Origin of the sequence: Flavobacterium frigoritolerans (assembly GCF_025847275.1) — a bacterium.
Lineage (GTDB): Bacteria > Bacteroidota > Bacteroidia > Flavobacteriales > Flavobacteriaceae > Flavobacterium > Flavobacterium frigoritolerans.
In genome coordinates, this window is the sequence record NZ_JAOZEV010000012.1 from 57672 (window position 1) to 157736 (window position 100065).

The window sequence follows — 100065 nt, forward strand, 5'->3', positions numbered from 1 at the left end:
TGCTATTTCTAAATCTTTCAATGCATCTGAAGCATAATCTTTAAGTTTAATCCTCAAATAGGAAGTGTAAACCCAAAGTGAAAGTTGTTCAGCGTTTACATTTTCTTTCTTAAAATCATTTTTGAATGTGAATTTTTCAGAGTAATTTCCCGAAATATCTAAATACAATGGTTTAAATTCGTCTCCTACCCAGTTTTTGAGCCTATGTAAAATGCTTCGTTCAAAATCATCACTTGATTTTCTGTTTTTGATGTCTTTGAAGGTTTGATTTAAACAATGTTCTATTGTTTCAATTAGCTTCGTTGGCGAAAAATCCATCAAATTAAAATTTACTAGGTTGCCAGCAAACACAGTTACTTCTCTTGCATCCTTGACTTTTCTGTCAAGATTGTAAATAACTTTTGTGATATAATTGTTCATTCGTTCCCGAAGCTCTAGTTTTCGTTCTTCATCTTCGATGAAAAATGTTTCCTTGTATGAACCGCTTTTATATTCAAATTCCAAAACTACCTTAATACAATAGCTAAACATTGGTTGATTGGCTTTGTCAAAAAAGAAATCTGAAATTTGTTGTTTCAGAATAGAAATTACATTGTCAATAAGATTCTCTTTCGGTAGATTATCTATGGGTTCTGAAATTTCGAGTTTAAAGTAAGGTGTTCTGTCCCAAGCGAAATCGTATAAAAAGAATCCTATCTTCTGTCCTTTGAATTGAATTTTGAGATAATCGTGATACCCTTCCTGAATTTCACATTCAGAATATGCGGTTTCTCCGATATGATTTTTTAAGTCTTTTTTTGTTACTTCGGCAATACCATTGGTGACATTGTCGATAATTATTTTTTCGATTGTATTCATTTCTGTTTTTTGTCGAGTTTTGTTTTGACGTAGTGATATTGTGCTATTACAGCTAACGTCTCACTACTAAAGTGGGTTTGGGACTAAATTAAACCCTATTTTAGGATTTCGCAAATCATCCCAAATACAAAACCAAGTTTTTATTAAGCCCAGTTATAGGAGCTGTTATACTGTTGTTTTATTTATGCCAATCAAAACCGCAAAATCGGCATTGTTTGGCGTTTGGTGTTCTTGCTAGTTTTTTACATTTTGGACATGTGTTGAAAAATACTTTATCAGGATACTCTTCAATAATTTTTTTAGCGGTATTAATTTCGAAATTATCATATCCAAGCTTAAGTAAATCTAAAACTTCTTGTTTATCAGTTATCCATCCTTTTCGTTTATACATTTCTAAAAGTTTAGGACTGTCATTGTCTTCAAGTTTTAAAATTGAAGAATGATGTCTCCAAGCAAGTTTTTCTTTTTCAGGTAAAAGACTAAAAAAGTATGTTACAATATATTCAGCTGTTTCTTTGTCCATTAGTGTGAAATATTTCGATAAATTTAGTTTATTATTAAAGCATGGATAGAGCAAAGCAGATTTGGAACTAAATTAAGACTTATTTTTGGTTGAATATAAGTTTTCCAAATACAAGACCATTTTTAAATTTAGGCTAAAACCCCAATCTCGCAAACGGTTGTTAGCGGTAGTGCTAGTAGTTAACGATATTTTTATAATTCTGCTCTCCTAATTTTCCAAATCGATAATAAGTTCTGAGTTCATCTGAAAACATTCTTATATTTTCTGTTTTAGTTTGAAAAAAAAAATATTTTTTATACTCTCCATCTTTTTTATATATTTCGATATAATTTTTAACACCATTTGATTTTTTACGTTCCAAAGCTCTTGTATTTCCATTAAATTTTCCGTGAAAAGAATCACTTAAAATCCTTATTTTTTCAATTTCGTAAATTGTATAAACATCATTATTGCAAGTAATTTTATCGGAATCTATAATCAAGTTGCCACTATATTCTCTATTTGTAGTTTCGCATATAAAAAAATTACTTATCATAAAATAAAGAGAATATAGAAAAGTAATGATTACAAAAACAAATCCAAGTAATTCGAGATTCTCTATATATGAAGTAAATATTGATGTTGATGAATAGATTAAAAAAGTAATTGACCATAAAAGCAATAGACTAAACAAACGTTTATCAATCTTAAATGAATTGTTTGGAGTATATATTCTGAGTTTTTTTTCCATTAGGATTTGTGAAATTCCAAGTAGGCTTTTAAGTTATGAATAGTTAAATTTTCTAGTATCTCGTGGAATTACCGCTACGACTGTGGGTTTGGAACTAAATCAAGGCCTATTTTAGGATTTGCCACTGAAGCGATAGCTAACAGGCGAAGGAAATCTCCCAAATACAAAATCAGTTTTCTATTAAGCCTAAAATCCCAATCTCGCCAAACGGCTGTTATGCCTAGTTATTTATACAATTTTATTTTAATTTCCTCTATCCAATCCAATTTATTTAATTCTTTAAAAAATGGTTTCTCTGCTAATTCAACATATTTTTTGGCAAAAAGAATTTTATTAAATCCTTCATGATCGTCAAAAAAACTTTTGATTATTTCTTTTTCCTTTTTGGTTAAATCAAAAAAATCTGCTGAATACTTTTCTTCAAGTTCTTGTTTTTTTTTAGCAAATAAATCCCAAAGAGTTTGGTAATCATTGCTGAATTCTTGAAGTGCATGATAAAATATTGTTGGATCCAGGCAATCCTCTATTTCGGTTGGAGGATTCATTAATACGTTGTTTACTTCTACTAAAATTGATTCATTCTTCCTTATAACTAGTCTTTCAAAGAGTAGATTTTTATCCTTTGAATACTCAGAGACCTCTATTCTTTCTTTGTCTGTATCGATTAAACAGTATACTTTTCCAATTACCTTATAATCAGGGTCTTTTATTGGAGTTGTTAGGTAGCTGTATATTTTTTTAACTTCTTTAAATCCACCAACAGGTAATATTCTTAAATTTTTTTGGTCAATTTCACTTTTAAAATAGTGATCAAAATAAATTTTTTCAGACTGTCCTTCACAAACTATCCAATAATACGCATTGTCTTGCATAACAGATATAATAATTGATTGTACTAAATCATTATAACTTTTTATATTGTAATCGATTGGTAAAGGTCCTTTATGGAGTTTTCTTGAGTGTAGTATATTTTCTCTATAATTGTAAAGATTCAGAAATTTGAAAGTAACTTCATTTTTAGCATTTTTTGTTACTGCAGTAGCACTACCGTTTGTAATAATTGGTAAGAATCCGTACCAATGAGTTGAAACTAAAATTTGATGATTATCCTTGCTAATCCTTAATAATTTATCAAATTGTTCATAACAGTTTGAGATATGTAATGATGCTTCTGGTTCATCTATTGCTAAAATAATGTTACTTTCTCTATCATTATTTTTTCTTAGAAATGAATATGCAACATCAATTAAAGCTTTTCTTTTTTCACCTGAACTTAATTCAGTTACTGGAATTGATTTTGAATTTTCAACTTTTTTATTTAATACTTTTATTGAGAAATAGGCTTCTATAATCTTAGAAACCAAGTCAGGCATTGTTAAATTATTTTTGAAATGTCCTTTATAATGATATATTTCTAATACTTCTTCAATTTCTTTTACAAATTTGTCTAAGTCTTTATTAATTTGATTTATTGTTTTTGATGTAATTGCTTTTTCTATTTCTCTTTGGATATTTTTATCCATTAATTTCTGCATATCTTGGGTCTCTAACTTAGTGTAAGTTTGAACATCAGTTTCAACAGGAATATAGATATATGAATAATGCGAATTTATATATTCATAAAAGCCTTTAAAGAATTTTTGTAATTCAGCATCCTCATAAGTTTCATGAGGTTTATCATTAATGAAAGTTAATTGATTATGGAACGAACCAAAGTAAACTCCTGGGTCATTATATTTTTTACCTACAAATAATAATAGATATTCTTCTGGATCATATATATTAGAAAGCTCATCACGATGTTTATAAAAATCATCGTAAAACTTTCCTTTCGCCTTAATTGTTGTTCTCCAAAGAAAATCGGATAATGATTTAGCATTGTTATATTGCTCTAAATCTGGTTTATTTTCTTTCCTAAGCTTATTTTTATGTATTAAAAAAACAGGAACAATAAAAGGAAAATTATCACCACTAATTCCGTCAGATTTTGCTTCATTATTAATAGGCCAATCCGTAGCACCTTTTTTATTAAAACAAAAATCTAGAGCCTCAAGAATTGAACTTTTTCCACATCCGTTTTCTCCAATTATACTTGAAAAGCCAACTCCTTCAGATATTGGCAAGTAGTTTATTCCTTTATATATTTTAAAATGTCTTAGAAAAATACTTATTATCATTTATTTTTTATTGTTGTTAGTTTCTTGAATTCTCAGGTTTTCCGCACAACTAGCCCATAACGTTCTGGCGCTTGGCGAGGTTGGGGATTAAAGATGCGGGATTTTTCGGTTAAATACAAATTTACCAAATACAAAACCATCTTTCCATTAAGCCAAATACCCAAATTGCTTGTAGCGTGTGTTGGCGGTAGTGCATTTATTTATATTTCGTTATCTATTAAATTCAAAGCGTCTGTAACAAAATTAGCAAGTTCTGAAACATTTAATAAATTTGGATTGAATCCTAAAAGATTATAATCAGGTAGCGGTTCTCCGTGGTGTGGCTTACAAGAAATTCCATTTATTAAATTTAGTTTTGAAATAATTGTTGTTCTATTCTGATTATCTCTAAAAACTACATTTTGTGAAACTAAAGCGTTAATTATAGTGCCAAACGTTTGGTTATTACTTGGTAGATGCGAAAGTTGTCTATAAAATTTGAATCTTATATGTGCTTCGAGAACATTTCTTAACCAACCTAATACTATTTCTTTTTTGCTTAAATCAGGATTTCGTAAAAATACTTCAAGTTCTTTTATATGTTTGAAATATTCATTTTCTACAAGTGTTTCTAATGATAACGGCTCAATTAGTGATGCTTTATCTATAAAATTTTGACTTATGCGTAAAGTTTTTTTATCTCCTGCTGAAAATCCTTTTGAAAGTTCATAAAGAAAATATTCATTATGACTTAAAATTATTGCTTGCTTAATTTTTGGAAATAAATCTTTAATCAATTGAATTGTATAAAATCTTCGATTACTGTCAAAGCTTGAAAGTGGGTCGTCAAAGACTAAAATTTTATTATTAATTGTTGTGTCAATATCTAATTTTGAGAGAAAGAAGGCTAAAGCAATTGTACTTTTGTCGCCTTCACTTAATGAATCTTTTGCATTGGTATTTTGATTAAAATCAAACGAAATATCTTGACCATCAATGGTTAATTTATAACCAATTTTACTCTGTGTTGCCATACCTCGAGGGGCAACGTGAACAACATCTTCTATTCTAAAAAGAGTTTTAAATACTGTACCTAAATAATGATTTATTTGTGTTTTATAACTATTGAAGAAAGTAGTTGCAGATGCCTCTTGTTGTTGCATTAAGACAGGATATGCAGTTGTAAGTGATGCTAAGTTTTGTCTTTGTGAAATTAGTTCATTACATAGAGTTGAAATTGGAGCTTCAAATCTTTTTTTTATTCTTCTTAATTTATCTAATTCAAGTTGAGCTTGTGGAACTGTTTTGATAGCTAAACGAAAGGTTGTTAATTGATTATTATAAACTAATATTTGTTGATTGTAGCTTATGATATTTTGGCTTATTGTTTGTAAGGAAATCTGTAAATTATTAGCTATAGAATTAGTATAAGTAATTGAAGGATTTTGAATTTTAAGTGTTACAGTATTTATTAATTCTTGCAATTGTTGTCTTAAAATTGTTTCATCAGAAATTATATTATAAACTGGAACAACAGAACTTAAAAAATATTGTTTCCAAGTATTTGTATGAGATAAGTTTGTTTTATTAGTAGTTTCTAAAGAAAGTAAGAATGTCTCTAAATTGAAAGACTGAAGAGCCATTAAATGATTTTTTAATCTTTCAAGTAAAGAATTAAATTCAGCATTGAATTGTAATGTATATGAATTTATAATATTCATTGTATTATCAATTGTTTGTTTGCAAAAAGGACAAGTTAAATCTTGAATGTTTTTGGCTCTTTTTGATTCTAAATATGTTTGCCCCCAATGCAACCAATTTGTTGGATTTTGTAGTGAATTATCAGCTAACTCTTGACAATGTTCTGAAAAAAGCGTTTGCAAAGCAGTATTTTGTAATGTCTGTAATGACATTTCTAAATCAATAGCTAATTGGGTAAAATTAATACCTGAATTAATATCAGATGCTGGTAATAATAAAGGTAATGGTTGTATTACAGAATTTGCATTAGCTGATGTTAAAATAGTTTCTGCTGAAGTAATTAGTGAATCTATATTATTAGTTTCGACAATTGGAATTGATAAAAATAAATTTAGTGCATCAGTTGATAAATTATTTCCAACTAACTGTATTAATTGTTGACTAATTTGTTCTTGTCTTTGACGAGATGCCGTTTTATCAGCTTTGTTTTTATCAATTTGTTGTTGAAGAGCAATACCTTGAGCACCAATTACAAATTGATGAAGTTGTTTTTTATGTTCTTCATTAAATTCAAAACCAGAATATATATTTTCATTTACAAAATGAATATCAAATATCTCAATATCCTGAAACGGAGTATTCCAACCAGTTGATTGATTAAATGTATGAGTAATATCTCCAGTAAGATTTCGTTGGATTATTTGTGCACTTTGTGGAGTAGTATGCCTTGTAGATAATCTTCTATGAATTAATTCAGGTTTGTTTTGTGATAAAGACCTAATAATTGAAGTTAATGTTGTTTTTCCAGCTCCATTATCAGCATAAAAAAGAGTAAGTTTTTTAAAAGCTACATCTCCAGTTGCATTATAATTTCTATATTTTCCAATTGACGTTAGTCTTCCAATTTTATGTATCATATAATATTAAATTCTCTTTTTTAATCGATTTTTCTCATTTTATGCTTGCATTACCGCCTACTTGTATATATGTCTGACGATATCAGACTTATAGACCCTAAATTGGAGCGCTATGTCTGACAATTGTCAGTGTTTATCTGTTCTCAAAAATAGGATTTTTATTTCATAAATTATCAAATAGGTTTTTTATTTATTGAATACTTTTCGTACTTAAATGAATAAATATAAATCTGAATAGTTTTCTATTAACTAAAAAAATATTCTATGTAACGCGAGTCAGTTTCACTTTCTGATCATAAAATAAGAATGAAACAAACATATCTTGATTAAACTGGAGTTTTAATTCTTTGTATCACACAAAAGAGATTCATCCCAAAGCAGATATAATATCTGACAAAAGAATGTTTTATAAGATATTTTTTTATCTTTGAAACTCAGGATTTTTAAGCCAAATGGCTTTATCTTTGAGCCTTTAGAAAAATTGATATTCATTATGGAACAGAAAATACATCAAGGAAGAAACGTGAAACGCTTCAGAGAAATGCTTAACATAAAACAGGAGGCATTAGCTTATGATTTAGGAGAAGACTGGAATCAGAAGAAAATTTCTATGCTGGAGCAGAAAGATGTAATTGAAGATAATCTGTTGAAACAGATATCAGCAGTATTAAAAATTCCTGTGGAAGCTTTTCAGAATTTTGATGAAGAGCAAGCAATAAATATTATTTCGAATATTTTTCATGATACTCAAGGTTTGATAAATTATAGTCCAACTTTCAATAATAACCCAATTGATAAATTGACCCAACTTCACGAAGAAAAAATAGCATTATACGAGCGTATGCTGAAAGAGAAAGATGAAATGATGGCAAGGCTTGAAAAACTAATCACTAAATAATCTTTTATAAAAAGATATTAATTCTACAAAGAGACTTTCGAGTCTCTTTTTTATTTTCGATCTAAAATAAAATAAGGAAAAGTATAGAAACAAATAAGTCATAAAAATGATTTTAATCGAAATCTCTTTTACTTTTGCCAAATGTTAGAAATTCTTTACCAAGACGAATATATTATCGCAATTAATAAACCAAGCGGCTTGTTGGTTCACAAATCATTTTATGCACGTGATGCAAAAGTGTATGCTATTCAGGAATTGAGAAATCAAATAGGAGGGCAGCACGTTTATCCTATTCATCGGTTAGACCGAAAAACATCTGGTGTTTTGTTATTTGCGTTGGATAAAGAAGTCTTGAAAATTATGAATGATCGTTTTGCCACACGCGAAGTCGAAAAAAATATTTAGCCATTTTGCGTGGTTGGTCTCCCGAAGAACTAACGATTGATTATGATTTAATCAATGATGATGATGTTAAACAAAATGCTATAACATACTTTCATCGTTTGCAAAATACTGAAATTGAGTTAGAATTTAATAATAAACCAACATCACGGTATTGTTTAGTAGAAGCGATTCCTGAAACTGGCCGTATGCATCAATTGCGAAAACATTTCAAACATATTTTTCATCCCATTTTAGGTAGTCGACCACATGGTTGTAACAAACAAAATAAATTGTGGTTAGAGAATTATGACCTGAAAGGAATGATGCTTCATGCACATCAGTTAATTTTTAATCATCCCATAAATAATAAACAACTAATCCTGAATGCAAAGATTAATGAAGAGTTTAGCAGAGTAGGGACTATTCTTAATTTAGATTTGAGTAAGTATAAATAGAATACTAATTCATAACAAATTGGTTAGCTATTTAAAGGCTTCGGTTACTAAGACAAGCTTCAGATTTCTCTGAAGCTTTTTTTTACGTTATATTTAATTTAATTTTGTTTGAATTAAATTATTTCTATAATACTCAAACTTAGGTTATTCGTAATCTTTTTAAAGTCAAACGTATGAAAATGTATATTATCATTAAAGACAATATTCCAGATAAATTGGCTCCAGTAATTGCAGCACATGCATCATTGGCTTGTTACAAAAAATTTCAAGAAAATGAGGATATGATAAAATGGATAAATGGGATATTTAAAAAAGTGGTTTGCTTAGCGAATGAAATCGAATTTGATAAACTTAAAAATGAAACTGATTTTGTAGTAATTACAGAATCCTCACTTGACAATAAAGAAGTTGCTTTGGCATTTTGTCCAAGAGAGGAGTACTCAAAAAAGTTTAAGTTTCTAAAAATGTGGACACCTCAAAACAGCTAAAAAATGGAAAATCAGGTTTATAATTGGTTTGTTAAGAATGGAAATATTCAGATTCAAAAAAAGGAAGATCGTATCTCTCTGCAGTTGGACAACGAAAAGAAAGAGTATTGCTTACTCACACAATCTGATGCTTATGAAATTATTGATCTGTTAACTCAAATTTCAAAAGAAATCTGGGAAAACCCTAATTATCAAAGACAACCATACACCAATCAGCTTTTTAAACACAATGGTAATGAATATTATTGAGAAATTGAAGGGTCACAAATTTTGATAAATTATAACGAAATAGAAGATGCTATTGAAATAAAATACAAAGGAAATAGCAACATAGATTTAGAAGTAAACCATGCTGTAGAAATAATACAAATTATGGATCAATTAAGTAGATAGAAAATAGTGACCTAATAAGATTTTTCTGTTTTTTAAACCAAATAATACAGGTTACTTAACCTTAAATTACAGTTGCTTATTCAAACAAAACTCGTTAGAATCCGGCTCCTTGTTGCCTTAATTAAATCTAGTGTTGCAGTAGCCTGTTCTTCTTCAGTATGTTAGGAAAAACGAAGCTATTTATCATTAACTTAACATTGTTGCCTAGATAATTTAATACTACATTTTCTTAATAACTGACTTTGTATTAGTAAATGTTTTTATAGATTTGTGCAGTTTTATTTAACAGTTTTTGCTTCGTCACATTTTAGATATGATAGCCAATTATTCTTTTATTTAGTCATTTATACATTAACCATCATGAAGCCCTTTTTACTTTATAGTTGATATAAAAGACATTGAATTACTTATGAAGAATCTACTTCAACAACATCTTAATTTTGATATTTAAAAAACGCAACACCAACTTCTTATTTAAACACACACATTAAAAATTTTACTCCAAATTAAATTATAACACAACTAAATCCAATGCTTAAAAAAAACAAATCCCAAATTTTAATTTTTACCCTTTTAAATTTATTTTTTTCCATTAGTTCCTTTTCTCAAAAAAACGTTTATGCCGGAATTGAAATCGGACGTAGAACAATAAAAGTTACCGTTCTAGAGGTAAATAACATAAAGAAAGCTGATTATAAAATTGTTCACTACGTAAATGAAGAAGGTCTTAATTTCGCCAAAAATATTACTGCTTATGGCGAACTTACCCAGGAAGACATTAACAAAGCTAGTAGCATCGTTTTTAATCATTTGTCACAAATCAGAGTGAAATACAATATTAATGAAGAGAATATATTTTTAGTAGCTTCTTCAGTTTTTGCATCTGCTCGTAACCTTGATGTTTTAAAAAAGAAAATTTCTACTCTAACTAATAAAAATTTAGATGTTATTAATATCAACGAAGAAACTAGAATGCTGGTTAAAGGTGCTATTCCTCCTGTTGATTATCCTAATGCGATATTACTTGATATTGGCGCTGTAAATACGAAAGGTGGCTACATCGATGAGATTGGAGATAATAAATTAGAGTTTATGCCTTTGGAGCTTGATTTTGGTACAATGACACTTACTGACGCAGTAAAAAAAACAGTAGCGAATCAAAAAGAAGCTAGTAACATGACAGTATATCAGGAAAAATCTTTTGATTATAACCCTGTATTGCGTAAGAAGGTAAAAGAAATGCTTGACTCAAATCCTCTTTTGCAACAGAAAGAAAAGATCTACTTATCTGGTGGTGCTGTTTGGGCTTTTACAACGCTATATTTTAATGAAAATACCAAAGATCATTATATTCCTTTTAATCTAGAAGATATTATGAATTATGATGCAGTATTGAAGAACAACTTCAATAAGTATAACAATCTTTCTAAAACGGATAAAGAAGCAGCTAGAGTTTTAAATATATACGATCAAAAATATCTAATTTCTGCCAATAACATATTAATGACTCTTGTAGAAAGTATTCCAAACTCAGAAAAAAAGAAAATATACTTTGTAAAAGAAGGACCAATAATTTGGCTAATCTCATACATTGCTGACCGTTCTAAAAAAATAAATACTAATTTTTAAAGTATTTCTTTTTATCATTTTTTATAAAGCCTTTTGGTTTTATAAAGAACAAATATTACACAAAAGCTTCAGAGAAATCTGGAGCTTTTGTGCTTTATACTTTTATCTAGTTTTTTTTTAAAATTATCAATTAGATAAAATAGTATAATTAAAAGCTAATATACTATAGGATTCAATTCGAGATTGCTTGTAGGTTTGTTGAAAAAAACAAAATAATTCTGCAACTAAACTTAAAATGAAATATCTAAAAGTAAAGAATTGGGCGTTAATGAGTATTGCTATTTTTTGTACACAACTAAATGCGCAAAAAACTGATAACTTGGTATTAACACCGCCTATGGGTTGGAATAGCTGGAATACATTTCATACTGATATAGATGAAAAAATGGTGATGGAAACAGCAGATATCCTAGTTTCATCTGGAATGAAAGATGCTGGTTATATCTATTTAGTTCTTGATGATGGATGGATGGCAATGGAAAGAGATAATCTAGGTAATTTGGTACCTGACCCTAAAAAGTTTCCTAATGGTATAAAAGCAGTTGCCGATTATGTACACTCCAAAGGATTAAAATTTGGAATGTATAATTGTGCAGGAACCCTAACATGTCAAAAATACCCTGGAACACGTGGATATGAATACCAAGACGCCAGAAATTATGCTGCTTGGGATGTTGATTTTCTTAAATATGATTGGTGCAATACCGCTGGAATTAATGCAAAAGAAGCATATACGACTATGAGTGATGCCTTGAAGAAAACAGGAAAACCTATTGTATTTAGTATATGCGAATGGGGTGTAAACAAGCCTTGGGAGTGGGGTGAAGGAGTAGGTCAATTGTGGCGGACAACAGAAGACATTTATCAAATTTTTGATTCGGTGCATGATGAAGGAACTTGGAATTCTCTTAGTGTGATGCATATTGCAGATTTACAATCTAATCTTCGAAAATATTCAGGTCCTGGACATTGGAATGATCCTGATATGCTCGAAGTAGGTAACGGTATGACTTACAATGAAGATAAAGCACATTTTTCTCTTTGGAGTATAATGGCAGCACCATTAATTGCGGGCAACGATATCCGAAAGATGTCTAAGCAAACTCTGGAGATTCTTACTAACAAAGACGTATTGGATATTGATCAGGATCCGTTAGGAATTCAGGGATTTCGTTACCTTGATAAGGATGGATTACAGGTTTGGTGTAAACCGCTTAAAAATGGAGATTGGGCAATATGTTTTATAAATCGTAAAACCGAATCGAAGTCAATTAGTTTTGATTGGAGTAAAGAAAATATTGTGGATACAATTTTTAAATATACTTTGGATAATAAGAATACTTATAACTTATTTGACGTTTGGCGTAAAAAAAATGTAGGAACAACAGCAAAAATGCTAAATGAAACCATAGAACCTCATGGGGTTTTGATGTATCGATTGAGAAAGGTATAACTTTCTTTTAAAGTTTAAATAAAACAATCCTAAATCTTACCCCCAATTAATGAATACTGCATTTATAAAAAGCCAAATAATTATTATTATACTTTGCTTTATAACAAGCAAATCATTTGCACAACAAAATAATCGCTGGAAAATAAACAAAGAAGGTGATATTTCATGGAATATTAATAATATACCACATGATGATCATATCGAAATGAGCGGAAAGAAAATTTCTTGTGTAATCCGATATGGGGTTGCTGCCGACAGTTCTTTCCATGCTACGCGAAGCTTAGTCTGGCCGATGTTAAGAACAATTCCTAATAATACTCATGCAAGCCTTACACGTAGATTTGCGCAAGATTATTTAAAATTGGTTACCATTAATAATAGGCCTATTGAGAATGAAAAAGTAGTTTCGATTACCCTTAACGGAACTGTATTCGTTAAAAGTAAAGTAGGAAAGATGCTTGAATTAACTAGGGCTTATTTTCCAACAACTACATTGGCTGGTTATTGCGAAATATATACCATCAAAAATAGTTCACAAAAAGAAGTTTCTGTAGAGATACCAAAATCAAACACAATTTATAATACAGATCCAATTAAAGGAATTGAAGGTAGTTATACTATTCAATCTAAAGTTTTAAATGAAGGATATTATAATGTAAAACCTAATGATGTAATTAGTTTTTCTGTTTTTTATTTTGCTAGTAAAGCAAATGAATTAGTACCAGAAGTGGATGTAAATAATGAAAAAACAAAGCGCCTTGAATTGGTTCAGGAACTATCTAATAAGTTGGTATTAGAAACACCTGATACGGTATTGAATACAGAATTCGCTTTTGCAAAACTAAGGTCAGCCGAAAGTATTTTTGAAACCAAAGGAGGGCCAATGCATGGTCCGGGTGGTGAAGCCTATTATGCAGCAATTTGGGCAAATGATGAAGCAGAATATATTGGACCCTTTTTTCCATTTTTAGGTTATGATTATGGCAACAAAGCTTCTTTAAATGCATACCTTCATTTTGCACGATTCATTAATAAAGAATACAAACCGATACCAAGCTCCATTATTGCTGAAGGTACAGATATTTGGGATGGTGCTGGTGATCGGGGAGATGCAGCTATGATTGCTTATGGAGCTGGACGTTATGCTCTTGCAAAAGGTAGTAGCGCGGAGGCTAAACAATTATGGCCATTGATAGAATGGTGTCTTGAATATTGTAATTTAAAGTTAAATTCGGAAGGAGTCGTTGTATCAGATTCGGATGAATTAGAAGGTCGTTTTCCTGCAGGAAAAGCCAACCTAAACACTTCGGCATTGTATTATGATGCACTGAATTCAGCTATTTATTTAGGAGAAACTTTAGGGAAGGATAAAGCAAAATTAGCAGTTTATAAGGGACAAGCTAAAAAAATAAAACTAGCCATTGAAAGCTATTTTGGTTCTAAAATAGAAGGATTTGAAACCTATAAATATTATAAAGAAAATGATGTTCTGCGTGCTTGGATTTGTACTCCATTAGCAATGGGAATTTACAATAGAAAACAAGGAACTATTGCAGCATTATTTTCTCCAAAATTATGGACACAAGATGGTCTTGCTAGCCTTTCGGGGGATAAAACATTTTGGGACAGATCTACTCTATATGCTCTAAGGGGTGTATTGGCTGCTGGAGAAACAGAAAAAGCGATTGATTTTTTGCATTACTATTCAACACGTCGTTTATTGGGTGATCATGTTCCATATCCAGTAGAAGCTTACCCAGAAGGCAATCAACGCCATCTTTCGGCAGAAAGTGGATTGTATTGTAGAGTTTTTACCGAAGGCTTGTTTGGTATTCGTCCAACAGGCTTAAATAGCTTTAATTTTACACCTCGACTTCCGCAATCGTGGCCAGTAATGAGTTTACGACATATTAATGCATTTGGTCAAGACTTTGATATTGTAGTTAAAAGAGAAAGTAAAAAATTAAAAGTAACAGTTTCTAGTAAAAATAAAATATGGCTAGATAAATTGATTAATGATGGAGCCACTATTGAAGTGACATTTGATAAACGATTGTAATAAATTGTTGACTCTTATTGTCATTAAATTAAAACTAATAAAACATCAATTACTTAATCCAATTCTATACGCTTTAAGAGTAAGTTCTTTGTGTCGTTTGAAAAACTTATTGATATGACTTTCGTCAGCAAATCCAAATTCATCTGCTATTTCATGCACCCTTTTGTCACTGAAACGCAATCGATGCTCTATTAGTCGGATGCGATAAGAAGATATATATTCCTGTATCGATTCGTTGCATTGCTTTCGGAAGTAGCTCCCGAGATAGGTGGCTGATAAGCCAAATTTTTCAGCAATCACAGCTACTTTCAAAAATTCTGGTTGACGTATATGCTCTTGGATATAATCTAATATTTGTAATATGCGAATATCAGCATTGGGTGAGATGCTCTGAGGTTTAATTATAGCTATGTTTCTGGCTGCAATAACAATAATAGCATTGACTAAATGACTTATAAGGTCTTCGGTGTACATTGTTTGATGCTCTGTAGCTTGTTGTAGATTTTGCATCAGTAAAGCGGTCATTTGTTTGTCATCATTATTTACAAGTACTGAACCCGATAAATGAGAGGCATAATATAAAAGACACTCTATATGGTCTATGCTTTTCCATTGGTATTCCCTAATATAGCTTTCGCCAAAACGGACTACCATAAACTCACAGGTGCTTTCTAGATTAAACCCATGAGAATCATTTGGTGTTATTAAAAACAAATCTCCTACAAGGTAAGGAAACGTATTTCCATTTACGGTATGATTCCCAGTGCCTGAGATAACGTAAACGAGCTCAAAAAAATTGAAGAGCCTGTCACGTAAAGGACATTCATCTACTTTCTCGTAGAATACTTCAAGCGATTGATAGATGTTTTCTCTAGCCATATTGCAAAGATACCCGAATAAGCTTTAATTGTACCTGTTTTTATTCTTTTTACCAGTCTATTTTTGCTTAAATAAATATAAGTAGTATGAAGGCAATTGTATTAGAAAAGTTTGGAGGCACTGAGAATCTTGTCTATAAAGACATCAATAAACCAGAAATAAAAGAAAATGAAGTACTCATTAGAGTAAAGGCAATTAGTATTAATCCAGTAGATGTAAAAGTTCGTAGTCGTCAGGCTCCACTTGCTGAAGAATTGGTTAAATATAATCCATTGATTTTGGGATGGGATATTTCGGGCGAAGTTGTTGAAATAGGTAATGAAGTTACTAGATTTCAAATTGGCGATGAAGTATTTGGCATGGTAAATTTTGTAGGACATGGCAGAGGATATGCTGAATATGTAGCAGCACTCGAGGAGCATCTTGCACTAAAGCCTAAAAACATCAGTCATGTTGAAGCTGCAGCAAGTACTTTAGCAGCATTAACAGCTTGGCAAGCATTTGAGTATTATGGAAAATTAAGACCAAAAGACAAGGTCCTCATTCATGCTGCTTCGGGTGGTGTAGGACATTTTGCAGTACAGATTGCGAAGCATATTGGCGCTTACGTTATTGCTACATCATCAGCTTCTAATCGTGATTTTATTCTTAAGTTGGGTGCAGACGAGCATATTGATTATCAAACAACTCATTTTGAAGAAGTACTTAATGATATTGATTTTGTATTGGAATCTGTTGGAGGAGAGAATTTTCAAAAATCAGTACAAGTATTAAAACAATTTGGAACCATTGTTACATTACCCTCAGGACATACGAAAGAAGATGAGTTAAAAGCTAAAGAAAAAAACTTACATGCTTGCTATTTTATGGCTGTATATTCTAGCGGTCAAGACATGCAACATATTGCTTCTTTGTTAGAAAATGGAGTACTGAAACCTTATGTTTCTCACATTTTTGAATTTGATGAAATGGCAAAAGCGCATCTACAAATTGAAACGGGGCGTACAGTGGGTAAAGTTGTGGTAAAATTATAATACAATTGAGATATGGAAAATATAATAAAAAAGATAGATCCTGATCTTTGGAAAGCCATTCTTGACAGTCCGTTTAACCAAATAGATTATGAAGACTTATTGAAGAATAATCCTGAAAAAATCATAAATGAGGAAATGCTTGTAACGTTAAATGAAGAACCTCTTGTAGTTCCAGAACGACTTAATGTTGAGGATATTCAGATTCCATCTTATGATAAATCAAGAAAAATCAGATTGAGAACATACAGACCAAAAGGAGAACAAGATTTACCTGTATTACTATATTTTCATGGAGGTGCTTTTATATATGGTACTCCCGAACAATACGATTTTATATTCTTTCAGTTGGCTCTGGATATAGATATGCTAATTGTTTCTGTCGATTATCGTTTGGCTCCTGAGCATCCATTTCCAGCGGCTATCGAAGATGGATATGATGCGTTATTATGGTTGTCTAAACATGCAGATAATATAAAAGGAAATAAAAATAATATCCTAATAGGAGGGAGTAGTGCCGGAGGGACAATTGCGGCATCGGTCACGCATTTAGCAAGGGATAAAAAAGAAATAGAAATCAGACATCAGTTTTTATTATATCCTCCAATGAGCCATATTTTACAAACACCATCTATGAATGAATTAGCAAATGCACCTATGCAAACTAAAAATGCAGCGGAATGGATGTGGAAGCATTACTTACAGCATTACATGACAGAACCACCTAAATATGCAGTTCCGTTATTAGAAGATAATTTTAATAATTTACCAGATGCAACTATTATAGTCTGTGAGTTAGATCCGCTGAAAGATGAAGGAAAAATGTATGCACAAAAATTAGAAGAAGCAGGCAGTATTGTTAATTTATTGGAAATAAAAGGAGCTGTACATGCTTTTGATTTTTTTCCAAGCTCATTATCAGCTATTTTTTATCGTCAACAAATTGAATTATTCAAACAAATTTTAAATCAAGAAGAATGAAAAAGATAGTAGTTATTAATGGACATCCTGACAAGAATAGTTTTAACAGTGCGATTGCCCATTCATATACAAAATCGGCATTGGATGCTGGTTCAGAAGTACGGTATATTGCCATTGGAGAGATGGATTTTAATCCTAATTTACAGTTTGGTTATAAACAAAGGATGGAGCTAGAACCAGATTTGATAAAAGCATTAGAAGACATTAAATGGAGTAATCATCAGGTTTGGATACATCCTATATGGTGGCTCGGCATGCCAGCAATTATGAAAGGATTTTTTGATAGGGCATTCTTACCAGGTATTACTTTTAAAAGTAATAAAGGCTATGTAAGTGAGGGATTATTAAGTGGTAAAACAGGTAGAATCATTACAACAGCTGGCGATTTATCTGAAGTTGATTACGAAAATATTTATAAGTCAAGCGGACTCGTTCAATTAAAAAATGGCATTCTTGAATATTGCGGAGTTTCTTCGATTGAGAGTAATTTTATAGGACCTCTTTATGAATTAGATGAAAGTGAGAAGAAAATGTGGATAGGAAAAATAGAAGACCTGGCTAGAGCAGATTCAGTAACAAAGGAGTTGATTTGATGAATTCTTGGCGAAGTTTTGAAGATTGGATTATTAATGTTGTAAAAGCAAGAGGGGAAGATTCATTGTAAATTTGATATAAAAAAACGGAGATATCAATTGATACCTCCGTCTTAGATGTTCTTATATTGCAGGGTCAGTAGGTGTATTTGAGTTGTTGTTTCTTTCAGAATCGGGATAAGGATACCAATTACGGTTTCTCTCGGCTCCAACAGTTCCGGCAGCGGGGCGTTCAAATCTTCTACTGTCTTCCAATTTTAAACCAGACATATACATTTCGATACAGCGGTTTCTGTAAATTTCGGTTAAAATACTTGTTTTCGTAATCGCTCCAGTATATGGAGCAAGATTGGCACCAATTCCGTAAGCATCAGCAGCGGCTGTTTTGGTCAAAACTTTATTCAACTCAATGATGGCTTGTGGTAAATTTTCCTTTCGGGCATACGATTCTGCTAAAATTAGCATCATTTCTCCGGGTAAATAAACAGGTATTGATTTAACATTAGAATCAAAAAAGCCTGTTGCCGTTGTAGGGTTTGAGCCTGGTTTAATATAAAAATTCAATCTTCCATCAGAATTTGAAGGAGCTAAACTAGCTGGTAATCCAAGAGTTAAATCAACAGGTTGAAATACGTTGTTGGTGGTTATAGAAATATAAGCTATTGGGTTAGGGCTAATTTGATCGAAGGCAAATATCGATTTTGAAGTAAGATCAACCATATTGGCGTATTTGATGGCGTTATCATTGTCTCCAGCCATTAAATAGGTTCTTGCTAAAAGCGCATAAACGGTATTTTTATAGTTAATTCCACTTACTAATTCTGTAAATCCAGTTGCTTTGTCAAGATACGGTTCAGTTGTTTTTAAGATTTTGATAGCCTCGTCTAATACCTCAGTTCTGGAATTAAAGGTTGCATTTTTCCCCGTTATTAAGGGTACACTTTGGAAATACTGCACGAGAGTAGTAAGAGCCATTGCCTTAAAAATAGTGGCATGAACCAAAACACTTGCTTTTTCATTTTCAGAAGTTAAAATAGCTACATGATCAATTACTTTTTGTGATTCAGCTTTAATTATAAGACACTGTGACCATAGATTATTTACAACCAAATTTCTAGTAGAAAGTACTTCGCCTCCAACCGAAAGTTCTCCCTCGTCAACATTTCCTGCATTTAGCAATCGTAGTTCTTTTGTTGTAAATCCGCTACCTGTAATCGTATTGTAAACGGGACTTGTTCTATCGACTGTCCAGAGTAATTGCAATCCGTTTGCAGCACCAATGACACCTCCTCTGGTTTTAAAAACTAATTCTTGGGCTGGTTTGGTTGGATCTAAATAATCTTCGTTACAACTAGTTAAAAGTAGCGCAAGTGTTACTATTGGGATGAATATTTTTTTCATGATGTTTTTTTTAAATTAAAATTGAAATTTTACTGCCAATGAATAGGAACTAGGAATTGGCACTGTTCCAAAATTGTATTTCGCAACTGAAGATTGCCCTCCAGAATTTGTCTCTGGATCAAAACTGGTGAAATTATCCCATGAAATCAGGTTTCTGCCACTTGCAGTAACAGTTAAGTCATCAAAGAACTTATTTATTTTTCCAAAAGAATAATTTAAAGATATTTCTCTTAGTTTAAGATAACTTCCATCAACAACTCTAAATTCTTCTATATTATAAATCGACCAAATATAACCACGTGGTAATTCTCCGTTAAGTTCCTGAGCAACAATTGTTCCTGATCCAACTCCTTGTCTGGTTCTGTAATCTGCATCAAAAACATCAACTCCCTGAACACCATCGAATAATATGGATAGCCCAAATTTTTTGTAATTCAAATTAGCTCCAAACGAAATAATATAATCAGGATTTGGATTTCCAATTTGTTTATTCAAAATAGCTCCTTTCGGCTGTCCTGTAGCTTCATCTCTTTCTGCAACCCCTGTATTTGCATTACCTTTTTCAGTTTGAGGATATCCATCAGGAGTTAACAATAAACTACCATCAGGATTTCTTGCAAAATAAGTACCATAAAAAATACCGATTGGTTTATCCATTTCAACAAAAACAGGAGCTCCGGCTAAATTACTATCTAATTTGAAACGTGTTTGTGGCAATCCTGTTACTTTATTTCTGTTGCTGCTGTAGTTCACAAAGGCATCAAGATGTAAGTTTTCTTTTTTGATAATATCATATTTAAGATTCACTTCAAATCCTCTATTATTCATTTGCCCAATGTTTTTAATAGTATTTGTAGCTCCTTCTGAAGCTGCTAATTGAACTGGTAATAATAAGTCATCAATGTCTGCATTGTAGTAGCTAAATGATAGGTTTAATCGGTCTTTTATAAAACCAAAATCACCTCCAATTTCATAAGTAACACTTTGTTCTGGTTTCAAATCTAAATTTCCTTGTTTGAATCCTTCAATGGTAAAAGTACTGTTCCCTAAAAGCGTTCCTGTAGAATAATTGGTAAAACGTGCGTAAGGTTTGATAGCGGTTAAACTTCCCGATTTTCCCCATGAACCTCTAATTCTAACTGAGCTAACTACATTATGAATGCTTTCCATGAATTTTTCATCTGAAAGGACATAACTAAAACTTGCTTTTGGATAAAATTGGGATCTGTTTTTACTAGAAAAAATAGTTGATGCATCTTGTCTTCCAGCTATTGTTACATATAATTTATCTTTGTAACCAAAGGTTTCCTGTAGATAATACCCCCATAAATTATATTTTGACTGGCTAGAGCTTGGCGACCCCGGAATTAAAGTGTTAAATGCATTTATGGTTTCTATAAATGGTTTTAAATTACGTCCTTCAACTGCCACAAAATTATCACGATAGGTTTGGATATTATATCCTCCATAAGTTGTAGCTTTCCATTTGTCGTTAATATTCCAAACATATTTTAAATTCAAATCATTATTAAATTGTACAACTCTGTTGGTTGCTTCAGAAACATAACCATCATTGTAATAGGCTGGATTAACAATATAAGGATATCTCGGAATATATACGTTTCCTCTTTGGTTATAATTGTCAATACCAAAAATTAAATCGGCATTGAAATTTTTAAAAGGCACATAATTTAATTGTATATCCGAAATAATACGATCTGTATTTTGTTTGATTTTAAAAGTTTCTATAATCGAGAGTGGATTAATTCTGTTAGGATCAACAGCTAATAAGTTGCCATTAGCATCTCTTTGGCTGATGTCATATATATTATTGGTAATATTTATTGAATTAATCGGACTCCAGAAAACATTTCCATCTGGCTTTTCATTTGAACTAGAGCTAATATAATTTAATCCGACTGTAGCAGATAGTTTTGAGTTGAAATCATGTTTCAATCTTACTTTTGCGCCTGTTCTTTTAAAGTCTGTATTTTTTATGATTCCTTCGTTTACCAAATGCCCAAGTGAAGCAAAGTATTTTGTTTTTTCATCTCCACCTTGCATCGAAAAGTAGGTATCAGTTCCAATTCCAGTAGTAAAAATATCATCTTGATAATCATATCGTTGTACGCCAAAAGTTCTTGTCTCAAGATTCCTTCCTAATACACTTACAGTTGTTGGACTTGCTGGATTTCCTTGAATTGGAAATAAAGCAGGAGAAGTACTTACGAACTGTTTGTCGGACATATTCAGGTTTAATTTTTTTCGAATTTGGTTTGATGTTACACTAGTTGAAAAGGTATATCTTGTTTCGCCGGCAACTCCTTTTTTGGTTGTTATTAAAACAACCCCATTAGCTGCTCTTGATCCATAGATTGCAGCGGCAGCTCCTCCATTTAAAACTTCAATACTTTGTATGTCGTTTGGGTTAATATCAGAAGATCTATTTTGACCAATCTGCATATTAGAGTTTCCAGTTGTTACATTTAAGTTTGTTACATTGGTAGTTGCATTGTTTAAAACGACTCCATCAATAACGTATAATGGATCTGATGAACCTAATATAGATGAAGTTCCTCTAAGTTTAATACTGAAGCCTCCTGCAGGATCTCCAGAGTTTTGAGAAACTTGCGCACCCGCAATTTTACCTTGTAAAGCTGTCGAAAGCCCACCAGGCTGAGCTTTTACTAAGTCTTCACCTTTTAAGCTCGTGACTGCGTTACCAAGCTCTTTACGAGTGGCGCGAACTGTAGATCCTAATACAACAACTTCTGATAATGCATTGAGTTCTTCTGTCATTTTTAGATTAATGACGTCTGTGGTTGATGAAATTTTAATTTTTTTAGTTGAAAATCCGATAAAACTAAAAAGTAGCGTTTCATTGTCATTTACTAGAATGCTGAATTTCCCATCTAAATCGGTTACGGTACTCTTAGCTGTTCCTTCAACTAGGACAGATACCCCGGGCAGAGATAAACCGTCAGATTGGCTAGTAACTGTACCAGTCACAGTTTTTGATTGGGCAAAAAGAGTTTGCGCAAACAAAATAATTCCAAATAAAATAAATAATTGTTTTCTCATTTTAAAATATTTGATTAGTTATAAAAAAGAAATGTACGATTTTTTTCTACATAAGATTTATTCATGCAATATTTTTCTTTTGAAATTGCCAATAATGCAAAATAATGCTTAAAATATATCCTTTTGTTACAATTATGTTTGTGAATTTTGGTTTTTGACTCATTTGTGTATAAACACGCACAAACGCGCATTGTGCTTAATTAGCAAACGAAATCTAAAAAAGAGCTTTATAACTTAGTATGTTAGTTGATAATTAAATACGTAAGAGTACCTAATTTGACATAGATTCTTGTTATGGAATGAAATACTTTTTGAAACGATAAGATGTTTAAGGCATAATTTCTTTTGCAACTGTTATAAATGCATCTGTATAATGATGACCTCCGTCGAGATAAATAATTTTAGCCGTTTCTTTTGAAATTTCTTTAATTGGTGAATCATCTTCATCTTTTCCAAAAAAGCAAATAGGATGAATATTACTAATTTTATTAATCTCATTTGGGACAGAAAAACCTGATGATGCATTATCTATATCTAAAAGTTCGGATACGTGAACTTCAAAATCTGTTTCTTTAGATGGTGATAGCAAACCTAATCCTACAATGTTATTTTTTATTTTTTCTGGAATCCGGTTATATACAAATGGAATTATGTCTGCTCCAAATGAATAACCAACTAACAGAATTTTTTCTTTTTTCCATTCTTCGGCATAAGTTTCAATTACTTTAAGTATATCAGTAGTCGTTTCTTCAGGGCTTTTTTTCTGCCAAAAATATTTTAATGCATCAAGACCAATTACTGGCGCCCCTTTTATGGCGAATGCATTTGCCATTTGTTGATCAAAATCTGTCCATCCACCATCCCCTGATATAAATACAACCATGTATGGGCTTACTTTATCTTTGGTAGAAGTAGTGATGTGCAGTGGTAGATTGAGTTTTTTTGTCACATCATCTGGAATGTAAGCCTCTTTTTTTTCTATAATATTATTATAAACTTGCATAAGTTGCGGAAGCCAGTTTTTTTCCTGACCATAACCGTGTCCTACTTTTGGAAGTGATACGATCTGTACATTAGATATATTTTTAAGGAAAGACACCGTTTTTTCATAATTACAGACTTGGTCATTTTGACCTTGTAAGGATATAAAAGGAGTTTTAAGGTTCTCGACTGGTCCTAAATCATATCCTTTAGCATTTTGAAGTTTTGTTGAAGTAAATTTTCCTGAACCAGTACACAAAGGTTTATCTATATTTATGTCTGGACAAAAGCCTAATGCAATTCCAGCCCGGAAGGTATTTTGTGGTGCTTGAGCAACAAGTCCATAAACTAAAGTTGCTCCAGAAGAATACCCCAAAAGGATAGGTACATTATAAGTTTGATATTTTAATTTTTTTTGAACAAATTGACTCATTCGCTCAAAGTCAGCGGCAGGGTAGAGGCATGCGGATTTACTTTTTTTCATATTCTTGAATACCTGACGAATATCGACACCAATGAGCAAAGTGTTTTCATTTTTTAAATGAAGAGCAATACCTTCGATCCCACTATTCCAACCTCCATCGCCCGAAATACAAATAACAACATTGTTGACTGTTTTTGTAGGTTTGTAAAGTGTAAGGTAACCAAAACCATTATAGGCTAGTGTATCTTTTGGTATTGCAAAAATGTCTCCTTGAAAGCACACTATAAATGAGATAATATATAAAACTTGATTAATCCTAATAGTTTTAATTTTTTGTACTATCATATAATTTGGTTTATGGTTACAATCATAAAAGTTTAAGTGATAACTATATAAAGATACTATTTTCTAGAATATAAATTTGATTATGTAAAAACTCAGTTCTAGAACTGGACTTTTTTGCGGACTTTATACAAGGGATTTAACAGTAATAATGAAGTAACTTTTGCTTAATAAGTATTGTGGTATTTTTTTAATAATTTTATTTTCAGTGTACATCAATCTTTTTTTTAGCTTTGTCTGCACAGTGATTATTTATAAAACAAAAATAAATTATGGATACTAGTAAAGAACTCCTATTCTTTTTTAGTGCTTTGGGGGCTTTTAATGGGATTATTCTGGGAATCTATTTCTTCTTTTTTACAAAGAAAAAGTACTTTGGAAATTATTTTTTGGGAGCGCTTTTATTAGCACTAAGTATAAGAATTGCTAAATCTGTATTTATACATTTTGATCCTACTTTACCTAAAACTTACCTCCAAATAGGACTTTCGGCTTGTTTTTTCATAGGACCATTTTTATATTATTTTCTAAAAACTTCGGTTAAGGAAATTCACGCAATGCCCAAATCCTGGAAACTGACACTTATTTTTTGGGGAATTCTCATTATTACTGTAGGGATATTATTTCCGTATAAAAATTATCCAAAACTTTGGAACCATTATTTTGTATATTTTATTTATCTTCAGTGGTTTGTATATATTGTTTTTGCTGGTTTTACGATTAAAGAAGTGCTAAAAAAGATTGTAAGCAGAAAACAAAAAGCAAATCCAGCCGAAATGTGGTTTGGCATGATTTACCTTGGTAACACCTTGCTTTTTATCTTCTATTTTCTGGCATTAATTAATGCTCCATTTGTCTCTTATTTAAGTGGTTCTATAATTTTTTCATTTATTCTGTATTTAATAATTTCTATACTTTTATACCGAAAAAAGACAGACGATTTATTTTTACTTAATTCTCCAAAGTATTCAGGAAAGAAAATTGATTTAGCCGAAGAAACAATTTTATTGCAGAAACTAGAGAATGTAATGATTGAGAAAGAACTATATAAAAACCCAAATCTTACATTACAAGATTTATCTAAAGAAATTACTATTTCCAGTCATCAATTATCTCAATTTTTAAACAATAATCTGGGAAAGAATTTTACCAGTTACGTTAATGAATTTAGAATAAACGAAGCTTGTAAAATCATTACTTCTAATACTAAACTCACCTTAGAATCTATAGGGTATGATGTCGGATTTAATTCTAAATCTACATTCTTTTCAGCATTTAAAAAATATACAGGCACAACACCTTTAAATTATCAGCAACAAGCTTTATTAGCTTAATAAGCTGAATTTAATTTTATTCCTGTAAGTCACGTATCAAGTGTGTAAGGAACTTTAGTTTTACTCAAAACAATCCCAAACTTCTTGATACTGAAGCTTCGTGATAAAAGCTTAAAGAATTATTAATAAATCTAGCAAAGGTGCTTAGTTGCCAAGTTCACATCTCATTTTTTTCGTCTTTGTAGGAAATAATTAGCTACAATCTGAGTGTAGATTTATAAATTCGTACTCCCGATTTCTCTTTAGATTACCTCATACTGCGATTTACGATAGACTTTTGCATAATCAAAAAGTCAAATCTTAATCGTTAAATTTTATGAGAATATTAATCTTAGTTTTCATTTATGTCTATTGTTTACTTATACCTTCTATAACTGTAAAAGCACAATCGATACAATTTCTATCAGGTAAAGTTGTTAATCAGAACAATGAACCCATGATGGGAAACATATCGTTATTGTCCGTTCGTGATTCAACTTTAATTAAACAAAATGATTTTTTAGATGGTGTATTTCAATTATCAGATATCAATCAAAAAGAAGTATTGGTAAAACTTACTTCTGTAGAATTTGCCGACACATTTCAGCGTATTATTTATGATGGAAAAGAAAATATAAATTTGGGTACGATACTCGTTAATGCAAACAACAATCAGCTGAATGAAGTAGTCATAAAAAATCAGACTTCTTTATTAAAACACGGATCTAATGGATCTATTGAGGTGAGTGTAGCTAATACATTGCTTTCCACGAGTAGTTCAGTAAATGAACTATTAGGCAGAGTTCCAAATGTGGTGGTTTCCGAAGGACAAATTAGTGTATTAGGAAAAGGGGAAGCTATTATTTACTTAAACGGAATTTTGATCAGTAACGAACGTTTTGCTGCAATCCCAGTTTCGCAAATTGCAAAGATTGAAGTTATTTCTAATCCGTCAGCTAAGTATGATGCCGAAGGAAAAGCGGTAATTAATATCATTACTAAGAGAAATATTGAAAGTGGAATCATGGGAACGGCAAGCCAACAAATTACTGTTTCAGAATTTGCAGGAACAAGTACAAATACCTTGTTTGATTTTAATTATAATAAAGGGAAATTTTCTGTTATAGGTAATTATGGATTGCAATTAGGAAAAAGCAGAGAACTGCTATATACAACCAGAACAAGACCTAATCCTACTGAATTTATGAAATCAGAACTCACCACTGATTGGAGGCGTAAATTTGATAACTTTTCTAATTTTGGATTTGGACTGCAATATACTTTTTCTGAATCGAATTATGTTTCGTTTGAGTATAGCGGTAATGTTGATGATTTGGGTGGAGTAGTGGAGAATAGAAATTCGATTCTAACCAATACCAGCGATAGTTTTTATACTACAGATGTTGACAGAAACGATGTTAGGCTCAATCAGTTTGTAAATTTAAATTATAATTCTATTACAGATTCCAAGGGTTCATCGCTGTTTATCGGAATGCAATTTTCTAATTACAATGGTTTTACAAGAGATTTTATAGATGAAAATGGCTTGGTTAATAGCTTTACTACGGAGCGCTATTTAAAGAATAATGCCGATAATGCGATCAATATTATAAACACTCAGGCAGATTACACCAAAAAAATAAGCGAAAATACAAAGTTAGAAACTGGTGCAAAATTAAGTTATGCAACCATCAAAACAAGTTCAGATTTTTTGATAGCTGATGACAAAGAATCTGAATTTGAGCTTAATGAAGCTCTTTCGAGTGATTTTAAATATAAAGAAAAAATAGGTGCTGTATATATTAATTACAGTAGTATTCTGGGTGAAAAGCTAAATTTTTCTTTGGGCGCTCGAGGCGAATGGACCAGTTATGAGTTAAATACAACTGCAAATGGGAATCAGAAATTTAATAAAAGTTACACCGACATTTTCCCTAATGTATTATTGAATATGCCTGTTTCTGATGAATTTAAATTGCACGCTTCTTATGTGTCAAGAATTACACGACCAAGATATCAGGCGCTTAATCCGTATGTAATTTACCAAGATCCATTTACAACCATTGAAGGAAATCCTAATCTTAGACCAGAAAAAGTTTATGCTTTTGAAATAGGAGCATTGTATAAAAAATATGATTTTAAAATAGGATATACCTATAAAGTCGATCCTATTTCTGGAGCAGCTTTGCGTGGAGTTAATCCTAATAGTTATATTTTGAGATCAATAAATTTGGATAAAGAAAATAATTATTTTGCTTCAGTTTCTAGATCACTTTCAACCAAATGGTGGAGTTCGACCAATATAATAAGTATGAGTTACACCAAATCGGTAGATAATACCTATTCATTTGTAATGGGAGCAACAAAACCTCAAATTTATCTTTATACAAATAATACATTTACAATCCCCGATGTATTCAAAATTCAATTACTTGCTTGGTATTTAGGTAATAAAAGTTATGGATTGCGAGATGAAAATAGTCGCTCGACAGTGACATTGGGCATCGAAAGAAGTTTTTTAAATAATGCTTTGAAATTAAATTTTAGTGCCAATGATATTTTTCATCGATTTAATGCTTCTGGAAATTACACAGTAGGACAAACCGAGATTTATTATCACAGAACTTATACTACCAATTACTTTAAACTTATTGCAACGTATAGTTTTGGGAATTCTAAAAAAACAGATTATAAGAAAAAAGAATTAGAGCAAACTGAAAATAGCAGAGCAAGGTAAAGTTTTTAATCTATGGAGAAAAATTAACCGCAAAGAGAACAAAGGTTTGGAATCTTTTTAACCTGTAGCAAAAAACTAACCGCAAAGAGAACAAAGGTTTGGAATCTTTTTAATCTGTGGCATAAAAAAGACTCAAACATAAGTACACAGTCTTAGAACCTTAGTCCCTCAGAATCTTAGTAACTTTTAAAAAAAACTATGAATCAAGCCAATTTTTGAAATTATTAATTTCTTTTTTACTCAAAATAATTGGATCTGTATCAGGAATAGCAATGTTTAATAATAACTCTATTTTCTGGCTCGAATGTTTAACGATTTCCTGAATATGATTTCGGTTTAAAATATATTTTCGATTTACTTTGAAGAAAAGGGCAGGGTCTAATTTATTGATAAGCTCTTTAAGATTGCTATTGTAAAAATAGCTATTACCATAGTTTGTATAAATAAAAAGATGTTTTCCTGTAGCGTAAAAATAAGAGATCGTTTGATCGTTTATAGAAATCAGCTTATCTCTGTGATTTACTAAAAAATGATGTTGAACGTTGGTTTGGTTTTCAAGAGCAACAAGCGATTCAACTATTGGATTAGGATTAAAAGTTTCTTTTATGTTTTTATATTTTGATAAAGCTTCATGTAATTCTTGTTCTTCGTAGGGCTTAAGAAGATAATCAATTGTAAAATGTTTGAAGACTTTTACTGCATAAGAATCATAAGCAGTAATAAAAATTACAGGGCATGAAATAATTGCTTTCTCAAATATATCCAGGCTTTTGCCATCACCAAGATGGATATCCATAAAGGCAAGATCAACAGTGTTTTCTTTGAAAAAAGCAACTGCATCTTTTACTGATTTTATCAAAGTAATTTCACTTATGGTAATAATACTTTGCTGTTCCAGAATAGATTTTAGATAACTTGAAGCCAGATGTTCGTCTTCAATAATAACTATTTTCATTTCTCCTTTTTTTTTGCAAAGGTAAAAAAAAAGCTCCGTTAAAAAACGGAGCTAGTTAATTTACAATTCTGGATTGTTTAATCTTGCATCTAGTGGGAAAGGTAATGTGTACCTCGGATCATTTTGGATCAAAGTATAAGTCTTTCCACTCAATGTATGCTCAATTTGTTTTTGAGTAGTTCTTCTTAAATCAAACCAACGTTGTCCTTCAATAGCAAACTCACGTTGTCTTTCTTGATATATAAAGTCAAGAAGTTCTGTTTGGTTCATAGCACTAATCTTTGTGCTCAATTGAGCGAAACCTGTGGTATTATAGCGGGTTTTAATAAAAATCAATGTAGTTGTTCTTGCTGTGGCAAGATCATTTAATTGTGCGGAAGCTTCTGCTTTAGTCAAATACAATTCAGAAGTTCTAAACGTGTTTTTTTGATATATTTCGCCACCTTTTAAAAATATAAACCCATTTCCACTTGCTTTATAGTACACTTTAAAACGCAAATCATTTGCTTTGTCATATGTATTTATTAGGCTTGGAGCTGGATAAGCAGATCTTTTTAATTTGTTTTCAAATGTGTTTTCAAGAGCCATTATTGATTCTTTAGTATCATAATTGTTTGGCAAAATAGGAGTACTATTTAAATCAACTAATGAGTTATTAATAGCCAATCCTTTGTCTGCTGCTTGTAAAGCTAGAGCCCATTGTTTTTGATATAAGTAAACACGAGACTCCATTGCGTATAATGCAGCTTTAGAAAAACGATAGTTTAGTCCTGTAGCTTGGGTGTCTTTATTTAGTAGTTTTTTAGCTGCTTCTTTATCCGAAATAATTTGTCCGTAAATAATCGCTACGCTTTCTGGTTTAAAGACTTGTTCTAAATCTATCTCTAATGCCAATGGAACACCTCTCTCAGAATTTGCCGTCGTTGCATCATATTGTTTCGCAAATAGATTAACTAAGTCAAAGTAAGCAAATGCTCTTAGTGCATAAGCCTCACCAATCAATTGATCTTTCTCAGCCGAAGCTTCAAGTTTGTTGTTAGCTTCGTTAATAATTACATTGGTATAAAAAATGCAATTGTATAATGCAGCATATGGAAATTTTGTAGCAATCTGATCCGGATTAGCATCATTCCAGATATAGTTATCTTTATAGAATGCATAATCATTACTTTCTTCTTCAAGAATCATTTCATCTGTTCTTAAAGTAGTAAGTGATTTATGTAAAGGAAATACAGCATATCCTCTAGTAAGAACAGCTCTAAAATCAGTAAGTGTTTCAGGAATTACTTTGCCTACAGGCTTTACGTCAAGGTAATCATCACAGCTTGTAGCTACTATAGCAGCGACAAAAAGGAATAGGTATTTTGATATATTTTTCATCTTAAATTAATTAAAAAGTTATGTTACATCCTAATGTTAATGATTTAGGAATAGGCTGAGCGTAGATATTTCCATAAGACTCAGGATCAAAATATCCTTTGTAATCAGAGCTAATTACAAATAAGTTTCTTCCTTCAATACTGAATCTGAGGCTATCAAAAAACATTTTTTCTACTGCTTTTTTAGGCAAAGTATATCCAAAACGTAAACTACTTAATCTCATATAACTCATTTCATGTACCCAAGTGTCTAAGTATTTATTGGTATTTATTGGATTTGCTCCAGCATACCATTTGTAAGCCATCCAAGAGTCGCCTGTACCAGAATCTTTTCCTACAATTCCTGGTAAGTTTGATCCTGTATTAGTAGGTGACCATGCATTAAGAATATCTGTAGTAAAGTTTTGTCCACGATCTACCATTGCACCATTGTACGGAGGTGTTTCCACAACTGTTTGCTTAATATTAAAAGTGGTAGCAACTGTAATATCAAAATCATGAATTTTGAAAGTATTGGTTAAACCACCAGTAAACTTAGGGTCTAAATCTCCAGCATAAGTAAATAAATCTCTTATCTCTTTAGTATTGAGTTTTGATTGTGTGAATTCTCCAGGTATAATATCAGCTAAAGCATCGTATAATTGAAAGAAGGTTTGGGTATCAACTGTTTCTCCTTTTTTATTTACAAACAATGGATATCCATTTTCGTCAACTCCATTTGTTTTTAAAGCAAATACCGCTCTTACAGGGTATCCTTCTAGTGATGGAGTAAGTTCATTTTCTCTTATTTGCACACGATCAACATGGCTCTTATTGTGTGAGAAATTAATATTAGTTGTCCATTTAAAATTTGGACGATCAATATTTTTTGTTGCTAATGCAATCTCAAATCCTTTATTAGATACTTGTGCCCAGTTTAAGGTAGTGAACTCAAATCCGTTTTCAACAGCAAGTGATTGAACACCAATTAAATCGCTACTTTTTCTTCCATACATATCAGTAACGATACTAATACGGTTATTGAATAAACCTAAGTCCATACCAAAGTTGGTGTTTTCTGTTTTTTCCCATCTTAGTTTATCATTTGGAGGACTTAATATAGTAATAGTAGGTTCGGATTGTCCTGGTAAAAGACTTACATTACCGTATTCTCCCACTACAAATGGTGAAGTTCCTTTGTCTATGTTCCCTTGTAATCCATAAGAAGCACGCAATCTTAAGTTAGATACTGTTTCGTTGCCTTTTAAGAAATCTTCTTCAGATACTAACCAAGAAGCAGAAGCTGCCCAAAGTGGCAAGTATTTGTATTTTGGATCTACACCAAATAAATCAGAACCATCATAACGTACACTACCGAAGAAAGTATATTTTCTATCATAGGTGTAAGATGCTGTTGCGAAAAACGATGCAAATGCATTTTCATTCTCAGACTTTTTGTAGGCTCTATAAGCAGCATCATCTGCAAGATCGGCGCTTGGGAAAATGATTTGAATTGAAGTTAATGTTTTTGGATCGTAACCAAATGCTTTGGTTGCAATACTAGTATTGTAATTTCTTCTCAATTCACTTCCTGCCATTACTTCCAACTCATGTTTCTCATTGATAACAGTTGAATAGTTTAACATCGTTTTCCAGTTGTATTGGAAAAAATCGGTATTGTTATTTTGAATTATTCCACCTTCTGGAAGAAAATAACTTGGCTTACCATTATTAAATCTACGTGTTTTTTCTCTTTCTTTTCTTGTAAAATAAGTGTCTTTACCCGCATATTTTTCACTTGAAGTATTGTCAAATTGTAAACCAATTTGGGTACTTGCCTTTAAGCCTTTTGTAATTCTGTAATCGATATCAAGAATAGCTTTAATCGCTCTGTTTTTTAATTCGTAAGAGGAGTTTTCTCTTTCTTCTATAAAGTTAAAAGGGATGTAAGTATCAGAATAACCGCTAATATCTTTATCATAGTTATAACTTCCATCAGGATTAAAAGGAGTTAAATAAGGGTTTACTGTTCTTGAATAATTTGATGGATTTGTAAAACCATCTGTATCTGTTATGTATGATTTTGTTTTACTTTCAGAACCAAATAATCCAATACCAATATTTAATTTATCAGTAACTTCAAAGTTGTTTTTTAAAGTAATGTTATATCTATCGTAACCAGTTCCTATTGTAGCACCTTCTTCATTATAAGCCCCTAAAGAGAAGTAATAATCAGATTTTTCACCACCACCAGAAAAACTCAAGCCATATTGCGTATTTATAGCTGTTTGGTATAATAAATTACCCCAATTAGTATTGTTGTTTCTTAAATTATTAATAGAATTTTGTGTGTCTGATGACAATGCCGAAAAACCTCCCGTTCTATAAGCCCCTAATTCATTAGACTGATTTAGTATACGAGAAATTTCACCGCCACCGTCTCTATAAGTTAAGTCAGATCGACTAGCTAATCCTAATTCTAGATCTACTTTTTGAGAAGCATTTAAAAGATTTAATTTTGAAAAGTCAGGTTTTTGAGTAACAAAAGTATTAGCAGTAAAGTTTACTTTCATGCTTCCTTTTTTACCTTTTTTGGTAGTAACAACAATTACTCCATTTGCAGCTCTAGCTCCATAAATTGCAGTAGCAGCGGCATCTTTTAAGATTGTAATATCCTTGATATCGTCAGGGTTTAATCCTGCAATAGAAAAGTTATTTAATTCATCGATATTATCTTTGTCAAAGTTCTTAGGAACATCATTGCTCTCTAATGGTAAACCATCTAATACCCATAATGGATCTTGTGAACCTGATAGCGATGCAGTACCACGAACTCTAATTTTTGCAATAGCACCCGGAGCTCCTGTTGTTTGAGTAACGGCAACACCTGCAACTTGACCGATTAACAGTTGATCTAAACTTGCTACACCCGCTTGTTGAATGTCGGCCATATTAACTTTGGCTACAGCCGAAGTCAATTTTCTTTTTTCAATTTTTTGGTACCCCGTTACAACAACTTCTTTAAGTTCGCTAAGATCTGCTTTTAAAGAAATGCTATAGCTATTTTGAGATGTAATGTTGATAGTGTACGATTGGTACCCCATGTAGGTTACACGTATACTAGTTGTACTCTTGTCTATTTTCAATTCGAAATTACCATCAAAATCAGTAACAGTTCCAATACTAGCGCTTTCTATAACACCTTTTTGGTTTGTACTGTTAGATACTGAGCTATTTTCAACATAAACTGTTGCCCCAGGTATAGGCAGTTTGTCTTGGTAATCAATTACCTTTCCTGTAATCGTTCGAGTTTCTTGAGCATACCCGACAACTGTCAGGAATAGGCTCAAGATGTAAATTAATTTTTTCATTTCTGGTTTAATTAGGATAAAAGTTTTATAATGTGGTATTTAAAGCTCTTTCTATTCGTTGAATCAAATCAAAATAATGGTTTTGTGTTTCTTGATTTCCAATATTTTTCTTAGTTCTCAATAATTGTAATACTTGTTTTAATTCTCCTTTTTTATCAGATGTAACTTCTGAAACTCTTTTAAGAGATGATTGATTGATATTACGTGCCATTCTTGATTCCTCTAGTTGATTACATAAATGAGGAATGTTTAGATTTTCTTGTATTTCAATAATTTTTTTTCCGTCTGTTTTTTCAAAAAGCTTGTTTGTAGAAACGATAAGCACATCGATATAATTCTTTTGTGTCATGCGCTCCATAATTGTTAATGACTTATTTTGAATTGTAGAAGCAAAAATATTTTGACGCATTGTTCTAAATAATTGTGTTACTGTAAACACATTTTCTTTAGTTCCATTACGTTGGTATAATTCATTTTCGGTCATTCTTAGTAAACGATCATCACTAAGCATGCTATATAAAATACTGTATTGTAATTCTCTCGCTAGGGTATAAGGTGTATATTCATAAGGTCCAACTGGAGAATCTTTTAATGCATTTGTTTTATCTAATATTGGATTAAAAAACAACCATTCTGGAATAGTGATACTATTTTTTAATAAATAGGCTACAGCTCTTTTTTGGATTTCGGCAGGAACAGCTACATAACTTGCTTTATTATCACCATGTACTGTAGTGTTAAGATAAATACCTCCAAGATTACTTAATACATGTCTGTTATAAAGTTGCCATTGACCAATAGTACCGATATAAAGTTTACCAGTTTCGTAATACGATTCGTCTTTATCATAAGTCCAATCAAGGATATTATTTACAACACGTTTTAAGTTTTTAAGCCCGTATTCACTAGCTTTCATTGCATCATTACCTAAATCTTCAGATTGAGAACGTGGATCAATTATTTCATCTTGTTGCTCTCCATAAAAATAAATTGGATCATCTTTATGTTTTGAAATTAAGCTATTTAAAGCTGTATGCTCTTCTTTTTCGTCACCATACCATCTGTATCCCCATTCGATAGCATATTTATCATATTGTCCAATTTTTGGTGTGATAGCCTCTACATGATCTTCTGGTTGAGCAATATAATTGTAACGGGCATAATCCATGATTGATGGAGCAGTTCCACCCATTTTTGCTGTAAAATCTTTAGAACGAAGAGATTCAACATCATAAGCAAATGAAGAACCCATATTGTGTTTTAAACCAAAAGTATGTCCTACTTCATGAGAAGACACAAATCGGATAGCCTCTCCCATATGTTCGTCGCTAAATTTATTTCCTCTTGCTTTAGGATCAATTACACCAGTTTGAATACGCATCCAGCTGTGTAAAGATGTCATAACGTTATGCCACCATATAATATCTGATTCGATTATTTCACCACTTCTAGGGTCAACAACTGCAGGTCCCATAGCATTCGATTTAGGAGAAGCTACATAAGTAATTACTGAGTAACGTACATCATCTATATCAAAGTCAGTATCTTCTTCAGTAGGCTCTTTTGCAATAACAGCATTTTTAAATCCAGCTTTTTCAAAAGCTACTTGCCAGTCACGAACTCCTTCTATAATATAAGAGCGCCATTGTTTAGGTGTAGATGGATCAATATAATAAACGATAGGCTTTTTTGGTTCTACCAATTCTCCTCTACGGTATTTTTCGATATCTTCTTTTTTAGGTTCTAATCTCCAACGTGTGATTAGTTCTTTTTCACGCATAGCATGTTGCTCGTCGCTAAAATACCAGTGCTTTTCGGTAAAATAGCCAATACGTTTATCTGAGAAACGAGGTTGCATAGGCACCTTGTCTAATAAAATGATATTACTAGTAACACCAAGTGTAACTGATAGGGCAGGGCCACCTTCGCTCACGGATGTTGTAAGCTGCGATTTAACTACTATATTTTTAGGAAACGATTTTGCAAACTCTATATAAGATAGTTCCGATTTTACAGAACCTCCAAAACCAATGTTACTTAAAACATCATTGAAGCTTTTTTGTTTTCCGTCAAAAACTTTATTCACCTTAATTACAACCGAAGTTGAATCATTATTTTTTGTCTCGATGTCAAAAACCTCTATAATAGATTCTGAAAAATTATTATTTACAGAAGCTGTTATTGCATCTCCTTTTGGAGAAGAAACACTAGGAACCGATGATTTTACCCATACTTTTTTGGCAACTAAATCTTTATGGAAAGTGATGATTTTATTCTCATAATTCATCCCTTTGTTTAGTCCAGCCTCATTAACTTGCATTGGGACATTTGAAATTTTATTAACCACAAGAAATTCTCTTTGAAAAAGAGAATCATTTATTTCAAGATAAAGATCTGTTTTAACTTGTATTATATTAAATAATCCTTTTTTAACAGTACCGTCTTTTATAAGATCATTATATTTTTTTCCCTTTTTGTTGCTTGTAGAATCTTTAACTTGTTCCGTTTTGTCTTTTCTACTTTTTTTGTCTTTTTTCTGCGCAATAATTGTACTACTATTAATCAATAATAGAAGTATTAATGTGTTTTTTAATTTTTTCAATAATGCCTTTTCCCTCATTTGAAGTTAAGTTTAGGTTAATTTTTCGCCTAAAATATTGTATCCGTTACGTTAAAAAAAACAAAAACGGAGTGAGTGGCTTTTTTTCGGGAGTGAATGCTTTTTTTATTCAATTAAGGGTAAAATACAGACAAAAAATTCATCAGTTTTAAATGCTTCAAAATCAGTTTTAGAATAGTAGTTATAAATACTCTTTAAGTACTTATGACCAAATTTTGATTCCTTTCCGAAGTTTTGCTTTTCGTTTAAATTATTAGTAATAACTACCTTATTTTTTTGAATTATAATTGTAATTTTTAACGGATTTTCATCAGATGCGATATTGTGTTTTATAGCGTTTTCTATCGCAATCTGGAAGGCTAAATAAGGAACTTTCTTAGATAAAGCACTATTATCTTCTACCGTAATTTTAAAATCGAATTCCTCTTTAAATCGGGTTTGTTGTAAAAAAATGTATTTTTCTATAAAAAGGAGTTCCTCTTTAAGTGTTACAATATTTTGCTCAGGTGGATTAATTAAATACCGATAAATTTTAGAAAGATTTAAAGTAAACTTGCGTGCTACACCAGTGTTACTTTCGATAAGCATATAAAGTGAATTCAGGGAATTGAATAAAAAATGAGGATTTATCTGCTCCTTTAATTGATGCAATTGTATCAATGCTTTTTCTTTCTTTATCTTTTCATTTTCTAAACTTAATTTATTCTTTTCTTGTGCTAAGTCTTCTTTTTCCTGAAAACTTTTGCGTGTAAAAATGGCAAACAAATAAAAGAACACGAGTAAGATTGCTGTCGTTATAAAGTAAATTAATGACGCATATTTTTTAATATCATCTACATCTTCGTTTGATATATTCTCTGGAAAATTGACACATACGTACCAGTTAGTACCATTTACATTTAGCCGCTGTGTGTACCTAACGATATCTAATTTTAAATATTCTGAAAGAGCTATTCTTTTAGAAAAGCCCTTTTTGGTAACAAATATTGTATCTGTCGGAACGATATTTGTTATTTTAAAAACATTCTGTTTTATAAATTTAATTTCGGGATGATAAAGTATAGTTCCTTCTTTATCAAATACAAAAGCATAATTTTCAGCCAATTGATCTACAGTAGAAAAATATAATCGTAATGCTTTTAAATCAATATCATAACCATAGCGTACTACTTCGCCATTTTTAGTTTTAGACTTAAAATAAATGCGCCAAAAGATATTTTTACCATCTTTAATAATAGTGTTGAGCCTGTCTTTATCGCCATTCTTGGCAATAAAATCGTTTATACCTGCTGTAAAATGAGCTTTATCATTAGACGTTCTTAATTCTATTTTGCCACTATTTATCTGGAACCAATTGTTTTTAACAAGATTTTGATTGGCATGTATAGTACTTAAAACTCTTAAATTATCCGATAGGTTATCAGGAGTACTAATTTCAATAATCTGAGTTATTTCTTTTTCAACTTCTAGAAAACGAGAAAATTCGAGTGCTAAAACTTCCTTTTTTTTGAAAAAACTGCGCAGTGAATTAGTCGAATTTGATTTTTCGGATATTTGCGTTATTAAGCCGCTTAATATGTAAATAGAAAACATGGTAAGGGACACAAAAACAATCCCTAAAATAAAGAAGTTACGCCCGGAAAGGCTGTTTTTAAAAGTAAATTTCAATCTTATTTCTTAAAAATAAGGAATAGTAAAGTCCTTATTGTAATGTGGTATTATTTGTTTTGAGGCAACAAATGTAGTACTTTATTTTGAGAAATAAATGTTAATTTACTTATAATGAATAGGTAAGAATAATAACTTCAGAAAATATCTTATAAAATAAATTGGATTGGTTAATTTGAACTATTCATTTTTGTAACTCAAATCGATCATATTGATACCAAATAAATAAAGACATATTACGTTTGAAAAGACTGAATAACTGAGGAATAGCAACTTCAGTTTGAAAAGGGGTAATTTCATAGTTAGCCATCATAATAATCAGGTCCAAAGCTATTGGTATAGTAATCAGCGTTTAAAACTTTTTTTGCATATCAGAGAATCCATTTGGATTAATGTTGTCTATAATTTCTTTATTTTTTTCTAAATATATTTCATGAGCCATTACACTTTCTAAATCTTTCAGAGATTCAACTTGAATGGCATTACTACTATCGATTGTATCAGAAAAAAAAACTTTTGCTGGATCTAAACCTAATTCTTCAAATTTTTTAAGAATAAGTTTTTTCTTATCGGCTTGTGTTGTATTTATGTTGTCTAAATTGTCTGATTTAGAGCAAGAATTAATGGATATAAGAACCATTAATGCAGTGAAAAATAATAGCGTTTTTTTCATAATCACAAATTTTATAATTAAAAAATTATTCTAACGCAAAAGATTCAAGCTATATGGAATTATTCTCAATGCTTTTGTTAATGATGCTTTGCAAAATTCACAAACCTATAACAAAGAGAATAATCTCTAAACTAGTTTTATGAATCAATAAACGTTTTTACTTAAGAAAGTTATTATTATTTTCGAGCTCTTTAACTTTGTTGGAAAATAATTATTTTTGCTTAGGTTATGAATAATTTGTAATTAATGTTTTATATTTTATGACGCTAATATACTATTTTATTTACAATTTATATTTTTTGTGAGTTAAATACAGTAAAATAGTTTAGCTTGAAATTTCGTAAAACCAATAATAGAATTGTAATATTTATGTAATAATATTTGAAAATTAATGAAGAATTAAGAAGGAAATAATTAATAATATGACAAAGGAGTTATCCAAATGCATAATATAAAACCTTAACAATTAACAATTACGAATAAAAATAAAAGCATAAAAGAAGGTTTTATGCTTTTATTTGAAGATGTTCTAAAGTTTTCCCAACTAATGTTTTATTTCCAACGGGTTTAAATCCTAATTTTAGATATAATTTTTTAGCATTTGGATTTCCTTCATCTACAAGCAAACCTAATGTTTTTTGTTTTTTTGTTACATACTCGTCTATCAAAAACTGTAATAGTTTTGAACCAATACCTTTTCCTTGACATTTAGGATTAACCCCTAGAGTGTCAATATAAAATTCTCCTTTTTGTGTTTCGTCTTCTGGATTAAACTGTTTATTATAATGAGTTCTAACGTATTGTGCTATAGGTTCTCTCAAGAGATGTAATTTTGCTCCATCATATATATTTACAGCAGCAATAATTTCATTATCATCTTCTACAACAAAGCAATTTTGATAAGAATATTGATTGTTTTCTTTTTCTATAAAATGTAGTAAAAACTCTTTAGCTTTATTATGGTTTTCTTCGCCGATAAATTTATATACTATATCTTCCATTGCCAATAGTAAATATGTTGCAATATCGTTAGAGTCCTTTATAGTTGCTTTTCTTATTATCATCACCAGTTTTTTTTCGTTTTGGCAAAAATACCTTAAACGAGTATATATACCAAAATCAGGCATATATATTAAGTTTTATTTGGGATTTTTAAAGTAAATTAGCTTGATTAACAATTGCTAAATAAAATTATCGAGTTACAATAGCTAATTTTATTTTTGATGTAACCATTATTATTCTCTTAAAATTATTTTAATTAATTAAATAATTTAAGAAAAATTAAGTTTTTTATATAAAAGTTTTTGTAAAATTTCTAGGGATAGTTTTTTTTATTTTAAATTGCAATCTTATTCTTATTTTTGCATAAAAAAAAATGATGAATTGTAGAATAAGTTCTAGAGTATGATTATCTGATGTTCTACATAATGATAAATTTTAGCAGGTTATTTTTGCATAATATTCTTTCATAAAAAAGAAAATTTATTTCTAAAAAATAATAATTAAAATATGTAAATTGTATAAACATTTTTATTTTTTGATTTAGTTAAAAGACCTTCCCCCAAATCTCTTTTAAATAGTAGTTCTGGTTTTAGTTTAATATTAATTTTTGTACAAAAATAAGGCTCTCAATTAAGCTTGTTTTATTTTAATTGTAGGTCATAATTTAATATTTAAAAAAAGCAATATCTATTTTAAATTGTAGTACATGATACTACATCAAATACCTATATTAGAAACAGTTATTATGAGTTATTATTTTTTGACTCATTTTTTATCTTAATAAATATATATATTTTGATTGAAAAGAATTTGATAAGCGATAGATTTAGTTTTACAAAACTAAAATTTGAACATAGAAAAGTAATTCATTATACTTTACTGGCATTTGTTATTTTTTTACAAGTTATGGCAGTTATAATTTGGCATAATGAATCGACGAATGAGACTAAAATGTCTAAATTTTTTGATTCGATAAGTAATTTAGGGAATCTAAAAGAACTTACCAATGAGATTAATGATTCATTTATTAATTCTCAAAAACATTACAACCATTATATAAGTAACAAAGATGAAGCTTCGTTGAAAAAATATTCAGCTTCATTAATTGAGACGGGTGAATTGGTAAATAAGTTAAATAATGCTACTGAAAATAACACAGAGTTAAAAAAAGTTTTATTAGAGAAAAGTAAATCAGAGTTGGGTATTTTGGCTCTTAAATCGACTATTGACTCTATCATTAATTTACAAACAGAACCTAATAATAAGGAAATTTCAAATTTATTAGATTTTAAAAAATTTGAGTACAAAAAAATCCTAGACAGCATAAAAACTGATTCTTATGTGAAAATTGACAGCGTATCCAAAAAAGGTCTTTTTTCTCGATTAGGTGATGCTCTTGCAGGAAAAACGGAAATACAAAAAGAACAGTTAAAAATTATTGTGACTATGAAGTACAATGATAAACTTGTATCAGGAAGTATTGAAGATCAAATAAAAAATGTTTTTTTGACTACTAATAAATACTATGAAAAACAATTTGATAATTTAAAAAAATCATTTTCAAAATTAAGAAATCAGGATTTAAAACTAACGGAACTTAATAATAAATTATTAGATCTTAGTGCTACAGTATTACCTAGTTATAGCCAACCTATTAATGCGCTTCAGGCCGATTCTCAAAAAAAATTAGAAAATCAATACAAATCAAATATAACAGTTAGGAATTACACATTATTGGTGCTAATAATAGTAATGTTAATTATATCTATCATTCTATTTAGTTTTACCAGAATGGCTTTTGAATACGAGAAAAGACTGACTACGGCTCAGAATCAGATTCGCCAAAGTTTAAGCTTTAAAAATAGAATTATGGGAATGATTAGTCATGAAATTAGGTCGCCTTTGAGTATAATTTCTATGTATAGTAAAAAAATCAGTTCTTCTATTCAAGATACTGAAATTAAAGAAACTTTTAAATCTATCCAATTTACAACTAATTCTTTGTTGTTGCTGTCAAATCAAATTTTGGAGTATTCTAAAGAGGAAAATCATGAACTTGAGTTAAAGAATAAAAATTTTTATTTAAAAACTGAAATAGATCAGATCATAAATTCTTTGGCTTCATTGGTAGAAAGTAAAGGAAATAAAATAGAAGTAAGTTCTAATTTAAATTCCGATTATGAAATTTACTCTGATGCAACAAAGATTCATCAACTCTTTTATAATATAGTTGGGAATGCAAATAAATTTACAGAAAATGGGCTCATATCAATTAGTCTTGATCTTGAGAAAAACTCAGATTATGAGCATAATTTAAAAATAGAAATTCAGGATAGTGGAGTTGGTATTCCTGAAAATGATTTGAAGAATATATTTGAGTTATATTATCAAGGAGCTGTTTCAAATAAAATGAATGATTTAGGAGTTGGTTTAGGACTAAACCTATGCAAAGAAATAGTTGAATTATTTGATGGTGAAATTAATATTGAAAGCGAAGAAGGAAAAGGCACAAAAGTTGTATTTAATTTGATATTAAGTCCAGTTTAAAGTGCAAAAGAAATGAACTCTGTATATAAACAGGTTTGAAATAATTTAATTTATAGGCAATGAATGCATCAAATAGCTATAGTTTTTTAATTGCCGACGACCATGTTGTAGTGCGTCAGGGAGTTGGGATGATTCTTAAAGAGCTGTTCTTGAGTGCAGTGGTTTACAAGGCAGCAACTTTTAACGATACGTTTAAAATTTTAAAAGAAGTTAAAATCGATTTATTGATTTTAGATGTGAATTTTCCAGATGGTAATAGTATAAATATTTTGGCAGAGATTAAAGCAATTCAGCCAGATGTAAAAATATTGATATTTTCTGCACTAGAAGAAAGTATCTATGCGATGAGATATCTAAATGCTGGTGCATCAGGTTATTTAACCAAAGAAAGTTCAGAAGATGAAATGAAATTAGCAATAAACTCAATGCTTTCTTCTGGAAAATACATTACTCAGAACATAAAAGATAAAATACTAGACTCCTATATTTCAAAAAAACCAACCAATCCATTAGAAGTATTATCAAACAGGGAGATGGAAGTAGCTCGTTTGTTTGTTAAAGGATATGGAAATTTAGAAATACTAGAATTGTTGAAAATAAAGAAAACTACTGTTAGCACTTACAAAAACAGAATTTTTGAAAAATTAGAAGTGGACAACTTAGCCGCACTTATAAAGATTTTTCAGTTATATCATGATGAAACTGCGTAGTTTCATAGACACTATTATTTTGTTGGCATAAATATTAAAAAAAGCGGGGTTTATAATTTCCTCGCTTTTTTTGTATGAAGTAAAGTCTATAAAGTCATTTAGATTTTGTAGAACAAATTCTATATTAAGTTGTTTTTTGTACTATAAAGTATTGATTTCATTGGTAGTATATTTGTAATGTATAGTAAGAGACAAGTATATTTTGATATTTCTTATTATGTTTTTTGATTTTATTAGGATCAAATGAAAGTTGATTTTATGAAAATTTATTTTGATCTACAGTCAATTTAAATTTATTGATAACTAATTTAGAAATATAAGATATGGTATTCGATTTTTATAACAAGGATAGTTCTAAAGCTATGAATAATTTTCGCTCCAAATCTCGAGAAGACAGGAGCCCTGTTTTTTCTGGAAAATTTATTAATCTATCAGAATTAAAAGCTCAGGAATTAAAACTAAAAGTTTTAGAAGAGCGCTTTCAATTTGCTCTTGAAGCATCAAATACTGGAGTATGGGATTGGAACATTAAAACAAACACCGTTTTTTATTCTTCTCAATCCTTTAAAATACTAGAAATTAATTCTGCAGACATTTTTGATAACCCAGAGCGTTGGGATGAGATTGTGCATCCAGATGATTTAGAAGAGTATTATGCTGCAATTAATGAGCATTTTGAAAATAAAACACCATTTTATGAAAATTTTCATAGAGTATTAACTTCTAGCGGAAAATACAAATGGATTCTAGATAGAGGTGAAGTGATAGAACGTGATCGTAATGGTGAACCATTAAGAGTTATAGGAACACATACTGATATTACGGCTCAAAAGGAAAAAGAATTGGAGTTGGTTAAAACAATGAAACTATACAGTGAAAAGAATAGTCAATTATTGAATTTTTCGCATATAGTAGCTCACAACTTAAATTCACATGCAGGAAATCTAAAATTGCTTTTAGATATGATTGATGCAGAAAACAAAAATGTAGAGAATAGTGAAGCTTTTAGCTATTTGCGAACGGTATCTGATGATTTGAATAAAACGATTACCGATTTATCTCAAATAGTCAATATTCAGAATAATATAAATATTGTTGTTAAACCTTTAAACCTAAATAATTATTTAAAGAAAGTACTAAATGTTGTTAGCGCATACAACTATAGAAATTTTGGTACAATTATAAACAACATTCCGAAAGATGCAACTATAAATTTTAATCCTGCTTATCTGGAAAGTGTTTTATTGAATTTTTGTACAAATGCTATTAAGTATGCTCATCCCGAAAGAGATTTAATAATTGAGTTTAATTTCTTTATCGAAAATGGCAAAAAAGTGTTCACTATAACCGATAATGGTTTAGGTATAGATTTAAAAAAACATGGGCATTTGTTATTTGGAATGTATAAGACATTTCATAAACATGAAGATTCACATGGCATCGGTTTATATATTACAAAAAACCAAATAGAATCAATGAATGGAGCTGTAAGCGTTGAAAGTGCAGTTGGGGTGGGAAGTACGTTTACAGTGACATTCAATGATTAAAATAGCAGCATACTTATTAAACATATAATACATAATTAATTTTAAATAATGGAAAAATTTGTAATTACGAAAAATGCAAATGATGAGTTTCAATTTTATTTTATTGACAAAAACGGAGATACAATTTTAAGAAGCAGCGGATACACAAGAAAATTTATGTGTGAAAAAGGGGTAGAATCTGTAAAAAGCAATTCTCAAGATAGCTCTAAATTCTTTAAAAAAACGATTTCAGATGATAAGGTTTATTTTAATTTGAAAGCTTTTAATGGAAAAATTATTGGAATGAGTAAGATGTATGAAGATAGGATCTCGCGTGATAAAGGAATCGAATTCTTAAAAGAAAAGGCACCGAATGCTCCTATTGATGATCAAACAAAATCATCTGATAAGTATATAAAACCATCTTCTTTAGTATATTAATATTTAATTGGTTAAATAACTTACTTAAAATAAGAAGATTAAAAAAGCCCTCTAGGATTTCCTAGAGGGCTTTTAATTTAATAGAATTATTTTTTTGATTCTTCTACAGAAACTTTTCTAAATTCTTTTAATAGTTTCTCTAATTCTAGAGTTGATTTACGAGCTCTTGGTCCAGCTGCTTTCACACCTTTGTCCATTAGAGATTCATATTCAGTTTTGAATGTTTCAAATTCAGTTGCAATTTTGGCGAATAAGTCGTTCATGATATGCTTTTATTTAATTAGAGCGCAAAAGTAAAATTTTGTAAGTAAGAATTAAATTATTTGCTGTTAAATTCATCATTTTTTTTTCGATGTATTATTCTGACTTAAATTGTTATTGAAAAAGCATACAATGTAGTCTAATCTCTTTATGCTATTACTCCGCTTTCCTAATTAACGGAATTACCTTTGCTCCAATTAATTCTATTGCATTCATCAATTGAGAATGTGTAAGTCCAGCATTGTCCATTTGGAACGTAAATCTCGAAATTCCGCCAAGAGATTCGCTATGTCTTAAAATCTTCTCGGCTACTTGTTCAGGATTCCCTACAACCAATACGCCTTTTTCGTCAATAAGACTATCAAATTGCCCTTTTGTAACTGGTGGCCAACCGCGTTCTTTACCTAATTTGGTCCAAAGTTCAGCATAACCCGGATAATAATCGGCAATTGCTTTTTCATTTGTACTTCCTACATAACCTGGCGAATGCAAACCAACTTTTAGCTCTTTGGTAGTAAATCCTGCTGCTTTTCCTGCTTCTCGATACAAATCAATCAACGGACGAAAACGATGCGTTTGTCCTCCTATAACGGCAACCATTAATGGCAATCCCAGATTTCCTGCTCTTACAAAAGACTCCGGAGTACCGCCAACGCCTAGCCATATTGGTAATTTTTCTTGTAATGCCCGTGGGTAAATAGGAAGATTATTTAATGCAGGACGAAACTTTCCTGACCAAGTGACGAATTCATTATCTCTTATTTGGAGTAAAAGTTCTAGTTTTTCTTTAAAAAGTTGGTCGTAATCATTAAGATTAAACCCAAATAACGGATAAGCTTCAATAGATGATCCACGTCCAACAACAATCTCAGCTCGTCCTTTGGAAATTAAATCCAACGTAGCAAAACTTTGATATACACGAACAGGATCTGCAGCGCTTAAAACACTCACTGCACTTGTTAACCGAATAGTATTTGTTCGTGATGCAGCAGCAGCTAAAATTACTGCCGTAGCAGAATCTAAAAATTCTTTTTTATGATGCTCACCAATACCAAATACGTCAAGACCTACCTGATCAGCTAGTTCAATTCTTTGTAATAATTGTTCCATTGCATCTACGCTACTTAGCGTATTATTGTCTCCGTACATTGCAGAGGCAAAACTATCTATACCTATTTCAATCATATAGTAAAGATAATAAATTTTGTTTTCTTTTTATTGTTGCTCGATTTAAGTATTCGCTAGGTATTAATCAGAGTTTTTTGAGCTTATCACTAGAGGTAGAAATCGAAGGGAAATTTCCTTGGCAGAAAAGTAAGGAATTAGATGATTAACTTATTAAAGATGAGATTGTAATTTAACATAAATTATATAGAATTAATCTAAATAATTTTTTGTTAAAGGATTATTAATATTTACATTTGTGCTGTTTTTATTTAGAACGATTAAAAACAGGTAAACAATCAAATTTAAAAATTAATGAAATATCTCAACTTAAGAATATCACAGTTTATATTTACAATTTGTTTTCTATTTACGGTCATAATATCCTTTGCGCAACAACAAAGCCCAGGGAAAATTAAAGGACAAATAAGAACATCAAACGGCAAACCTCTAATAGGAGTGAGCATCATCCTAAAAGCTTCTAAATACAGCACTACGACTAGTAGTGATGGTAGCTTTAAATTTGACAAAATAACAGCTAATATCTATACTTTACAGGCATCGTTAAAAGGTTACGAGACAATTGAACAAGAGATTAGTGTCTCTAAGAATCAAACAACTTCACTTAACTTACTCCTAAAAGTTTCAAACAAAGGCCAAGCATTGAGTAGTTTAAGCTCTGAAAGTAATGGATCTCAGCTTGATGAAATAATTGTTTCGGCAAGTAGAAAGGTAGAGACTTTATCTAAAACGCCTTCATCTGTAACGGTTATTAATGCTAAGGATATAGACAATTTATCAATAGTAAGCCCGAATATTGCAAATGTTCTTGCTTATGCAGTTCCAGGTTTAGGTTCGGCAACAAATAATACTGGTAATTACGGACAAACATTAAGAGGAAGGAATCCTTTGGTTCTTATCGACGGAATTCCGCAATCGACGCCATTAAAATCTGCAGGAAGAGAAATGCGTTCTATTGATCCTTCGGTTATTGAACGTATTGAGGTTATAAAAGGGGCTACAGCTGTTTATGGTAATGGTGCCGATGGTGGTTTGATAAATTACATTACAAAATCAGGGAAAACACAAAAGAAATTTGCTGGATATAGTGAAGCTGGTACCAATGGTAATATTAAGGGAGATAGTGTTGTAGGCTATAGACTTTTGCAACAGTTTTATGGTAGAATTAAGAAGTTTAATTATTTCGTAGGTGGAGTTTATGAAAAAACAGGTGTTTTTCGTGATGCCGAAGGTGAAGTTATCTCTCCTGAATATGGATTGGGTGAAACTAAAACATACAATGTCTTTACAAAACTAGGATATGACTTTACTGATAAGCAAAGAATTGACTTAATGTATAATTATTTTAGTTCTAATCAAGATTCTGATTTTGTACTTAAAAATGGTGTTTATGGAGTTAGCCCAGCAATTGGTGTACTCGGAAATAGATTGGGAGCTGATGAAGGGACACGTTATAATCACAATATTAATTTGCAATATGTAAACAAAGAGATTTTTGGAAATACTAGTTTAACGGCTAATTTATACTTTCAGGATTTCTTAACTATTTTTTCTAATTCCGCTTTTTTCTACGGAACTGGACAATCTCAAACTGCCTCTACCAAAAAAGGATTAAGAGTTTATTTAAACACCCCATTTACTGTTTCTTCAAACTTTACGGGAGATGTTAATTATGGCTTCGATTTATTAAATGATAAAACAAACCAAAAACTAGTTGATGGTAGAGTTTGGGTTCCAAACATTGATATGGTTAATGTTGCTCCTTATGTACAATTATCAACTCAATTGTTCGAAGATTGGACGGTAAAAGCTGGTTTACGTGCAGAAAACATCAAAATAAATATCGACGATTATAATACACTTGCTACTGGTGCAAATGAAGCAGGAAGTGTTGCTGTAAAAGGTGGCGAACTTAATTATGAGGCATTTGTTTTTAATACTGGAATAAGATATTCTAAATTCAAATTCTTTAACCCTTTTATCAGTTTCTCTCAAGCTTTTTCGGTATTTGATTTAGGTAGAGTGCTTACCGCAGCTAAACAAGATGCTATCTCTAAATTAGAAACAGAACCAATTATCGTTAATAACTACGAAGGTGGTTTTAGCAGCCAATTAGGGAAGTTTAATCTAAGTGCAGCTTATTATTATAGCACATCTAAATTAGGAACTAATTTAATTCAAGTTGATGGTTTCTTACTTGCAGAGCGTTTGCCAGAGCGTGTATGGGGGTATGAAATTCAAGCTGATTATCAAGTAATAAAACAACTTACAATAGGAGGGAATTATGCCTATGTACAAGGAAGAGGTGATAAAGACGGAGATGGTCATTTTTATGGAGATAATGATATTTATTTAAAATCGAACAGAATCCCTCCAGTTAAAATGACTGGTTACGCAAAATTTGGCAACGAAAGATTAAACGTAGAAGTATATTGGATCTATGTAGGTGATCGTGATTATTTTAAACCAAATGCCAAAGGCGCTTATGCAATTGGTGAAGGTCCAATTAAATCATTCAACATATGGAACTTGGCAACAGCCTATAAAGTAACTGACCAAATTAGAGTAAAATTAGGTATTGAGAATCTGCTGAACACAAATTATTATACTACAACTTCTCAATTTTATGGCACAAATGCCAATTATACTAGAGGAAATGGTTCAAGATTTAATCTAGCAGTTGGGTACAGTTTCTAAGACAATCATTTAAGTTATATTTAAAAGGTTCCTGGTGTTTTTTCAGGAACCTTTTTTTATCCTGCAAGTTTTTTTAAGTTTCTGAGCAACAAAGGTTCTAAGGGACTAAGAAACTGAGACTTTATACTTGCATAGATCATTTTACCATTTATATAAACTCCAGAGAAGCATAATATTTATAGCTAATATATTATGTTCTACGATTTAAAGCTCCAGCCGGAGCGATACCCTTTCTAATTTCGAAATATGTCACCCCGATGGGGTTCTTTTAAAAAATAATTAAATTTTCTATAAATATAGCGTCCCGCTGGGACTTCTTTATTAGTAACCAAAAGCCTCTAATTATATGATTTCTCTTTCTCACAAAGCACAATTTTTCGAAAGCCTCTGAATTACCTCCTGCTTTAGCTGGAGGAATGATAAATAGAAGTTTAGTATGGTTTTATCCAAAATTGTTTGTTATTTGGCTAAAGCCAACAATATATTATCAATTCAAAACCTCCAGCTAAAGCAGGAGGCAATTCAAAAATGCTAGATTTTTTTTTGTATAAAACACATAGTAAATACTCTATGTCAGCTCCGGAGGAGCATAATATTTATAGCTAATATATTATGTTCTACGGTTTAAAGCTCCAGCCGGAGCGATACCCTCTCTAATTGCAAAATATATCACCCCGATGGGGTTTTAAAAAAAATAATTAAATTTTCTATAAATATAACGTCCCGCTGGGACTTCCTTTATTAGTAACCAAAAGCCTCTAATTATATGATTTCTCTTTCTCACAAAGCACAATTTTTCGAAAGCCTCTGAATTGACCTAATCCTATAAATTTAAAAAGGCTATCAAAAATAATTTTGATAGCCTTTCTTCATTCCATTGTTATACAAGAATCTCTGTTTCGAGTTGTTCTTTTATAAGTGGATAATTCACCTTACCATTTGGGGTGAGTGGTACTGGATTTTCCATATGAATGATTTTTAGGGAGCTTGCATGAAGACCTAGTTTAGCTTTTAATACTTTTAGGATTAATTCTTTATTCAAGAGATCATCAGTATATAAAACCGCCAGGTATTTATCATTTATCCCCAAGCAAATAAATGTTTGCCCTCCCAAAGCGTCTTTTAATAACAATTCTGCTTCATCGAGATTCAGTCGTACGCCAAATAGTTTTACTATTCGTTTTATACGACCAATGATATAATAATACCCTTCGTTGTCGACCCTTGCCTTATCTCCTGTATAGAGTTTTTCCTGTTCTTCATAAAACTGCAGATCAGCTCTTCTGTTGGCATAACCACCAAAAACATTTGGACCATTATAGATCAGCTCGCATGTTTCTTTATCTATCTCAAAATGTCCGTTTTGTACTGGGAGACCAATAGAAGTTCCTTTTCTAAGTAAATCATCTGGTGGTAAATATGCCATCCTACCGCAAGCTTCTGTTTGACCATATTGTGCAAAAAACTGCTTTCCGAATTTTTCACTGAATTCTGAAATTGCCTCAATTAATTGATGGTTTAGCATTCCTCCCGTATGGGTAAGATACCGCAATGAAGGATGGTCTTTTTTGAAGAAACCAATACTATAAAGCATTTCATAAAAATAGGGGACACCTCCTAAAGTAGAGTACCCATATTTTTTTAAATCCAACCAAAATTCCTTTTGAAAAGCATCTTTATCCGTACAGATAATTTGATTTGCCTTGATACAATTGGTAGTGAAAATTGATAATCCGTACACAAAATTAATCGGCACGTTCAGTGGCACAACATCGTCTTCCTTAATTGGCATATATTCCATAATAGACTTGGCATTTTGCACTAAATTCTCATCCGAAAGTCTGACAAATTTAGGAGAACCTGTTGTTCCAGAAGTACTCAGCAAAAGCTTAATCTTCGGGTGTATCGGATAAATAGAATTTTCATTACGCTTAAATAACACTATTGTATCAGAAGCATTAACTGGGCTATACCCATCTATCTCTGTACGTGAAGGGTCATAAATATAGTATGGCGTGTATTTTTCTTCTAAGTTTTCCTTAAAATTATCGTTTAGGCTCATCCCCAACAATGCAATGGCAAATTTGCTTTGATAAAAATTCAGCAGGGTTTCTATCGTTGGCAATTGATTGTCATTGTAAATAAAGGCCACAGATCTTATATTGTCAATTTTCAGAGATTGATCCATCTCTGCAATAGATTTAGAAACACCAGTGCTTGAATCGGTAAAGGTGAGTTTCTCGTTTTTTCTAATTAAATTATATAGTTCCATAGTTTTTACTATCCTTCTAATTAATATCGAAACCGTATTTTTTAAGTATTTCCTTTATTTTTAAAACGCTGCCCATCTCTAAGATATCTTCCATTTCGATAGAGATGTTATATGTACTTTCAAGTTCCTGAACCATTACCAAATGACTCATAGAATCCCACTCGGCAATTCCTTGATATTCTAAATCATTGTTTACGCTATCAACTGGAATTTCAAAAGCTCTTGCAAATACTCCGTTTAATTGTTCTATTGTGTTCATATTTTCTGTTTTTTAATTATATTAATATTTTAAAATTATTTTTTTATGTGTTAATTTTCACGCTGTTTTTAAAAAGATTTATGCAGATGCTCAAAGATGTTTTTCTCGAATTAAATCTGCCATAATCTGCGTGAAACAAAAACCTTTGTATTTTGTGATTATTTTATTAAACTTTTGTTGTTTTCCATTTTCCCTTACGGAAGATTACGATACAAGCTACAGCCAATACAATTTCTGAGATAAGGATGGCTGTAAAAACACCATTTGAGCCCAAATCAAAAGCAACTCCTAATGCATAGGCGAGTGGAATTTGTACTACGTAAAACATAAGAATATAAAGCCAGGTAACGACTTTTACATCACCAGCAGCATTTAGCGCTCTAGAAATAACCATAGTATATCCTAAAAGAATATATGCCATAGAAATTAAATGAATGTATGTGGTACTGTGGGAAATGACTTCTGGAATATTTGTAAAGATTTTTACAACTGGATCTGCTAGAAAAATCCAGCTAATACCAATTATAATCAAAAATCCCATATTTAGCGTTCCTGCTCTCCAAACCGATTTTTCGGCACGATCAGGTTGTTTTGCTCCAAGATTTTGTCCAGTTAATATTCCTGCTGCATTACCAAGACCCCATGCAGGCATAGTAGCTATAGAAGTAACCCTTTGTGCCAAAATGTATCCAGCCAAAGCATTCTCCCCAAAATGCGACATAATCTTAATCATAAATACCCAACTAGATGCCGGAATAATAAATTGGACTGTACCGCTAAAAGCTAATTTGAGTACTCTTTTTAAAATGTCATACTGAAGAACCAATTGTGCTCTTCCGATTTTCATTACAGTCTTTCCTTTTATTAAATACCACGCCTGATAAACTACACCAATAACACGCGCAATTAACGTAGCTAACCCTACACCAAGTAGGCCATAAGCTGGAATAGGACCCCAGCCGTAAATAAATATGGGACACAATATAATATTCAGAGCGTTAGACAGCCACAAGATTCTCATTGCTGGTGAGGCATCACCAGCACCGCGAAATATTCCGTTAATAACGATACGTTGGATTAAAAATCCGCTAGAAGCAAACATGACTATTCCATACGAAGCGCCTTCTGTGACCATAGCAGCAGAAAGTCCCATTGCACTCATAATCTCGTCACTCCAAATCGTACACACTATACTTATTAATGTGGCAATTGGTGTTGTTATATAAATAACCTGCATTGCGGTGAGCCCCGCAGCTTTAAACTTTTTTTCACCAATTCTTCTAGAAATCAATGCCGAAGCTGCAATTCCTAAACCTATAGAAACGGAATAACAAAAGGTTATAAAAGTAGTTGTTGCTCCTGCGATAGAAATGGCACTTGTACCCAACCTGCTCACAAAAAAGAGGTTAGAACAAACAAATAATGATTCCATTAGCAATTCGGCAACCATAGGCACAGACAACAAAATGATGGTTTTGTTAATGCTTCCGCTGGTAAAATTACTTTCGCTTCCTGACAACGAACGCTTTAATAGATTAAAAAAGGATCGCGTTTTATATAAGGTTGTCCTCATAAATTATCTTTTAATATTCCCAATTCTTCTGTGATCAATTGATGCAGAGGGTTCGGTATAAAACCACTTTTTTTCATGTGAGGAAAACCTGAAGTTTCTTCGTACCCATTAAATAAACGACGACTATTAAAGATAAGGCGCTTAAATTCTGGAATAAACAAATCATATTTCTCAAACATTTCCTGTAGTTCTGGATGTTCATCCTGATACTCGGTAATGATGTCATATACACAATTCCAAAAAGATTCTTCGGGATAATCTGCAGCAGTAACCATTATATCACTCAAGTATCTAAAAAAGGCATCAAAAACGGCTATTAAAATTGTTAATGGAGCATTTTCTGGATTTGGCGATGCTACAAACATATTTTCGATAAACTCTTGCGGAAGTATTTTCTTTCCTTCTTCGTTGATTAAAATATCACCCACAAAATCCTGTAAGGCAATACGCGTAGGCACATAATCTTTTAAAATTAAAATAACGTTTTGCCCATGCGGATCAATGCAAAGAGAATGCTGATAATAAATTTGCAATACAGGTTTAAGATAAGCTGTAAAATACGCTCTTAGCCATTGCTCTGTAGTAAGCCCTGATTTTTCTATAAGTTCCTGAACTAAACTTTTCCCTTGATCATCTACATATAATAATGCAGCCATGGTCATTAGTTTTTCTCCTGGTTTTAAAGAACTTATAGCACTTTCTCTCCACATAACTCCCAGATATTCATTATATTGATAAGGGGGATTTACAATTTTACTATAACTCGGATGTGCATAACTAGCCGAAACAACTTCCCCAAGCAGAACAACTTCCATTTTTTGCAAATGAGTATCGTTCTTAACCATATCTTTTAACCAACCTGTAAGGCGTGGCGCAACCGATAATTGTCTTGGACACAATCCTCTTATATGACTTGTATTTAATATCGAAATAGAAGTTTTTACATAATGTTTGTGTGGCTGGCTCTGATTAAAAAAAGTGCGGATACTTTGTTGCGGACTATATAAATCATCTCCCAACTCTAACGGAATTAAATGTTTGGAAGCAATATCATGCGCAAATTGCATAACTAGTTTTTGCTGCCATTGCCATAAATGCACAGGCATAAAGATATAATCGTCAGGATTTACGTTGGCTTTGGTTAAAATAGCTCTAAAAGCAGCCACTTTATCCTTACCAAGTTCATTTTCGTAAAAACTTTGCGGATCCATATCCGTTTGCAAACGCAAAGTAGCACGCGTTTTATGAGCGGCAATCCAAGCTAATTGTGTATTCTGACCCGCTTCGGGTGTGAATTTTTCATAATCCTGCGAATCAAATCCTATGCGACCTTTGTTTACAATTACCCAAGGATGTCCATCTAAGCTGTGTTCTATAGCTTGAAAATCAGAATCTACCAGTTCACCAGCCGACAAACGACCTTTGGAATAAATGTACGCATCGGCATATAACGTATGCAACAACTCTTCGACATAATGCGCTAGTGTGAAGGAATTTATACCAAATGTATTTTGAAGTTCTATAAAGAAGTTAGGCACATCAAGCATGTCTAATTCTAATCCTTCTACATTTTTACGAATACTTTCTTTTACGATATGCCAATAATTTAGATATCTTGGATAAGCTGAAAAAGTATAATTAAGATGCTCATTATCAGTCTCTAATTTAAAATGAGTAAGACCATTCTTTTCTTTCTTTATAATTCTTGGTTTAGCCACATCTTCACGCATTAATTCTGCGATACTTTTGGCTAGTAGGTTGCGATTTACTTTATTCCAGATAGTCGCATTGAGATGCTGGGTATCTTTGAATATATTTTCGGGGGTTTTCATTTTATTAGCTTGTTTTATTAAACCTATATGAGTTTATTATTTTTAACACATAGAATCATAGTCTTAAAAAGGCGTTTCACTTAAAATAAATGCACAGCGCTATGTGAGAAAATATAATTTTCTAGAGCATCTCAAAATTCAATTTTAAATCTATGTTTCTATGCGTTAAATGCCATTTTTGCGGATTAAACACAATAGGTTTTGATTATTATTTTATCATTTAATTACTCATTTACAAGCTCCATATTATTTTCTTGTAATGATTTCTCTGTAGTTTTTTCTACGCCAAATTCTTGGAATGCAATACGTTTTTCTACTTTATAAATTTCACGATTAGCAAGTTGATTGATAATCCAAGAATTGCGATAAGCACCCATTCCTAAGTCGGGAGTAGAAAGTCCGTGAGTATGTAATTCGGCATTTTGAACAAAAATATCTTTGCCTTTCTTATCAATTGTATAATTACGATGCACATTAAATAAACCATTTTCCTGACGATCAATTCTGTCATGAATTCCTTCAAGTATGGCTGGTTCTTTATATTTATATCCTGTGGCAAGAATTACAAAATCACTCTGATCCTGATACGGTTTTTCTAGTTCAGTATGCATGAAATCCATGGTATAAGAACCATTATCATCATCACTAATATCGGTAAGACGTACATTCGAACGCAATTCAACATTCAGAGGTGTATTGCCTAAACTCATTTCGTACAAACTATCAAAAATCTCATTAATAAGTTCTTGATCAATACCTTTATAAAGCCCATGTTGTCTTGCCAAAAGTTGTTTCCGTTTTGTCTCAGATAAGCTATGAAAATGATCAACATATTCAGGCGAAGTTAATTCCAGAGTCAGTTTAGATTTATTGTCCAAAGGGAAGAAATGGGAGGAACGAGTAAACCACTTAAGCTGTAATCCATTTTCGGTTTCAGGTAAAATATCACGAAATACTTCTGCTGCACTTTGTCCTGAACCAATAATACTTACCGATGCACTTTTGTGAATTTGAGATTTATAGTTCAAATATTTAGATGCATGAATTACATGGGGTAATGCTTCTTTATCTACAAAATCTGGAATATGTGGCGATGTTCCTGTACCTAAAACTAGTTTCTTAGCATAATAAGTAGTTGTACTATTAGTTAGCGTATTAGTAACTGTAACTTCATAAAGACCATCTACATATTGTATAGCAACTACTTTATGTGAGAATTTACAATTATGCATTTTAGAAGCCACCCATTTGCAATACTCGTTATATTCTTTGCGAAAGATGAAGAAGTTTTCACGAATGTAAAATTTATACAAGCGTCCGTTTTCTTTGATGAAGTTAAGGAAACTATATTTGCTGGTAGGATCAGCCATAGCTACTAAATCTGCCAAGAAAGGAACCTGTAGCGTAGCATTATTTAGCATTAAACCAGGATGCCAGTCAAAGCTTTCTGACTGATCAAAAAATAGTGAAGATAATTCCTCAACAGGCTCCATAAGCGCTGCTAGTCCAAGGTTAAAAGGACCAATACCAATACCGATAACCGAATATATTTTTTCTGTACTCATTGTTGTTATTATTTATTATTCTGAGGATATAATTTTTAACACATAGAATCATAGTTTAGTGAGTCTAAAAAAGACGTTTCACTCAAAATAAATCGCATAGCACTCTCCGAAAAATTATAATTTTTCTAAAAACATCTTACAATTTGATTTTAAATCTATGTTGCTATGTGTTAAATACATTTTGCGATCCAAGCCAAATGAACAGGCGCAGTAGTTATACCCAACAGTTATTATATGATTAAACTTCAGTAACTGTAACTGGACTATTCTTAAAATCTTTGGCGGCAGGGAATTTTGCCCAATACCATTCTCTATAACAGAAATTAAGATTAGCTTTCTTATCTGGCATTTCGATCACTTTTTGAATCTTGAATCCTACATGAGCTTTATTCATCATCGATGCCAATGAATCTACAGAACCTTCACCTACCATTTTACCTACTTTGGCTTCACCAAAGACAAAATCCATCATCGATTGCGTAGCTGGAGAGCCGAATTTTAATTTGGGATCTGTTGGAGCTATAAATTGATGTGTTCCATAATCTGATGGTAAAACATCATAATAATTTCCTACGATATCACGGTTTGCCCAATATACCTCGATATTAAAAGTAGGTACACCATTGGCTTCGCCTATATAACTGTGTGCAACATCACTAGGAAGTAACGTGCGATAATAAGATTCTAATTGCTTAATTGGCCAGTTCATTTTCCAAATTGCCAAAGCGTGATCGCGATGAAACCATTCGTGCAACATCTCTAAATCTTTGTCGATATCTACAGGACGCAACGTTATGGTTACATTTTCTTTTTCGAAATAACGATTGAAAACGGCTTCTGTACCTTGCGGATTAATCAATTCCTGAGAGTAGAAAAATTTATTTAAAGGATTTGGATAGCTTTTATAAATGGCAGGATTTGTTCTAGGCGCACTAGCTTCGTCCATATTATTAAGGCTTGTAAGCAAATTGCCTTTTACAACTAGTTTTACACTATTGATTAAATGCGCTACTAAACCTGTAGTATCAGCTTCTTCTTCAGCTTTCAAAGATTCATACAATAAACCTAAAAGAACTTGTTCATCAGCCAGTTTGCTTTTGCCTAAAGCATTAATTACACCAAATAAATGATTTACCAAAAGGTAATATCCCCAGAAATCTATAATTCTGGATTCGGCTATAAATGATCTGCTGTCTTTCCCAAAATCAGGTATAATTTGTTGTAGTTCTTCAACTTTTCCTTGACGGAAAAAATAGCCTTGATTATCTCTAAAATAAAGCTTGGCAGGGAAAAGATTCTCATCAAACTCAACCAACATATTTTGCTGATGGTATTCTGATCCAAATCCGTATTTATTAAAAATTCCGACCAAAGGACGTATTGTAATCTTTAAATATTGCTTGAACCAAGATAGTGCAACATCGGATACCTCTTTGTTTTGTCGCTTTGCTGCTTCGGTTATAAGATTAAGCATTCTAGGAGATTGTCCTAAAACACCATCCTGACATAAGGAAGCAACCATGCTAATGTTCTTTTTTGCAGCTGCTCCATGAAAAGGATTTTGACGTACACTGGTGCTAAAACCATCAATAACTTTATCTTGATAAGTAACAGCGATAAAGGCAGGATCACAAATAAGTTCAATTTCTGGATAGTCTTTTTTGATGCCTTTTCCCCAATCCGTTTTCACCAGTTCGCTTGCATCATACCCACGATTTAATTCATGAAGATAATTAACACGATATGAGTTGGTAATTTTTACGTGCAAGGAGAATTTGTACATCCATTCGCTATCGGCATTATATACCGTACGCACAGATGATGTCGCTGTATATAAATCACCAAACTGCCCCAAACTGAATAAAATTCCTTTGGTTTGCATTTCTTTTACCTCAAGTTGTTTTAGTAAATAATCGGCTTCCCATGGGTGAGTAGGAACTACTTTCCAATCAGGGTAAAGACTAAGTAATCCTTTGGCTTTATTATCTGCGGAAGCTAAAATTTCTTTTTTCAGATAATCAGTCATTAGGTATTCTTCAGCGCTTTTTTCTATAACATTATCCGGGTGAATAAGGAAAAAATGCAATTGAAATTGGCCACCTGTTTCGGGTGAATATTTCTCTAGTTCTTTGGTTGTAAAACCTTCTCTACTTTTAGGTAAAGGATGCACGCTATGTCCTAAAATCAAAGATTGTTCTGCCTCAATAAATGTTTGTTCTGGTTTATTAACAATACGTTTGTTGGTTTCAAAATCGGCTAGATATAACGCCAGATTTTCGATGCTATTTTCCATACGTTTTTTTGTAGGTACCGAATCTATATCTGGATAATCTGTTTTTGCAAATGCAGCTACGAGCTCTGTAAATTGCAACGGATTTATTTCCTGAATTTCGTCTGTTTTGCAATTGCGGGCAACAATTGGAAAATAGAAAGAATGTACACCACTTTCAGAAAAATATTCTAATGGAGCAAATATTTCGACTCCGATTGCGGTAAAATCAAATCTAAGAAAAGAATCGTGCTTGATTATTTGCATATAATCAGCCAATGCGAGATCATATTTCGGGATCCCTTTATAACGGTTCCAGTTGCTGAATTCTCTGCAATAACAGTTTAGCAGGGATTTAAAATTGACTTGTTCTGCCGTTTGGCGAAATTTAGTTAAGTCGTTGGTAGTCATTTCCATTTTGTTTAATTAGGTTAAGAATATGTTTAATATCATTTAGGGTAGTAAGGGGATTAAAAATGGTGAACTTGAGGTAGAATTCTCCATTTACTTTAGTACTTGCCAATAAAACTTCTCCACTAAAAAAGAGTTTTTCTTTGATGTATTGATTCACATTGCAAGGGTGCGATTGTGCAGGACCATTGATGTAACGAAAAACTAATGCACCCATATCTGAATGGCATAGAAGCTCAAAATTTTCATCATTATCAAGAAGTTCGGCTGTTTTTTTACCTGTTTCTATTATCGTATCGGTATATTGACCAAGTTTTTCCTTACCCATATATCTAAGAGTACACCAAAGTTTAAGCGCATCAAAACGGCGTGTACTCTGAATAATTGATTTATTGATTTGCGCTGGTAAAGCATCATAATTTTGCTCTTTCGGATTTAGATAATCAGCATGATGCTTAATGATGTTAAGATGTAATTTGTTTTTTACGATAAAGGCACTGCTGCTAATAGGCTGAAAGAAAGACTTGTGATAGTCGATAGTAACCGAATCGGCATGCTCAATTCCAGAAAGAAGATGTCTGTGTTTATCTGATAATAATAAGGCGCAACCGTAGGCAGCATCTACATGAAGCCATAAATTATTGCGACGTGCAATTTGAGAAATGCTATCAAGAGGATCCACATTTCCAAAATCAGTAGTTCCGGCAGTAGCTGTAATCGCAATAGGAATATTTCCTTTTTCAATTTCCCTTGCTATAGCTTTTTCTAGTTGTACAGGATCCATGCGATAACGATCATCTATACCGACATGTACAATGGCTTGCTCTCCAAGACCAAGAATCCAAGCGTTTTTGTGGTTGCTAAAATGTGCTTTATCCGAAACAAAAATTCGAAATTTACTAGCATCAGGTGGCAAACCATCGAGTTTTATATTCCATTTTTGATATTCTAATGAATAGTAATCTCTTGCTAAAAGTAACCCCATAAGATTACTTTGAGAACCTCCAGCGGTAAAAATACCATCGGCATCAGAGTCATAGCCAAGTTGTTCGCTTGTCCAGTCTATCAGTTTTCGTTCCATAAAAGTTCCACCAGCACTTTGGTCGTAAGTATCTTGAGAAGAGTTAATTGCACTTATTAAAACTTCGGCTGCAAGAGCAGGAATTACAACAGGGCAATTTAAATGCGCGATGTATTCTGGTAAATGAAAAGCCGTGGCATGTTTAACATAAAGTTCATCTACTTCATCTAACAGGCTCTCGTAGTCGGGTAGAGGAGTATCAAAATCTACATTTTCTACTTTTTTTCGCATATCCTCGGGTCTGATACCGCTAAAAGGTTTTTTGTTCTCCTTCAGGAAATTCGTTACTCGATCTTGCGCCAATTGTATGGCTTGCGCATACTCGTCGTTGGTATGCTGATGAAAGATGTCTTTATAGAAATCTTCTTGGGAGTTTAGCACTGTCTTGTTAGACATTTCATTGGTTTTTAATGTGCTGTTCATGATAGTTAATTATTTGGGGGTTATTAATATTTATTGCAGGTACATCACTTTTTTGGATAGGGGAGTTCTCTTTTTCCTTGACATTTCTAAGTCTTCTGGATAATATCCCAGATAAAGTATGCCTAATGATTTTTCGTTTTCGGTCAAACCGAATTGCGCTATATAATCTATAGCTACATTTTTGGTGCTCCAATAATTTCCGATATTGTTGGCTGTACAGGTTAATGCCATGTTTTGCACTGCAGATGATACAGCAGCAATTTCTTCCCATTCAGGTAGATTGATCTTGCGATTCTGAACAAGGATTATCCCAATCATGCAAGTTGCATTAAGAGCATAATTGCGTAAATAGTCTAGTTTTTCTTCAAGTGCTTCTGGCGAAAGCTGTTTTGCATAAAATTCAGTGTAATAATTAGCCATATATTCTCCATATTCCTGGAGGTATTTGCCTCTTAAAACGATAAACCTCCACGGTTCTGTCATTTTATGATTGGGTGCCCAAGTTGCATTTATCAGGATTTCATCTAGTAGTTCATTTGGTAATTCTTTTTTTACATATTGATCCGCATAAATACTTCTTCTATTGCGAATATTCATCGATACAGTTCTGGACTCATCAGAATAATTTGATCTCGCTATTTTACTGGGGTCGCTATTAAATTTCATTTTTTTTCAATTTTTTTTCAAAAAAGCTATTGTTATTTCAAGTAAATAAAAATATATTTGTAAGTACTTTTTATTTAGACTAATTAAAAACAAATGTATAAATTAATATTAATAAACTAAAAAAAAATGAAAAATTTTATACGAATGCCTGTACAGACAGATAATACAGCCCCAAATCTACTTTTGTATAATACTTGTTATAAATAGCTTATGTCTTTTTATTTCAAATATATTCTAACAACCATAAACGTTTTTAAAAAATGAAATCACAAACTTTAATTTCAGTTGAAGAACCAGCTGAGGCAAGCCAGTCTTTTGAAATTCCTACAAAGCCTTTGATTATTGAGGTTACACAGCAAGAGAGAAATATTTTATCGAATGTTGGTAACCTTCTGGTTAAAGCATTCGACCATTATGAAAATCCAGAATATATTGCTGCACTGCATCTTCATGCTTTTCAATTATTACCAGAACGAATTACGAGAATCTTAAGTCAATTTGGATCTGATTTTTCAGCCAATCAATACGGGGCAATAGTCTTTCAGGGACTTTTAGAAGTTGATCAGGATGATTTAGGACCAACACCTCCTAACTGGCAAGGAGCTGACCATAGTAAATTGAATAAATACGGTTTTATTTGTTCGCTTTTGCATGGTGCAGTACCATCTAAACCAGTACAATATTATGCTCAGAGAAAGGGCGGAGGGGTATTGCATGCCGTAATTCCAGATGAAAAAATGTCGACTACACAAACAGGATCGGGCTCTAAAACCGATTTATATGTACACACCGAAGATGCTTTCTTACTCAATCAAGCCGATTTTTTAAGTTTTTTATATCTAAGAAATGAAGAGAGAGTACCATCAACCTTGTATTCGATTCGCTCTCATGGAGCCGTAAATGCTAATATGGAAAAGCTATTCGAGCCTATTTACCAATGCCCCAAAGATGCAAACCATGATGATGAAGATTCAGGAGCAGGTCCAACCGCTTCTGTATTATACGGAAATAGGCAACTTCCTTTTATTCGCTTTGACGCAGCAGAACAAATTTTTAATGAAAATGCTGGACAAACTCCAGAAGCGCTAAGTTATCTAACAGATTTTTGGAACGAAGCTAAAACACTTATCAATAGTGAATATGTACCAAATTCGGGTGATGTTATTTTTGTAAACAACCATTTATGCGCTCATGGACGAAGTGCTTTTGTTGCCGGACAAAGAGAAGAGAATGGCAAAATCGTAAAATGTGAACGCAGACAAATGTTAAGAATGATGAGCAAAACCAGTTTGATACATATGCGATCTGTAACTCATACCAATGATCCTTATTTTGTAATGGAAGAACATTTGGGTAAAATTTTTGATTTAGACTAAAAAGTAGTTTGAAATCTATACAATAAAAACTCAGCTAATCTCTACTAGATTGCCTGAGTTTTTTGCTGTTTTTTTAATTAAATTTTTTATTTATATAAACATATTTAAATAGCTTGTTTTTAATATTATTGTTTTAATTTAATAGAATTAATTTAGAGTAAATACTACATGTTTTAATTCGCAAAGCAACCTCTATATGTTTTATTATTAAAAGCTTCAGCTGAGCGATATTTATCTCTTTCTTTGAATTGCTAATTATGTCACCCCACTGAGGTTTATTAAAAAATAACAATATTTATTTCTATAAACATGGTGTCCCAATGAGACTTACTTATTTGATGATTTTAAAAATTTAATTAATCTAACAGATAATAAAAAACCGCTGAAAGTTATTCTTTCAGCGGTTTCATTTTTATGATTGCTTTGCAATGCTAGAAAATTATCATTTTATCAATAATTTTTTACTTTGTTTAAAAGCTCCATCGGTAAGTATAACATGATAAATACCTGTTGGCAAATTCTTGACAGTGTAATTAGATGTATTGCGTACTGTATCGATTACAACTCCATTATTGTTGTAAATGGTAATTACTGCGTTTGCACTATCTACATTTTCAAAAGAGAAGTTTACAACATCTGAAGCAGGGTTTGGAAACATCGTAAATGATTTATTTCCATTTAAAGGATCATAGGCTTCAGCCCCAGCAAGAGGAAGGTTTATATCAAGATAACTACTCCAATCGCTTGTTCCAGCTGCATTAACTGCTCTTACTCTAAATCGATATGCAGTTTCTGTTCCTTGTTTTGGAACCCATAAATAATAAGTTGTAGATGTTCCTGTAGTTGCCCATCCAGTTGCAGCTTTATATAATTGCACTTCGTAACTTGTTGCATTTGCAACTTGTGTCCACGATGCATAGAACCCTTGAGCGTAAATTCCAGAATTCGTAATGTTTGTAGGGGTTGCCAGAGTTACAGGATTTGGGTTTGATGGTCCAAAAGTTACTGTATAATCTTCAACTTCACCATCACCAATACTACCACATACAACCGTTGGGTTTGAATTGTATTTCATTATAATACGCATTCTTGTTGTTCCAGTTGCATCATTTGCCACCGTAAAATTGCCAGTAACTGTACCATTTGACGAAAGTCCATTGATTACTTTCTCAGAAGCTTCGAATGTGTTGTTTTTATTGTAATCTATCCAAATTCCCCAAGATTCTGTATAATTAGAACTAGAGAAACCAGGCGTTAAACTTACAGGTGTACTTGCATTTGGTGTTAATGTAATATTCTTAGAAGTATAATTTCCGTATCCCGATGCATCGGCAACAGATTCATTTGTAAAACTTCCTATAACAACATCTTTAATATACTCATATTGATTGGCTCCATTAGCTGCACAATAAGCACCAGTACCAGCGATTACAGCTGTAGCAACATTAGAATAATCTGAAAATGTTGTATTAGCATTTGCTCGTACTTTATAAGTGTAAGTACTTCCAGCTGTTAAACCTGTATTGGTATAGGAAGCAGCATTTGCTCCAAGTGTTGCAATAACACTATAAATACCATCTGCTGAAGCTCTTTCTACAGTATAGGCTGTTTCGTTTGTAGCATTATCTGTCCATGTTAGTACCGCTTGAAGAGTTGTAGCGTTAGGAGTTGCCACTAAATTTGTTGGAGCAGTAACTGTTGTTCCGCTTGTTGCTCCCGCTACTATAGCTTCAAAAGGTTTGGTATTATAAGCATAATCGGTAATAGAATATCCATCTCCGCTAGCTGTAACTTTTACTTTAAACCATCCGTAACAAGTTCTTCCTCTGCTGGTGTATTCAAAACCCACATAACCAGTTTGATTGTCCCAAGTTGTGTAAGTTGCTGTACGTAAATCCAATTGATCAGGATACGCAGCACCAGGTGTTACAAAAATGCTCGATGAACCTATAGAAGTACCAGCAGCAATTTTGGCAATATTTCTTGTGCCAGTTATTCCGACTAATCTTTTGCCGTAAGTTTCAATTTTTAATGCATTGGCTGCAAATTGCCAAGCACCATATTCAGTATTATCGCCAATACCTAAATCAATATATTTCCAAGTAGCAGCAGGAGAAACTACAAAGTCGGGATTATCTACATAAACGATTCCATAAGGAGCATCAAATTTTATGTTTATTGTTTTTGCTGGATTGTCAAGAGTTGTTATTCCGCCAGTTATTGCTGCATCTTTAAATGTAACTACGACAGCAGCATCATTAGCAGGCAAATGTGGGTTTGCCTTTCCTGTCAATGTAAGTCTTACTTTGGAATTGCTTTGTAATGTTAAAACTACCGTTAAACCAGTTGGTACTCCCGAAATAGTATAATCAGTTCCAGCTGTAAAAGTTCCTGTGCTTTTTGTGAAAGTTCCATTATTGGTCGATAAGGAGATTTCTGTATTTGATGTGATTCCACCATCGTTTGCATCCGCTTCATATAATGTATTTGCAGATAACACAACAGCAGTTTTAGCTGTCATTCCAGTATATATCGATGCACCAGGTTGTGTATTGTAAGCATATTCAGAGACTGTATATCCATCTCCATTTGCTGCAACGGTAACTTTGAACCATCCATAGCAGGTTAAACCATCTATCAGATAATCAAAACCAACATATCCTGATTGTCCATCCCAATTTGTATAAGCTGCAGTACGTAGATCCAATTGGTTTGGATATGCTCCCGGAGCTGTAAAATTACTTGCAGGACCTACTTGTGTATTTGATCCTAACAGCGAAATGTTTTTGGTTCCTGTTTGACACACTAATTTTTTAGCATAGGTCTCGATTTTTAGTGCATTGGCAGCAAATCTCCAACCTCCAAAAGCAGGATCATCACCTTTTTCTATTTCAAAATATTTCCAAATTAAAGCCGATGAAACGGTTACGTCAGGCATATCAACAAAAAAAATCCCATAAGGATTTACAAATTTAAAGTCGAAATATAAGCTTGTGCAAGATAAACCTGTTGTACCACCTGTAAATGCTGCTGGTAAAAATGCTATAGCTCCTTTTGTATTATTGGTTAATAAATGATTTGTAGCTTTTCCTGTTAAGGTAACAGTTATTTGTGAATTGGAATTAACAGTTAGTATGGGGGTGATCCCTGCTGGAAATGTGTGAGTGAAGTGTGTTCCCGATAGCATTGTTCCAGAACTGAGAGCTAGTGTTTTTGTTCCTGATAGTGTTATTATCGATGATGTGTCGAAAGAACCATCATTTGGAACAGCTTCTTTAAAAGAATTTTTATTAACTGTTAGTAAACTTCCACTATTATTAACTCCAGTTGCAATGAGATTGCTTTCTTGCCAAAGGGTTTTTCTTGCGGGATGTTCTAAGGCTGCTAGCATCCGGTCTATTTGACCTTGTGTGTACATTTTATAACATCCTTGTGCTCCGTTGTAACCCATGTAATTTTCATTATTTACCCGATCGCCGTTACAATTTGTTCCTTGGGTGCAGGCTAATGTATGGAGTCCATCTTCAAGTGGAGTATCTGCTACTTCGTCTGATCCTGTGCATCCTCCTTCAAAAGTGTGGATCAAATTCATGAAATGTCCAAATTCATGAGTCAATGTAGCCGAAAATTCTTTGCTGTATGAGTTATCATATAAATAAGCTCCATTAAAAACAACCCTTGCTGTGTTGCTAGCAGTCATTCCTGAATCGGGATACCAAGCGACACCTGAGTTGTTGAGTGTTCCATCTTGGTAAAGATCATTTTGGATATAAACGTTCATGTATTTTGTATTATCCCAGGCATCGGCAGCAATTTGATCATCGTATCCACCTCCATTACCGTATCCATTTTTAGCGGAATGAAAAACAACTCCTGAGGTACAGCCTCCATTGGGGTCAATTTTAGCGAGCTTAAATTCGATGTTTAATGTGCCTCTTCTACCTTGAAAAAAGGGATCAACGGTTGCATAATCAGCATTACGTCCATTAAAATCATCATTAAGTTGAGCGAGATGATTTACTATTTTTTCGTAGGTAACGGTTTTTCCGCTTTGAACATCTCCATATATGTGAAAAACGACGGGAATTACATAGGATGTTTGTAGTAGTTTGGAAGTTTTGGATTTCCGTTCTGAGCTGAACTTTTTACTAAAGGCATCAAAATTTTGTTTTTCTTTCAATGCGTTGGGGTTCTGTTTGTAGATTTTGTCATTTTCTTCTTTTGCTCTACATGGTAGTCCTTGAGCACTAACTTTAAGAATGAAAATGAACGCCATAAATAATAATAATTTTGGTTTCATGATTTTTTTGGGGTTTGTTAATAATGCGACCAAAGTTATCCCAATAGCTGAAAATAAGATTATACTATTTTATTGTGTTTTGATATAAAATAATCCAATAAATTAACTTTAAAATTGTATTAAGCGTTTTTATTTTCATAATTATATATATTTAATTCATGTAAATTAATACATTATTGAATTAAGCGCATCTATTGAATGCACGAAAAGCCTAGGTTTTTGTTATAAAAAAGTTTTTTTTACTTTAATTTGTTTGAAAAAGACATCAACTTTAAATTAAAAATTTACGTTTAGAAAAAAGAAAGAATACAAAAAGATAAGAAACTCAAAAATGAATTTCTTAAATAGAGTAGTAGAGAGTTGTAAAATAGAAATTATACTCTTATTTATTTTAATAGAGTAAATGAGCCTTATTTTATGTAGTAAACCAATTATGGTTTCATAAATCCAGTAGGACTTACTTTCTTGTATTTTTTATATATTTTATTAAAATGACTTGCATCTGTAAAGCCTAATTTGGCAGCAATTTCATTTACATTATGACGGCCATTTTTAAGTAGTTGATCAGCAGCTTTTAGTTTAGTTTGAATAATGTGTTGCTGAATAGAAACGCCACTATGTTTTTTTACATAAATACTAATATAATTAGGAGACATAGCAAATAACTCCGCAATATTTTCAATACGCATTTTCTCTGCATCTAATGCATGTAAGCGAGTATAACCCAGAATCTGATTTAGTTTGTCTAGCTCTGTATTGCTCGGGCATTGGTCACCATGTTTTGAAGTTGAATGACTTCTTGCTACCATCATCATAACCGCCCCAAAAAGCTCTAGTACAACTTCTCGACTGTAAGCACATGTTTTAGCAAACTCGATTAATAATATTTGCAATAGGCTGCAAATATGTTTTTTATCGTCTATATCTGTTATCAAAGTCCCATCTACAGCAGAAGGGTTTTGTAGAAGCACCTTAATAACTTCCATCCATTTGGCCGTTTTACCTCCCTCAAGTTTTTCTATAAAAAGCTGTTCTGTAAATTTTATAAAAATGAAACTTGTATTTTCTTCTATCTCAAAAGAGTGAGAATCTTCTGGTCTTAATAAAAAAACATCTCCTTCCTTATAATTAAACATAGTATCGTTTAGAACATGGTTTCCAGAACCTTTTTCTATAAAAATGAATTCATAAAAATTGTGCTTGTGTGTTGGAAATTCCCATTCATCCAGTTGTAGTCTAAATACATTTAAGGAATGATAACTTGTAAAACGTTTCATATGTTGGTAATAAATTTGTACAAAAATACAATGAAAAAATACAACCAGACTCATTTCTTAACAAATATCTTTGTTTTTATAATCTGACTATATAATCAAATGATAAATAAAGTGATGAGAAAAAAATTAGCAACAATAAGTTCTATTATTACCACAATTAGCTTTCTAGCAGTAAATGGGCAAGTTCAAGAAGAGAAACCAATTTTCCATTATTCTGTAATGGATGCCATGCGTAATGGTGTTTACATAGGTGATCTTAGCATTAAATCTCTTGGAGCCAAAGGGAGTTTCGGATTAGGTACTTATAACCATCTTGATGGCGAAATCATTGCCCTTGACGGTGTTTTTTATCGCATAGCCTCGAATGGACATGTTTCAAAAGCTGAATATAAACGTGAGGTACCTTTTGCCGCTGTTACTTTTTTTAGAGCTGATAAAAAATACGAGATGAGTGGTATTAAAAATATCGAAATGCTTCAAAAGGAGATTATGAGTAAACTTCCTTCAGCAAATACGCCTTATGCAATACGTATTGAAACTGTTTTCGAATCAATTGTAGTCGGTGGAGCAAATAAACTTGAAGAAATGAATACTACTGGTTTGGCTGAGTTAATGAAAACAAGGCCTTTATACAAAAAAGAGCATGTATCTGGAACTATGGTTGGCTTTTACAATCCTCCCACTTTTGCATCTATAGATTTATCACCTTTCCATTTTCACTTTATATCAGATGACAAAACGTTTGGCGGACATTTGGTTTCTGGAGAATTATCTTCTGTAAAAATAAAAATTAGTATAGACGAAAAACCAGGTTACGAGGTTCTTTTGCCAAAGCAAAATAAAACCTTTGACACCCCTTGGCCACAACAAAGTGATATAAAAAGTTCATATTAAATATTCAAAACAATTAAATAAATACAAAATGATACGATTAAAATTAGCAATACTAGCGGTTGCGGTAGTGAGTTTGTTTACAAGCACAATATCGGCACAAAATATAAAAGAAATACAACATATTAAGTTTGACGATTTAGGATGGGAGCAGTTAGGAGATAAGCTTCAGCGTAAATATGTATATGGAGAGCAAGGAATGCTAGCATTATTTAAAATGGATAAAGGAGCGAAAGTTCCCTTGCATCAGCATCCTAATGAGCAAACATCATATATAACAAAAGGTAGCGTAAAAGTAACGATGCAGGGTAAAGATTATGTTGTTAAGGCTGGAGAAGTACTTATAATTCCGGGCAATATACCACATCAGTTTGAGTGCCTTGAAGATGGAACTCTAGATGTAGATTTCTTTGCTCCACCTCGTAAAGACTGGATAGAAGGTACTGCGAGTTATTTTGGTAATACAAATAAAACTAACAATAAATTAGAAGTTGTAGCTGCAATGGATATACGTCCGGGTGATGTTGCTGTATCAGCAGAAGGTCGTGTTTTTGCAACAATACATCCACTAGGAAGTCAAAAAACACAATTGGTAGAAATTGTAAATGGGAAAGCAATTCCGTATCCATCTAATAGTTATCAAAAAAATGGAGCAAAAGCCAATGATGCTAAATTTGATGTTATGTTAGGATTGATTTTTGATAAAAACAATCAACTATGGGTTATCGATATGGGACTTGAACTAGGGAAAACTAGACTTTGGGCTTTTGATATCAGTAAAAACAAAGTAACTCAAAAAATCGAATTGCCTTCATCTGTTGCTCCAAAAGGTACTTTTACTCAAGATGTAGCAATAGATGAAAAGAATGGTTTTGCCTATTTGGCTGATATTGCCAATCCGGGGATCCTTGTTTTGAATTTAAAAACTAAAAAAGTACGCAGATTTAGCGGACATTCTTCATTACAAGCAGAAGATAAAGACATGATTATTAAAGGTAAAGTTACCCATTTTTGCGGTAAACCAGCCCGTGTAGCTATTGACCCTATTACACTTTCTAATGATAGAGAAACCATATTCTTCGGGTCTATGAATGGTAATTCATGGTATAAAGTGCCTGCAAAACTATTAAGAGAAAGGAAAAGTGATGCTATAATTAGTAACTCAATAGAAAAAGTAGGAAATAAACCTTTTAGTGATGGAGCAATTACTGATGCTGATGGCAATCATTATTTTACTAACTTGCAAGAGCATGCAATTACAAAATTAGATGTTACTGGTAAATTGACTAATATCATACAAGATAATGAGAAATTACTATGGCCAGATAATGTTTACCAAGGTCCAGACGGGTGGATGTATATTTCGGTGAATCAACTTAATAGTTCTCCTGCATTTACAGGAGCAGGTGATGAGGGTAATCCACCTTATTATATTTATCGTTTTAAGAAATAGATAATTATTTAATAAAATCAATATTTAAAGCAACTATGTTTACATTCTTCAAAATTTCTGTTTATACAGCTGTAGCAGCTTTGTTTATTCTGAGTTTAATAACAATTAGTGATGTTTTTATTCATAGCAATCAACTTCAATTTTATATTTTGACTATTATAACAGCAATAATTTTTTTCGCTATAGGTTTTACTGGAATTGTTGTTTATAAAAATTTCAAGAATATTTATCAGCATATATCAAAAGAGGATGAGCAGAATTTAGCTAGGGTATCTGTTCGGAAATTGTTATTAATTTTTGGGCTCATGGCAATTGCAATAACACTGTTCACATGCTCACTTTGTATGGGATTATTAGAAAGAATGAATGATGGAACTGCTTTATTTGGTTAAATGAAATAGGTAACAATTAAAATATACTTTTAATTAACTTTGGTTAAACAAAACACACAATGATTTTTTTATAATTTCATTGTGTGTTTTTCTTTTTTATAGATTGTAAAAGTTTACCAAATCACTACAATACAGTGTTTTGTATTTGTTTTTTTTGCTATTAAGTCATGAGTAATTTAGTGTAGGATTATAGCACATATACATTATAAAACTATTAATCGAAATTTACAACTATTCAATGATTTGTTACAAAATTATAAGCACTGTCTCATAGTAACTTTGTTAAAAATTTTAAACCTATAAATAATGATTTCAACTTTTTTAAAAACAAGCGTAGTTTTAATTAGTATACTATTCACATTTTTATGCAATGGACAAACTAAAAAAGAAAATAGTGCTAGAAATTGGCCAAATGGAGCACAATTAGTAATTTCTGTATCTATGCAATTTGAGACTGGTGGTCAGCCTGAAGGTGCCGAAAGTCCGTTTTCAGGAAGCCCACTACCAAAAGGCCAGCCAGATTTGCCAGCGGAAAGTTGGTTTCGATATGGGGCAAATGAAGGCATTTACAGAATGCTGGATTTGTGGAAGAAATACAATATTAAAGTTACCTCACATGTGGTAGGAGAGGCAGCAGTAAAATATCCAAAAATAGCTAAAGCTATTGCAGATGGCGGTCATGAAATTGCAGCTCACGGAATCTCTTGGAGTAATCAATGGAATATGAATTACGCAGATGAATTGGCATTTGTAAAAAAAGGGATAGATACTGTTGAAGCAATTACAGGCAAAAGGGGAGTAGGTTATAATGCAAACTGGCTACGCAGAAGTCCTAACACCTTGAAAGTATTACAAGAACTTGGATTTTTATATCATATAGATGATTTAAGTCGTGACGAACCTTTTATTACTAAAGTAAATGGTAAAAATTTTGTGGTAATGCCATATACGTTGCGTAATAATGATATTGTAAATGTAGAAGGAAAACATTGGAGTCCTGATCAATTTTTATGGCAATTAAAAATGGAATTTGATCAGCTTTATGAAGAAGGTGCAACCAAAAGAAGAATGATGTCTATTAGTTTTCACGACAGAATAGGAGGGACTCCAGCAATGGTAAGAGCTATGGACAGTTTTATTAAATATACAAAAACTAAAAAAGGAGTTGTATTTATGAGAAAGGATGACATTGCCAAAATGGTCTTGAATGATCCAAAAACACCGATTGATAATGCAGAAGAAAAATATAATAACTAAAAAAATATAATTATGAAAGCAATAGGATTTAAAACATCACTACCAATAGTAGAACAAGATAGCTTTATAGAATTTGAAACCGCAAAACCTACACCTGGATTAAATGATTTATTGGTAAAAATCAATGCAATATCCGTAAATCCAGTCGATTTTAAAATTCGCCAGAATAGTGCTCTAAATACAGTTTTAGAAACACCAAAAATTATTGGTTGGGATGCCGTAGGTATTGTAGAAGCCATTGGTAAAAATGTAAACTTATTTGAAATTGGTGACGAAGTGTATTATGCAGGAGATATAACTAAACAAGGAAGTAATGCAGAGTATCAAATTATAGATCAACGCATTGTAGGCAGAAAACCAAAATCACTTACAAACCCAGAAGCAGCAGTTATCCCATTAACAGGTTTGACTGCTTGGGAAATACTATTTGATCGTATTCGCATTAACCCAGAAAAAGATAAAGGCAAAACAGTTTTAATAATTGGTGGTGCTGGAGGAGTAGGATCTATTGCTATTCAATTGGCAAAAAAAATAGCAGGTTTAACTGTCATTGCAACTGCTTCTCGTCCAGAAACGATTGCTTGGTGCAAAAAGCAAGGAGCCGATTATGTGGTTAATCATAAAGATTTAATTTCTTCGGTTAGAGCATTAGGTTTTCAAAATGTTGATTTTATTCTCGATTTTGTAGATACAAATTCCTATTGGGATATAATGGTCGAGCTTATTAAACCACAAGGACATATTGCCTCTATTACTGGGAGCAGTGATCCAATAGCTTTAAATAAATTAAAAAATAAAAGCGCTTCGTTCTCATGGGAATTAATGTACACGCGTTCAATGTTTCAAACAGATGACATGCTTGAGCAACATATTATCCTTAATAAAATTGCTGATTTATTAGATGAAGGAACACTTCAGTCAACCTTAAATGAAACGTTTATTGGTTTTACGGCAGATAATATTAAAAAAGCGCATCAATTTTTGGAATCTGGAAAAACAATCGGAAAGATTGCTATTAAATTTTAAAATAAAGAAAAATGAATTATCAAGAATTATTATTCATCAAGACGAACGTATAAAGCCTGTGTTTATCAGCCATTAAAACAAATTTAATATAGGTTTTAAATGAAAAAATATTTATTTTTATACTATCAATTTACCTATAAATGACATTTTTTTAAACAATTGAAGGCGTGGTTATTGTCGTATTCAAAAATTCTGCTAAATGTATTTAAATTGTATCTAACTTTTAAATTTTGATAAAAATGAAAAATCATATTCTAAAGAATATCATCTTTTTTGCAATCCTTTTTTGTACTGTAATTTCTGCATCTGCCCAAGATAAAGTTGATACCGTTGTTATGTTAAATGGTGAAAAAAGAGAAGGAAAGGTCGTTTCTGTAAAAGATGACGCCATTAAGTTTGTATATAAAGGTGAAGGCCTTGAATATGAATTTAAAAAATCGGATATAAACGTAATTGTATTTGCGAGCGGACGAACCGAAGTAATAAATAAAGGTACGAATTCTGAAGTTGCATCTTCAACAGTTACATCAACAGGCAGAAAAGGGAAAATAGCTATATTGCCTTTTGAGTTTATATCTAATAATTCTTCTCTAAATGTTAATGCAATGGCAGAGCAATTACAATCAGATAGTTATCTTTCTATAAAAGAAAATACCAATGGGCTGGAATTGCAGGATCTTATTACGACAAATAGTATTTTAGCAAAGAGTAATATTTCATATGCTAATTTAAAATCTATAAGCCCAAAGGAAATGGCTGCATTACTTGGTGTCGAAAACGTAGTATACGGAATTGCTAATGTAACCAATAAAGGAACTTCTTCTTATGGAAGTGGTGTCACTAGTTATAATGACAAGGAAACTCAAAATAAAGAGGGTAGAAAAGCAACAACAAAATCATCAGGTTCTGCATACAATTCTAATAATGCTACTACAATGATTAACTATGAAACTAAAATTAATCTGAATATTTTTAATGATAAAGGAGCAAATTTATATTCAGAATCAAGAAACTCTTTTGGAACTGGATTTGATGCTTATCACGCTACAATCAATTATCTTATAAAGCGTTGTCCTTTTGGTTCTAAAGCAAAACATTAACTGTTTTAAAAGTTAAAAAAAGGATTACAAGTTCCTCTTTATTGAATTTTCTCATAATTCAAAAACTAAAAAGGTGTATATGCAAAGAAATAAAATTTTAATCCATCAACATATGTAAACATTTTAGACATTTTTATGTTTGACTTTTGTCATATCAATAAAAATAAAAAAATGAAAACATTACTTACTACAGTTGGACTACTTGCATTATCGTTATCAATTTCTGCTCAGAAAATCATTCATAAGAATGTATATAGCAAAAAGATGAATAAGGAAATTGAAACCGTAATTATTACCCCAAAATTTGTAAATGGTGAAAAATATAAAACCATTTATATACTTCATGGTTACAGCGGTAATCCCGATAGAACTTATAAACAGGATATTCCAGATCTTGTTAGCAAATCTCAAAAAAATATGACTATTTATGTATTACCCAATGGTAATTTTAATAGTTGGTATGTAGATAGTCCGGTTGATAAATCTTCTCAATATCAAACCTTTATAGGAAAAGAATTAGTAGAATTTATCGATGCTAATTATCCAACAATTCAGAACAGAAATTTTAGAGGAATCTTAGGATGGAGTATGGGAGGATATGGCGCAACTAATATTGGAATTGCCTATCAAAATACTTTTTCGATAGTAGGCAGCTCCTGTGGTGCATTAGATTTTAATCGATTTGGTGAAAGTTTTCATAATTATCAAGTAGATAAAGTTTTAGGTGATTTTGCAAGCTTACCAAAGCAATACTTAACATTTGATAAAACGAAACAAATGCAATCATCAAATCAGTTTTATATATTCGATTGCGGTATTGAGGATACGCAAATGATAGATATGAACAGAGATTTTCATAAACTCTTAACCAATGAAAAAATTGAACATCTATATATAGAATCTCTAGGCGAACACGATACAAAGTATTGGAGTAAAGCGCTATCTAATCAATTGGCTTTGTTTGAAAACTATTTTAATAATGAGAAAATGTAAAGATTATGCTGTTTTTTTGATGTATAAAATGACATAAATATAAAACTAAAAAGACACTACAGATTTGCAATAGCAAAATACAACGTAGTGTCTTTTTTGAGTAAATAATCTATTGATGTGTTGTACAATTACAGCACAGTTGTTTCAATAGATGCCTCTATAATTGAATTAATAATGGACAAGGTAAGTGGGTCTTGTTCTCCTGAAAAGAAGGTGTCTAATACTTCCTGAAAAATGGGATTACTATTTTCTATCAAAGTAAAAAGCGTCATTGAAGATCTCAATTTTCTAGCTTCTAGTTCTCCTAAAATTGATTCGGCTGATTTCATTTTAAAAGTTAGTATTAACTCCGAAATCTCGATAAGGTGTTTTCCTAAAATAGGATGAGCAGCAAATTCTGCAGCTTCTTTTAAATCAGTAATGGCATAAAATTTAGCAGTATCGCTAGTACCCAATCCTGCAATTTGGGGGAAAATAAACCACATCCAGTGAGCCTCTCTTTTTCCTTTTTTAATTTCAGAAAGAGCAGTAAGATACAGCTGGTTTTGTGCTTCTAAAAAACGGATTAAATCATTGTTTGAGTGTGCCATTGTAATGTTATATGGTGTAAAAAAAGGGTGCAAAAGTACTAAAAAAGATAGGTACTTCCTAATGGAAGACTCAGACTATGTGAGTTTTATGACTAAGTTGAGTAATAATCTTACTTAAATAGCTCCGTGAAATAGTTTCGATTTGTAGATGTAATTTTAAAATTAATCATGGTTAATAACATCCCTTTGCAATGCCTGAATTTTAAAGCGTATTGAATGATTTTACAGCCAAAAACTAATCAAATGAATAGAATCAGTCATTTAAATATTTCGCATTATTCTTTATGATTTTATTATAAAAATTATAATTTAATTAAATAACAATTATTTTTTATGAAGTATAGTTATATCTTTACCCAAAATTTTGGTCTATTTTTTTCTTTAAGTTTAAGAGAAAATAGTTAAAAGGGAATCAGGTGCAAATCCTGAACAGGCCCGCTACTGTAAGTTCTATATAAGTCTTTAAACGTTACTAATACCACTGTTTGCTCTAGCAAATGGGAAGGTTGTTTAAAGATGGAACAAGTCAGGAGACCTGCCAAAATCACATAGTTTAAAACTTTCGAGGAACAAAGTTGAAGAACAAGAAATTCACCCTATTATTCTATAATGGGCTTTTTTTCTTATGCTTCTGTATTATTATACCCCGATAAGTTTTTATAATTTATTTAGTGATGTATAATAGAAACAAAGTCCTTTTATTCGGTTTAACGTTATTTACTCCATTTTTGCTTTACTCTCAAGCATCTAATGACAGTATCCGCAAATTAAAAGAAGTAATTCTAAAGGCTAAGCCTTACCAAGAAGTAATTCCTGTACAAAGTCTTTCAGGTAAATTATTAGAAAATTTAGCGAGTCATAATGTTGCCGATGCGCTTCGTTATTTTGCAGGAACCCAAATTAAAGATTATGGTGGTCTTGGAGGACTTAAAACTGTAGATGTCCGTAATATGGGAACGCACCATGTAGGTGTTTTTTATGATGGAGTACAGTTAGGTAATGCACAAAACGGAGTTACAGATTTAGGCAAATATTCCTTGGATGACATGGAATCACTTACGATGTATAACGGTCAAAAAAGTGAAATTTTTCAATCCGCAAAAGACTTTGCAGCAGCATCTACTATTTATTTAAGAACAAAACGGCCTGTTTTTGAAAATGCAAAAAAAACAAATTTATTGGTCCGATTTAAAACCATGTCTATAAATTATTTTGATCCGTCTTTTAGGTGGGAACAAAAATTAAGTAACAAGGTGAGCATGAGCGTAAGTTCTGAATATATAAAATCTAACGGGCAATATAAATTTAGATATAAAAGAAACAATCTAGATGGTAGTGTAGCATACGATACTACTGCTACCAGACACAATAGCGATATAGAAGCACTTCGAATAGAATCTGGCTTTTACGGAAAATTAAATAATGGTTCTTGGGATGCCAAAGTTTATTATTACGATTCTGATAGAGGAGCTCCGGGGGCAATTGTCGAGAATAAGTTTTCTGATGGTTTCAGGCAATACGATAAAAATTTCTTCACACAAGCTTCACTAGTAAAAGATTTTTCTAAAAAGTATAAATTTCAAGCAAAGGTAAAATATGCTTATGATTATACGCATTATGTTGCCAGAGATACCACAAATATATTAGGTGAAATAGTAACAGAGGGCGCACAGTCAGACGATAGTTATTATCAACAAGAAATATACTTTTCAGCAGTAAATATGTATAACATATTACCCACATGGGATGTTTCGTTATCTACAGATTTTCAATATAACAAACTCAACGCCACGAGAAAGGGAATTCAAACTCAGTTTTCTTTTCCGCAACGTTATACAGCTTTATTCTCTTTGGCAAGCTCCTTCAGACTTGGACAATTTAAGGCTTTAGGTAGTGTTGTTGGTACTTATGTTCAGGAAGAAGTACGATATAATGCAAAAGCTCCTGATAAAAAAGAGTTCACCCCAGCATTATTTATTGGTTATACCCCTTTTAAAGACTATGATTTTAATTTAAGAGCATTTGCAAAGCGTATTTTCAGAATGCCAACTTTTAATGATTTGTACTATACTATGGTTGGGTCAAGCACTTTGAGACCAGAGTATATGAATCAGTACGATGTTGGATTTACCTATAATTTACCCATGGTTAATAATGGTTTTTTAGACAAATTATCTATTCAGGTCGATGGCTATTATACGAATACTAAAGATAAAATAGTAGCAGCACCTACAGGAAATTTATTTCGTTGGATGATGACCAATATGGGACAAGTAAAAGGAAAGGGTATCGAATCGGTACTTAATGTAGGGATGCATATTGGTAAAGTAAATTTAGCAACTAATCTTACCTATACGTATTCTGAAAGCAGGGATTACACCAAATTTGCAGGTTTAGAATTATCATCTTACGGAGACCAAATACCTTATACACCATGGCATAGTGGGTCAGCAATACTAAATGCGGGTTATGAATCTTGGAATTTTAACTACAGTTTTATATATGTAGGAAAACGATATAACGGAAATGTAAATAATATAAAGGTCAATGAGGTACAACCTTGGTACACACATGATTTATCAATGCAAAAATCTTTTGCGATTAGCAATTATTTGATAAAGGGGACAATAGAACTTAATAATGTACTCAATCAGCAGTATGAGGTAATATACAATTACCCAATGCCAGGTCGTACACTAAAATTTATAATCAGTATTGAGCTATGAAAAAGATAACAACAAAATTTATATTAGGTTTATTTATAGCTCTGACTTTTACCTCTTGCAGAGAAGAAGAAACCATTTTTCCATCATTAGATAAAAGCGTTGCTGCTCCAAGAAGTGATGGCAAAATAGAAGGATTTTATCTCCTTAACGAGGGAAATATGGGGATGAACAGAGCCAGCATCGATATATTTAATTATAGAACAGGTAATTATACAACTGATATTTATTCTGAACGTAATCCTACGGTAGTAAAAGAGTTAGGTGATGTAGGTAACGATATAAAAATATATGGAAACAAAGTTTATGCGGTAATTAATTGCTCAAATAAAGTTGAAGTAATAGATAAATGGACTGCAAAACGCATAAAAAAAATAGACATTCCTAATTGTCGATATGTAACTTTCTATAAAGATAAAGCATATGTAAGTTCCTATTCAGGACCAGTGGCCATTAATCCAAACGCAGAAATAGGCTTTGTTGCAGAGATTGACACAACATCATTAGAAATTAAACGCAAGGTAAATGTAGGGTATCAGCCAGAACAAATGGTAGTGAGTAACGGAAAATTATATGTTGCCAATTCAGGAGGTTACAGAGTCCCAAATTATGACAGAACAGTATCTGTAATAGATCTTGAAACTTTTACCGAAATAAAAAAGATAGATGTTGGCATCAACCTTTATAGTATGCAAATAGACAGTCGTGGAGATATTTATGTAAGCTCCAGAGGAGATTATTATAATACACCATCGAATCTTTTTGTAATTGATACCAAAACAGATGAGAAAAAAATGCAACTCGATATTCCGGTTTTAGGAATGTGTTTAGTAGATGATTTACTCTATTTCTATAGTGTATCGTGGAGCTATCTTACTAATAGTAATAAAGTAACCTACGGAATATTAGACACAAAAACTAAGAAAATAATAAGCGATAAGATAATCACAGACGGTACAGATAAACAAATAATGATTCCTTATGGATTACAAGTAAATCCCGAAACTAAAGAAATTTATATCACCGATGCACAAAATTATGTTGTAACAGGCTATATCTATTGCTTTACTCCAGAGGGAAAATTAAAATGGAAAACCACAGCAGGAAATATACCTGCACATATTGCTTTTATAACCAAAAACTAAAATAGTAAAATCATGTATAACAAATCTTTAAAACATTTCCGAACGCTATTATTTATGCTCGCAGCAGCATTGGCTACCAACTGTTCCAGTGGTGACGATAGTGCGGATAATGGCAATCCGCCAACGGGAGGTATAGGAAACAATGAGTATAATGCGCAAAGAGCAACAATAGTGTCAGTTACTGCAAATATCGCAGTAAGTACAGATGCAACGTATAGCTGGAGTGTAATAAATGCTCCATCCGATAATTATTCTTTAGCAAATGCCACAGCAAAAGAAGCCTTGTTTGCAGCAGCAGAAATTGGAACTTATGAACTAGGAGTAGTTATAAATGACAAGGGAAATACGCAAACACAAAAGGTTAAAGTATATGTAAACAAAGAAGCTAAAGAATACAAAACCTTTATAGCCAAAGTATTTGATTTTAAACCTGCTCCTGGGCAATTCATTAATGACTTACCAGCGGCCAATGATGGAGAAACATTCGATAAAATTTTAACTAGAGCTAATTCTTATTTAACCAAGAAAAACGGAGATCTAATTTCCCTTGGTGCATTTGGGGGTTATATCGTTTTTGGATTTGATCATACAATTGTAAATGTAAAAGGCAAACGTGATTTTAGAGTCTTGGGAAATGCTTTTTGGGCAGACGCTAATCCAAATGCAGATGCAACCATGCGAGGAGGGAGCAGTGAAGCTGGGGTAATAATGGTGTCTTACGACAAAAATAAAAATGGACTTCCAGATGACGAATGGTATGAAATAGAAGGAGCTGGTCATAAAATGGAAAAAACCATCAAGGATTATGAAATCACTTATTATAGACCCGATCCAAATAAAATACCAGTACCAGGAGGCGGTACGGGAACAGTACTTTTTACGGATATAGAATACATATTATGGAAAGACAATCAAGGAAAAACGGGTTATTTGGCACAAAACAATGCTTATAATCACTCATTAGACTATTGGCCAAAATGGCTTAAAGATCAAGAAAAAATTACGTTTAAAGGCACAAGATTACCAGATAATGCAGTCGATGAAAGCGGGACTGGAAGTTACTTTGTTCAGTACGCATTTTTATACGGATACGCAGATAACGCTCCTAATAATGATGATGATTCAGCAATAGATATTGATTGGGCAATAGATAAAAACGGAAATAAAATTCATCTTCCGGGGGTTGATTTTGTAAAAGTTTACAACGGATTGAATCAACAAGCTGGATGGTTAGGAGAAACTTCTACCGAAATAATGGGTGCTACAGATTTGCACTTATTAGGAGAAAATATACCTACTCGAAAATAAACTAAACAGCACGTTAAATTAAAATTATAATACCATAAATTATGAAAAAAAATTGTACCTATTTATTATTTCTTGCCTTCTTATTTATAGGATGCAGCAGCAATGATGATGACGCTAAACCAGTAGAAGATGCTATAAATCCAACAGAAATTACACTTCAAGAAAAACATGAAGTATCTATATTTAATGTTTTAAATATAAGTAGTTCTACAACAGTAAAAAATCCAAATTACGAATGGGTTCTAACAAAAAATCCACTAAACAAAACTACAGATTCTATTGTAGGAAATTCTAAAGATTTAAGATTTATCGCATTATACTCAGGTACCTATGAACTAACATTAAATGTTTTGGCTGAAGGGAAAAAAGGAAGTAAAAAAACAATAGTAAATGTAACCACTGATGCTAAAAATTACAATCCGTATATAACAAGCATTTTTGATTTCGATCCAGCACCAGGAATGTTTGCCAATGATTTATTTAAAGTTGGCTTTACAAAAGAAGATGTTACACGAACCGCATTGGGCAGAATCAATGAAACCAATGTGGGATATCAGCTGGACTTAGGAGGTTTTGGAGGTTCTATTATTGTAGGCTTTGATCATACTGTTATCAATGTTGCGGGAGAAAGTGATTTTAAAGTGTATGGTGGCGATTTAACGGACAAAGCTAATCCACCAGCACCAGGATTAATATATGTTGCTTATGATAAAAATGGAAATGGAAAACCAGACGACGATGAATGGTATGAGATCATAGGAAGTCAGCATACAAAAGAAAATACAATTAAGAATTTCAAAATCACGTATCATAAAAAAGCTGTAGGAGCGCCTGTAGTAGTGGGAGGGCCTAATGATATGTTTTCAGATCGAGAACACATCTTTTGCGAAAATAATCAATCGGAGTCTTATTACATGCCAAGATCTAAAACCAAAAAAGAATATTATCCATTGTGGGCAGCTCAAAATACAGTTACATATGAAGGAACAAAACTCAATGTAGATTTTGTTACTGCACGTCCGGGGCAAACTACCTTATGGAATTTTACACCTCCACAATGGGGGTATGCCAATGCTGTTAACCCTAATATAGATATTGATTGGGCAGTAGATAAAAACGGAAAAAAAGCAAATCTTCCCGGAATTAATTTTATAAAAATAGTAAACTGTGTTAGCGAACCAATGGGACTTTGCCATCAGCAATCTTCAATGGCTACCAAATTTGCAGGTGCTGCAGATCTTCATCTATTAAAAAAATACAATTTAAAAAAAGTAAAATAATAAGCATATGAAAAAGTATTTAAAATATAGTTTGTTTCTAGTAGCTATTGGCACTTTTTATAGCTGCAGTAATGACGATTCAAAACCAGAAGATCCTAAACCAGAACCTGTAAAAGAGGCAGTTATTTCATTAAAGTTAGCTTCAGATTTTACTGTAAGCAGGTATAATGCCGTAGCAATAGATCCTGAAGTTACTATTGAAAACAGTAATAATGCTATTGCACAATACAAATGGACAATAAAAGTAACCCATACAGACGGAACTGTAAAAGATTCTATTATTGGAGATACAAAGACTTTGCAGTTTATAGCGCCTAAAGCAGCAAACTATGCTGTGGACTTAACTGTAACATTAGGTAAATTGGTAAAACAAGCTGCTACAAAAGTTACAGTTTCAGAAACTGGCAAAACCTATATTTCAAGAGCATTATCACTTATTGATTATTTACCTGCTCCTAGCTATAATAATGATAATCTTGTCTTTGGAACTAAAGCCGAAGTTATGACACAAATTCAGTCAGATCTTATAGAAGGAAATGATATTGGATTAGGGACTTTTGGCGGATTTATAGTTACAAAATTTGATCATACTGTTATAAACACTTACGGGAAACGTGATTTCACGATTCTAATGAATGAGAACAGCGGCAGCTTAAAATTTTCTCCTGTGAGCGTATATGTTGCCTATGATGCAAATAAAAATGGTATTGCAGACGAAAATGAATGGTACGAAATTGCAGGTAGTGAACATCATAAATCTACAACTATCAAAAATTATGAGGTTACATACAACAAACCAAATCCAGATAAACCAGCAGTAACAGGTACAAAAGACTGGCAATTTGATAAAGAGTATCTGAAATGGACAGATAATAAAAATGAATCCAGTTTTATTACAAAAACAAAAAAATGGAGACGCTATAATTATTATCCGCAATGGATGGGAGAGTCTTATACCCTAAAAGGAACAAAAATAAACTTGCCAATAAAAGATGTAAGCGATGGAGAAGGGACAACCTATAATGTAGGAACTTTTGAGTGGGGGTATGGAGGTATCAAAGATCCGTCAATAGATATTAGCTGGGCTGTAGACAATAACGGAAAGAAAGTTCATTTACCAGGAATTGATTTTGTTAAAGTATACGTTTCGACATTTGTAGTAGCAGGTGCTACAGACTTAGTAACCAGCCATTTTAAGCAAGCAGAAGATTTAAATTTCCCAAAAACCAAATAATTAAGCGAACCTATTCAAAAGCTATTCAACCAGAATATTAACCCCTAAATTTTATAAATAATGAAAAAAGTAATTTATTTTTTGACCGTTGGTTTACTTTTAGGACTTTCGTCCTGTAGTAACGAGGATGATGCTTTAATTGATGGAAGTGCAAATGCAGTAACAAACAGCGCAAATGCATCAACTAAAAGAATCCTTGCTGATCCTGCAATAGGAACAACAACAACCCTTAACCTTACCAATGCTCTATTAGCAAGCGGAACCACTACAACAGGTGGTAAATATTGGGAAAATACATATGTATCTAATACAAAATTAAGTGTAGATATCTTTACATTTTCGCACACCGCTACATCTGCAGGCTATAATTATTGGGATGGTTTTATTGTATCAAATGTAAATGACATTAAAGATTACGGTTCTGGAGCAGCTCCAGGTGGATCAGATGGTTGGGTGCCTCATCAATGGGGAACCATGGCAGGAAGCGGTTTTAATACTTCTTCTCCAATAGCACCGGGAACTCCAGGAACAACAGGAGATCCTTACATTGTTGCTTATTGGTCTAGTTATTTAGATCCTAAAAATCCACAAGGAACTACTTTTACTGAAACTGGTTTTTCAAACTGGATTAAAATCGGTAACACAGGACTATACGAAGTTAAAGGATTGAAAATAAATATGCACCCATGGCCTTATTATGGTTGTTTAAATGGAGATGGTTTTGCAAAGAAATTTGTCTCTGGTGATCATTTCGAATTATTAATTTATGGTGTTGATGAAAATGGAGTTATTTCAGCTCCAATCACGCATACATTAGCAAACCACACAGGATCTTCTCTTGTGATGCCAACAGGCTGGATTGATGTAACTGCAATTAAACTTGCCAACTTAGGAGAGGTGAAATATCTTATTTTCCAGATGGCTTCAACAGACTCAGATCCAACATACGGAATCAATACTGCAGCTTATTTTTGTTTAGATAAACTTTCAGTAAAACGAATAGATTAAAAATAGATCGTTTACCATACCAAAAGAGCCATTCAAAAGATGGCTCTTTTTTTTACCTCTTTTTTTACATAGTTACGTCTATTGCTTTATTCCTGAAGGTGTCTTGTCCTGAAATAACGATATACGAAAACAGTAATATTATTGTAAAAATTGCAAGAGCTACTTTTAATTTGAAATTTACCCACTTTATTTGATTATTTATTGGAGTTTTAGCCTAATGCATGCTTTGTACGATTCCTTTTTTAACTTATCTTCGCTCTTTATACATTTATGAGTAGATTTAACTCATTTAAAAAATTTAATTTGTGAAAAAAAACTATGAAGACGTAGAAGAGAATCAGCTTAAACGTGGGCTGACTAACCGCCACATTCAGTTAATTGCCTTAGGCGGATCAATAGGAACAGGTCTTTTCCTAGGTATTGGCCCAGCGGCTGTATTAGCAGGTCCATCAGTTATCTTAGGATATGCTTTAGCTGGAATTATCGCTTTTTTTATTATGAGACAACTTGGTGAAATGGTTGTTGAAGAACCTGTATCAGGAAGTTTTAGTCACTTCGCTTATAAGTATTGTGGTTCATTTGCGGGTTTTGCATCAGGTTGGAATTATTGGATTTTATATATTTTAGTTAGTATGGCTGAACTTACAGCCATTGGTGTATATGTGCAGTTTTGGTGGCCAGAAATTCCGCTCTGGGCATCCAGTTTATTTTTCTTTCTGGTTATTAATGCTTTGAATTTTGCCTCTGTAAAAGTTTATGGAGAAACTGAATTCTGGTTTTCAATCATAAAAGTAGTCGCAATTATTGCGATGATACTCTTTGGAACTTACTTATTAATAAGTGGTACAGGAGGAGAACAAGCGACAATTCATAATTTATATAACGACGGAGGTTTCTTTCCAAAAGGTTTCTTTGAAAAAACTGCAAATGGTAGTTTTCAAGGTTTATTAGCAGCAATGGCTTTAATTATGTTCTCTTTTGGCGGTTTAGAACTAATTGGAATTACGGCAGCTGAAGCAGAAAATCCAGAAAAAAATATTCCAAAAGCTACAAATCAGGTTATTTATAGAATCCTTATATTTTATGTTGGTGCATTGGTTATTCTGTTTGCTTTGTCACCTTGGCAACAAATAACTACAGATAGTAGTCCATTTGTAATGGTTTTCCAAAATTTAAATGGAATGGAATTCGAATTATTTGGCAACAAAATATTTTTTACGCGCCTAATTGCTAATGTGCTTAATTTAATTGTATTAACCGCAGCTTTATCAGTATATAATAGTAGTGTATATAGCAACTCACGTATGTTATATGGTTTAGCAGATCAAGGTAATGCACCTAAGTTTTTAATGAAGTTAAATAAGCAATCGGTACCTATTAATGCTATTTTAATTTCTTCATGTTTTGCGGCTATCTGTATTTTAATAAATAAAGTAATTCCTGAAGAGGCTTTTAGTATTTTAATGTCTTTAGTAGTATCTTCTTTGATTATTAACTGGGTTATGATTTCTTATACGCATCTAAAATTTAGACTTGCAAAAAACAAGGAAAATACAAAAACTAAATTTCCTTCATTATTTTATCCAGTGAGTAATTATATCTGTTTGGTATTCTTATTGGGAATTTTATCAATAATGTGGATTACTAATATGAAATTATCTGTAGAATTAATCCCTATTTGGCTGGGTATTCTTTTTATATGCTATAAAGTTTTTAAAACAAAAAAATAAGTAGATTTTACTACCTAATTCATTAATTAGGCATTGATTATCAATTATACATTGACAATCAATGCCTTTTTTAATCCCTGAAAATCCCGTTGTTAAAAAAATAACTCAACAAATATTTTCTATTTAAAATGAAGTTTTAATTTAATTTAAGGTTGTTTTTATAGGTGCGTCCTATTGGTAATTCTTTACCATTTTTTAATAGTACAGTGCGTGAATTAAAAGAAGCTATATGCTCTTTTATTATAAGATATGATTTGTGGATTCTTATAAATCCGAGATGACGGTGCAATTCTTCAAATTTTGTCATCCGTTCTAATACCATGTGTTTTTTGTATCGGGATACAATTTTTATATATTCACCAAAACCTTCTACCCAGTATATATCATTGAGTTTAATCTTATTTATAATATAATCTGACTTAAACATGATAAAATCCTCTACGGTATCTTTTGTTTGTTTAAAAAGGTAATATTCTTTTGCTTTAGTTATTGCTTTTTCAAAACGCTCAAAGCTTATAGGTTTTATAAGGTAATCTATGACATCAAGTTCGAATGCTTTAGCAGCATGTTGTTCTTCTGCGGTTATAAAAATGCAAAGCGGCCTTTTTTTAGTTTTTTTTAAAAGTTCAATGCCACTTATGTTAGGCATATTTATGTCAAGGATTAGTAAATCAACCTCGTTTTTATTTAGGAGCAAAATTGCATTTTCAGGATTACTAAATGTTTCTAATAAGTTTATTCCTTTAAGATTAGCACAATAGGTTTTAATAAGTTCAAGTGCAGGATACTCATCGTCAACAGCTATGGTTTGTAATTCTTTCATATTTTAATTTTGAGGGTAGAAAAATACGTTTTATTTGATAATTCTTCAACTAGTCTGTAGTTTTCTGCATATTGAATAGTTAATATTTTTTTTAATGCTTTCATTCCCATTCCTTTATAAGTATGGTTGTTAATGTTTATATTGTGATTAGGTATAGAATTAGTTAGTTTAAGAACAATGTAATCTTCATCCTTGTAAAATTGTACTTTTATATACGACTCTTTTTCATTGCCGATACCAGAATGTTTTAATGCATTTTCAAAAAGGGCAAAGTATATCGACGGAGGTATTTCTAATTGTTCTTGAATTTCTTCATCATTAAGTTCAAATTCTATAGGAAGTGCATTGTTGTATTTTAATTGATACAAACCCGCAAGTGCTTTTATCATTTCAAATTCCTTTTGTATAGTAATCGTATTCTTGTCTGTTTCATATATTACATATTGTAGTAATTGGCTTAATTGTAATATGGCTCCCGAAGTATTTTTTTCCGGATTATAACTCCCAGAATAGATGTTATTAAGAGTGTTTAATAAAAAATGAGGATTTATTTTAGATTTCATTAAATTAAGATCAGTTTCATTTTTTTTAAATTCTAAATTCTTATAGTCATATTCTATTAAAAATTTGTGTTTTGATATTCCTAAAAATGAAGCTACTAAAATGATAATACTCTGAGATGCATAAACACTTATTAAAAAAAGACTTTCATTAGGGTTAGCTATATGATTAACATGAAATTTTGGTTCAACTAGTAAACGTAATAAAGAAGTAGATATAAATAAAATCAGAGCATACAAAATGTACTCTGGATATTTATTTGTCTGATAATAAGTACCTACAAGATAAGAATAGCATACTATATAAAGCATAATGTTTACAACCATCGTAAATAGTACACTGTATAATGCGTAAGGCATTGTCGTAAAATAAAACGTACTATTTACTAGGGCAGTACTATAGATGATAAAAAAGATAAAATGCTGAAATGTAATCAGATTACTCCACTGTTTTGTCATTAATCGATTTATAATCTTTTGTTCCAAGAGAAGTCGGAATGCAACTAGCAGAATAATAATGTTTATTAGTAAAACCATACTTTTTTATTATAAAAATTACTTACCGTTTAAAAAAAAGCCTTTAAAATTGCATATATAATTTTATTTAAGAAACCTTATTGTGTAGTTCACTTATTATATATGTCGTTCACTGAAAATTAGATTTTTTCCAGATCCCATTCGTATACTTTTATCAAAGTCAAAATCTAATAATTATCAAAATGAATATAAAGAATACATCAATTCTGTTTTTTCTAATTTTATTTTCTGTCAAGGGTAATGCTCAGAAAGATAATCTTAACACATGGTTCCAATATACTATGTCGGCGAAATTAAATCAAAAATACAGTTTTACTGCTTTATCACAATATCGTTCTTATGATTTGATAAAAGATTCGCGTCTTTTTTTAGTATCAACATATCTTGAGAGAAAACTGGAAAATGAAATTTATCCAGCAATGGGATACATGTTTCTTGTTTTAGAGCCCTATAATAGTGACATGGAAAAAAGGATACGTTATGAAAATAGACCTTTCCAGCAGGTATCTTTTAAAAATAAGATAGGAAGAACAGTTTTACTACACCGATACAGAATAGAAGAACGGTTTTTAACAAATCCAGACGATTTTATTGTTAGGCTTAGATATCTTATTTCATTTAAAATTCCTTTAAATAAAGCAAGTGAAAAAAATATTTTTTACGGTATACTTAAAAATGAGATACGTATGAATGTTGTAAAAGAAGAACAGTTCGATAGTAACAGGATCACTTCAGGTCTTGGAATTAATTTGGGAGAAAAATCGGCTTTAGAGTTCTCATTTGTCAACCAACTGAGCTCTTCGGATACTAGTAATTATGTGTTACTAGGTTTTAGAAATTCTTTCGACTGGTCTAAATCAGAAAATTAATAACTTAAAATATATATTACCATGCTTACTATCTTAGGCTTTACAATGATTATCGTATTTATGTACCTTATCATGTCAAAAAGACTGTTTCCGTTAACAGCTCTAATACTTATACCAATAATTTTTGCTCTTTTTGGAGGATTCGCATCAGATTTAGGCCCTATCATTATGGATGGTATAAAAAATATTGCGCCTACGGGTATTATGCTCATTTTTGGAATACTTTTTTTTAGTATAATGATTGATGCAGGATTATTTGATCCGTTAGTTAACCTGATACTCAAATTTGCAAAAGGTGATCCAATAAAAATTGCGTTTGGTACAGCTGTGCTTACTGTTCTTGTATCGTTGGATGGAGATGGGGCAACAACTTATATGATTGTAGTAGCTGCAATGTTGCCATTGTATAAAAAACTAGGGATGAATCCTTTAGTGCTATCCTGTATTATAATGCTTGCTGGTGGAGTAATGAACATTCTCCCTTGGGGCGGACCTACAGCAAGGGCAATGACTACACTTCAAATGGATGCAACAGAGCTTTTCGTGCCTATGATACCTGTAGTTGTTGGTGGAGTTGTTTGGGTACTTTTATGTTCAGTATGGCTTGGAATAAAAGAAAAAAAGAGAATTGCAAAAAAGGATTTTGTAAATCCATATTTAGATAATGAAGAAACAATAGGAGTACAACGAGAATTAAAAAGACCAGGACTTATATGGTTTAATTTAGCATTGACACTAACGCTTTTAGCAATAATGATGTTTGATGTTCTTCCGCTTGCAGTTTCATTTATGATTGCTTTTTGCATAGGTCTTATTATTAACTATCCAAAAATAGATGAACAACAAAAGGTTCTTAAATTGCATGCAGGCAATGCGCTTTCGGTAGCATCAATGATTTTTGCTGCAGGTATATTTACAGGAATACTTTCGGGAACAGGGATGATGGATGCTATGGCGAAATCAATGATATCTGTAGTCCCAGATACTTGGGGAAGATTATTTCCTGTTCTAACAGCAGTAACCAGTGCGCCATTAACATTTTTTTTAAGCAACGATGCATATTATTTTGGTATATTACCCCTTATAACTGAAACAGGTCTTCATCTTGGAGCTACAAAATTAGAAATAGGAACGGCTTCGTTAATAGGTCAAGGGGTTCATTTGTTAAGTCCATTAGTACCATCCACTTATCTTTTGGTAGGTTTAGCTGGAGTTGAATTTTCAGATCATCTAAAATTCACAATTAAGTGGGCATTAGGATCATCTCTCGCGATGCTTATTACAGCTATTATTATTGGACTTATTACTTTTTAAATAACCTTTATATCTTTGTTCATTGTTTAATATCACATAATGGAAAATCAACAACCTATAAATACTTCTCTATCAGGTAAATTTGTGAAAAATTTGGCCTCATATGTATTTGTGGCCTTATTACTGGGGGTTGTTGTAGGTCATTATTTTCCTGAAAAAGGCATTAGATTAGATTTTTTAGGAACAAGTTTTCTTTATTTAATTGAACCATTTATTCAACCTGTAATTTTTTTAACTATTGTAATAGGAGTAAGTGGAGTAGGTAACTTAAAAAAAGTTCGCAGTATAAGTTTTAAAGCAATAACATATTTTATTATAATTACAACTCTAGCAATTTTATTGGGTGTAGCAAGTGCATTATTTATTGAACCAGGTAAAATAGCAAAAAGCCGTATTACTACCATTGATATCCCTTCAAAGATTAGTAATGCAGAATTTAATGGCGACAGTTTTAATTTTTTGATACTTAACAGGCCTTTAATACTACTATTGTTAGCCATATTATTGGGGATTGCACTAAGTTTTTCACGACATAGAGAACTATTAGTTATTAAGTTACAAAAAGTATCTTACTTTTTATATAAGATACTTATGTATCTATTTTATCTCATACCAATTGCAGCTTTTGGTGGTATGGCTTATGCAGTTTCTAAGTTTGGCATTGATAGCCTACTGCCATTAGGCAAACTATTAGCAACTACTTATATTACTATGGCTTTTTTCATATTTGCAGTTTTAGGACTTATATTTAGGTATTATAAAATTAGTCTTTGGAAGTTTCTAATCTATATTAAAGAAGAATTACTGATTGTTTTCGGTACTTCATCATCTCGAACAGCTTTTCCACTTATTGTTGCTAAGCTTGAAAAGGCAGGTTGCAGCAAAGCTGTTGTAGGGTTATGTATACCGCTTGGCTATTCTTTTAATCTCGCAGGAGCATCTATATTTTTACCAATCTGTACATTATTTGTTGCTCAGCTTTTTGATATACCGCTGTCTCTAGAGGATATTGCAGCTATTATATTGGTAATTATGATAACTTCAAAAGTAGCATCAGGAGTGCCAGGTTCTGGTTTTATAGCTTTAACAATTACTTTTACTACATTACATAAATTTCCTGTAGAGGCATTGGCTCTTTTATTTAGTGTCGATAAATTTATGAATGAAGCCAGAACGATTACCAATTTCATAGGTAATGCTGCGGGTGCAGTAATTATCTCAAAACTTGAAAAAGATTTTACCCCTAATCCAGAAGTAGATCTTTCTATCACTAATTAATTTTTACATAATCAATTAAATATAAATAAGATAGCGCATATTTATATTCCGTTCCACAAAGAAAAACAACAAAGCCACTTCAATTAATACGAAGTGGTTTTTTGCTTTTTATGATAGTGTAATATTTACGGAAAAGATCAAAAATAATTTGTAATTAAAATCACCTAGAAATTGTAAATAGGTATTGTCTGAGAATTTGACTTCCTCAATGCTATTAAAAGTATTATACATAAAACCAGTACAAATACCTATAATTCAAAACATTATTCGATGTAAATTGCATTTAAAATATTGATTTATTGATGGTTAATATAAACTAAAAAGATACTTTCTTCATAAATATCTTTTTAAACGAATGAGTCCCCAATACTAATTTAACTATATACTATGAAAAATACTTTAATTACTGTAATCGATAAAAAAGCACCAGGATATCAAGACGCAAGGAAAATTTCTAATCTTTTATTGCTAAATAATAATAAATTAAGTCCTGATAAAATTGCTTATTGTGAAACTTCTGATGATGTTATATATGTATTGAATTATTGTCAGCAAAACAAGAAATCATTCAGAATTCGTTCTGGAGGACATCATCATGAAGGAGCTTGTACTGGAGATAATGTAATAGTCGTCGATATTTCAAGAATGGATAAGATGGTTATTAATAAAGCTACAAGTACAATAATAATTCCATCAGGAGCTAAATTAGAAAATGTATATGCTAAACTCAATGAACAAGAGCTACTAATCCCAGGTGGCGGCTGTGATTCTGTTACTATTGGCGGTTTGGCACAAGGAGGAGGCTGGGGGCCTTATTCCAGATTATATGGCATGACATGTGATTCTTTAGTCAGCGCTCAAATCATCATTGCTGATGACGAAAGTGGATTTAAAAAAGTGGAAATAAATGCTACAAATGACTATAAGGATTTATTTAATGCTTTAAAAGGTTCTGGCGGAGGAAACTTTGGAGTGGTTACAAGTTTTACTTTTAAAACACAGTCACTTATAGGTTTAAAAAAGGAATCCTTTGATATCAAAATTTCTAATGGAAGAGAACCTGAAAAAAGACTGGAACAATGGTTTAAAAATGCTTCTAAGGCAATAAATCCAATTACCTCTTTCGTAAGAGTATATCCCGATACAGACGAATTAAAAGATCCCATACGTTTGTATATTTCAGGGATTATTGTAGTTAAAAAAAATGATACTGATCAAGCAATCAAGAAACAAATAGCGACTATAATTGATAAAGACTTTCCAACAAAAGACATAAATTTAATACGCAATACTCCAAGTAGCAATGATAAAAATAACAAAAAGAAATTATCATCCCTTGAAAATAGTTTTAGTAGTCATCTAGCAATATATGACGCTATTAAAGTACAAAAAGATACCCCAGCAATAGCAGCTCCAACATCGACCTGTGATGCTCCACATCCACATAAAATAAGTTCTTTTTTTCCTAAAAAGGGGATAGACTATGCAAGTTTAGCAACTGCTATTTTTGAATATATGAACAAAAATAAAAGTTTTGGAAGTAAAGCAAACACTTATTTAAGTTTACATGGGATGGGAGGTAAGATTAAAGATGGTGATAACTTTTTTTACTACAAAGACAGGGATTTTATGTTTCAAATTCAGGCTTGGTGGTCAAACCCTACTGATCCTGACAATGATAAATACTTAACTTGGGTTGAAAATTTGAGATTAGATTTGAGTAAAAAAGGTTTTACGGAAGGATGTTTTGTTAATTTTCCGGACTATAATTGTATCAGAAAATCACCAAAATCGGAGAAATACAATGCTGAAAACGATGGTGAGCGTATCGAATTATTGATCCAATTTTATGGAAAACGTTACTTAGGAGATTTGCTGCAAGTCAAACAAAAATATGACAGAAACAATAGCTTTTTACATGAAATGAGTTTGAAATCTGGTCTTAAAGGAAACTTTTTCTCTTCAGAATTAAAACTTCAAAATAATGGCTGGATTGGTGGATTTGAAGAGTCTAATCCAGAATTCAAATATCCAAAACCTAATCTTACTTCCTTGCCAATATTAGACAACATGGCTAATATTGACAAACTACAACGCCAGATGAAGGCAGAATGGCCTGAATTTAGTTGGATTACTATATTAGGAGTTCAAAAATCAAGATGTTTTCAAATGTTTGCTACTAATATTTCAAGAATTGGATATACAGCAGAAGGCCGAGTATATTCGATTATTTGTCCACAACAAGGAGCGTATTTAAAAAGCGTTGGGATAAACCTAAATGTTGAAGTAACAGTTACAGGTCAGAGAGGTTGGGTTAATGAAGATTCCAGAGAAATGGCTGCTGATTTAGGTGTGGTAGGGAAAATATGGTTTTCACCTGATAATAATGCAAACCCTTTTATTAAATTTTTATTAAATGAATTAGATAAAACTAAATTCCCATTTAGTAAAGCTACTGCCATACAAGTAAATACGTCGAGAGTTGGTGATGCCAAAGGAATATACTTTCCATTGTTACGTGGGGAAACTGATAGATTTAAAAGTCCTGATTTTGCAAAACATGAAAATGTGGCTTTTACAGTTGCAAATTTAGATGTTCAGATTAATGATATTACTTTAACAAAAGATCCTATAGTAGATAAATTCAATACTATTATTCTTGGCATTTTTAATATACTAAGTGCTAATATGTTAAAGAAAACCAATGTACTTAGCTGGAATATTTGGTTTAATAAACCATCTGTTGTAGATCAAGAGGAATGGAGAAAACATGCAGAATATTGGCGTCATTCGCTAGATGTAAACCATTGTTCTCCAGATGGTGATGGAACAGATGCTAAATACTTTGATGGAAAACCACTTCAAATTAGCAAATTAGAAATCTTAATAGAATTGTACAAACTATATAAAGAAGTTATTAAGCCAAATTATGTAGCATTAGGAATAAAAAATGTATCCAAACTAAATGAAATTGCAGAGCCGTTGAACCAAGAAATAAAAGCAATAAAAGCGATACAGAAGCAATAATCTTAACCCGTTGGATGCAATTTCTTCGTCTACTCGCTTATGTCGCAAAATTTCATTTAACACATAGAAACATAGATTTTATTTGTAAAAAAGAAAACAAAAAGAAATACATTTCTTTCACAAAGCTAGCTATGTGCATTTAAAACAAGTGTAATGCCTTTTTGAGCGTGAAAAGCTGTGTTTCTATGTGTAAAAATTAATTATACCTAACGGGTTAATCTTAATAAATGTATGATTTACTATCAAGTATTTCAATATATAAAATTAAAAAAACACTACAATTATGTAGTGTTTTTTGTTTTACAATCGATAAATAAAAGTGTTTACAGCCAGTAATTTATTATTATTTTTAGACATAAAATGATACAATGAGCAACTAGAGAATACAACTAATTCCTTAAAAGTCTTCTTTATTTATATCTAAATCCCTCAATAAAATATACCTTTGTGTTGTATTTATTATCTACAAAAAACATAATTGTATGGATTATGATAAATTTATTTTCTGCCTTGAGGCTGTTGCCGATGTGGAAATAAACAAAACTACTGAAGTTATTAAAAACTTAGAGCAACTAGCTTTTGATCAAGGTATTTCGAGTATTCATAAAACTTGTGATACAATTGAGGGATTAGAAGATAGCTTAAATGCATTGCTTTATGATGATCATAATTTTAAAGATTATGAAATAATATATTTGGTTATGCCTGGAGAAGGAAATAATGTTTGTCTTAATGAATATTATTATAGTTTAGAAGAAATAGCCGAAATTTTTGAAGGTAAAATGAAAGGCAAAATTTTACATTTTGCCAATGCAAAAATATTAGATTTAACTCAGGAAGAAGCGCAATATTTCCTTGATATAACTGGTGCACGTGCCATTTCGGGTTATGGTGCCGCGCTCAAAAAAATAACAAGTAGCAGTACGCTTGATAAAGCTTTCTTTAGTTTATGTCAGGATGAAGATGATGTAATTGAGATTGTTGAAGAGCTACATCAAAAACATTATGATCTTTGTAAACATCTGGATTTTAGATTGTACTATTAAATTTACCATTTTATCATCCCTTGTTAAAGGCTTTGTATTTTTTCGAATATTTCGTTTAAGGTATCTTTCATTGCTTTAGGAGTGTTTTCACCACTTTGATTTGTTATAATAAATACACCCAGATTATATTTAGGAATTATATAAATAAAGCATTGGGAGCGCGTAACACCACCATGATGCATATATAATGTTCCAAGCTTTTCATCTTTGGTTACTCGCCAGCAATATCCTGAACTAAAACGATCATTAACTTTTACTAATGGGCTGTGAGATTCTGCGACTACAGCATCATTTTTTAATTGGTATTTAATGTATTTTACCATATCAGGAACAGTAGATTTTACGTTTCCACCAGCACCCCAAGGCAAAGTTGCCATTTGGGTAGTGATTTCGTTAAATGCACAATGATAGCCTACTGCAAGATTTTTTTCTTCCTCTGGAGTTAAATTTATCATTGTATGATTCATTTGGGCATTTATGGCAAAATACTCTTTTAATATCACTTCAAATTTTTTGTTATAGGCTCTCTCTAATACGGCTGCCAAAAGTTCTATTCCTGCACTCGAATAAGAGAAGTTATATCCCGGAATGGTATCAATTTTTATTTGATGTAGATCTCTAAGAAAATCTTTTTGTGTGTAATTTTTTAATGCATTGTTGAGATCAGTTGGTGTCTCTTTTTTTGTGAAATTTTTCAGGATTTCATTTACACTTAAAGGAATCATATTTGGTAAACCACTTGTATGGCTAACTAAATCTTTTATGCGAATAGGGTGGTTATCAAATGTTAGATTAGGATAATCTTCGCTTAAGTATTTTTGAACTGGATCATCAAGGTTTATTTTTTTATCCAAAACAGCTTTAGCAATTAATGTACCTGTATGAGTTTTGCCTAATGAACCAATTTCATAAATTGTTTTATCAGTTGGCGCATTTGATTTTCCTTTTTCTAATTCGCCATAATGACCTATAAATTCTTGTCCTTGATATACTATCCCGATTGAGGTAGAATTTATTAAAGGTTTTTCTATCATTTTGATTGCGGCACTGTCAACTATTGTTTTAAGATTAGTTTTTTGCGCTATACTAAATAGTGGCAATATTAAAAAAACGATAAGGATTAATTTTTTCATGATTTCTGAATTTTTATTGGTTATTGTTATTTGATACAAATGTGCATTGGATAATCATGAAATCCGTACGACAAAAAAAAGTCGAACGCATTTTTTGATTAAAATGAGTTCGACTTAATATAAGGCGACGTACGAGTAATTACAAATCGCTATTAATTAACTATTTAAAAACTATTTAACTATTTGGTTTATATATATATATATATATATATATATATATTTGAATGAAGCTTTAAAATTTTATTCTTTGCAATGGTCTTTAAAAATTGATTTTTCTTCGATTAAAAAAGATTTTTGAGTTGTAATGAATGTATTTATTTTTTTATAGATATAAAGTAAGTTGGTATTATTGTAATCATAATCGGCTGTATTTTCTTCGCCAGCTACATAGTTTAGTTTATTGATGTAGGCATTCCTTTTTTCATCTAAAGTATAGTTTAGTTTAAACTCTTCATTTTCGATATCGGCATCATAGCTTTTGTATTTGGGTGTATATAATACAAGATTTGGAGCAAAATCAATACCTGAGATTTGTGAAAATTCAGATTTACTTAACTCCTCATTTAAGTCTAGCTTTTCTCCAAAATGTTTGGAATAATATAAACCTCCATCTTTATAGAGATAAGAAAACGGATGATAGTTATCTTTATCTTCAAAGTGATATACGATAAAATCATTGAAATTTTCGATGTTATTGAAAGTGTAAATTTTCGGCTTGTACTCTTTATTTTCCGAATTAGAATAGGGTAAAGATGTAAATGATATGGTATCAGCTTTTTTAGTTGTAGTATATACTTCTGGAAATTTAATGCAGTGATGGCCTTTTACATAAACGCGTTGTAGTTTTGGTTTTACAGCACTAAGTTTCCCGATGTGCATAAATGTTTCTTCCTCATGTAATCCGTTTGAGAGCATGAATTTAGAGTTTTCTTTTAATTCCGGAGTATGTCTTCCGTAAACCTGAAATGATTCTTTAGGAGCATCGGGAATAAATTGTACTTCGCCATGTTCTTTTAATGTCCATTTACCAGTTATAAGCGTTGCGTAACCTATTATTACAAATGTACCATCCGGTTTTAGGTAATGACTTCCGCCTCTTAATTTGTAATAACCAACTACATCATTTTGGGTTTGTGCTTTTGCATTATAATTTGAGAGCATAATAGCGAATAGGATAATAATTTTTTTCATTTTTTATTTCTTAGTGTACATCAATTCCGTCAAAGTAAATTTCGGTTATAGCAGTATCGTTAAATTTATCACCTTTATAGACTTCGGCAATTTCGAATTTTAAAATTAAGTCGGTTCCGTTTTTGTTATGTCCAAAAGTTCCAAGATCGAATATTTGGTCGTTTTTACTGTCTTCTAAATTCAGGATTCCAAATGCTTTTCCGTTGATACTTAATCGTAGTTTCTTCACTCGGTTATTGTTCTTCCAGGCGGCATCGGATTTTACATATCCGTTAGAAATTATAATTTGTGTAATTCTCGGGCTTTTGTTGTAAAAAGAGTATTCTAAGTATTCTCCAATTCCTTCGTCTGGTTTGCCTTCGACCCAAGCAGTTTGGTAGCTTAGGTCATTTGCGTTCTTTGCTTGGTATTTTGTATCTTTTTCTGAGTTTAGAGTAGAGGATGCTTTTATTTTATAATTCCCACCGCTACAATACCAGCTGCAGCCACCATCTATAACATCCCACATACTTTCTACAACTTCACCATATTTCTGTAATAAAACATCAAGTTCTTTTTGTTCTGTAGGGGATAGTTTAGATTTTTGTAAAAGTTCGTTTTGTCGCTTTATTTCATTGTCTGTTTTTGAACTTAAATCTACTTTTCGGGTTTCCGTGGGATAAAAATTTTTATCTGAATTCTGTCCATAAGTAAAACTTACAATTACTGTAAATAAAAATAGTGTAAAGTATTTTTTCATATAAGTATTATCAGTTTTTGATGTGTTTTTTATTTTTCGGTCGGGTATTTCCCAACTGCAGTCATTCCGTCCTCCGAAAAAAACAATATTTCTGTTGTAATGGGATAACCAGAATTTTGATATTCTTGAACTACTGTTTTCCCAATTCTATTTGCGAAAAATTCAAAATCTTTTTCAGAAAAAATATAACAAAAATCTCTTACTGGAATTACCGCGTAAAATGGAAATCCAATCTCTGATTTCAGTTTCTCTTTCATTTTTGAAGCAAATAGGAGGGAACTTTTTAGAAATGTTTTTTCGACTTCAATCATACCAAGTTTTCTGTCCTCTATTATTTCAAAATCGATCTTGGTTTTTGATAGTAGTTCATTAGCATTTAAATCCGCTTGTTTAATTAAATCTTGCTCCGAGATGTTCCACTTCATTAAGATGTCAGTAGAAATCCAGGTTAGTTTTTCTTTTTCGCTCACCGCATAAATTTTACTAAATTCATCCGTGACTTTTTCATAAATTAAGTCTTTAAAATCGAAATCATTTGGAAATAGCTGGATATAGACATTATTTTTTGAATTCTCCCAATTTGGAATATCAGCTGAATAGGATAGTATTGTTTGAACTAAATCTGATATATGCTTTTCATCAGAATCTCTTTCGTAATTTCGTCTTATGTTTTCTAGGCTTATTTCAACCTTA

At 31.8% G+C, this 100065-nt stretch carries 72 protein-coding genes, 1 pseudogene and 1 riboswitch (1 of these 74 cut by a window edge); of the genes and pseudogenes, 38 read left to right on the forward strand and 35 right to left on the reverse strand.

The genetic code is table 11. From position 1 onward, the window contains the following. The 5 genes from OIU80_RS14750 to OIU80_RS14770 all read right to left on the reverse strand — a co-directional run. Positions 1-858, reverse strand: partial view of a DUF6138 family protein gene (locus OIU80_RS14750; protein WP_264287756.1) — the 5' portion only. It extends 810 nt beyond the left edge of the window; only the first 858 of its 1668 coding nucleotides appear in the window; its start codon is at positions 856-858; its stop codon lies beyond the left edge, outside the window. 178 nt (positions 859-1036) lie between these two features. Further along, on the reverse strand, positions 1037-1381 hold the full coding sequence (locus OIU80_RS14755; protein WP_264287757.1) for a hypothetical protein: 345 nt from the start codon (positions 1379-1381) through the stop codon (positions 1037-1039). A gap of 172 nt (positions 1382-1553) precedes the next feature. Then, positions 1554-2111, reverse strand: coding sequence for a hypothetical protein (locus OIU80_RS14760; protein ID WP_264287758.1), 558 nt, complete (start codon positions 2109-2111; stop codon positions 1554-1556). Positions 2112-2335: 224 nt separating this feature from the next. Beyond that, the gene (locus OIU80_RS14765) at positions 2336-4288 is read right to left on the reverse strand and encodes an AAA family ATPase (RefSeq protein ID WP_264287759.1); all 1953 of its coding nucleotides are present in this window, start codon (positions 4286-4288) and stop codon (positions 2336-2338) included. Between the two features lie 200 nt (positions 4289-4488). After that, positions 4489-6885, reverse strand: coding sequence for an AAA family ATPase (locus OIU80_RS14770; protein WP_264287760.1), 2397 nt, complete (start codon positions 6883-6885; stop codon positions 4489-4491). A 493-nt stretch (positions 6886-7378) separates the two neighbouring features. On the opposite strand from OIU80_RS14770, the gene OIU80_RS14775 reads away from it, so the two are divergent. The 8 genes and pseudogenes from OIU80_RS14775 to OIU80_RS14810 all read left to right on the forward strand — a co-directional run bounded on the left by OIU80_RS14775 (position 7379) and on the right by OIU80_RS14810 (position 14644). Further along, positions 7379-7783, forward strand: coding sequence for a helix-turn-helix domain-containing protein (locus tag OIU80_RS14775; protein ID WP_230728970.1), 405 nt, complete (start codon positions 7379-7381; stop codon positions 7781-7783). A 141-nt stretch (positions 7784-7924) separates the two neighbouring features. Next, positions 7925-8622: pseudogene (locus OIU80_RS14780) on the forward strand (pseudouridine synthase). A 173-nt stretch (positions 8623-8795) separates the two neighbouring features. Beyond that, positions 8796-9110 carry an aminoacyl-tRNA hydrolase gene (locus OIU80_RS14785; protein ID WP_129538600.1) on the forward strand — a complete coding sequence of 105 codons (315 nt, stop codon included), beginning with the start codon at positions 8796-8798 and terminating at the stop codon, positions 9108-9110. 3 nt (positions 9111-9113) lie between these two features. Then, positions 9114-9359: a hypothetical protein gene (locus tag OIU80_RS14790; protein ID WP_264287761.1), complete on the forward strand. Its 246-nt coding sequence runs from the start codon at positions 9114-9116 to the stop codon at positions 9357-9359. A 21-nt stretch (positions 9360-9380) separates the two neighbouring features. Further along, complete coding sequence (locus OIU80_RS14795; RefSeq protein ID WP_264287762.1) at positions 9381-9503, forward strand: hypothetical protein; 123 nt, start codon at positions 9381-9383, stop codon at positions 9501-9503. Between the two features lie 531 nt (positions 9504-10034). Beyond that, positions 10035-11132 (forward strand): exopolyphosphatase, encoded by a 1098-nt coding sequence (locus tag OIU80_RS14800; protein ID WP_264287763.1) that lies wholly within the window; start codon positions 10035-10037, stop codon positions 11130-11132. A 235-nt stretch (positions 11133-11367) separates the two neighbouring features. After that, a complete protein-coding gene (locus OIU80_RS14805) occupies positions 11368-12585 on the forward strand; it encodes a glycoside hydrolase family 27 protein (protein WP_264287764.1) in 1218 nt (405 codons plus the stop codon). 49 nt (positions 12586-12634) lie between these two features. Then, the gene (locus tag OIU80_RS14810) at positions 12635-14644 is read left to right on the forward strand and encodes a glucosidase family protein (RefSeq protein ID WP_264287765.1); all 2010 of its coding nucleotides are present in this window, start codon (positions 12635-12637) and stop codon (positions 14642-14644) included. Between the two features lie 45 nt (positions 14645-14689). Here the strand turns inward: OIU80_RS14810 and OIU80_RS14815 are convergent, their stop codons facing one another. After that, positions 14690-15523, reverse strand: a complete 834-nt coding sequence (locus tag OIU80_RS14815) for an AraC family transcriptional regulator (RefSeq protein ID WP_264287766.1) — start codon at positions 15521-15523, stop codon at positions 14690-14692. An 86-nt stretch (positions 15524-15609) separates the two neighbouring features. On the opposite strand from OIU80_RS14815, the gene OIU80_RS14820 reads away from it, so the two are divergent. From OIU80_RS14820 to OIU80_RS14830, 3 genes are read left to right on the forward strand one after another with little or no spacing between them, the layout of a single operon-like run. Further along, positions 15610-16557, forward strand: a complete 948-nt coding sequence (locus OIU80_RS14820) for an NADP-dependent oxidoreductase (protein ID WP_264287767.1) — start codon at positions 15610-15612, stop codon at positions 16555-16557. A 12-nt stretch (positions 16558-16569) separates the two neighbouring features. After that, positions 16570-17535 (forward strand): alpha/beta hydrolase, encoded by a 966-nt coding sequence (locus tag OIU80_RS14825; RefSeq protein ID WP_264287768.1) that lies wholly within the window; start codon positions 16570-16572, stop codon positions 17533-17535. Further along, entirely contained in the window at positions 17532-18128 is a 597-nt protein-coding gene (locus OIU80_RS14830; protein WP_264287769.1) for an NAD(P)H-dependent oxidoreductase, read from the forward strand. Before OIU80_RS14825 ends, OIU80_RS14830 begins: the two co-directional genes overlap by 4 nt. Positions 18129-18251: 123 nt before the next feature. On the opposite strand, the gene OIU80_RS14835 is transcribed toward OIU80_RS14830, so the two are convergent. The 3 genes from OIU80_RS14835 to OIU80_RS14845 form a co-directional block, all read right to left on the reverse strand. Next, positions 18252-19529, reverse strand: coding sequence for a RagB/SusD family nutrient uptake outer membrane protein (locus OIU80_RS14835; protein ID WP_264287770.1), 1278 nt, complete (start codon positions 19527-19529; stop codon positions 18252-18254). A 15-nt stretch (positions 19530-19544) separates the two neighbouring features. After that, positions 19545-22610 carry a SusC/RagA family TonB-linked outer membrane protein gene (locus OIU80_RS14840; protein ID WP_264287771.1) on the reverse strand — a complete coding sequence of 1022 codons (3066 nt, stop codon included), beginning with the start codon at positions 22608-22610 and terminating at the stop codon, positions 19545-19547. Positions 22611-22938: 328 nt separating this feature from the next. Continuing rightward, positions 22939-24360 (reverse strand): AcvB/VirJ family lysyl-phosphatidylglycerol hydrolase, encoded by a 1422-nt coding sequence (locus OIU80_RS14845; RefSeq protein ID WP_264287772.1) that lies wholly within the window; start codon positions 24358-24360, stop codon positions 22939-22941. A gap of 269 nt (positions 24361-24629) precedes the next feature. On the opposite strand from OIU80_RS14845, the gene OIU80_RS14850 reads away from it, so the two are divergent. Together OIU80_RS14850 and OIU80_RS14855 are read left to right on the forward strand one after the other, a co-directional pair. Further along, entirely contained in the window at positions 24630-25691 is a 1062-nt protein-coding gene (locus OIU80_RS14850) for a helix-turn-helix domain-containing protein (protein WP_264287773.1), read from the forward strand. A 316-nt stretch (positions 25692-26007) separates the two neighbouring features. After that, entirely contained in the window at positions 26008-28407 is a 2400-nt protein-coding gene (locus OIU80_RS14855; RefSeq protein ID WP_264287774.1) for a TonB-dependent receptor domain-containing protein, read from the forward strand. A 196-nt stretch (positions 28408-28603) separates the two neighbouring features. On the opposite strand, the gene OIU80_RS14860 is transcribed toward OIU80_RS14855, so the two are convergent. The 7 genes from OIU80_RS14860 to OIU80_RS14890 all read right to left on the reverse strand — a co-directional run bounded on the left by OIU80_RS14860 (position 28604) and on the right by OIU80_RS14890 (position 40116). Continuing rightward, positions 28604-29362 carry a LytR/AlgR family response regulator transcription factor gene (locus OIU80_RS14860; protein ID WP_264287775.1) on the reverse strand — a complete coding sequence of 253 codons (759 nt, stop codon included), beginning with the start codon at positions 29360-29362 and terminating at the stop codon, positions 28604-28606. Between the two features lie 60 nt (positions 29363-29422). Continuing rightward, entirely contained in the window at positions 29423-30742 is a 1320-nt protein-coding gene (locus OIU80_RS14865; RefSeq protein ID WP_264287776.1) for a RagB/SusD family nutrient uptake outer membrane protein, read from the reverse strand. Between the two features lie 10 nt (positions 30743-30752). Next, complete coding sequence (locus OIU80_RS14870; protein ID WP_264287777.1) at positions 30753-34091, reverse strand: SusC/RagA family TonB-linked outer membrane protein; 3339 nt, start codon at positions 34089-34091, stop codon at positions 30753-30755. Between the two features lie 25 nt (positions 34092-34116). Beyond that, positions 34117-36711, reverse strand: coding sequence for a zinc-dependent metalloprotease (locus OIU80_RS14875; RefSeq protein WP_264287778.1), 2595 nt, complete (start codon positions 36709-36711; stop codon positions 34117-34119). 105 nt (positions 36712-36816) lie between these two features. Next, positions 36817-38304 (reverse strand): sensor histidine kinase, encoded by a 1488-nt coding sequence (locus OIU80_RS14880; RefSeq protein ID WP_264287779.1) that lies wholly within the window; start codon positions 38302-38304, stop codon positions 36817-36819. Between the two features lie 427 nt (positions 38305-38731). Then, on the reverse strand, positions 38732-39052 hold the full coding sequence (locus OIU80_RS14885; RefSeq protein WP_264287780.1) for a hypothetical protein: 321 nt from the start codon (positions 39050-39052) through the stop codon (positions 38732-38734). 506 nt (positions 39053-39558) lie between these two features. Continuing rightward, positions 39559-40116, reverse strand: a complete 558-nt coding sequence (locus tag OIU80_RS14890; RefSeq protein WP_264287781.1) for a GNAT family N-acetyltransferase — start codon at positions 40114-40116, stop codon at positions 39559-39561. Between the two features lie 844 nt (positions 40117-40960). Between OIU80_RS14890 and OIU80_RS14895 the strand changes: the two genes are divergently transcribed. The 4 genes from OIU80_RS14895 to OIU80_RS14910 all read left to right on the forward strand — a co-directional run bounded on the left by OIU80_RS14895 (position 40961) and on the right by OIU80_RS14910 (position 45278). Next, positions 40961-42601, forward strand: coding sequence for a sensor histidine kinase (locus OIU80_RS14895; RefSeq protein WP_264287782.1), 1641 nt, complete (start codon positions 40961-40963; stop codon positions 42599-42601). Between the two features lie 59 nt (positions 42602-42660). Further along, positions 42661-43311: a response regulator transcription factor gene (locus tag OIU80_RS14900; protein ID WP_264287783.1), complete on the forward strand. Its 651-nt coding sequence runs from the start codon at positions 42661-42663 to the stop codon at positions 43309-43311. A gap of 323 nt (positions 43312-43634) precedes the next feature. Beyond that, positions 43635-44858: a sensor histidine kinase gene (locus OIU80_RS14905; protein WP_264287784.1), complete on the forward strand. Its 1224-nt coding sequence runs from the start codon at positions 43635-43637 to the stop codon at positions 44856-44858. A gap of 48 nt (positions 44859-44906) precedes the next feature. Further along, complete coding sequence (locus tag OIU80_RS14910) at positions 44907-45278, forward strand: YegP family protein (protein ID WP_264287785.1); 372 nt, start codon at positions 44907-44909, stop codon at positions 45276-45278. A gap of 86 nt (positions 45279-45364) precedes the next feature. On the opposite strand, the gene OIU80_RS14915 is transcribed toward OIU80_RS14910, so the two are convergent. Together OIU80_RS14915 and OIU80_RS14920 are read right to left on the reverse strand one after the other, a co-directional pair. After that, positions 45365-45541, reverse strand: a complete 177-nt coding sequence (locus OIU80_RS14915) for a histone H1 (protein ID WP_264287786.1) — start codon at positions 45539-45541, stop codon at positions 45365-45367. Positions 45542-45695: 154 nt separating this feature from the next. Further along, positions 45696-46721 carry an LLM class flavin-dependent oxidoreductase gene (locus OIU80_RS14920; RefSeq protein ID WP_264287825.1) on the reverse strand — a complete coding sequence of 342 codons (1026 nt, stop codon included), beginning with the start codon at positions 46719-46721 and terminating at the stop codon, positions 45696-45698. A 297-nt stretch (positions 46722-47018) separates the two neighbouring features. Here OIU80_RS14920 and OIU80_RS14925 point away from each other — a divergent pair, with 297 nt between their 5' ends. Then, the gene (locus tag OIU80_RS14925; RefSeq protein ID WP_264287787.1) at positions 47019-49421 is read left to right on the forward strand and encodes a TonB-dependent receptor; all 2403 of its coding nucleotides are present in this window, start codon (positions 47019-47021) and stop codon (positions 49419-49421) included. Between the two features lie 880 nt (positions 49422-50301). Here the strand turns inward: OIU80_RS14925 and OIU80_RS14930 are convergent. The 8 genes from OIU80_RS14930 to OIU80_RS14965 form a co-directional block, all read right to left on the reverse strand. After that, positions 50302-51693 carry an AMP-binding protein gene (locus OIU80_RS14930; protein ID WP_264287788.1) on the reverse strand — a complete coding sequence of 464 codons (1392 nt, stop codon included), beginning with the start codon at positions 51691-51693 and terminating at the stop codon, positions 50302-50304. 16 nt (positions 51694-51709) lie between these two features. Further along, positions 51710-51952: an acyl carrier protein gene (locus OIU80_RS14935; protein ID WP_264287789.1), complete on the reverse strand. Its 243-nt coding sequence runs from the start codon at positions 51950-51952 to the stop codon at positions 51710-51712. Between the two features lie 166 nt (positions 51953-52118). Then, positions 52119-53525: an MATE family efflux transporter gene (locus OIU80_RS14940; RefSeq protein WP_264287790.1), complete on the reverse strand. Its 1407-nt coding sequence runs from the start codon at positions 53523-53525 to the stop codon at positions 52119-52121. Further along, the gene (locus OIU80_RS14945; protein WP_264287791.1) at positions 53522-55357 is read right to left on the reverse strand and encodes an IucA/IucC family protein; all 1836 of its coding nucleotides are present in this window, start codon (positions 55355-55357) and stop codon (positions 53522-53524) included. The genes OIU80_RS14940 and OIU80_RS14945 overlap by 4 nt, the downstream gene beginning before the upstream one ends. A gap of 224 nt (positions 55358-55581) precedes the next feature. Next, entirely contained in the window at positions 55582-56922 is a 1341-nt protein-coding gene (locus OIU80_RS14950) for a lysine N(6)-hydroxylase/L-ornithine N(5)-oxygenase family protein (RefSeq protein ID WP_264287792.1), read from the reverse strand. Between the two features lie 238 nt (positions 56923-57160). After that, the gene (locus OIU80_RS14955; RefSeq protein WP_264287793.1) at positions 57161-59602 is read right to left on the reverse strand and encodes a GNAT family N-acetyltransferase; all 2442 of its coding nucleotides are present in this window, start codon (positions 59600-59602) and stop codon (positions 57161-57163) included. Then, positions 59580-61106, reverse strand: coding sequence for a pyridoxal phosphate-dependent decarboxylase family protein (locus tag OIU80_RS14960; RefSeq protein ID WP_264287794.1), 1527 nt, complete (start codon positions 61104-61106; stop codon positions 59580-59582). The genes OIU80_RS14955 and OIU80_RS14960 overlap by 23 nt, the downstream gene beginning before the upstream one ends. 30 nt (positions 61107-61136) lie before the next feature. After that, a complete protein-coding gene (locus OIU80_RS14965; protein WP_264287795.1) occupies positions 61137-61772 on the reverse strand; it encodes a nitroreductase family protein in 636 nt (211 codons plus the stop codon). 260 nt (positions 61773-62032) lie between these two features. Between OIU80_RS14965 and OIU80_RS14970 the strand changes: the two genes are divergently transcribed. Beyond that, positions 62033-63148, forward strand: a complete 1116-nt coding sequence (locus tag OIU80_RS14970) for a Fe(II)-2OG oxygenase family protein (RefSeq protein ID WP_264287796.1) — start codon at positions 62033-62035, stop codon at positions 63146-63148. A gap of 442 nt (positions 63149-63590) precedes the next feature. Here the strand turns inward: OIU80_RS14970 and OIU80_RS14975 are convergent, their stop codons facing one another. Together OIU80_RS14975 and OIU80_RS14980 are read right to left on the reverse strand one after the other, a co-directional pair. After that, a complete protein-coding gene (locus OIU80_RS14975; protein ID WP_264287797.1) occupies positions 63591-67448 on the reverse strand; it encodes a M43 family zinc metalloprotease in 3858 nt (1285 codons plus the stop codon). A gap of 431 nt (positions 67449-67879) precedes the next feature. Beyond that, positions 67880-68725, reverse strand: a complete 846-nt coding sequence (locus OIU80_RS14980; protein WP_264287798.1) for an AraC family transcriptional regulator — start codon at positions 68723-68725, stop codon at positions 67880-67882. 114 nt (positions 68726-68839) lie between these two features. Between OIU80_RS14980 and OIU80_RS14985 the strand changes: the two genes are divergently transcribed. From OIU80_RS14985 to OIU80_RS15015, 7 genes are all read left to right on the forward strand, one after another. After that, on the forward strand, positions 68840-69619 hold the full coding sequence (locus tag OIU80_RS14985; protein WP_264287799.1) for an acetolactate decarboxylase: 780 nt from the start codon (positions 68840-68842) through the stop codon (positions 69617-69619). 28 nt (positions 69620-69647) lie between these two features. Beyond that, the gene (locus OIU80_RS14990; RefSeq protein ID WP_264287800.1) at positions 69648-71069 is read left to right on the forward strand and encodes an L-dopachrome tautomerase-related protein; all 1422 of its coding nucleotides are present in this window, start codon (positions 69648-69650) and stop codon (positions 71067-71069) included. 35 nt (positions 71070-71104) lie between these two features. Then, on the forward strand, positions 71105-71461 hold the full coding sequence (locus tag OIU80_RS14995; RefSeq protein WP_264287801.1) for a hypothetical protein: 357 nt from the start codon (positions 71105-71107) through the stop codon (positions 71459-71461). A 306-nt stretch (positions 71462-71767) separates the two neighbouring features. Continuing rightward, positions 71768-72718, forward strand: a complete 951-nt coding sequence (locus tag OIU80_RS15000; RefSeq protein ID WP_264287802.1) for a polysaccharide deacetylase family protein — start codon at positions 71768-71770, stop codon at positions 72716-72718. 12 nt (positions 72719-72730) lie between these two features. After that, positions 72731-73744, forward strand: a complete 1014-nt coding sequence (locus OIU80_RS15005) for a zinc-binding alcohol dehydrogenase family protein (protein WP_264287803.1) — start codon at positions 72731-72733, stop codon at positions 73742-73744. A 239-nt stretch (positions 73745-73983) separates the two neighbouring features. Next, complete coding sequence (locus OIU80_RS15010; RefSeq protein ID WP_264287804.1) at positions 73984-74844, forward strand: hypothetical protein; 861 nt, start codon at positions 73984-73986, stop codon at positions 74842-74844. Positions 74845-75015: 171 nt separating this feature from the next. Then, on the forward strand, positions 75016-75837 hold the full coding sequence (locus OIU80_RS15015) for an alpha/beta hydrolase (RefSeq protein ID WP_264287805.1): 822 nt from the start codon (positions 75016-75018) through the stop codon (positions 75835-75837). A gap of 128 nt (positions 75838-75965) precedes the next feature. Here the strand turns inward: OIU80_RS15015 and OIU80_RS15020 are convergent, their stop codons facing one another. After that, positions 75966-76427 carry a DUF1810 domain-containing protein gene (locus tag OIU80_RS15020; protein ID WP_264287806.1) on the reverse strand — a complete coding sequence of 154 codons (462 nt, stop codon included), beginning with the start codon at positions 76425-76427 and terminating at the stop codon, positions 75966-75968. 348 nt (positions 76428-76775) lie between these two features. Beyond that, positions 76776-76984, forward strand: a riboswitch (cobalamin riboswitch). 117 nt (positions 76985-77101) lie between these two features. On the opposite strand from OIU80_RS15020, the gene OIU80_RS15025 reads away from it, so the two are divergent. The 7 genes from OIU80_RS15025 to OIU80_RS15055 all read left to right on the forward strand — a co-directional run bounded on the left by OIU80_RS15025 (position 77102) and on the right by OIU80_RS15055 (position 86855). Beyond that, positions 77102-79153 (forward strand): TonB-dependent receptor, encoded by a 2052-nt coding sequence (locus OIU80_RS15025; RefSeq protein ID WP_264287807.1) that lies wholly within the window; start codon positions 77102-77104, stop codon positions 79151-79153. Then, on the forward strand, positions 79150-80295 hold the full coding sequence (locus tag OIU80_RS15030) for a YncE family protein (protein ID WP_264287808.1): 1146 nt from the start codon (positions 79150-79152) through the stop codon (positions 80293-80295). The genes OIU80_RS15025 and OIU80_RS15030 overlap by 4 nt, the downstream gene beginning before the upstream one ends. Before the next feature lie 12 nt (positions 80296-80307). Then, positions 80308-81603 (forward strand): cell surface protein, encoded by a 1296-nt coding sequence (locus OIU80_RS15035; RefSeq protein WP_264287809.1) that lies wholly within the window; start codon positions 80308-80310, stop codon positions 81601-81603. Between the two features lie 41 nt (positions 81604-81644). After that, the gene (locus OIU80_RS15040) at positions 81645-82883 is read left to right on the forward strand and encodes a hypothetical protein (protein ID WP_264287810.1); all 1239 of its coding nucleotides are present in this window, start codon (positions 81645-81647) and stop codon (positions 82881-82883) included. A gap of 7 nt (positions 82884-82890) precedes the next feature. Next, complete coding sequence (locus tag OIU80_RS15045) at positions 82891-84117, forward strand: hypothetical protein (RefSeq protein ID WP_264287811.1); 1227 nt, start codon at positions 82891-82893, stop codon at positions 84115-84117. A gap of 60 nt (positions 84118-84177) precedes the next feature. Then, positions 84178-85125, forward strand: coding sequence for a DUF4465 domain-containing protein (locus OIU80_RS15050; RefSeq protein WP_264287812.1), 948 nt, complete (start codon positions 84178-84180; stop codon positions 85123-85125). Positions 85126-85430: 305 nt separating this feature from the next. Then, positions 85431-86855 (forward strand): amino acid permease, encoded by a 1425-nt coding sequence (locus OIU80_RS15055; protein ID WP_264287813.1) that lies wholly within the window; start codon positions 85431-85433, stop codon positions 86853-86855. 136 nt (positions 86856-86991) lie between these two features. On the opposite strand, the gene OIU80_RS15060 is transcribed toward OIU80_RS15055, so the two are convergent. Next, positions 86992-87678, reverse strand: a complete 687-nt coding sequence (locus OIU80_RS15060) for a LytR/AlgR family response regulator transcription factor (RefSeq protein WP_264287814.1) — start codon at positions 87676-87678, stop codon at positions 86992-86994. Continuing rightward, a complete protein-coding gene (locus OIU80_RS15065) occupies positions 87675-88697 on the reverse strand; it encodes a sensor histidine kinase (RefSeq protein ID WP_264287815.1) in 1023 nt (340 codons plus the stop codon). The genes OIU80_RS15060 and OIU80_RS15065 overlap by 4 nt, the downstream gene beginning before the upstream one ends. Positions 88698-88957: 260 nt before the next feature. Between OIU80_RS15065 and OIU80_RS15070 the strand changes: the two genes are divergently transcribed. The 5 genes from OIU80_RS15070 (at position 88958) to OIU80_RS15090 (ending at position 96309) form a co-directional block, all read left to right on the forward strand. Next, a complete protein-coding gene (locus tag OIU80_RS15070; protein ID WP_264287816.1) occupies positions 88958-89644 on the forward strand; it encodes a DUF2490 domain-containing protein in 687 nt (228 codons plus the stop codon). Positions 89645-89665: 21 nt separating this feature from the next. Next, positions 89666-90958, forward strand: coding sequence for a CitMHS family transporter (locus tag OIU80_RS15075; protein ID WP_264287817.1), 1293 nt, complete (start codon positions 89666-89668; stop codon positions 90956-90958). 39 nt (positions 90959-90997) lie between these two features. Beyond that, a complete protein-coding gene (locus OIU80_RS15080; RefSeq protein WP_264287818.1) occupies positions 90998-92236 on the forward strand; it encodes a cation:dicarboxylate symporter family transporter in 1239 nt (412 codons plus the stop codon). A 387-nt stretch (positions 92237-92623) separates the two neighbouring features. Next, positions 92624-95263 carry an FAD-binding oxidoreductase gene (locus OIU80_RS15085; RefSeq protein ID WP_264287819.1) on the forward strand — a complete coding sequence of 880 codons (2640 nt, stop codon included), beginning with the start codon at positions 92624-92626 and terminating at the stop codon, positions 95261-95263. A 482-nt stretch (positions 95264-95745) separates the two neighbouring features. Beyond that, positions 95746-96309 (forward strand): DUF6642 family protein, encoded by a 564-nt coding sequence (locus OIU80_RS15090; RefSeq protein ID WP_264287820.1) that lies wholly within the window; start codon positions 95746-95748, stop codon positions 96307-96309. A 23-nt stretch (positions 96310-96332) separates the two neighbouring features. Here OIU80_RS15090 and OIU80_RS15095 read toward each other — a convergent pair whose 3' ends face one another. The 4 genes from OIU80_RS15095 to OIU80_RS15110 form a co-directional block, all read right to left on the reverse strand. Next, positions 96333-97442 carry a serine hydrolase domain-containing protein gene (locus OIU80_RS15095; protein ID WP_264287821.1) on the reverse strand — a complete coding sequence of 370 codons (1110 nt, stop codon included), beginning with the start codon at positions 97440-97442 and terminating at the stop codon, positions 96333-96335. A 240-nt stretch (positions 97443-97682) separates the two neighbouring features. Continuing rightward, positions 97683-98633, reverse strand: coding sequence for a hypothetical protein (locus OIU80_RS15100; RefSeq protein ID WP_264287822.1), 951 nt, complete (start codon positions 98631-98633; stop codon positions 97683-97685). A 10-nt stretch (positions 98634-98643) separates the two neighbouring features. Next, positions 98644-99372: an NADase-type glycan-binding domain-containing protein gene (locus OIU80_RS15105; protein WP_264287823.1), complete on the reverse strand. Its 729-nt coding sequence runs from the start codon at positions 99370-99372 to the stop codon at positions 98644-98646. 29 nt (positions 99373-99401) lie between these two features. Then, a partial coding sequence (locus tag OIU80_RS15110) for a hypothetical protein (protein WP_264287824.1) occupies positions 99402-100065 on the reverse strand: 664 nt, incomplete at its 5' end.

Coding starts and splice junctions, on each gene's coding strand:
- OIU80_RS14755 (WP_264287757.1), bottom strand. CDS start 1,381: ATGGACAAAGAAACAGCTGAATATATTGTAACATACTTTTTTAGTCTT.
- OIU80_RS14760 (WP_264287758.1), bottom strand. CDS start 2,111: ATGGAAAAAAAACTCAGAATATATACTCCAAACAATTCATTTAAGATT.
- OIU80_RS14765 (WP_264287759.1), bottom strand. CDS start 4,288: ATGATAATAAGTATTTTTCTAAGACATTTTAAAATATATAAAGGAATA.
- OIU80_RS14770 (WP_264287760.1), bottom strand. CDS start 6,885: ATGATACATAAAATTGGAAGACTAACGTCAATTGGAAAATATAGAAAT.
- OIU80_RS14775 (WP_230728970.1), top strand. CDS start 7,379: ATGGAACAGAAAATACATCAAGGAAGAAACGTGAAACGCTTCAGAGAA.
- OIU80_RS14785 (WP_129538600.1), top strand. CDS start 8,796: ATGAAAATGTATATTATCATTAAAGACAATATTCCAGATAAATTGGCT.
- OIU80_RS14790 (WP_264287761.1), top strand. CDS start 9,114: ATGGAAAATCAGGTTTATAATTGGTTTGTTAAGAATGGAAATATTCAG.
- OIU80_RS14800 (WP_264287763.1), top strand. CDS start 10,035: ATGCTTAAAAAAAACAAATCCCAAATTTTAATTTTTACCCTTTTAAAT.
- OIU80_RS14805 (WP_264287764.1), top strand. CDS start 11,368: ATGAAATATCTAAAAGTAAAGAATTGGGCGTTAATGAGTATTGCTATT.
- OIU80_RS14810 (WP_264287765.1), top strand. CDS start 12,635: ATGAATACTGCATTTATAAAAAGCCAAATAATTATTATTATACTTTGC.
- OIU80_RS14815 (WP_264287766.1), bottom strand. CDS start 15,523: ATGGCTAGAGAAAACATCTATCAATCGCTTGAAGTATTCTACGAGAAA.
- OIU80_RS14820 (WP_264287767.1), top strand. CDS start 15,610: ATGAAGGCAATTGTATTAGAAAAGTTTGGAGGCACTGAGAATCTTGTC.
- OIU80_RS14825 (WP_264287768.1), top strand. CDS start 16,570: ATGGAAAATATAATAAAAAAGATAGATCCTGATCTTTGGAAAGCCATT.
- OIU80_RS14830 (WP_264287769.1), top strand. CDS start 17,532: ATGAAAAAGATAGTAGTTATTAATGGACATCCTGACAAGAATAGTTTT.
- OIU80_RS14835 (WP_264287770.1), bottom strand. CDS start 19,529: ATGAAAAAAATATTCATCCCAATAGTAACACTTGCGCTACTTTTAACT.
- OIU80_RS14840 (WP_264287771.1), bottom strand. CDS start 22,610: ATGAGAAAACAATTATTTATTTTATTTGGAATTATTTTGTTTGCGCAA.
- OIU80_RS14845 (WP_264287772.1), bottom strand. CDS start 24,360: ATGATAGTACAAAAAATTAAAACTATTAGGATTAATCAAGTTTTATAT.
- OIU80_RS14850 (WP_264287773.1), top strand. CDS start 24,630: ATGGATACTAGTAAAGAACTCCTATTCTTTTTTAGTGCTTTGGGGGCT.
- OIU80_RS14855 (WP_264287774.1), top strand. CDS start 26,008: ATGAGAATATTAATCTTAGTTTTCATTTATGTCTATTGTTTACTTATA.
- OIU80_RS14860 (WP_264287775.1), bottom strand. CDS start 29,362: ATGAAAATAGTTATTATTGAAGACGAACATCTGGCTTCAAGTTATCTA.
- OIU80_RS14865 (WP_264287776.1), bottom strand. CDS start 30,742: ATGAAAAATATATCAAAATACCTATTCCTTTTTGTCGCTGCTATAGTA.
- OIU80_RS14870 (WP_264287777.1), bottom strand. CDS start 34,091: ATGAAAAAATTAATTTACATCTTGAGCCTATTCCTGACAGTTGTCGGG.
- OIU80_RS14875 (WP_264287778.1), bottom strand. CDS start 36,711: ATGAGGGAAAAGGCATTATTGAAAAAATTAAAAAACACATTAATACTT.
- OIU80_RS14880 (WP_264287779.1), bottom strand. CDS start 38,304: ATGTTTTCTATTTACATATTAAGCGGCTTAATAACGCAAATATCCGAA.
- OIU80_RS14885 (WP_264287780.1), bottom strand. CDS start 39,052: ATGAAAAAAACGCTATTATTTTTCACTGCATTAATGGTTCTTATATCC.
- OIU80_RS14890 (WP_264287781.1), bottom strand. CDS start 40,116: ATGATAATAAGAAAAGCAACTATAAAGGACTCTAACGATATTGCAACA.
- OIU80_RS14895 (WP_264287782.1), top strand. CDS start 40,961: ATGGCAGTTATAATTTGGCATAATGAATCGACGAATGAGACTAAAATG.
- OIU80_RS14900 (WP_264287783.1), top strand. CDS start 42,661: ATGAATGCATCAAATAGCTATAGTTTTTTAATTGCCGACGACCATGTT.
- OIU80_RS14905 (WP_264287784.1), top strand. CDS start 43,635: ATGGTATTCGATTTTTATAACAAGGATAGTTCTAAAGCTATGAATAAT.
- OIU80_RS14910 (WP_264287785.1), top strand. CDS start 44,907: ATGGAAAAATTTGTAATTACGAAAAATGCAAATGATGAGTTTCAATTT.
- OIU80_RS14915 (WP_264287786.1), bottom strand. CDS start 45,541: ATGAACGACTTATTCGCCAAAATTGCAACTGAATTTGAAACATTCAAA.
- OIU80_RS14925 (WP_264287787.1), top strand. CDS start 47,019: ATGAAATATCTCAACTTAAGAATATCACAGTTTATATTTACAATTTGT.
- OIU80_RS14930 (WP_264287788.1), bottom strand. CDS start 51,693: ATGGAACTATATAATTTAATTAGAAAAAACGAGAAACTCACCTTTACC.
- OIU80_RS14935 (WP_264287789.1), bottom strand. CDS start 51,952: ATGAACACAATAGAACAATTAAACGGAGTATTTGCAAGAGCTTTTGAA.
- OIU80_RS14940 (WP_264287790.1), bottom strand. CDS start 53,525: ATGAGGACAACCTTATATAAAACGCGATCCTTTTTTAATCTATTAAAG.
- OIU80_RS14945 (WP_264287791.1), bottom strand. CDS start 55,357: ATGAAAACCCCCGAAAATATATTCAAAGATACCCAGCATCTCAATGCG.
- OIU80_RS14950 (WP_264287792.1), bottom strand. CDS start 56,922: ATGAGTACAGAAAAAATATATTCGGTTATCGGTATTGGTATTGGTCCT.
- OIU80_RS14955 (WP_264287793.1), bottom strand. CDS start 59,602: ATGACTACCAACGACTTAACTAAATTTCGCCAAACGGCAGAACAAGTC.
- OIU80_RS14960 (WP_264287794.1), bottom strand. CDS start 61,106: ATGAACAGCACATTAAAAACCAATGAAATGTCTAACAAGACAGTGCTA.
- OIU80_RS14965 (WP_264287795.1), bottom strand. CDS start 61,772: ATGAAATTTAATAGCGACCCCAGTAAAATAGCGAGATCAAATTATTCT.
- OIU80_RS14970 (WP_264287796.1), top strand. CDS start 62,033: ATGAAATCACAAACTTTAATTTCAGTTGAAGAACCAGCTGAGGCAAGC.
- OIU80_RS14975 (WP_264287797.1), bottom strand. CDS start 67,448: ATGAAACCAAAATTATTATTATTTATGGCGTTCATTTTCATTCTTAAA.
- OIU80_RS14980 (WP_264287798.1), bottom strand. CDS start 68,725: ATGAAACGTTTTACAAGTTATCATTCCTTAAATGTATTTAGACTACAA.
- OIU80_RS14985 (WP_264287799.1), top strand. CDS start 68,840: ATGAGAAAAAAATTAGCAACAATAAGTTCTATTATTACCACAATTAGC.
- OIU80_RS14990 (WP_264287800.1), top strand. CDS start 69,648: ATGATACGATTAAAATTAGCAATACTAGCGGTTGCGGTAGTGAGTTTG.
- OIU80_RS14995 (WP_264287801.1), top strand. CDS start 71,105: ATGTTTACATTCTTCAAAATTTCTGTTTATACAGCTGTAGCAGCTTTG.
- OIU80_RS15000 (WP_264287802.1), top strand. CDS start 71,768: ATGATTTCAACTTTTTTAAAAACAAGCGTAGTTTTAATTAGTATACTA.
- OIU80_RS15005 (WP_264287803.1), top strand. CDS start 72,731: ATGAAAGCAATAGGATTTAAAACATCACTACCAATAGTAGAACAAGAT.
- OIU80_RS15010 (WP_264287804.1), top strand. CDS start 73,984: ATGAAAAATCATATTCTAAAGAATATCATCTTTTTTGCAATCCTTTTT.
- OIU80_RS15015 (WP_264287805.1), top strand. CDS start 75,016: ATGAAAACATTACTTACTACAGTTGGACTACTTGCATTATCGTTATCA.
- OIU80_RS15020 (WP_264287806.1), bottom strand. CDS start 76,427: ATGGCACACTCAAACAATGATTTAATCCGTTTTTTAGAAGCACAAAAC.
- OIU80_RS15025 (WP_264287807.1), top strand. CDS start 77,102: ATGTATAATAGAAACAAAGTCCTTTTATTCGGTTTAACGTTATTTACT.
- OIU80_RS15030 (WP_264287808.1), top strand. CDS start 79,150: ATGAAAAAGATAACAACAAAATTTATATTAGGTTTATTTATAGCTCTG.
- OIU80_RS15035 (WP_264287809.1), top strand. CDS start 80,308: ATGTATAACAAATCTTTAAAACATTTCCGAACGCTATTATTTATGCTC.
- OIU80_RS15040 (WP_264287810.1), top strand. CDS start 81,645: ATGAAAAAAAATTGTACCTATTTATTATTTCTTGCCTTCTTATTTATA.
- OIU80_RS15045 (WP_264287811.1), top strand. CDS start 82,891: ATGAAAAAGTATTTAAAATATAGTTTGTTTCTAGTAGCTATTGGCACT.
- OIU80_RS15050 (WP_264287812.1), top strand. CDS start 84,178: ATGAAAAAAGTAATTTATTTTTTGACCGTTGGTTTACTTTTAGGACTT.
- OIU80_RS15060 (WP_264287814.1), bottom strand. CDS start 87,678: ATGAAAGAATTACAAACCATAGCTGTTGACGATGAGTATCCTGCACTT.
- OIU80_RS15065 (WP_264287815.1), bottom strand. CDS start 88,697: ATGACAAAACAGTGGAGTAATCTGATTACATTTCAGCATTTTATCTTT.
- OIU80_RS15070 (WP_264287816.1), top strand. CDS start 88,958: ATGAATATAAAGAATACATCAATTCTGTTTTTTCTAATTTTATTTTCT.
- OIU80_RS15075 (WP_264287817.1), top strand. CDS start 89,666: ATGCTTACTATCTTAGGCTTTACAATGATTATCGTATTTATGTACCTT.
- OIU80_RS15080 (WP_264287818.1), top strand. CDS start 90,998: ATGGAAAATCAACAACCTATAAATACTTCTCTATCAGGTAAATTTGTG.
- OIU80_RS15085 (WP_264287819.1), top strand. CDS start 92,624: ATGAAAAATACTTTAATTACTGTAATCGATAAAAAAGCACCAGGATAT.
- OIU80_RS15090 (WP_264287820.1), top strand. CDS start 95,746: ATGGATTATGATAAATTTATTTTCTGCCTTGAGGCTGTTGCCGATGTG.
- OIU80_RS15095 (WP_264287821.1), bottom strand. CDS start 97,442: ATGAAAAAATTAATCCTTATCGTTTTTTTAATATTGCCACTATTTAGT.
- OIU80_RS15100 (WP_264287822.1), bottom strand. CDS start 98,633: ATGAAAAAAATTATTATCCTATTCGCTATTATGCTCTCAAATTATAAT.
- OIU80_RS15105 (WP_264287823.1), bottom strand. CDS start 99,372: ATGAAAAAATACTTTACACTATTTTTATTTACAGTAATTGTAAGTTTT.